The organism is Paenibacillus timonensis, from assembly GCF_022427145.1.
GTDB classification, from domain to species: domain Bacteria; phylum Bacillota; class Bacilli; order Paenibacillales; family Paenibacillaceae; genus Fontibacillus; species Fontibacillus timonensis.
This window is the reverse complement of sequence record NZ_JAKSXN010000001.1, coordinates 1-115,343: the sequence shown is the minus strand read 5'-3', so window position 1 is coordinate 115,343 and position 115,343 is coordinate 1. Positions and strand designations below refer to the sequence as shown.

113 protein-coding genes, 3 pseudogenes and 1 other annotated feature (1 of these 117 running past the window's edge) are annotated in these 115,343 nt (G+C 53.4%); of the genes and pseudogenes, 89 read left to right on the top strand and 27 right to left on the bottom strand.

Annotation, left to right across the window (positions count from 1 at the left end):
- The 16 genes from MJ257_RS00580 to MJ257_RS00505 all read left to right on the top strand — a co-directional run.
- On the top strand, nucleotides 1–125 hold the end of the coding sequence (locus tag MJ257_RS00580; RefSeq protein ID WP_240267446.1) for an HD-GYP domain-containing protein. It extends 922 nt beyond the left edge of the window; the window shows 125 of its 1,047 coding nt (coding positions 923–1,047); its start codon lies beyond the left edge, outside the window; its stop codon occupies nucleotides 123–125.
- A gap of 231 nt (nucleotides 126–356) precedes the next feature.
- A complete protein-coding gene (locus tag MJ257_RS00575; RefSeq protein ID WP_240267445.1) occupies nucleotides 357–878 on the top strand; it encodes a TetR/AcrR family transcriptional regulator in 522 nt (173 codons plus the stop codon).
- 136 nt (nucleotides 879–1,014) lie between these two features.
- Entirely contained in the window at nucleotides 1,015–1,971 is a 957-nt protein-coding gene (locus MJ257_RS00570; protein WP_240267444.1) for an SDR family NAD(P)-dependent oxidoreductase, read from the top strand.
- 146 nt (nucleotides 1,972–2,117) lie between these two features.
- Complete coding sequence (gene sigI, locus MJ257_RS00565) at nucleotides 2,118–2,843, top strand: RNA polymerase sigma-I factor (protein ID WP_240267443.1); 726 nt, start codon at nucleotides 2,118–2,120, stop codon at nucleotides 2,841–2,843.
- Nucleotides 2,844–2,845: 2 nt separating this feature from the next.
- Entirely contained in the window at nucleotides 2,846–4,294 is a 1,449-nt protein-coding gene (locus MJ257_RS00560; RefSeq protein WP_240267442.1) for an anti-sigma-I factor RsgI family protein, read from the top strand.
- Between the two features lie 176 nt (nucleotides 4,295–4,470).
- A complete protein-coding gene (locus tag MJ257_RS00555; RefSeq protein WP_240267441.1) occupies nucleotides 4,471–5,451 on the top strand; it encodes an HD-GYP domain-containing protein in 981 nt (326 codons plus the stop codon).
- Nucleotides 5,452–5,550: 99 nt separating this feature from the next.
- Nucleotides 5,551–6,249, top strand: coding sequence for a response regulator transcription factor (locus MJ257_RS00550; protein WP_240267440.1), 699 nt, complete (start codon nucleotides 5,551–5,553; stop codon nucleotides 6,247–6,249).
- A gap of 3 nt (nucleotides 6,250–6,252) precedes the next feature.
- Complete coding sequence (locus tag MJ257_RS00545) at nucleotides 6,253–7,722, top strand: sensor histidine kinase (RefSeq protein WP_240267439.1); 1,470 nt, start codon at nucleotides 6,253–6,255, stop codon at nucleotides 7,720–7,722.
- Nucleotides 7,719–8,870 carry a WD40 repeat domain-containing protein gene (locus MJ257_RS00540; protein WP_240267438.1) on the top strand — a complete coding sequence of 384 codons (1,152 nt, stop codon included), beginning with the start codon at nucleotides 7,719–7,721 and terminating at the stop codon, nucleotides 8,868–8,870. The genes MJ257_RS00545 and MJ257_RS00540 overlap by 4 nt, the downstream gene beginning before the upstream one ends.
- Before the next feature lie 183 nt (nucleotides 8,871–9,053).
- Nucleotides 9,054–9,878, top strand: a complete 825-nt coding sequence (locus MJ257_RS00535; RefSeq protein WP_240267437.1) for an ABC transporter substrate-binding protein — start codon at nucleotides 9,054–9,056, stop codon at nucleotides 9,876–9,878.
- Between the two features lie 3 nt (nucleotides 9,879–9,881).
- Nucleotides 9,882–10,448, top strand: coding sequence for a hypothetical protein (locus MJ257_RS00530; RefSeq protein ID WP_240267436.1), 567 nt, complete (start codon nucleotides 9,882–9,884; stop codon nucleotides 10,446–10,448).
- Entirely contained in the window at nucleotides 10,441–11,322 is an 882-nt protein-coding gene (locus tag MJ257_RS00525; RefSeq protein ID WP_240267435.1) for a carbohydrate ABC transporter permease, read from the top strand. Before MJ257_RS00530 ends, MJ257_RS00525 begins: the two co-directional genes overlap by 8 nt.
- A gap of 13 nt (nucleotides 11,323–11,335) precedes the next feature.
- Nucleotides 11,336–12,214, top strand: a complete 879-nt coding sequence (locus tag MJ257_RS00520) for a carbohydrate ABC transporter permease (RefSeq protein ID WP_240267434.1) — start codon at nucleotides 11,336–11,338, stop codon at nucleotides 12,212–12,214.
- Nucleotides 12,215–12,232: 18 nt separating this feature from the next.
- A complete protein-coding gene (locus MJ257_RS00515) occupies nucleotides 12,233–13,378 on the top strand; it encodes an efflux RND transporter periplasmic adaptor subunit (protein WP_240267433.1) in 1,146 nt (381 codons plus the stop codon).
- Between the two features lie 45 nt (nucleotides 13,379–13,423).
- A complete protein-coding gene (locus MJ257_RS00510) occupies nucleotides 13,424–14,182 on the top strand; it encodes an N-acetylmuramoyl-L-alanine amidase family protein (RefSeq protein ID WP_240267432.1) in 759 nt (252 codons plus the stop codon).
- On the top strand, nucleotides 14,148–15,122 hold the full coding sequence (locus MJ257_RS00505; protein ID WP_240267431.1) for a nitroreductase family protein: 975 nt from the start codon (nucleotides 14,148–14,150) through the stop codon (nucleotides 15,120–15,122). Before MJ257_RS00510 ends, MJ257_RS00505 begins: the two co-directional genes overlap by 35 nt.
- Here MJ257_RS00505 and MJ257_RS00500 read toward each other — a convergent pair.
- Nucleotides 15,091–15,522: a VOC family protein gene (locus tag MJ257_RS00500; protein WP_240267430.1), complete on the bottom strand. Its 432-nt coding sequence runs from the start codon at nucleotides 15,520–15,522 to the stop codon at nucleotides 15,091–15,093. The two genes, MJ257_RS00505 and MJ257_RS00500, sit on opposite strands and share 32 nt — an antisense overlap.
- A gap of 375 nt (nucleotides 15,523–15,897) precedes the next feature.
- Here MJ257_RS00500 and MJ257_RS00495 point away from each other — a divergent pair, with 375 nt between their 5' ends.
- The 8 genes from MJ257_RS00495 (at nucleotide 15,898) to MJ257_RS00460 (ending at nucleotide 24,664) form a co-directional block, all read left to right on the top strand.
- A complete protein-coding gene (locus tag MJ257_RS00495; RefSeq protein WP_240267429.1) occupies nucleotides 15,898–16,761 on the top strand; it encodes a MurR/RpiR family transcriptional regulator in 864 nt (287 codons plus the stop codon).
- Nucleotides 16,762–16,964: 203 nt separating this feature from the next.
- Complete coding sequence (gene murQ, locus MJ257_RS00490; protein ID WP_240267506.1) at nucleotides 16,965–17,912, top strand: N-acetylmuramic acid 6-phosphate etherase; 948 nt, start codon at nucleotides 16,965–16,967, stop codon at nucleotides 17,910–17,912.
- Nucleotides 17,909–19,345 carry an ABC transporter substrate-binding protein gene (locus MJ257_RS00485; protein WP_240267428.1) on the top strand — a complete coding sequence of 479 codons (1,437 nt, stop codon included), beginning with the start codon at nucleotides 17,909–17,911 and terminating at the stop codon, nucleotides 19,343–19,345. The genes murQ and MJ257_RS00485 overlap by 4 nt, the downstream gene beginning before the upstream one ends.
- 85 nt (nucleotides 19,346–19,430) lie before the next feature.
- Nucleotides 19,431–20,354, top strand: coding sequence for a carbohydrate ABC transporter permease (locus tag MJ257_RS00480; protein ID WP_240267427.1), 924 nt, complete (start codon nucleotides 19,431–19,433; stop codon nucleotides 20,352–20,354).
- 19 nt (nucleotides 20,355–20,373) lie between these two features.
- On the top strand, nucleotides 20,374–21,234 hold the full coding sequence (locus MJ257_RS00475; protein ID WP_240267426.1) for a carbohydrate ABC transporter permease: 861 nt from the start codon (nucleotides 20,374–20,376) through the stop codon (nucleotides 21,232–21,234).
- Nucleotides 21,234–22,484: an anhydro-N-acetylmuramic acid kinase gene (locus MJ257_RS00470; RefSeq protein WP_240267425.1), complete on the top strand. Its 1,251-nt coding sequence runs from the start codon at nucleotides 21,234–21,236 to the stop codon at nucleotides 22,482–22,484. The genes MJ257_RS00475 and MJ257_RS00470 overlap by 1 nt, the downstream gene beginning before the upstream one ends.
- Nucleotides 22,485–22,518: 34 nt before the next feature.
- The gene (locus tag MJ257_RS00465; protein WP_240267505.1) at nucleotides 22,519–23,661 is read left to right on the top strand and encodes an exo-beta-N-acetylmuramidase NamZ family protein; all 1,143 of its coding nucleotides are present in this window, start codon (nucleotides 22,519–22,521) and stop codon (nucleotides 23,659–23,661) included.
- 79 nt (nucleotides 23,662–23,740) lie between these two features.
- Nucleotides 23,741–24,664 (top strand): N-acetylglucosamine kinase, encoded by a 924-nt coding sequence (locus tag MJ257_RS00460; RefSeq protein WP_240267424.1) that lies wholly within the window; start codon nucleotides 23,741–23,743, stop codon nucleotides 24,662–24,664.
- A 395-nt stretch (nucleotides 24,665–25,059) separates the two neighbouring features.
- Here MJ257_RS00460 and MJ257_RS00455 read toward each other — a convergent pair whose 3' ends face one another.
- Both MJ257_RS00455 and MJ257_RS00450 read right to left on the bottom strand, forming a co-directional pair.
- Complete coding sequence (locus MJ257_RS00455) at nucleotides 25,060–26,424, bottom strand: (Fe-S)-binding protein (protein ID WP_240267423.1); 1,365 nt, start codon at nucleotides 26,422–26,424, stop codon at nucleotides 25,060–25,062.
- A complete protein-coding gene (locus tag MJ257_RS00450) occupies nucleotides 26,421–27,833 on the bottom strand; it encodes an FAD-binding oxidoreductase (RefSeq protein WP_240267422.1) in 1,413 nt (470 codons plus the stop codon). Before MJ257_RS00450 ends, MJ257_RS00455 begins: the two co-directional genes overlap by 4 nt.
- 158 nt (nucleotides 27,834–27,991) lie before the next feature.
- On the opposite strand from MJ257_RS00450, the gene MJ257_RS00445 reads away from it, so the two are divergent.
- Nucleotides 27,992–28,693, top strand: coding sequence for a FadR/GntR family transcriptional regulator (locus tag MJ257_RS00445; RefSeq protein ID WP_240267421.1), 702 nt, complete (start codon nucleotides 27,992–27,994; stop codon nucleotides 28,691–28,693).
- 323 nt (nucleotides 28,694–29,016) lie between these two features.
- Here the strand turns inward: MJ257_RS00445 and MJ257_RS00440 are convergent, their stop codons facing one another.
- Complete coding sequence (locus MJ257_RS00440) at nucleotides 29,017–30,129, bottom strand: DNA alkylation repair protein (protein WP_240267420.1); 1,113 nt, start codon at nucleotides 30,127–30,129, stop codon at nucleotides 29,017–29,019.
- Between the two features lie 153 nt (nucleotides 30,130–30,282).
- On the opposite strand from MJ257_RS00440, the gene MJ257_RS00435 reads away from it, so the two are divergent.
- On the top strand, nucleotides 30,283–31,593 hold the full coding sequence (locus MJ257_RS00435) for an MFS transporter (RefSeq protein ID WP_240267419.1): 1,311 nt from the start codon (nucleotides 30,283–30,285) through the stop codon (nucleotides 31,591–31,593).
- A gap of 14 nt (nucleotides 31,594–31,607) precedes the next feature.
- Here MJ257_RS00435 and MJ257_RS00430 read toward each other — a convergent pair whose 3' ends face one another.
- The 3 genes from MJ257_RS00430 to MJ257_RS00420 all read right to left on the bottom strand — a co-directional run bounded on the left by MJ257_RS00430 (nucleotide 31,608) and on the right by MJ257_RS00420 (nucleotide 33,770).
- On the bottom strand, nucleotides 31,608–32,594 hold the full coding sequence (locus MJ257_RS00430) for a zinc dependent phospholipase C family protein (RefSeq protein WP_240267418.1): 987 nt from the start codon (nucleotides 32,592–32,594) through the stop codon (nucleotides 31,608–31,610).
- A 106-nt stretch (nucleotides 32,595–32,700) separates the two neighbouring features.
- The gene (locus tag MJ257_RS00425) at nucleotides 32,701–33,333 is read right to left on the bottom strand and encodes a LysE family translocator (RefSeq protein WP_240267417.1); all 633 of its coding nucleotides are present in this window, start codon (nucleotides 33,331–33,333) and stop codon (nucleotides 32,701–32,703) included.
- Nucleotides 33,330–33,770, bottom strand: a complete 441-nt coding sequence (locus MJ257_RS00420; protein ID WP_240267416.1) for an Lrp/AsnC family transcriptional regulator — start codon at nucleotides 33,768–33,770, stop codon at nucleotides 33,330–33,332. The genes MJ257_RS00425 and MJ257_RS00420 overlap by 4 nt, the downstream gene beginning before the upstream one ends.
- Nucleotides 33,771–34,016: 246 nt before the next feature.
- On the opposite strand from MJ257_RS00420, the gene ybaK reads away from it, so the two are divergent.
- The 3 genes from ybaK (at nucleotide 34,017) to MJ257_RS00405 (ending at nucleotide 36,383) form a co-directional block, all read left to right on the top strand.
- Nucleotides 34,017–34,520: a Cys-tRNA(Pro) deacylase gene (gene ybaK, locus MJ257_RS00415; protein ID WP_240267415.1), complete on the top strand. Its 504-nt coding sequence runs from the start codon at nucleotides 34,017–34,019 to the stop codon at nucleotides 34,518–34,520.
- Between the two features lie 391 nt (nucleotides 34,521–34,911).
- Complete coding sequence (locus MJ257_RS00410) at nucleotides 34,912–35,559, top strand: YfbR-like 5'-deoxynucleotidase (protein WP_240267504.1); 648 nt, start codon at nucleotides 34,912–34,914, stop codon at nucleotides 35,557–35,559.
- A gap of 131 nt (nucleotides 35,560–35,690) precedes the next feature.
- Nucleotides 35,691–36,383 (top strand): DUF7002 family protein, encoded by a 693-nt coding sequence (locus MJ257_RS00405; protein ID WP_240267414.1) that lies wholly within the window; start codon nucleotides 35,691–35,693, stop codon nucleotides 36,381–36,383.
- A gap of 26 nt (nucleotides 36,384–36,409) precedes the next feature.
- Here MJ257_RS00405 and MJ257_RS00400 read toward each other — a convergent pair whose 3' ends face one another.
- Nucleotides 36,410–37,291 (bottom strand): LysR family transcriptional regulator, encoded by an 882-nt coding sequence (locus MJ257_RS00400; protein ID WP_240267413.1) that lies wholly within the window; start codon nucleotides 37,289–37,291, stop codon nucleotides 36,410–36,412.
- A 158-nt stretch (nucleotides 37,292–37,449) separates the two neighbouring features.
- On the opposite strand from MJ257_RS00400, the gene MJ257_RS00395 reads away from it, so the two are divergent.
- Nucleotides 37,450–37,803, top strand: a complete 354-nt coding sequence (locus MJ257_RS00395; protein ID WP_240267412.1) for a nuclear transport factor 2 family protein — start codon at nucleotides 37,450–37,452, stop codon at nucleotides 37,801–37,803.
- Nucleotides 37,800–38,594, top strand: a complete 795-nt coding sequence (locus tag MJ257_RS00390; protein WP_240267411.1) for an SDR family oxidoreductase — start codon at nucleotides 37,800–37,802, stop codon at nucleotides 38,592–38,594. Before MJ257_RS00395 ends, MJ257_RS00390 begins: the two co-directional genes overlap by 4 nt.
- A 51-nt stretch (nucleotides 38,595–38,645) precedes the next feature.
- Here the strand turns inward: MJ257_RS00390 and MJ257_RS00385 are convergent, their stop codons facing one another.
- Both MJ257_RS00385 and MJ257_RS00380 read right to left on the bottom strand, forming a co-directional pair.
- Nucleotides 38,646–39,569: a serine hydrolase domain-containing protein gene (locus MJ257_RS00385; RefSeq protein WP_240267410.1), complete on the bottom strand. Its 924-nt coding sequence runs from the start codon at nucleotides 39,567–39,569 to the stop codon at nucleotides 38,646–38,648.
- A 16-nt stretch (nucleotides 39,570–39,585) separates the two neighbouring features.
- Entirely contained in the window at nucleotides 39,586–39,912 is a 327-nt protein-coding gene (locus tag MJ257_RS00380; RefSeq protein WP_240267503.1) for a YnfA family protein, read from the bottom strand.
- Between the two features lie 168 nt (nucleotides 39,913–40,080).
- Between MJ257_RS00380 and MJ257_RS00375 the strand changes: the two genes are divergently transcribed.
- The 3 genes from MJ257_RS00375 to MJ257_RS00365 all read left to right on the top strand — a co-directional run bounded on the left by MJ257_RS00375 (nucleotide 40,081) and on the right by MJ257_RS00365 (nucleotide 42,048).
- Nucleotides 40,081–40,398: a thioredoxin family protein gene (locus MJ257_RS00375; protein WP_240267409.1), complete on the top strand. Its 318-nt coding sequence runs from the start codon at nucleotides 40,081–40,083 to the stop codon at nucleotides 40,396–40,398.
- 51 nt (nucleotides 40,399–40,449) lie between these two features.
- Nucleotides 40,450–41,139 (top strand): VOC family protein, encoded by a 690-nt coding sequence (locus MJ257_RS00370; RefSeq protein ID WP_240267408.1) that lies wholly within the window; start codon nucleotides 40,450–40,452, stop codon nucleotides 41,137–41,139.
- Between the two features lie 99 nt (nucleotides 41,140–41,238).
- Complete coding sequence (locus MJ257_RS00365; protein WP_240267407.1) at nucleotides 41,239–42,048, top strand: TetR/AcrR family transcriptional regulator; 810 nt, start codon at nucleotides 41,239–41,241, stop codon at nucleotides 42,046–42,048.
- 50 nt (nucleotides 42,049–42,098) lie between these two features.
- Here the strand turns inward: MJ257_RS00365 and MJ257_RS00360 are convergent, their stop codons facing one another.
- On the bottom strand, nucleotides 42,099–42,887 hold the full coding sequence (locus tag MJ257_RS00360) for an ABC transporter permease (RefSeq protein ID WP_240267406.1): 789 nt from the start codon (nucleotides 42,885–42,887) through the stop codon (nucleotides 42,099–42,101).
- Nucleotides 42,884–43,765 (bottom strand): ATP-binding cassette domain-containing protein, encoded by an 882-nt coding sequence (locus MJ257_RS00355; RefSeq protein WP_240267405.1) that lies wholly within the window; start codon nucleotides 43,763–43,765, stop codon nucleotides 42,884–42,886. Before MJ257_RS00355 ends, MJ257_RS00360 begins: the two co-directional genes overlap by 4 nt.
- Nucleotides 43,766–44,233: 468 nt before the next feature.
- On the opposite strand from MJ257_RS00355, the gene MJ257_RS00350 reads away from it, so the two are divergent.
- Both MJ257_RS00350 and MJ257_RS00345 read left to right on the top strand, forming a co-directional pair.
- Nucleotides 44,234–45,001, top strand: a complete 768-nt coding sequence (locus tag MJ257_RS00350) for an SDR family NAD(P)-dependent oxidoreductase (RefSeq protein WP_240267404.1) — start codon at nucleotides 44,234–44,236, stop codon at nucleotides 44,999–45,001.
- 220 nt (nucleotides 45,002–45,221) lie between these two features.
- A complete protein-coding gene (locus tag MJ257_RS00345) occupies nucleotides 45,222–45,764 on the top strand; it encodes a polymer-forming cytoskeletal protein (RefSeq protein WP_240267403.1) in 543 nt (180 codons plus the stop codon).
- 48 nt (nucleotides 45,765–45,812) lie between these two features.
- Here the strand turns inward: MJ257_RS00345 and MJ257_RS00340 are convergent, their stop codons facing one another.
- Nucleotides 45,813–46,538, bottom strand: a complete 726-nt coding sequence (locus tag MJ257_RS00340) for a DUF6199 family natural product biosynthesis protein (RefSeq protein WP_240267402.1) — start codon at nucleotides 46,536–46,538, stop codon at nucleotides 45,813–45,815.
- A gap of 132 nt (nucleotides 46,539–46,670) precedes the next feature.
- Between MJ257_RS00340 and MJ257_RS00335 the strand changes: the two genes are divergently transcribed.
- The 3 genes from MJ257_RS00335 (at nucleotide 46,671) to MJ257_RS00325 (ending at nucleotide 49,438) form a co-directional block, all read left to right on the top strand.
- Nucleotides 46,671–47,501, top strand: coding sequence for a helix-turn-helix transcriptional regulator (locus MJ257_RS00335; RefSeq protein ID WP_240267401.1), 831 nt, complete (start codon nucleotides 46,671–46,673; stop codon nucleotides 47,499–47,501).
- A gap of 107 nt (nucleotides 47,502–47,608) precedes the next feature.
- Nucleotides 47,609–48,817: a multidrug efflux MFS transporter gene (locus MJ257_RS00330; RefSeq protein WP_240267400.1), complete on the top strand. Its 1,209-nt coding sequence runs from the start codon at nucleotides 47,609–47,611 to the stop codon at nucleotides 48,815–48,817.
- Nucleotides 48,818–48,871: 54 nt separating this feature from the next.
- On the top strand, nucleotides 48,872–49,438 hold the full coding sequence (locus MJ257_RS00325) for a hydrolase (protein ID WP_240267399.1): 567 nt from the start codon (nucleotides 48,872–48,874) through the stop codon (nucleotides 49,436–49,438).
- A gap of 63 nt (nucleotides 49,439–49,501) precedes the next feature.
- Here MJ257_RS00325 and MJ257_RS00320 read toward each other — a convergent pair whose 3' ends face one another.
- Complete coding sequence (locus tag MJ257_RS00320) at nucleotides 49,502–51,460, bottom strand: alpha-amylase family protein (protein ID WP_240267398.1); 1,959 nt, start codon at nucleotides 51,458–51,460, stop codon at nucleotides 49,502–49,504.
- Nucleotides 51,461–51,588: 128 nt separating this feature from the next.
- Between MJ257_RS00320 and MJ257_RS00315 the strand changes: the two genes are divergently transcribed.
- The 3 genes from MJ257_RS00315 (at nucleotide 51,589) to MJ257_RS00305 (ending at nucleotide 54,465) form a co-directional block, all read left to right on the top strand.
- Nucleotides 51,589–52,467, top strand: coding sequence for a helix-turn-helix transcriptional regulator (locus MJ257_RS00315; RefSeq protein ID WP_240267397.1), 879 nt, complete (start codon nucleotides 51,589–51,591; stop codon nucleotides 52,465–52,467).
- A gap of 75 nt (nucleotides 52,468–52,542) precedes the next feature.
- Nucleotides 52,543–52,808: a binding site (T-box leader), on the top strand.
- Between the two features lie 81 nt (nucleotides 52,809–52,889).
- Complete coding sequence (gene asd / locus MJ257_RS00310) at nucleotides 52,890–53,975, top strand: aspartate-semialdehyde dehydrogenase (RefSeq protein WP_240267396.1); 1,086 nt, start codon at nucleotides 52,890–52,892, stop codon at nucleotides 53,973–53,975.
- Between the two features lie 31 nt (nucleotides 53,976–54,006).
- Nucleotides 54,007–54,465, top strand: a complete 459-nt coding sequence (locus MJ257_RS00305) for a GNAT family N-acetyltransferase (RefSeq protein WP_240267395.1) — start codon at nucleotides 54,007–54,009, stop codon at nucleotides 54,463–54,465.
- Between the two features lie 84 nt (nucleotides 54,466–54,549).
- On the opposite strand, the gene MJ257_RS00300 is transcribed toward MJ257_RS00305, so the two are convergent.
- Entirely contained in the window at nucleotides 54,550–54,861 is a 312-nt protein-coding gene (locus tag MJ257_RS00300; RefSeq protein WP_240267394.1) for a YbjQ family protein, read from the bottom strand.
- 99 nt (nucleotides 54,862–54,960) lie between these two features.
- Here MJ257_RS00300 and MJ257_RS00295 point away from each other — a divergent pair, with 99 nt between their 5' ends.
- Nucleotides 54,961–56,106, top strand: coding sequence for an NAD(P)/FAD-dependent oxidoreductase (locus MJ257_RS00295; RefSeq protein WP_240267393.1), 1,146 nt, complete (start codon nucleotides 54,961–54,963; stop codon nucleotides 56,104–56,106).
- 96 nt (nucleotides 56,107–56,202) lie between these two features.
- Nucleotides 56,203–57,444: a serine/threonine transporter SstT gene (sstT, locus tag MJ257_RS00290; protein WP_240267392.1), complete on the top strand. Its 1,242-nt coding sequence runs from the start codon at nucleotides 56,203–56,205 to the stop codon at nucleotides 57,442–57,444.
- 17 nt (nucleotides 57,445–57,461) lie between these two features.
- On the opposite strand, the gene MJ257_RS00285 is transcribed toward sstT, so the two are convergent.
- Complete coding sequence (locus tag MJ257_RS00285) at nucleotides 57,462–58,394, bottom strand: ketopantoate reductase family protein (protein WP_240267391.1); 933 nt, start codon at nucleotides 58,392–58,394, stop codon at nucleotides 57,462–57,464.
- Nucleotides 58,395–58,576: 182 nt separating this feature from the next.
- Between MJ257_RS00285 and MJ257_RS00280 the strand changes: the two genes are divergently transcribed.
- Nucleotides 58,577–59,146 (top strand): TetR/AcrR family transcriptional regulator, encoded by a 570-nt coding sequence (locus MJ257_RS00280; protein WP_240267390.1) that lies wholly within the window; start codon nucleotides 58,577–58,579, stop codon nucleotides 59,144–59,146.
- Between the two features lie 107 nt (nucleotides 59,147–59,253).
- Here the strand turns inward: MJ257_RS00280 and MJ257_RS00275 are convergent, their stop codons facing one another.
- The 3 genes from MJ257_RS00275 to MJ257_RS00265 form a co-directional block, all read right to left on the bottom strand.
- Entirely contained in the window at nucleotides 59,254–59,583 is a 330-nt protein-coding gene (locus tag MJ257_RS00275) for a Uma2 family endonuclease (RefSeq protein WP_308193133.1), read from the bottom strand.
- 155 nt (nucleotides 59,584–59,738) lie between these two features.
- On the bottom strand, nucleotides 59,739–61,898 hold the full coding sequence (locus MJ257_RS00270; RefSeq protein ID WP_240267388.1) for an alpha-amylase family glycosyl hydrolase: 2,160 nt from the start codon (nucleotides 61,896–61,898) through the stop codon (nucleotides 59,739–59,741).
- A gap of 625 nt (nucleotides 61,899–62,523) precedes the next feature.
- Nucleotides 62,524–63,003: a GNAT family N-acetyltransferase gene (locus MJ257_RS00265; protein WP_240267387.1), complete on the bottom strand. Its 480-nt coding sequence runs from the start codon at nucleotides 63,001–63,003 to the stop codon at nucleotides 62,524–62,526.
- Nucleotides 63,004–63,118: 115 nt separating this feature from the next.
- Between MJ257_RS00265 and MJ257_RS00260 the strand changes: the two are divergent.
- From MJ257_RS00260 to MJ257_RS00160, 21 genes and pseudogenes are all read left to right on the top strand, one after another.
- Nucleotides 63,119–63,451, top strand: a pseudogene (locus tag MJ257_RS00260) (VOC family protein); the annotation flags it as partial.
- A 94-nt stretch (nucleotides 63,452–63,545) separates the two neighbouring features.
- Entirely contained in the window at nucleotides 63,546–63,728 is a 183-nt protein-coding gene (locus MJ257_RS00255) for a hypothetical protein (protein ID WP_240267386.1), read from the top strand.
- A complete protein-coding gene (locus MJ257_RS00250) occupies nucleotides 63,716–64,000 on the top strand; it encodes a type II toxin-antitoxin system RelE/ParE family toxin (RefSeq protein WP_240267385.1) in 285 nt (94 codons plus the stop codon). Before MJ257_RS00255 ends, MJ257_RS00250 begins: the two co-directional genes overlap by 13 nt.
- Before the next feature lie 95 nt (nucleotides 64,001–64,095).
- Nucleotides 64,096–64,305, top strand: a pseudogene (locus MJ257_RS00245) (GNAT family N-acetyltransferase); the annotation flags it as partial.
- Nucleotides 64,306–64,657: 352 nt separating this feature from the next.
- Entirely contained in the window at nucleotides 64,658–64,780 is a 123-nt protein-coding gene (locus tag MJ257_RS24935) for a putative holin-like toxin (RefSeq protein WP_275693614.1), read from the top strand.
- A 270-nt stretch (nucleotides 64,781–65,050) separates the two neighbouring features.
- On the top strand, nucleotides 65,051–65,833 hold the full coding sequence (locus MJ257_RS00235) for an aminoglycoside adenylyltransferase domain-containing protein (protein ID WP_240267384.1): 783 nt from the start codon (nucleotides 65,051–65,053) through the stop codon (nucleotides 65,831–65,833).
- Nucleotides 65,834–66,065: 232 nt separating this feature from the next.
- Entirely contained in the window at nucleotides 66,066–66,593 is a 528-nt protein-coding gene (locus MJ257_RS00230) for a hypothetical protein (RefSeq protein ID WP_240267383.1), read from the top strand.
- A 125-nt stretch (nucleotides 66,594–66,718) separates the two neighbouring features.
- Nucleotides 66,719–67,075: a VOC family protein gene (locus MJ257_RS00225; protein WP_240267382.1), complete on the top strand. Its 357-nt coding sequence runs from the start codon at nucleotides 66,719–66,721 to the stop codon at nucleotides 67,073–67,075.
- A 29-nt stretch (nucleotides 67,076–67,104) separates the two neighbouring features.
- The gene (locus tag MJ257_RS00220) at nucleotides 67,105–67,581 is read left to right on the top strand and encodes a GyrI-like domain-containing protein (protein WP_240267381.1); all 477 of its coding nucleotides are present in this window, start codon (nucleotides 67,105–67,107) and stop codon (nucleotides 67,579–67,581) included.
- Nucleotides 67,582–67,740: 159 nt separating this feature from the next.
- The gene (locus MJ257_RS00215; RefSeq protein WP_240267380.1) at nucleotides 67,741–69,492 is read left to right on the top strand and encodes a sensor histidine kinase; all 1,752 of its coding nucleotides are present in this window, start codon (nucleotides 67,741–67,743) and stop codon (nucleotides 69,490–69,492) included.
- 3 nt (nucleotides 69,493–69,495) lie between these two features.
- Nucleotides 69,496–71,121, top strand: coding sequence for a response regulator (locus tag MJ257_RS00210; RefSeq protein ID WP_240267379.1), 1,626 nt, complete (start codon nucleotides 69,496–69,498; stop codon nucleotides 71,119–71,121).
- Nucleotides 71,122–71,195: 74 nt separating this feature from the next.
- Nucleotides 71,196–72,158, top strand: coding sequence for an ABC transporter permease (locus tag MJ257_RS00205; RefSeq protein ID WP_240267378.1), 963 nt, complete (start codon nucleotides 71,196–71,198; stop codon nucleotides 72,156–72,158).
- 51 nt (nucleotides 72,159–72,209) lie between these two features.
- A complete protein-coding gene (locus MJ257_RS00200; protein WP_240267377.1) occupies nucleotides 72,210–73,088 on the top strand; it encodes a carbohydrate ABC transporter permease in 879 nt (292 codons plus the stop codon).
- 80 nt (nucleotides 73,089–73,168) lie between these two features.
- On the top strand, nucleotides 73,169–74,743 hold the full coding sequence (locus tag MJ257_RS00195) for an ABC transporter substrate-binding protein (protein ID WP_240267376.1): 1,575 nt from the start codon (nucleotides 73,169–73,171) through the stop codon (nucleotides 74,741–74,743).
- A 30-nt stretch (nucleotides 74,744–74,773) separates the two neighbouring features.
- Complete coding sequence (locus tag MJ257_RS00190) at nucleotides 74,774–76,489, top strand: glycoside hydrolase family 66 protein (protein ID WP_240267375.1); 1,716 nt, start codon at nucleotides 74,774–74,776, stop codon at nucleotides 76,487–76,489.
- A 292-nt stretch (nucleotides 76,490–76,781) separates the two neighbouring features.
- The gene (locus tag MJ257_RS00185; RefSeq protein ID WP_240267374.1) at nucleotides 76,782–77,648 is read left to right on the top strand and encodes an AraC family transcriptional regulator; all 867 of its coding nucleotides are present in this window, start codon (nucleotides 76,782–76,784) and stop codon (nucleotides 77,646–77,648) included.
- Nucleotides 77,649–77,808: 160 nt separating this feature from the next.
- Nucleotides 77,809–78,882 carry a Gfo/Idh/MocA family protein gene (locus MJ257_RS00180; RefSeq protein ID WP_240267373.1) on the top strand — a complete coding sequence of 358 codons (1,074 nt, stop codon included), beginning with the start codon at nucleotides 77,809–77,811 and terminating at the stop codon, nucleotides 78,880–78,882.
- Nucleotides 78,883–78,893: 11 nt separating this feature from the next.
- The gene (locus MJ257_RS00175) at nucleotides 78,894–79,646 is read left to right on the top strand and encodes a sugar phosphate isomerase/epimerase family protein (RefSeq protein ID WP_240267372.1); all 753 of its coding nucleotides are present in this window, start codon (nucleotides 78,894–78,896) and stop codon (nucleotides 79,644–79,646) included.
- A complete protein-coding gene (locus MJ257_RS00170) occupies nucleotides 79,643–80,353 on the top strand; it encodes a ThuA domain-containing protein (protein ID WP_240267371.1) in 711 nt (236 codons plus the stop codon). The genes MJ257_RS00175 and MJ257_RS00170 overlap by 4 nt, the downstream gene beginning before the upstream one ends.
- A gap of 14 nt (nucleotides 80,354–80,367) precedes the next feature.
- Nucleotides 80,368–81,336 (top strand): sugar phosphate isomerase/epimerase family protein, encoded by a 969-nt coding sequence (locus MJ257_RS00165; RefSeq protein ID WP_240267370.1) that lies wholly within the window; start codon nucleotides 80,368–80,370, stop codon nucleotides 81,334–81,336.
- 13 nt (nucleotides 81,337–81,349) lie between these two features.
- On the top strand, nucleotides 81,350–82,387 hold the full coding sequence (locus MJ257_RS00160; protein WP_240267369.1) for a Gfo/Idh/MocA family protein: 1,038 nt from the start codon (nucleotides 81,350–81,352) through the stop codon (nucleotides 82,385–82,387).
- A gap of 38 nt (nucleotides 82,388–82,425) precedes the next feature.
- On the opposite strand, the gene MJ257_RS00155 is transcribed toward MJ257_RS00160, so the two are convergent.
- Nucleotides 82,426–83,592: an epoxide hydrolase family protein gene (locus MJ257_RS00155; protein ID WP_240267368.1), complete on the bottom strand. Its 1,167-nt coding sequence runs from the start codon at nucleotides 83,590–83,592 to the stop codon at nucleotides 82,426–82,428.
- 108 nt (nucleotides 83,593–83,700) lie between these two features.
- Here MJ257_RS00155 and MJ257_RS00150 point away from each other — a divergent pair, with 108 nt between their 5' ends.
- Entirely contained in the window at nucleotides 83,701–84,555 is an 855-nt protein-coding gene (locus tag MJ257_RS00150) for a helix-turn-helix domain-containing protein (protein ID WP_240267367.1), read from the top strand.
- A 36-nt stretch (nucleotides 84,556–84,591) separates the two neighbouring features.
- Here MJ257_RS00150 and MJ257_RS00145 read toward each other — a convergent pair whose 3' ends face one another.
- The 4 genes from MJ257_RS00145 to MJ257_RS00130 all read right to left on the bottom strand — a co-directional run bounded on the left by MJ257_RS00145 (nucleotide 84,592) and on the right by MJ257_RS00130 (nucleotide 86,994).
- Nucleotides 84,592–85,161 (bottom strand): YdeI/OmpD-associated family protein, encoded by a 570-nt coding sequence (locus MJ257_RS00145; RefSeq protein WP_240267366.1) that lies wholly within the window; start codon nucleotides 85,159–85,161, stop codon nucleotides 84,592–84,594.
- A gap of 4 nt (nucleotides 85,162–85,165) precedes the next feature.
- A complete protein-coding gene (locus MJ257_RS00140) occupies nucleotides 85,166–85,684 on the bottom strand; it encodes a DinB family protein (RefSeq protein WP_240267365.1) in 519 nt (172 codons plus the stop codon).
- 63 nt (nucleotides 85,685–85,747) lie between these two features.
- Entirely contained in the window at nucleotides 85,748–86,665 is a 918-nt protein-coding gene (locus MJ257_RS00135; protein WP_240267364.1) for a helix-turn-helix transcriptional regulator, read from the bottom strand.
- Nucleotides 86,662–86,994, bottom strand: coding sequence for a winged helix-turn-helix transcriptional regulator (locus MJ257_RS00130; protein WP_240267363.1), 333 nt, complete (start codon nucleotides 86,992–86,994; stop codon nucleotides 86,662–86,664). The genes MJ257_RS00135 and MJ257_RS00130 overlap by 4 nt, the downstream gene beginning before the upstream one ends.
- 105 nt (nucleotides 86,995–87,099) lie before the next feature.
- On the opposite strand from MJ257_RS00130, the gene MJ257_RS00125 reads away from it, so the two are divergent.
- The 8 genes from MJ257_RS00125 to MJ257_RS00090 all read left to right on the top strand — a co-directional run bounded on the left by MJ257_RS00125 (nucleotide 87,100) and on the right by MJ257_RS00090 (nucleotide 97,769).
- Nucleotides 87,100–87,483, top strand: a complete 384-nt coding sequence (locus MJ257_RS00125; protein WP_240267362.1) for a RidA family protein — start codon at nucleotides 87,100–87,102, stop codon at nucleotides 87,481–87,483.
- 210 nt (nucleotides 87,484–87,693) lie between these two features.
- Nucleotides 87,694–89,349 (top strand): extracellular solute-binding protein, encoded by a 1,656-nt coding sequence (locus MJ257_RS00120; RefSeq protein WP_240267361.1) that lies wholly within the window; start codon nucleotides 87,694–87,696, stop codon nucleotides 89,347–89,349.
- A 59-nt stretch (nucleotides 89,350–89,408) separates the two neighbouring features.
- On the top strand, nucleotides 89,409–90,332 hold the full coding sequence (locus MJ257_RS00115) for an ABC transporter permease (RefSeq protein ID WP_240267360.1): 924 nt from the start codon (nucleotides 89,409–89,411) through the stop codon (nucleotides 90,330–90,332).
- A gap of 11 nt (nucleotides 90,333–90,343) precedes the next feature.
- Complete coding sequence (locus MJ257_RS00110; protein WP_240267359.1) at nucleotides 90,344–91,228, top strand: carbohydrate ABC transporter permease; 885 nt, start codon at nucleotides 90,344–90,346, stop codon at nucleotides 91,226–91,228.
- A gap of 37 nt (nucleotides 91,229–91,265) precedes the next feature.
- A complete protein-coding gene (locus MJ257_RS00105) occupies nucleotides 91,266–92,396 on the top strand; it encodes a glycoside hydrolase family 88 protein (protein ID WP_240267358.1) in 1,131 nt (376 codons plus the stop codon).
- Between the two features lie 161 nt (nucleotides 92,397–92,557).
- Complete coding sequence (locus MJ257_RS00100; protein ID WP_240267357.1) at nucleotides 92,558–94,981, top strand: helix-turn-helix domain-containing protein; 2,424 nt, start codon at nucleotides 92,558–92,560, stop codon at nucleotides 94,979–94,981.
- Nucleotides 94,978–96,672: an extracellular solute-binding protein gene (locus tag MJ257_RS00095; protein ID WP_240267356.1), complete on the top strand. Its 1,695-nt coding sequence runs from the start codon at nucleotides 94,978–94,980 to the stop codon at nucleotides 96,670–96,672. Before MJ257_RS00100 ends, MJ257_RS00095 begins: the two co-directional genes overlap by 4 nt.
- Before the next feature lie 176 nt (nucleotides 96,673–96,848).
- Nucleotides 96,849–97,769 (top strand): TraB/GumN family protein, encoded by a 921-nt coding sequence (locus MJ257_RS00090; protein ID WP_240267355.1) that lies wholly within the window; start codon nucleotides 96,849–96,851, stop codon nucleotides 97,767–97,769.
- A 22-nt stretch (nucleotides 97,770–97,791) separates the two neighbouring features.
- Here MJ257_RS00090 and MJ257_RS00085 read toward each other — a convergent pair whose 3' ends face one another.
- On the bottom strand, nucleotides 97,792–98,712 hold the full coding sequence (locus MJ257_RS00085) for an AraC family transcriptional regulator (RefSeq protein WP_240267354.1): 921 nt from the start codon (nucleotides 98,710–98,712) through the stop codon (nucleotides 97,792–97,794).
- A 154-nt stretch (nucleotides 98,713–98,866) separates the two neighbouring features.
- On the opposite strand from MJ257_RS00085, the gene MJ257_RS00080 reads away from it, so the two are divergent.
- The 12 genes from MJ257_RS00080 (at nucleotide 98,867) to MJ257_RS00025 (ending at nucleotide 111,764) form a co-directional block, all read left to right on the top strand.
- Nucleotides 98,867–99,136, top strand: a complete 270-nt coding sequence (locus MJ257_RS00080; RefSeq protein ID WP_270405702.1) for an Atu4866 domain-containing protein — start codon at nucleotides 98,867–98,869, stop codon at nucleotides 99,134–99,136.
- Between the two features lie 347 nt (nucleotides 99,137–99,483).
- Nucleotides 99,484–99,954, top strand: coding sequence for a hypothetical protein (locus tag MJ257_RS00075; protein WP_240267353.1), 471 nt, complete (start codon nucleotides 99,484–99,486; stop codon nucleotides 99,952–99,954).
- The gene (locus MJ257_RS00070) at nucleotides 99,951–100,970 is read left to right on the top strand and encodes a CehA/McbA family metallohydrolase (RefSeq protein WP_240267352.1); all 1,020 of its coding nucleotides are present in this window, start codon (nucleotides 99,951–99,953) and stop codon (nucleotides 100,968–100,970) included. The genes MJ257_RS00075 and MJ257_RS00070 overlap by 4 nt, the downstream gene beginning before the upstream one ends.
- A 16-nt stretch (nucleotides 100,971–100,986) precedes the next feature.
- Nucleotides 100,987–101,730: a glycerophosphodiester phosphodiesterase gene (locus MJ257_RS00065; protein ID WP_240267351.1), complete on the top strand. Its 744-nt coding sequence runs from the start codon at nucleotides 100,987–100,989 to the stop codon at nucleotides 101,728–101,730.
- Nucleotides 101,727–102,761: a LacI family DNA-binding transcriptional regulator gene (locus MJ257_RS00060; RefSeq protein ID WP_240267350.1), complete on the top strand. Its 1,035-nt coding sequence runs from the start codon at nucleotides 101,727–101,729 to the stop codon at nucleotides 102,759–102,761. Before MJ257_RS00065 ends, MJ257_RS00060 begins: the two co-directional genes overlap by 4 nt.
- Before the next feature lie 8 nt (nucleotides 102,762–102,769).
- A complete protein-coding gene (locus MJ257_RS00055; protein ID WP_178019479.1) occupies nucleotides 102,770–103,594 on the top strand; it encodes an ABC transporter permease in 825 nt (274 codons plus the stop codon).
- A 28-nt stretch (nucleotides 103,595–103,622) separates the two neighbouring features.
- Nucleotides 103,623–104,663, top strand: coding sequence for an ABC transporter ATP-binding protein (locus MJ257_RS00050; RefSeq protein ID WP_240267349.1), 1,041 nt, complete (start codon nucleotides 103,623–103,625; stop codon nucleotides 104,661–104,663).
- 17 nt (nucleotides 104,664–104,680) lie between these two features.
- The gene (locus MJ257_RS00045) at nucleotides 104,681–105,865 is read left to right on the top strand and encodes an extracellular solute-binding protein (protein WP_240267348.1); all 1,185 of its coding nucleotides are present in this window, start codon (nucleotides 104,681–104,683) and stop codon (nucleotides 105,863–105,865) included.
- Nucleotides 105,862–106,701, top strand: a complete 840-nt coding sequence (locus MJ257_RS00040) for an ABC transporter permease (RefSeq protein WP_240267347.1) — start codon at nucleotides 105,862–105,864, stop codon at nucleotides 106,699–106,701. The genes MJ257_RS00045 and MJ257_RS00040 overlap by 4 nt, the downstream gene beginning before the upstream one ends.
- Before the next feature lie 107 nt (nucleotides 106,702–106,808).
- A complete protein-coding gene (locus MJ257_RS00035) occupies nucleotides 106,809–108,071 on the top strand; it encodes an MFS transporter (protein WP_240267346.1) in 1,263 nt (420 codons plus the stop codon).
- Between the two features lie 202 nt (nucleotides 108,072–108,273).
- Entirely contained in the window at nucleotides 108,274–109,824 is a 1,551-nt protein-coding gene (locus MJ257_RS00030) for a UDP-N-acetylmuramoyl-L-alanyl-D-glutamate--2,6-diaminopimelate ligase (protein WP_240267345.1), read from the top strand.
- 410 nt (nucleotides 109,825–110,234) lie between these two features.
- A complete protein-coding gene (locus tag MJ257_RS00025) occupies nucleotides 110,235–111,764 on the top strand; it encodes an ABC-F family ATP-binding cassette domain-containing protein (RefSeq protein WP_240267344.1) in 1,530 nt (509 codons plus the stop codon).
- Nucleotides 111,765–111,802: 38 nt separating this feature from the next.
- Here the strand turns inward: MJ257_RS00025 and MJ257_RS00020 are convergent, their stop codons facing one another.
- Both MJ257_RS00020 and MJ257_RS00015 read right to left on the bottom strand, forming a co-directional pair.
- Nucleotides 111,803–112,111: a GT-D fold domain-containing glycosyltransferase gene (locus tag MJ257_RS00020; protein ID WP_240267343.1), complete on the bottom strand. Its 309-nt coding sequence runs from the start codon at nucleotides 112,109–112,111 to the stop codon at nucleotides 111,803–111,805.
- Between the two features lie 422 nt (nucleotides 112,112–112,533).
- On the bottom strand, nucleotides 112,534–112,707 hold the full coding sequence (locus tag MJ257_RS00015) for a hypothetical protein (RefSeq protein ID WP_240267342.1): 174 nt from the start codon (nucleotides 112,705–112,707) through the stop codon (nucleotides 112,534–112,536).
- A 467-nt stretch (nucleotides 112,708–113,174) separates the two neighbouring features.
- Here MJ257_RS00015 and MJ257_RS00010 point away from each other — a divergent pair, with 467 nt between their 5' ends.
- Together MJ257_RS00010 and MJ257_RS00005 are read left to right on the top strand one after the other, a co-directional pair.
- Nucleotides 113,175–114,410 carry an IS110 family RNA-guided transposase gene (locus MJ257_RS00010; RefSeq protein WP_080839479.1) on the top strand — a complete coding sequence of 412 codons (1,236 nt, stop codon included), beginning with the start codon at nucleotides 113,175–113,177 and terminating at the stop codon, nucleotides 114,408–114,410.
- Between the two features lie 352 nt (nucleotides 114,411–114,762).
- Nucleotides 114,763–115,343 (top strand): annotated as a pseudogene (locus MJ257_RS00005) (hypothetical protein); the annotation flags it as partial.

Below are 115,343 nucleotides of genomic sequence, written 5' to 3'. Positions count from 1 at the left end.
AAATGGCGACCATCGTATGGAATAACCCGTCCGACATCTTCAAACCGCTGGTGCAAATCGATGACTGGCAATTCCGGGATTTGTCGAGGGAGCGGCATATCGAGTTAGTGCAAGTGTTTGTCTAGGACTTACTTGGGCATGAAGAAACAACCCAGCGTCTCCGTCCGGGAGACCGGGTTGTTTTTTGTTGAAATTGTTCGCTTAAGCCCATTGCGCTAATTTCCGCTTGTAGTGTCTCCCGTGCTAAGACGATTATGCGTATAGACCGGATTGGTGAGTTGCAATACCTATGCGGGTGAGCTATAGTCATTTTAGTTATTGACTGATCAATACATCTAAGCGAGGAGGAGACCCGCATGGCTAGAGACGCGGCCGCGTCGGCAAACCGTAAGACGGAGATCATTTCTGCAGCAATTGAGGTCTTTGCCGAAATCGGATATTTTCGGGCTACCACGGCCCAGGTTGCAGAACGGATTCAAATATCCCAACCGTATATTTTCCGCTTCTTTGCCAGTAAGGAAGCCTTGTTGCTGGCAGCTTTGGAAGCTTCCTGGAGCAGGGTTATCGAGGCTTTTCGCCAGGTGGTGGCTACGTTTCCGGCGGAACGGCTGGAATCCGAGCTGATCGATGCTTACGATCGAATCGTGCTGTCCCATCGCCATGAAATCCTGCTGCAAATGCAGGCACAGACGATTCAGGAGGATACCATCCGGGAAGCGATGCGGCAGGGACTCGGTGAAGTCCGAACGATAGTATTGGAAGCGTTCCGCAAGGCGGGAATCGCGGATCCGGAAGGGCGTACCCTGCTGTTTTTGGCGCGGGGGATGCTTTGCAACGTTTCGATTGCGCTTGGAATGCCGGAATTGATGGAGAAATAAAGCGACGCGACGATCGGGAATGGAAATGCGGCGAAATGCCGTGAAAAATAGTTATTGACTAATCACTAACTAGAAGATATATTCATATCAAGAGTTAGTAATTGATCAATCACTAACAAAAGAGGAGTGAAAGAGCGTGCAAAAAGCAATCGTTCTAGGAGCAAACGGGGGTACGGGAGCAGCCATTACGGCAGAGTTGATAGGACGGGGGATCGAAACTGTCGCTTTTGGGCGATCCCAATCAAGGTTGGAGAAGCTGGCCGCAGACCTGGGCCATCCCGCCCATCTGACCATCGCTGTCGGCGATGCCTTTCAGCCGGATAGCATCAAGGCAGCTGCGGGAGGAGCCGACGTCCTGATTCACAGCGCAAACGTACCGTATCACGAAATGGTAAGCAAGTTACTCCCATTGGGGGAAAGTGTCATGGAAGCTGCCAGTAGTTTGGGGGCTCGTGTTGTCGCGATTGACGGCATTTATCCGTATGGGCGAAGAACTGGAGCCCAAGCCACCGAGGATCATCCCAAACAACCCCATACCCGGAAAGGGAAAATCAGGCTGGCTTTTGAGCAAATGTTGTTCAGTGACCGTTGGCGCCACGTTCCTACCCTGATCGCTAGGCTGCCGGATTATTATGGTGCAACGGCGAATCAGGCTTCGTATCTTGGCTCGACGCTCGAAGCGATCGCTGCGGGTAAGCCTGCGGTATTCATCGGCAATATGCGCACGCCACGTGAAATTGTCTACTTGCCGGATGCGGCGAAGATGATCGTTGAACTGGCTCGCAGAGACTTCGCATATGGCCAAAACTGGCATATCCCGGGAGCCGGTACGATTTCCGGCCGGGAAATCGTCCGAATCGCGCAGCAAGCCGCCGAAATCAGAAAACCGGTGATTCCCCTGGGGAGGGCGGGATTATCCCTTATCGGACTGTTTGAACCGGTCATGAAGGAAGTCGTAGAAATGCTGTACCTAACGGAGGACCCTTTTATCCTTAGCGGAGCGAAATACGAATCGAGAATTGGACCGATCCCGGCGACGCCGTTCGAGATCGGGATTGCTGAAACCATCGCCGCGTTGCAAAAAGGCAAGTGACTTGGCACGAACTCGCTATTTTTGGGGCTAAAGTTGCTTTTTTGCCGGTAGGCTTCAGCAACCCGCTCTTGCCAACGATAAAGTTATATAGAGGATACCCCCACAAACCGTAGTCATTTTTACGTAATAGGAAGTGATCCGCTGTGTTGGACAGACCGATAGACGAAATATTGCATCAAGCGCAAGCGGGGAACAAAATCGACCGGGATCTGCTGATCGATTATTACCGCCCTTTCATCCTGCGCGCGGTATCCCATGTCTGCAAGAGGCAGGTCAGCTGGAGCCAGGATGAAGCCAGCATCGGAATCATTGCATTAAACGAGGCCATCGACCGGTATCAGGAAGCCTCCGGGAAATCTTTTGACAATTATGCTTATATGGTTATACGTCATCGTCTTGTCGATGAATTTCGCAGGCAGGGAAAATATGCGCAAATGGAAAGTGCCGTTTGGGACGGAGCGCATGACGAGGGGATTGCTCAAACCCCGCTGGAGATCGCCAGTTCGTTGGAGTTATACGACCGGGAACAAACCGCCCAGGCGCTCGCCGAGGAGCTTCGGTTGTATGATGAAACGTTGCGGCAATACGGCGTTGCCTTGGAAGATCTGGAGGCATGTTCCCCCAAGCATCGCGATACGAGAAAGCAAATGATTCGCATGGCCCAAACCTTTGGCGAGCATCCCCAATGGCTGAATACGCTTAAGACGACCAAAAGACTGCCGGCTAAAGAAATGTTGTCCGTATTCAAAGTCAGCTCCAAAACCTTGGAGCGTAACCGGAAATATTTGATCGCGTTAATCTTGATTTATGCTTGCGGGGAATTTCAACGAATCAAAAACACCGTCGCGGTTGCAGATGGGGAGGAGGATTGAGGATGCGAGGAACGGTCATGAAAATTACGGAGAATCAAATCGTCGTCTTATGCGAAGACGGGACCTTTCGCAATCTCCCCCGGCAGGCGGTTTTGCCCAGGTTAGGTGACAACATCCCGGTGCCAATGGCGGATCGGCCTGGCGCAACAAGGAATAGAAGATTTAAGGCGTCCCGATTGGTAGCACCCGCGGCTGCGGCCGTGTTGCTGTTGTTAGGCATCGTCTTTATGCTGAAGTTCATGACGGGATCCACGCCGCCGTTGACGCTGGTTGCCATCGATATCAACCCCAGCATTGAGCTTGGGGTGACTTCAGCCGGCAAGGTCGCGAAGGTGCGGCTGGTCAACGACGACGCCAAGTCCATCGTGACGAAGCAGCAGCTCATGGGGAAAAGCTTCGCTGCGGCCGTTGAACGAATCATATCCGAAGCGGAGCGGCAAGGGTATTTGGAGGCTGGGACGGCCAAAACCTGGATTTGGATGACCGTCGTTCCGCCGGCGGATAGCGGCGCGCCGGCTTTCGCGATCGACCGCTCAACCCTCCCTATCAGTGAAAAGTACACGCTGGAACTGTTTGCGGCGACGACCGCGGATATCCAAAAGGCAGTACAGAGCGAGTTATCCATTAACAAATATATCGTGTATGAGCAGGCCGCCTCGCAAGGCATTCAGCTCGACATCGCGGAATTAAGGACGCATTCGATCGTCTCGGTATTGAAAGAAGCGGGCATCACGCCCGAGATTCTTCTCGAGCAAGGCGGCGACGATGTTGGCGCAAGCCCGGAGAGTCGCGAAGCGGCCGGTACTTCGGGCTCGAAACCAAAAATGAAGGAGACGCCGGCTTCTGCAAACCCGGACGCGAAGACGCAGCAAGGAAGCGAAGGTACACCGGAGATCGATCGCTCATCGAAAGGAGAGGTCGAGAAAAATACGGAAGCCCCGGCGAAGCTGCCAACCCAGCCGGTAACGAACCAAGCGTCCAAGCATCAACCTTCGGGGAACCCGCCTTCCGGAAACTCAGGCGAACCGCAAGGGAAGGCAGGGAGCGTAAGCGAGGAAGCCTCGAAGATCAGTCCGCAAGGCAGCGACAAGCCGCAGAACCCTGTGAAAGAAGAGTCGTCCGAGGTTGCCGGGAACAAGGGGCAAGGAGACGATAACGGGACCGGGGCGCCGGAAAATGGCCAAGGAAATGGACAAGGAAATGGACAAGGCGACAAGGACCAGACACCGGTTGACGCTTCAAATGGAAAAGCACCCGGAGAGGGCAAGGAGGATATCGTCGCCGAACCGGCTGCACCGGCGGGGGCCGAATCAAGCAAGCCTTCGGAGGCGACGGAACATCCCCGTGAAGAGGCCAAGCAACCTGCGGCCTCTTCCGGCGCGTCTCCCTCTCCATCGCCACCCACGGACCCGGGTTCTTCGGGAAGCGGTTCGGGGAGAGGGAAACCTTAGTATATAACGGGAATAACAATGGATCGCGTTGCTCGAAACGAAAAAGCTGAACGGCTTTCGTTTCGAGCAATTTTTTTATGCCGCGCCCCCCGCAAACGGGACTAGTCTTTTCGTAATAGGTAATAAGTCGCGTACGACGGTTCGGTCCCGCGATAAGTTTAAAGGAGGCAACTTAGATGAGAGTAATCCCAATCACCGAATACAACGAGCAAGCCATGCAGTTGGCGAGGGCGGTTTATGACAGCCGGGGACGCGTACTGCTCGCTGCGAACCATACCGTTCACCCGAAATACCTGGAACGGTTTAAGCATATGGGGATTTCCCATCTCGTGATCGAAGATTCCGAGTCGAAGGGAATTACGCTGGAAGAAATGCTGGACATCCCCACCTGGTTGGAGTTAATCGAGCATGTCAAGCTGGCTTATACGGCAGCCGCCGAACATAAACCTTTCCCGACGAAACAATTGTTTCAGGGGGCCAAAAGCTTGGCGGATGAAGTGAAGCGGCGGCCGGTCGCCATTTCCGTTCCGGTGACGGCGATTGCCGCGGAACTTCATAACTATGCCCACGCCGTGAACGTGGCGCTGCTTTCCCTGCAAATCGCCAAGTCCTTATCTTACAATGATCTTCAATTGAGGGACTTGGCGGTAGGTTGTTTGCTGCATGACATCGGAAAAGGGCTTTGCAGCGGGAGAGACGGACATCCGGAGGCCGGTTTCAACTATCTGCGGTCGGTTCGCGAGGTCAGCTTACTGTCGGCCCATGTCGCCTTCCAGCATCACGAGCAATACGACGGCACCGGGTTTCCAAGGAAAATCTCCGGGGCGGAAATCCATGAATATGCGCAAATTTGCGGCTTGGCCAATTTCTATGAAAATTTGGTTTCGGTGCTCCATGTCGCCCCGCATGAAGCCATTGAAGCGGTGATGGCACAGAACGGCAGCGGTTTTGATCCGCGAATCGTCCAATCCTTCGTTCAAGGGGTCGCTCCCTATCCACCGGGTTCCAAAGTCATACTGAGTAATGGAGAACCTGCCATCGTTACCCGGATTGAATCGCATTTGCAAAGACCGACGGTACGTTTGTTAACTACCGGACAGGAGGTTCCCCTCGCGGAACATCCCACGCTGATGATCGCCCGGCACCTTGAAGCTTGATGCGTGCATCCGGGAAAAACGATTCGTCAACTGCATAAAACTTTCCCGATCAGCCGTAGACGGGTAAAATAGGTTCGAGACGTACGATGGAGGATACTTATGAACAAAAAGAAAATTCTCATCATAGACGACGAATCGGCCATTGCCGATCTGCTGGCTTACGGACTGTCCAAGGAAGGGTTTTATACCCGGACAGCGGGCAACGGGATGGAAGGGTTGGAGCTTATGGAGAGGTTCCGGCCGGATCTTCTCCTGCTGGACTGGATGCTGCCGGATCAAAGCGGGCTGGATATTTGCAAGAAAGTGACGGCAACCCATAACATCCCGATCCTGATGATTACGGCGAAGTCCGACATTACCGATAAAATCCTCGGCCTCGAGTTCGGCGCCGACGACTATATTACGAAGCCGTTCGATTTGCGCGAGGTGCTTGCACGCATTCGCACGATTCTCCGCCGGGTGCAGCCGGCGGGCCAAGGGCATGAGGAATCCCGGGAGGAAGAGCGGATTCGCTTCAAAAATATCGAGGTGGTCGAAAGCGAACGGCTTGTACGCAAGGACGGCGAGCCCGTCGATTTGACGCCGAAGGAATTCGATCTGCTGCTGCGCCTATATCGCCACCGGGGCAAAATCTATTCGCGCACCGACCTGCTCGATCTCGTGTGGGGATATGACTTTCCCGGAGATACGCGCACAGTGGATACCCATATCCAGCGCTTGCGCAAAAAGCTGGATGCGGGCGACCTGATCACGACCGTGTTTGGAATCGGCTACAAATTCGAGAAGCAGGCGGACTAGAAGATGATCCGCACCATTCAGGGAAAGTTTCTCGTCGGTTTTTTTCTAATTTTTGCCTTGTCTTTCCTGCTGCTGAATCAAACAATCGACCACATCATTCAAACGAGCAACCGGAGAATCATTACGGACGATTTGATCGGGCTGAAAAAAAACAGCAACGTCTATGTTCGCCAGGCTTTCCTGATCAATCACTTTACGAACGATGACCTCTATTTCGGTCAGATGGCCGAGGAGATGGTCACGGACCTGAACCGGGCGACTTCCAGCGAGATAAGCGCCTACACATTGGACGGCGTCCTGCTGTATTCTACCTCCGGCGAGGCTTTTGCCGGCGTGTCCGACGACGATTTGAGGCAGGCGCTTGCGGGAAAAACCGCATACACGATCTCCTATGAAGAGGGGACGGCCGCCGTTCACTATTCATATCCTGTCGTGATCGACGGAACCAAAGTGGGGATTCTGCGGTTCGCCAAAGACTTCACTCTGCTGCACGAGCAGACCGGCACGATTTTGAATACGATCACCTATCTGGCGCTGGCGATTTTCGCGGCGGCATTCCTGTTTTCGTATATCCTGTCCCGCAATATTACCATTCCACTGGTCAAGCTTAGCAAAGCTTCCAACGAAGTGATGAACGGGAATCTCGACGTCCACATCGACATCAAACGGGCACGGCGGGACGAAATCGGCCGGTTGGCTGCGAACTTCAACGAAATGATCGGGCAAATCAAGCAGCAAATCGTTCGAATCGAACGGGATCGCGATCGCCTCGAGCATTTGAACCGGCAGCGGAAGAACTTCTTCGACAATGTGACCCATGAGTTGAAAACGCCGTTGACCTCCATTCTCGGCTACGCGGAAATCATCCGGCAGCAAGGCGAATCGGATCCGGCCTTTTTCGACAAAGGGATGAACCACGTTGTTCAGGAAAGCGAGCGACTGCACGCCCTGGTGATGAGGCTGCTGGAGTTATCGCGGGAGACCGCCGGCCAGGAGGAGTTCAGTCGCGTCGAAACGGGACGAATCTTGCGTGATGTATGCGAGGCGCTGACGTTTAAGGCCAAACGATACCAAAAGACGATTCGTTGCCATATCGCGGAGGAGCTCCATGTTTTCGCTCAAGGAGACCGAATCCGGCAATTGTTCATCAATTTACTGGATAATGCGGTCAAATATAGCGACATCCATTCGGAGATCAAGGCCGAAGCCGTGCGTGCCGGGGAGACGGTTCGATTCGTTATTGCAAACCGGGGGAAGACGATTTCACGGGAGCATCTGGCAGAAATTTTCGAACCATATTATTTGCCGGACCGCCAAGGCGCCAAGGAAGCGGGCAGCGTCGGTCTGGGGCTTGGCATCGCCAAATCGATCGTCGACGATCACGGAGGCAGCATCCGCATGACTAGCGAGAACGAAACGACCACCGTCGTGGTGGAGCTGCCTTACATGAAAGCGGAGAGGGAGCGGCCATGAGCAAAAAAATAACGTTCCTATTGGCTTCGATCGTCCTGACCGGCTTCTTGCTGTCCGGATGCATGAGGGATCAGCGCCCCCAAACGATCATCATTCCCGACACGGAAGAAGACCGCGAGCAAAGCCAAACCAACGGGCTGTTCGAGGTCAAAACGATATTCCGGCTTCCCGAGGATATATGGAGAAGTGGTAGTGTTATTGGGTGGTACGGACCGGACGAGCTGTTAAGGTTCACTCAGGACAGGGTTTCCGGGCAAACCCTGGAAAGCCTTGTCGCTCCTTTTGAGTCCGGGGAGAAGCTGTTTTCGCTCGACAAGAAAACCGCCATTCTGGGCTTGTCCCCGGATGGACGTTATGCCGTATCCTACGGGACGGAAAGCGATGGATCCTTCTCGTTGCAGTTGATCTCGCTCGCCGATCAATCGGAGAAAGTCGTCGACAAGTCCACTTCAAGAGAATTTTTATCCAAATGGTTCATGTGGTCCGATAACAGCCGCTATCTCTCTTATGTAACTTCCGACGACAGGATGAAAGATGTTACCGTTAACCTATACGATTCAGAAAGCGGGGAGCTTCGGCACTATGCCATGCCGGGAGGAGGCAAAGAGAATTTCAGCGTGACCGTCAAATTCTCGGATGACGGAAAAACCGCCCTGATCATCAACGGTTATTCGGATCGACCCGAATTAACCATCGGGACATGGAATGGCGATAAGTTTAGCGCTCTTTATCAACATGAGCTTGCCGGTGGGACCCCTGTGGCCTGGATAAATAGCGATCAGGCGGCATTTATCGGACGGGACGGCGCGCTGTATACGTATGATCCCCGAAACGATGCGGTCGCCGTTTTGCTGGAACGCGCGGATACGTTTCAATTATCCCCTGACCGGAAATATATCGCTTATACGAAAAATCAAGATACGATCTATGCCGGAAAGCTGCAAGGGAATAGCATTCTAAGTCAAAAATCACTCTATCAAGGCGTGATTCCCTGGCAAATGGCATGGAGTCCGGACAACGGCGAGCTGCTGGTTCAAGGACAAAAATCCTACGCGGCATTACCGGGCCAGCAAGAAGCAAGAGAGTCGGAAATCGTGTCCGGACCGGCCGCCTCAGAGTATTTGCCGCTTATCATTGAATTTAAATAAATCCATTGTCAAACCAGCATCCCGAGGAAAACGGAGCTTAGAACAGCCGCCGTATTTTTCCCGGGATGCTTTTTGTTTTGGAGACATTTTGTTTACAACTCGGCCAAACCTTGATGACATCTCTCCTTTACATTAAGAAGACCGGTATTGACACCGATATCGGCCGAAAGGAGACAGGCGAGGATGAAGCCCAAAATATCGCTCGCTATTGCGAGTTGTCTAGTGTTATTCACGATCGCCGCCTGCAGCGGAGGCGGAGGAAGTCCGCAAGCCGGCACATCCGGGACGAATGCGGCCGGTTCGAACCCGGCGAAGACGGGAGATAACGCGCCTCAGGATAGCGGCGGCGGAACCGGCACAGGCGGCAAAAAGACCGTCGTGTTCCAGATGTTTTTCCCGGACGAGCGTTTTCAGGAAGCGAAAAGGAAATATGAAGCGCTACATCCGGACGTCACGATTCAGTTGGAGGATGTCCGGACCGATGATTCGCATTTGGAAGCCGAGATGGAGAAGTTTCAAACCGGCGTAAGCACCGCGATGCTGGCAGGCAAAGGCCCCGATCTCATCCAGCTCGATGACTTGCCGGTCGAAAGTTATGTAAGGCATGGGCTGCTCGTCAATCTTGAAACGATGATGAGTCAGGATTCCTCTTTCAACAAAGAGGATTACTTTGCCAATATTCTCGATAACGCCAAAACCGGCGACGGAATTTACAAAATGCCGCTGTCTTTCTTTCTGGTAGGTCTTTCGGCGAACAAGGACGCCATCGCACAGTCGGGCGTAAAGATCGAGGACCAGACGTGGTCGTGGAATGATTTTGCCGAAATCTCCAACAAGCTGGTAAGCGGTGAATACCGGCAAGCCCTCTATGCAGAACCGCAAGATATGCTCAATTGGATGGTGTCCGACAATGCTTCCTTGTTTATGGATGAAGCCATGGGCAAGGTGTATTTTGACTCCGCTTCCTTCACGGGGCTGATGAAGCAGGTCAAAGCGATGTCCGAATAAGGCGTGATCGGAACGGACGGCCAGCCGCTGTTCCTCCCTGTCCAAATCAACTCTCCCGGCGATTATTTCAAAACGTTGAACGGCGGGGGACGCGGTTTGGATATGAGGCTATTCGTTCAGCCGCATGCGCAGGAAGCCGGCGTTGGAGGTTATTTTCAGGTCTACCGCGGCGTCGGTATCAGCGCAAACTCGAAGGTGAAAGAGCAGGCCTGGGACTTCATCAAGTTCATGATGTCGGATCAAGTTTCGGTTTCTCCGATTCATGCCGGTTTTCCGATCAATAAAAAACTGTACGACCGGGAAGTCGCTCAATTGAAAAAGGACGGGCAGGTACCGACCGAAAAAGAGGGGCCGCATCATGGCGTACCGGTCAAGGTCAACGATGAAGAGCTGGACGGGTTGATGAAGTACCTGACCGGAGCGTCTCATCCGGTACCCAGAAACACCAAATCCACGAAGATAGCCGAAATGGTTTATGAAGAATCCAAAGCGTTTTTTAGCGGGCAAAAATCGGCGGAGGAGGTCGCGAAGTTGATTCAAAACAAAGTCACGACCTACCTCAATGAATAGGCTCCGTACGGCCTTCCGGCTGCGTGGAGACGCCGGGTCGGCTCTGCTGTTTTTGGCGCCAAGCACCATCGGCTTTTCGCTTTTTTACCTGATTCCTTTTGTCTACGGCATTTATGAATCCTTTACGGACCGCGCGGTCGGCGGCAAGTTCGTCGGTCTCGAAAATTATGCGGACCTGCTCTCCAGCGGTTCCTTCCGAAAAGCGGCAGCGAATACGCTGCTGTTTACGGGGATCAGCGTTCCACTCCTGATTGCGATATCGCTGACGCTTGCGCTGCTGCTGAATCAACGGCTGTTTTTCCGCCAGGGGCTGCAGACCGCGTTTGTTTTGCCGCTCGTTGTCCCGGTTGCCTCGGTGGTAACAGTTTGGCAAATTTTGTTCGACTGGAACGGGACCTTGAACGCTTGGCTGCATGACTTTCACTTCGGGAGGGTCGATTGGCTCCAATCGGACGGGGCGATGGCCGTGATTGCCGTAATGTATCTCTGGAAGAACATCGGCTATGACATGATTTTATTTCTGGCCGCCTTGCAATCCATTCCGAAGGATTATTACGAGACGGCGCGGATGGAAGGGGCGGGGCCCGTGCATCAATTTTTCCGGATCACGCTGGTTTACCTGACGCCTGCGATGTTTTTCGTCATCCTGATTTCGATCATTAATTCGTTTAAAGTTTTTCGCGAAACGTACCTGCTTGCCGGCGATTATCCCTATGACCGGATCTACATGCTGCAGCATTACATGAACAACATGTTCGCCTCGCTGGATATCCAGAAGATGACGGCAGCGGCAACGCTGATGGTCGCCTGCATCGTCGCCCTGGTTACGGTTCTCCTGTCCGTGGAGCGCCGGTTTCGGGATGTTCTGGAGTAAGGGAGGGCTTGTCATGAAAATATCGCAATGGCTTCCCAAACTCGCTTTAACGGCGATCATCGGCATGTTTGCCGCGATGATGGCGGTACCGCTGGTCTTGACCTTAACGAATTCGCTGATGACGGGACGGGAAATCGGATGGAATTACGACCTTATCGGACAGATGACGGATATTGCGATGGGCGGCAAGGACAATTTCGTGAATCTGAAGCTTCTTCCCGACTGGCTGAGTTTCGAACAATACCGCGAGGTATTGATCATGAATTCCAAATTCCTGCGGATGTTTTGGAATTCGGCCGGCATGACGGCTCCGATTGTTGCCGGCCAGACGCTGGTGGCCTCCCTTGCGGCCTATGCATTTGCGAAACTTCGCTTTCGCGGCAGGGACAAGCTGTTCTTGATTTATGTCATGACGATGCTGATGCCGTTTCAGGTGACGCTGGTCCCGAACTATTTGGTGGTGGACGAGCTTGGCCTGATGAATACGGAAGCAGCGATTATTTTACCGGGCATCTTCGGCGCGTTTGGGGTATTTATGCTGCGCCAGTTTATGACCCATATCCCGAATGCCTACACAGAAGCGGCGAAAATGGATGGGGCGGGACAGTGGACGATTTTTGCCCGCGTCGTACTGCCGCTCGTTAAACCGGGACTTGCCGCGCTGGCGGTGCTCTTGTTCGTCGATTACTGGAACATGATTGAGCAGCCGTTGATTTTCCTTCAGGATACGTTCAAGCAGCCGTTGTCGCTGTATCTGGCGCAAATCGAAGCGGACGCGCGAGGCGTGAGCTTTGCGGCGTCGGCGGTTTATATGGCGCCGATGGTGCTGTTGTATCTGTATGCCGAGTCCTATTTCATCCAAGGGGTTCAGCTTTCGGGCATCAAAGGGTAGAAGGGAACGTGATACGCATTGGATTCGCCATCGAACGAAGAACGGCGGCTGAACGCCCGGCAGCGTAAAATCAGGTTGCTTGCCGGGTTGTTTATCGGTGTGCTGTTGATTTTTACATTGTTAGGCAACACGCTGCAGGGACTTACCCTGCCGAAAGTGCTTACGGCCGAAGCGAGCCCGGGCGAATTGGTCCACTCCTTTCAAGGCACGGCGGCGTTGCAGTATGGAGCCGAGCGGGATTTGGCGAATCCGGCAGGATGGAAGGCCGCCAAGGTGCTGGTTCGGGAAGGGGACAGGGTTCGAAAGGGAGATACGCTGATCGAGTATGACGCCGGTGAAGCGCAGCAGCAACTGGCCGACATGAAAGCAAGCCTTGAGAAGCTCAAGCTGTCGCTTGGCGGACTGGAAGCCGCTTATAAACAAGCGGCGCAGGACGGGGATGAAGCGGCCAAGCAAAACGCCAAAGCCGCGATCGAGACCGCGAACATCGATATATCCATGCAGGGACAGCATCTTGCGGCCTTGCAGCAGAGTCTGGAGGAAAACCGCCGGCTGAACGCCCCGTTCGACGGAACCATTATCGGGATATCGGCGGAGGAAGGGCTGACTTCCGCCGGAGGGCCGGATATTCGCATGTCGAATGCCTCAAGGGGTTTTCGATTGGAACTGCAAATTCCGGGCGATGTCGCGGAGTTGCTGCGGATCGGCGACGAGCTGGACGTCTTGTTACCGGATCAGGATAACCGATCGGTTACGGGCAAGGTTTCCGGCCTGCGAGCGGGGACGGGGGGCGGCGCTTCCGGCGACGGGGCAAGCGGCACAGACGGGTACGCTGCTCCTGCTCAGCTATTGACGGTATCGCTGCAAGGGGATGATTTGCGCAGCGGGGAAAAAGCGCGGATCACGTTAGCGAAGTCGGGAAACCCAGGGACGCTGCTGATTCCCAACGCGGTGGTCCGGAAGGATGATGCCGGATCATTCGTCTATACGGTCGAGTCCAGGGAAGGGCCGCTCGGCAATGCGTATTTTGCCGTACGGACCGGGATCGTCGTTGCGGGCTCGAACGGGCATACGACGTCCGTAAGCGGAGGCTTGTTTGACGGGCAGCAGGTGATCGTGGACAGCACAGACCCGATCATCGAAGGAGTCCGCGTGCGTTATTAAGCGGGAAAGAGGAGAATTCGAGGGGAGACCAACGTAATGGGGAGAATGGCGAAAATACTTTATTTCATCTCGGTTATAATCATCGTATTAGGTTTGTTGATCTTAGGCGGCGTATTCGGGATCGGTGGCGAACGAACCGGCGCCGGTAACGGGCGAAGTCTTTTGTCCTCTGCGCCATCGGCCGGGCAGGAAACCGTCGTTCCGGGCAAAACGGAAGGGGCGTACCGGATCGTCATCGATCCCGGCCACGGGGGAAAGGATCCGGGGGCAAACAGCGTCAGCGGCGTGGAGGAGAAGGACTTTACGCTTTCACTCGCGCAGCGCGTCTATGAGTTGCTTTGGCGCGATCCGATGTTCGAACCTTATTTAACGCGGACGAATGATAGTTTCATCGCTTTGGAGGAACGGGCCAGGCTTGCTAACGAGATGCACGCCGACGCATTGATTTCGCTGCACGGCAATACGTATGAAGGGCGAGAGGAGGTGTCCGGCACGGAAACGTATTACTTTGCCGGGGGGGATGGCAGCAGCGAGCTGGCACAGGACATTCATCAGCATTTGATCGAGGCTTTGGGGTTCGAGGACCGGGGAGTCCGTCAAGAAGACTGGAAGGTGCTGCGGACAAGCGAAGTACCGGCAGTTTTGGCGGAGGTCGGGTTTTTGACGAATCCCGGCAACGAGACCGTATTGTTAAGCGAGGCGGGGCAGGAACAAGCCGCCCAGGCGATTGTGGATGCGTTGAAGCAGTATTTTTCCTCAGGAACTGGTCGTGGCTCTTATAAACGAGGCGGCGGAATTATATGAATCCGAAGGAACGCCGCAGTGGCGCTGCATCTACGCCGGTACGCCGGAATCGAGAGAGCGGCTCGCGGACTACATGATGGCTAAGATGTTGGACAGCCGGCTGGGCAAACTGGTCCCTACCAAACTGATTGCCAAAAGGGTGACGGATATTCCCGCGCACCTGATCGTCGTGGCGGAATCCGGAGCCGACCAGCGCCAAAGTGATGAAAATTACGCAGCTGCCTGCAGTATTATGCAGACGTTGCAGCTGCTGGCCTGGGAGCGCGGTTTGGGCGCGTTATGGGATACGGAGCCGTTCGTGCAAAGCGAGTCGTTTTTAGCGAGAATCGGTGTGCGGCAAGGCGAGAGATTCGTCGGTATTTTGCATATGGGTTATTTCGATAAGGCGCCGAAAGGGCGGAAAAGAACGCCGGCAGAGCAAAAATGGACGGTCCTCCTTGGAAGTGGAGTGCTTCCGGGGATACCGTCTGATGCCGCGGCGCTTTCCGAGCGCAGCATTCTTGAAACGCTGAACGGCGCGGTTTGGGCGCCGAATGACGGGTTGAGGGAACCGTGGAGATTTATCTTCGTGACCGGCGGGGAATCGGGCGGAAATGTTCGGGCGTCCCTTCCGGGAAGTGCGAAGGCGCACCTCCTCGTTGTGGCCAAGGAAGAGTCGGATCCGCACAAGCGGGAGGAGGTTTACGCAGCGGTGTGCTGCCTGATCCAGAACTTTGAGCTGTTGGCCAAATCCAAACCTTGGGGCGTGCGCCGGACCAGACCCGAATGGATTTACGATCCGCAGCAGTGTCGGCATTATGGCGTCGAACCGGGGGAGCGGATCGCGGCGGTGCTGGAGCTGGGAGGCGAGAAAGCCCATCCGCCAGCGAAATTAGCCGTTCCCCGCGTGATCCGGTTCGAACTTTTAATTACATGCCGTTTCTCCCGTCGTCGTAACTAAGCTGCCATTCGATCCCGTACTTGTCCTTTACGTTGCCGTAACAAGGACTCCAGAAAGTCTCCTGCAGCTCCATTTGGACCGTGCCGCCTTCCTTCAGACGCTCGAACGCGGCGGTGATTTCCTCCCGGTTCGGGCTGACAAGCGCCAAGCTGATGTTCGTTCCGACGGTGTAGGGCGAACCCGGGAACACGTCGGAGAACATCAGGTTACTGCCGCTAACCTTAAGGTTGGCGTGCATGACCCGGTCTTTCGCTGCTTCGGGAAGCGTATAATCCGGCTCGGCGGAATGCGCTTCGCCGAAGGTGAGAATCTGCGGCCGCTCCACGCCGAATGCCTGGGCGTAAAAATCAACCGCCTCGCGGCAGTTCCCATCGAAATACAAATATGCGTCAATAGGCACGTTAATTTCCTCCTCGACCATTTCGTTAAGCAATAGGGTATCCCTTCTTAAGCTTAACCAGAATACTCCAGCCTCAATCAACCCAAAACCATAAATGGGTAATATTAACTCCACCCATACCGCCCTCATTCGAGATACCTTGAAGCAGTGATAGTTTCGGGAAATCCAGTAAATTACGGGCTTTTTTCTTTACATTCCGATAATAATATTCGTAAATTATCCACATAAAGATATATTATCTTTAAAATTAATTTCCAATCTCCCGCCTATGAATTTCCATAAAATTTCACATGGCTTGCTTGTTTTTTGTCAGGTTTGCGCTTAATATATGAATGCAAGTCTAGTAATCATAACCAGAGTGAGTAGGTATAGAAGATGGCGATTAACGATAATATTTTGATAAAAATCCGCGATATGAAGGAAAACTTGACGCCGGTTGAGCGCATGGTCGCGGAATATATTTTGGCCAACATGGAGGAAATCCCCCACCTGTCGATCAAAAGCTTGGCCAAGCTCAGCAAGACAAGCGACGCTTCCGTGCTCCGTTTCTGCAAAACGATGGGCTACGGCGGCTACCGAAGCTTTATCGTCAGTATTTCAGCGGCGCTGGGCTCCATGGACGACGAGCGCAAGGACCAATATACCGATATCCAGCCCGGGGATGACCTGAACACGATTATTTCCAACATCTCGCGCAATAACATGAAGTCCATCGAGGATACGCTAAGCGTGCTGGACCGCGGCGAGGTCGCCCGTGCCGTCAAAGCGCTTCGAGCTTCGAACCGCATCGTATTTTTCGGAATCGGTGCCTCCGGCTTGGTATGCCAGGACGGGGAGCAGAAATTCTCGCGGATTAATAAGATGAGCCATGCGTATACCGACGGTCATAGCCAGTTGACGGCAGCAACGCTGCTGGGCAAAGGAGACGTCGCGATCTTCGTTTCCAATTCCGGCGATACGGTGGAGATTCTGGAGACGCTGGACATCGCTAAGAAGAACAACGCCACCACCATCGCCATCACGAAATACAACAGAAGCGAGCTCGCCGATAAAGCGGACATTCTGCTTGGGATCTCCACGCCCGAGGTGACGATGCGCAGCGGAGCAATGGGTTCGCGCATCGCGATGCTGACGGTCATCGATATGCTGTTCGCCGGAGTGGCGAGCGCGGAATACCAGAACGTGAAGAAATATTTGTCCAAAACGCACAATATTTTGGCCGGCAAGCACAAAAGATAACCGTTTACGAAACGTCCGAAGACATGGGATCCTGCGATCCGATGTCTTTTTTTGTTGAATTACAGGAGTAAAAAAACAAAATTAAATTGCATAGTAAAATTTTATTTCAAAATCTATTGACGATGTAAAGATTTCCACTTTAAACTAAGACTCAAGAAATGAGGAGATTAGACCAGATCATCAGTGAGGAGAATGAAAACGCCATGGAAGAATATTTTGCAGGGCTGACGACGGAGGCCATCAACCGGAACACGCAAATGATTGATGAATGCTCGACCGAAGAAATGCTGCGTCTGCTCAATCGGGAGGATGCCACGGTGCCCGCCTCCGTAGCTGCGGAAATTCCACAGATCACCAAGGCGGTGGATATTCTACATCATCTGCTCAAGCAGGGTGGAAGAATGTTTTATATAGGGGCGGGGACCTCCGGGAGATTGGGAGTGCTTGACGCGTCGGAATGTCCGCCCACCTTCGGCGTTGATCCTGATCTGGTGCAAGGTCATATCGCCGGAGGAGATCTCGCTTTACGAGTGGCAGTCGAAGGTTTTGAGGATAGCGAAGAGGAGGGGATCGCGTTAATCGAACGGCTTGGGGTGACGGACAAGGACGCCGTAATTGGCATTTCCGCCAGCGGCAGCGCCAGCTTCGTCATCGCCGGACTAACGAAAGCCGCCGAACTGGGAGCGGCGACCATCGGGATCGTGAACAACAAGGCTTCGAAACTCGAGGCGGTTTGCGATATTTGCATCGCTCCCGTCGTGGGGCCGGAAGCCATTATGGGCTCGACCCGGCTCAAGGCGGGGACGGCGCAGAAGCTGGTACTCAATATGCTCACGACTTGCACGATGGTGAAGCTGGGGAAAACCTACAACAACCTGATGGTGGATTTGAAGGCCAGCAACAAGAAGCTGTATGACCGTTCCATCCGCATCATCAAATTTGCCACCGGCGTCGACAGCGAGACGGCGGCCAAAGTATTGGAGCAGGCGTCGCTAAACTGCAAATTGGCTATTCTGATGATCAAAACGGGCATGGAGGCCAAGCAGGCCGAACGCGTATTAAGCGAGTGCGATGGCAATCTCAAGCGAGCCATCCGTACGCAAAACAAGGTCGTTTCGCACGATAATCCAGGGGGAGGATTTCATTCATGAGAAAAATGCATGTACTGGCATCCGTATTGGCTTTCACCATGTCGATCGGCTTATTGACGGCTTGCGGGTCGGGAAACAATGCCGCGGCCCCGAACAATTCCGGGGGTTCCGCCAACGCGCCGGCCGAGGCTAAAGACACGATCACCGCGCTGCTTCCGCCGGTTTCCGGCAATTTTCAAAGCCGGTTTGAGCAAATGGAGAAAGATTTCAACGCCCTTTATCCCAATTTAACCTTAAAGATCGAACCGGCCAGTTGGGAGGACATGACGCAAAAGCTGGATACGCAAGTCAACGCCGGGAGTCCTCCGGATATCGCCTTTATCGGGTCGGACGGGATATCGAAATACGTGCAGCAAGGCATGTTGATGGACATTACCGATACTGTAACCCCGGAAATGATCGCGGACTATGATCCGGCGCCGCTCGAATATATGAAGAAGGCTGACGGACTGTATGGGTTCCCGGCTTACATGGAAGTCCACGCGCTAGGCGGCAACAAGCAATTTCTCGAAGAAGCGGGGATCGACTGGAAAAGCGTGCAGCAAAACGGATGGACGTACGAGGAGTTCCGCGAAGCGATCAAAAAAGGCGTCGTCAAGGAAGGCGATACGACCAAACGCTACGGATTCGTCTTTGCTACATCCGGCGTCACGGCCAAGGACTACTTAAACATTTTGATTAAAAATGCAGGCATGCCTGCGGCGTTTACGAAGGATTTGAAATTTGCCTATACGAGCAAAAATTATCTGGAAGTGCTGAAGGCGGTGCGGCAGCTCATTGATGACGGCTCGATGCCGAAGGAACTGAGCTCCGTCGACGCCGGCAAACGCTGGAATATGTTCCTGACCGGACAAACGATGATCACCGGTAAAGGGCTGGCGACCTTCGAGAACTCGGCGAACCAGAATAACGAAAAGCTGAAAGCCAACGACGGAAGTGCCGTCGCCGGCAGCATTCCGGTGGAATACATCGTGCTCCCGGTGCCGACGTTCCTCGGTCAGGAACCGATCTCCAGCACGGTCGTGGACGGTTATGTGACCTTCCGCGGCAAGAAGGAACCCACCGCCGAGCATAAAGCAAACGTCGTAAAAGCGGCCTATTTCTTGGCCAGCGGCAAAGTTGCGGCCACGACAAACAATGACCTGTTTGCAGCCCATATCACGAAGAGCGGCAGAGAAGCGGCGAAGGAAATGACGGTGAACCGCAACCCGGATAACGTAGCTGCGGTAGAGACGCTGCTGTCCCATGCCAACCCGGCGCGTCCGGACATTCCGGTGGAACTCGGCGCGCAGGCGATCAAGCTGGAGGACGAGGTCATCATCCCCAAACTGCAAGCGTTGTTAGCCGACGAAATCACGCCGGAGGAGATGTACGAAGCCGTCAAGAGCGAAGCGATCAAGCTGTTCGGCGAAGACGGCGTCGTCATCGACTAGCCGGCAGGGATTCGGATAGCCGCACGTTTCATCTTGCGGCTATCCGAACCGTTTTTTTACACTAGCGAAAAGGAGTCTGGACATCATGGCCCAGTTGGCAAAAGCGCGGACGGCAGGCTCAACAAAGAAGAAAACGCTGCGGTTGAAGGGAGACGCCACTTGGGCTTATGCCTTTATCGCCGTGGCACTGGTCGTTTATGCGGTGTTTACGGCCTATCCCGTTGTCAGCGCCTTGATCATCAGCTTTCAGGAATACAAACCGCTGGGTTCCGAGTTCGTCGGATTGGAGAATTACGCGAACACCTTCTCGGATTCCCTGTTCTGGAAATCGATCAAAAACACGGTCGTATATACGATTCTGACCGTTCCCGTATCCTTATTCCTGTCCTTTGCCGTCGCGATTATGATCCTCCCGTTGCGAAAAGGGCTGCAAACGGCATTTAAAGCCATTTATTATTTGCCGGCGGTCGCTTCCGGCGTGGCGTTATCGGTAGTGTGGCTGTGGATATTCGACCCGATGACGAGCGGAATTTTGAACCAGCTGCTTGGGCTGTTCGGCATCACGAACCAGAACTGGCTAGGCTCCAGCGCGACGGCGATGTTCTCGCTGGTCCTGATGGCCTGGCTATCCAGCCATGGCACGAGCATTATCATCTACCTGGCCGCGCTGCTTGGCATCGATCACAGTTATTATGAAGCGGCGGAGCTGGACGGGGCCTCATTCTTCCAGAAACTCTGGCATATCGTGATCCCGTGCCTCAAGCCGACGACGCTGTTCCTGCTCGTCACGGGAATCATCGGCTCGTTCCAGGTGTTCCAGAACGCTTACCTGATGACTGGCGGCGGTCCGGACAACGCAACGACGATGGTGGGGCTGCTGATTTTCAACAACGCGTTCAAATATTTCGAATTCGGAGAGGCGGCGGCACAATCCTTAATCCTGACGGTGATCATCGCCGGCATTTCGCTGATCCAGTTCAAGTTTATGGGCAACGACATCGAATACTAGCGCGAGAGGAGGAGGAACCATGGCGCTATACAGTATCCATACCGGGCATAAACAAGTCAAACGAATCCGCAACGCGGGGCTGATGCTCGTTCTTCTGCTTTTCGCGCTCGCGACGCTGTTTCCGATCTATTTCATGATCATATCCTCCTTCGGCGATCCCGTAGAGGCAGGGGCGCTGAGCTACTCCTTATGGCCGGGCAAAATTTCGCTGGAATCCTACCGTTTTTTCTTCGATTACAGCGAGCATTCTTACCGCTGGCTGCTCAACTCGCTGATCGTGGCGACCAGCGTGATGGTGTTTAACGTCGTATTCGCGACCTTGGCCGGTTACGCCTTCTCCAAAATCCGCTTCCGCGGCAGAACGGTGCTGTTTTCGATTTTGCTGTGTGCGATGATGATTCCGTACCAAGTGACCCAGGTGCCGCTCTACATCTTGATCGTCAACGTGTTTCAGATCGAAAATACGTACGGCGCGTTGATTTTGCCGGGATTGGTGACGGTGTACAACATCTTCCTCGCCAAGCAATTCATGACCTCGATTCCGACGGAGATTTTGGAATGCGCGAAGGTCGAAGGCTGCAACCAGTTCCAAATGTTCACCAAGATCGTCCTGCCGTTATCCAAAACCGTTATGGCGGTCATGGCGATTCTGACCTTCATGGACAGTTGGAACACGTTCTTCTGGCCGTTTCTCGTCACGAACACGATGGACATGCAAACGATCCAGGTGGGTCTCAAAAACTTCCGGTTCGCCAACACCACGTATTTTGCTCCCATGATGGCTGGAGCGACCATATCGGCACTGCCGATGTTCGTCTTGTTCTTTAGCCTCCAGAAATACTTCCTGGAAGGCGTAACCGTAGGAGCGGTGAAGGGCTGATGACGGTGAGGGTGGAGGTTGCGAAGAGTTCGGAAGGAGCCGACGTCGTCCGACGATATGCGGTTGGACTGATGTCGGGAACTTCGGTCGACGGTATCGATGCCGCCGTAGTGGAGATCCAGGGGGATCTTAGCGGGATCGGCAAACTGAAGACGCGACTGCTGGCGTTCGAGAATCTGCCTTACCCGGAGAAGGCGAGGGAGGAGATCTTCGCGTTGTTTGATCCCGGGCAAGCGACGATCGACCGGGTCGGACGGCTTCATGTATGGCTCGGCGAATTGTTCGCCCAAGCAGCGCTCGCCGTGATTGGCAAAGCAGGGCTGACTCCCCGCGACATTGCCTGGATCGGCTCGCACGGGCAGACGATCTATCATGCGCCAGAAGCGGAAGTCGTGGACGGCCTGGAATTACGGTATACGGTGCAAATCGGTGAAGGAGCCGTGATTGCGGAGCGGACGGGAATCCCTTGCGTGTCCGATTTTCGCGTCGCCGACCTGGCGGCGGGCGGTCAGGGGGCGCCGCTGGTCCCGTATACGGAATATTTGCTGTACCGGGAGGAGAAGCGGACGCTGTTGCTGCAAAACATCGGCGGCATCGGCAACCTGACCGTTCTGCCTGGCGGCTGCCGGGCGGAGCAGGTGTACGCGTTCGATACGGGACCCGGAAACGTATTGATCGACGGCGTGGTGTCCCGGCTGACGCAAGGTGAGAAGACGATGGATGCCGGCGGGAGCATGGCCGGACGCGGCAGGGTCGATGACAGACTGCTGGAGATGCTGATGCAGGAGCCCTACTATCGCCAGCCGATTCCGAAATCGACCGGGAGGGAGCGCTTTAGCGCTTCCTACGTCGACCGGTTGCTGGAATACCGCGACCGAAATCACCTATCGGCGGAAGATCTGGTGGCCACCGTCACACGGCTTACGGCGTGGACGATCGGCGAAGGATATCGGCGGTTTGTCCGGGAACGGCACGCTGCCGACGCGTTGATCGTCGGGGGAGGCGGGAGTTATAATCCCGTGCTGATGAACATGCTTCGGGAAGAGATGAACGCTATGGGCGTTAGCGTGATGACGCAAGAAGATCTGGGGTACAGCAGCGACGCCAAGGAAGCGGTGGCGTTCGCGCTGCTGGCCGGATGCACGTTGGCCAGGCGGCCGAATAATCTCCCCGGCGTGACCGGGGCGGTTCGTCCCGTGGTCATGGGGAAGATCAGTTATTCGTTTCATGGGAGAGACGGCGAACTTTAGCCAACGTCGATGGATGAGAGGGGATGAGCGCATCATGGTGATGAACGGGATCGATCAGCTTGCCGCATATGCCAAACTGCTACACGGCCAAAGGCTCGGGTTGATCACGGCGCCCACGGGCTTGACGACGGACTTTGTCTCTACGATTCAGGTGTTGAACGAAGCATTTCATCTAGCCGCCTTGTTCTCGCCGGAGCATGGCGTCCGCGGCGATCTGGCCGCCGGCGCTTTGGTCGACAGCTATACCGACCCGCTGACCGGCGTGCCAGTGTATAGCTTATACCGGAAGGATTCCAAACGAATGACGGCGGAGATGCTGGACGAAGTCGACGCGGTCGTCTACGACATTCAGGATGTGGGCGTCCGGTACTACACCTACATCTACACGATGCTTTACGCGTTGGAGGACTGTGCGAAAGCAGGCAAACCTTTTATCGTGCTGGACCGGGTGAATCCGCTAAACGGCGTTACGGTGGAAGGCAATGTGCTGAAGCCGGGATTCGAGTCGTTCGTCGGCAATTACCCGCTTTGCGTGCGGTACGGCTTGACGGCCGGAGAAGTGGCCCTGATGGCAAACGATCAAATGGGCTGGAACGCCGAGTTGCACGTGATCCCTTGCGGGGGTTGGAACCGGAGCATGTTCTATCCGGAAACGGGCCGGATCTGGGTGCACCCGTCGCTCAATATGCCGCGGTTCGAAACGGCGCTGTTGTACGGCGGCACCTGCCTGTTCGAAGGAACGAACCTCTCGGAGGGGCGCGGCACGAGCTTCCCGTTCGAAATGATCGGCGCCCCGTTCATCGAACCGGAACGGCTGGCGGCGGAAATGAATGCGAAGCGATTGCCGGGCGTGTTGTTCCGGTCGGTTTACTTTAAGCCGACGACCTCCAAGCATGCCGGCGAACTTTGCGGCGGCGTTCAACTGTACGTAACCGACCCGCAGGCATTGCAAGCTGTAGCGACCGGGTTTGCCTTGCTGGATACGATTCGGCGAAATTACGAGGATTTCACTTTCCTGCCGCCGATGAAAGAGAACAGCCGGCCGTTCATCGATTTATTAAGCGGCGACAAGGTCTACCGGGAAGGAGCGGTGCCGCTGCCGGAGCTTCTGGAGCAATTCCGGGAAGAAAGCGCGGCATTTGCCGAGACGAAACGGCAGTATCATCTTTATTCATGAGGAATAAACGGGAGGCTGGCCTGTTGGCGAGGTTGTGTCCGCCGATGAGACGGCGTCAGGCTGGAGAAGGAGGATCAGGATGAGGTACGTGGTTGGCATCGACGGCGGCGGCACCAAAACGGCCGTGACGGTGGCGAAGGAGAACGGGGCCGTTGTGCATTCCTTCGCCGCCGGTCCGCTGAATCTCAACGGCCAGGATGCCGCATTGGTGGAAGAAACCATGCGGAATCTGCTGCGGACCGTAGCGGAGGTCTGCGGGGGCATGGAACGGTGTGCCCACTTGTGTCTCGGAGCTGCCGGAGTCAGCAATTCGGCGGCCTCGGAGCGGCTTGTCTCGCTGGTCCGAACCAGCGGATACGCCGGGGGGCTGACATTGGCCGGCGATCACGAAACCGCGTTGTGCGGCGCGCTGGTCCGCCCGCACGGAATGATTCTGATCGCCGGGACCGGATCGATCTGCTACGGCCGGAACGCCCGCGGCGAAACCCATCGGACGGGCGGCTGCGGCCACCTGATCGATGACGAAGGCAGCGGCTACTCCATCGGCCGCGAGCTGCTTCGCGCGGTCGTCCGGGCGGCGGACGGGCGGAGCGCCCCGACGGCGATCACGGAGCTGGTCTACGCACAGCTGGAGCTGCATTCGGTGCGGCAATTGATCGGGTTCGTGTACGCTAAGGACACGAACAAGAAGGACATTGCCGCACTGGCCCCGCTGCTGTCGCAAGCCTGCGGGCTTGGCGACGGCGCGGCGCTGGCGATCGCGCGGCGCAGCGCGATCGCTTTGGCGGAGCTGGCCGCTCCCGTGGCCGAACGGCTCGCCCTCGAAGAGGGCGAGCTGGCGTTGGCCGGGAGCGTGCTGCTCCGCAGCGCGCACGTGCAGGCGGGGGTAAGGGAAGCGCTGAAGGAGCGCTTCCCGCAGCTCACCTGCACGCTGCCCCAGCATGACGCGGCCTATGGCGCGGTCATGCTGGCGCTGCGCGCGCTGGAAGCCGGGCGGGGCTAGGCCGCCCGGCCGTAAAAAGGCGTTTCCCTTTTGAAGAGGGAAACGCCTTTTTTTGCCGAACTGACGCGGATAAGCTCATGAGAGGATGTTCTCTATCCGAAGTGAAGCTGAAGTGAGTGGAAAACCTCCACTTCTTTCGAGCTGGAATGCCGAATTATCGACAACGAGGTGGAAATCCTCCATCTAAAATACCGCTCCGGCTGCCGTTTTGACGTATCAAGCCCGAAATAGTTGGAGGATTTCCAATGAACCGTTCCCAATTGCAATGATCTCTCAAAAATAAAGGAAGGATTTCCACTTCGCATGATGGGACTAGGATAGGTGGGGGGCCGTAAAACGCGGAGCCATGGCATGGCGCTTTAATCCCTCTGCCGAAGCAGCATAACCGGACCCCTTTACAGGGCCCGATCCAACACATCCATGATATGCACGGCTTCCATTTGGCCTTCGAGGCCGGCGCGAAGGATTCCCTGCTTCATCTGCAGCAGGCAGCCGGGGTTGGAGGTGACGATGAGGTGGGCTTTCGTTTCCTTGACCTGTTCCATCTTATCGTCCAGGATCCGCATCGACATCTCGAATTGGGTGAGATTGTACGTACCGGCCGAGCCGCAGCAGCCGTCGGGCTGGCGCATTTCGACGAGCTTCAGTCCCGGGATGCGGCGCAGCAGCTCGCGGGGCGGGTTCCGCACGCCTTGACCGTGCGCAAGATGACAGGAGTCCTGATACGTGACCGTGTAAGGCAGCGGCTTGTTGAACGCTAGGGGAGGCAACTCGGCCAGCAGTTCGTTCGCGTCGCGATTGCGGGAAGCGAACCGCTTGGCGCGTTCCTCCCAGGTTGGGTCGCCCTTAAACCAGTGGCCGTACTCCTTTAACGCCGCCCCGCAGCCGCCGGCATTGTTGACGACGAAGTCGACCTCGGCTCGCTCGAACGCTTCGATGTTCCGTTTGGCTAACTCTCTGGCACCGGCCATTTCCCCGGAATGGGCATGCATCGCTCCGCAACAGTTTTGCTCCTGGATAAACACCACGTCGCAGCCGGCTTTCACCAATAACCGCGCCGTCGCTTGATTTGTCTCATAGAACATTACATCCATAATGCAGCCGGTGAATAAGCCAACCGTCAACCGCTTCACGCCCTCTGCCTTCATATGCGGCTCCCGCATGCGCCGTTCGCGCGGCGAAGCGATGGTTCCAACCGCCTTCTGCATTTCGCGCAGCGACTTAGGCAAAATTCGAACAAGACCGGTTCGGTTGGCCAACGCTTGCAGTCCCAGCGCTTGAACTCCCCAGAGGAGGTTTCCCAGACGCCGAACGCGTTTCGGATACGGAAAGATCCGTTTAAAGATCATGCTGCGCAAAACAGAGGGCTTCTCCGCCGTTTTTTTCGTTTCCTGCACGAGCTCGCGTGCTGTCTCGAGCATACCGCCGTAAGGCACTCCGGCCGGACAGGCCGTTTCGCAAGCCCGGCAGCCCAGGCAGGCGTTCATATGGTGCTCAAATTCGACATCTACCGGGAGTTGACCCACCGCCACGCCTTTCATCAAAGCGATCCGACCGCGAGGACTGTAGGTTTCCAGGCCCGTTTGCTCATAAGTTGGGCAGGTCGGCAGACAAAACCCGCAGTGCATGCAGTTCATGATCTCATCGAGATCCAACTGCGGCAATAAACCGTTCCCGCTGCCGTTCTCCAGGCTGGCGACGGCGCCGCTGCAAGGGGAAGAGGCGAAGTTTTCCTTCGATGATGGGCCTTCTCCGCTCATCGTTTCACCACCCATCTGCGGCGTTTGGAAGCCGCGAACATTTTGCCCGGATTCAGAATCCCGTTGGGATCAAACGCGGCTTTGATGCGCCGCATCAACTCCAATCCGGATTCGCCGACCTTCAGGTGCAGGAAGTCTTTCTTGGCCAAACCGACGCCGTGTTCGCCGGTGATCGTCCCTCCCAAGCGGATCGCGGCGTGAAAAATCTCTTCAAACGCCCGCTCGACGCGTTCGATTTCCTCCCGGTTCCGTTCGTCGGTCATGCAGGTCGGATGAAGGTTTCCGTCGCCGGCATGGCCGAACGTGCAGATTTGCAGCCCATATCGGTCGGCGATTCGTTCGACTTCCTCGACCATATCCGCCAGGCGGGACCGGGGGACCGTGGCGTCCTCCAAGATCGTGGTCGGTTTCAGGCGGGAGAGGGCGGACAACGCCGCCCGCCGTGCGGTCAGCAGTTTCGCGCCTTCTTCGGGGGACCCAGCAACCTCTACTCCGGCGGCGCCATTCGCCTTGGCCATTTGCGCGATGCGTTCGATGTCCCGGTCAACGACTTCGGCCGGACCGTCCTGCTCAATCAGCAGCATCGATTTCATTTCAAGAGGCAAACCGAGGCGCGCGAATTCGTCCACGACTTTCATCGTTCCCTGATCCATGAATTCAATGGTGGCGGGGATGATTTTGGCCGCGATGATGGCTTCGACGGTTTTGGCCGCATCCACTAAATTACGATAAAAAGCGACCAGCGTCCGCTTCGTATCCGGCAGCGGGAGCAGCTTGAGCGTAATCTCCGTGATGACCGCGAGCGTTCCTTCGGAACCGACGAGCAGCCGCGTCATGTCGTAGCCGGCGACGTCCTTGACGTTCTTGCCGCCGCAGCGCAGGATGTCGCCCGAGGGCAGCACGTATTCAAGGCCCATCACGTAATCCTTGGTCACGCCGTATTTCAGTCCGCGCATCCCGCCGGCCCCCTGGGACACATTCCCGCCGATCGTGGAGATCCGCATGCTCCCGGGGTCCGGCGGATAGAACAGGCCCAACGTTTCCACGGCTTGATGCAGGCTGGCGGTCACGACGCCTGGGCCGACCGTTGCCGTCAGGTTGCGCGTATCGATTTCATGGATTTGGTTCATCCGGTTCAAGTTCAGCACGATCCCGCCGTGCACCGGAATGGCGCTGGCCGCCAGATTGGTGCCGGAACCCCTGGGAATGACCGGTATTCGGTGGGTATCGGCTAACTGCAAAATGCCGGAAACCTCACGGGTCGAAGCAGGCAACACGACCGCGTCGGGCAAGGCTTGATACATCGGAGTTGCATCGTAGGAATAAGCGTAAAGCTCGGCAGGGCGGTCCAACACCCATTTGTCGCCGACGATGGCTTTGAACTGCTCTTTCACTTCAGGACTGATCAATCCGCATTCCTCCCGGTTTCCTGGTATAATCAAATTAGTCAGGTCATCAGATGAATTATGAATTTGAAATAAATCTACCATATCGTTCAGGGATTGTATAGACTGTAAATTAGGAATAATTGTAATCAGGAATATCGCGGCCGGAAGAGGGAGAAGTCATGGATCTGGGCAAAAAAAATTACGAAATCATCACCGAGGAACTGGAGCGGATCATCGAAACCGGAAGGGTCAAGCCGGGCGAAAAGCTCGACACGATCGAAAACATGGCCAAACGTTACCGCGTCGGACGTTCCACGGTCCGCGAGGCGATCAGCCATTTGAAGGCAAGGGGGCTGTTGGAGACGAGGCAAGGCGGAGGGACGTACGTCCGGGCGCAAGCGCTGCAATCGATGGCCTCCCGGCAAATCAAGGATCGCGAGGATTTGCAGCAGCTGTTGGAGGTGCGCGGCATCCTGGAAGTCGGCAGCATCGAGCTGGCGGCAGCCCACCGGAACGAAGCCGATTTGGCTGAGCTCTCGCGGATCATCGGTCTGATGGAGGAAGCGATCGGGAACGAGGAAATCAGCCAGGTCCACGACGTCAATTTTCATCTGGCCATCGCCAAAGCGACGCAAAACCCGCTGCTCCGTCAAATGATGGAGAGCATCTCGGCGATGATGATGCGTACGATCCGGGACAGCCGCAGCTTGTGGTTGTTCAGCGAGCAGGAATCCGCCCGTCGCCTGTTTCAGGAGCATCGGCAAATGCTGGAGGCGATTCGCGATCAGGATGCGCTTGGGGCGGCCGCAATCATGACGACGCACTTGGCGAAGGTGGGAAATGCGCTGATGGGAACATCGGACGAGCGTGAATCCGTTTGACCGAAGCAGCTAGTCCGGGGACGGTCAACGGGAGCAATAGCCGGTAATAGCAATCGGTAACAGTAGTCCGTCACAGCAGTCAGCAGTAGCCATCGTTAATTCCACGCCAAACAGTGTCCCTTCCTTAACTCCACGCCTAAGCCCCAACTGCAAACATGCAGTTCATATGCGTGCGAAACCCCGCATTAAAGCGGATGAAATGCAAAGTTTGATGAAAATTAGGCGAGTTATGGGCTTTTGAGTACAAATGAGCTGCACTTTTGCAGTCGAACCCGTTGCCATGAAAATAACAAAAAGACCTGGCCAAGCGGGCCAGGTCTTTTCTATTTGCTGCCGGCTTGCAGCGTTAAAACGGTTTCGGCCGTTTCCACGCCGTTGACGAGCAGTACGATGCGGTGTTCGCCGGGGTAGTGGCGGCGGGTCGTGAGATCGGCCCAACCATGCCGACGCGTTCCGCCGATCCGGGCACCGCCGGGGACGGTTTTGTCCGACAGCAGGAACAGTTTGCGCGAGGTGCGGCCGCCGGCTTTGACGAAGTCGATGCCGTATTCGACCCGCACCTTGACCGGTTCGCCTTCGCGAATCGACAGCTCGTAGCGGAGCTCTCCGCTGTCGCCGATGCGCAGCACGGCCGGGTCGGCCGAGAGCGTCGCCGACGTTGCCAGCGGCTCGCCTTCGCCTGCCGCGGCGTAGCCGAACAGCTCCAGCGCTTCAGGCCCGCCCTTGCGAATCATGGTTCGGCAGCCGTGACGGACGATCCAGTCGGTGTGGGGGTGGGCCCCTTTCCAGCGGCGAGCGAGCTCCAGAACCAACCCGGGATGATCCTTGGCGATATCATTCAGGTTGTTGGCCACGCTCTTGCGGACGTACAAGCTGGGATCGGCCTTCAACCGTTCCAGGATCGGCAGGATCGGCGCCGGGTCGCGTTTGAATATCGGCAAAGCTTGTCCCCACGGTAGGCGCGGCCGGCAGCCTTCGCTCGCCAAGCGGCGCACGTGCTCGTTCTCGTGGCCAGCCCATGCCGCCATCTGCGACATCATCCGCTCGGGATCCCGCTCGATAAACGAACGGACAGCAAACTCGGCGGACGACTTCGGCGTAAACCGTTCCAACGCCTGCATCGCAAGCGGCCAATCGGCTTCGGCACCGCCAAACACCTCGACGAAGTCGGGGAAGAACAGATACGGGAACCCGACGCAGGATTCGTCGATTGCGAACAAGACGGCAACCGCCTCCGAAAATGCCTCCGGCAATTGAGAACCCAGCCTCAGCGTGATTTGCCGCATCCTTGCCTTTAACTCCAACTTCTCCCACGTTCCATCCATCACGTCGCCAACGAACCGTTCCGCGTCGAAAGACGCGTAGGCTCCCTTCACTTTGTCGCCGAAATCGCGCAGAAAAGCCTCGTTATACATCGATTTTAACGTATCGGCCATGACTCATTCTCCGTTCCACCCATACCGGGATTGAAAGTTTCAAGTTTCTATTTTACATTGACGGTTTTATTCAGAGCAAACACCGGCGAAACACGCCGTTAATATTATTTATCTATAATCTAACCATTTAATTGGGAAAGGGGAACCCTCAAAATGAACAAATCGGCGATCCGCGCCTGGATCCTTTATGATTGGGCCAATTCGGCCTACGCGACCACCGTGTTGGCGGCGGTACTGCCTATATTCTACGCCGGAGTGGCTGCGCAAGGCTTAAGCGAAGCTACCGCGGCTTCCTATTTGGCTTACACGCATGCCATCGGCATGGCGTTGGTGGCTGTCATCTCGCCGCTGCTGGGATCGATCGCAGACCTGTCGGGGCGAAAAACGTCGTTCCTGACCTGGTTCGCGCTGCTGGGCATTTCGGCTACGGCAGGTTTCGCGCTCGTAGGCCCGGGGGATTGGCTGCTCGCCTCGGCGCTGCTCGTTATCACGACGGTGGGGTTCTCCGGAAGCCTGACGTTCTACGACGCCATGCTGCCCGACCTGGTACCTTCCCGGCACCGGGACGACGTATCGGCCAAAGGATATGCGGCCGGATATGTTGGTGGAGGGATCCTGCTGGCGATCAATCTGTTGATGATTCAACAGCCGCAGTGGCTCGGTTTGGGGGATGAGCTTGCGGGGACCCGGTTGTCCTTTTTGAGCGTAGGTTTATGGTGGCTTGTTTTCTCTTTACCGATCATGCGTAAAGTGCCAAATTTGCCCAAGCAAACGCTCGGCTTAACGGCGGTAGGGTATGTGCGGGCGGCGGGGCGACGGGTCGGTGGCACATTCAAGGATATCCGGCGCTTTCCGCAGTTGTTTCGCATGATCGCCGCTTTTTGGTTTTACAATGACGGGATCAACACGATCATCCTGATGGCGACCATCTATGGAACAACGCTCGGAATCGGCACCAGCGACCTGATCTTGGCGCTGCTCATCACGCAATTTGTCGGGTTCCCCAGCACGGTCCTGCTTGGAAAAGCGGCGGTGCGCCTTGGCCCCAAGCGGGTGCTGATCGCCTCGCTGTGTACCTATGTGCTGATCGTTCTCTTGGGATTCGGCATGACCAGCGCGCTGCATTTCTATATTCTGGCCATTATGGTTGGGTTGGTACAGGGAGGAAGCCAATCGATCTCCCGTTCCATCCTGAGCGATTTGATGCCGCCGAACCGGACGGGCGAATTTTTCGGCTTCGTCAACATTACGAGTAAATTTTCTTCCATTTTTGGGCCGTTTGCGTTCGGGCTCATGGGGCAGATAACCGGTAATCCGCGTTTGGGGATCTTGTCGCTGCTGCTGTTCTTCGGCTTGGGCATCGCCGTTGTGGCAAAATTGAACCTGGGCCAAGGCAAGGCGGACGCCCTAAGGGATGAAAGCGGCGATTCCGAAACCGGAACGCAGTCGCCTGCGACGGCTTAAGCGGCTGGTAGGCGTTAACCGGTTTCCCGGCGGTTCCAAATTGGCTCCGCGAATCGATTCACCAGATTGCGAACGCATTCTTTTCCCGTATCGTACGAGAGATCCCCTAACGTTTGCCGGAACTGTTCCCGTTTCCGCGCGGATGCTTCGGGGATTTCTTCGTTCAGCCACTCCGCCAGGGCATCAAGCACTTTTCCAGCGTCCTGGAGCGCCTGCTCCCACAACTCCCACACGCTTTCCGTTCTGACTTCGGATAATACGGCCGAATGCCGCCATTCGGCATGCCGTTCGTTTAGATAGTCCGGCAATCCAGCGGCGGAAAGGGAAGGAATGGACGGATAAAAGAGCCCGCGAAGCGAGCCTGCCGCCAGCGATTTTTTCCAGCCCTTGGGATCGAACATCAAGCGGAATGCGAACCGCATGTCCAGATAGGCCGCTTGCCAGCCATCCAAGGAAAGTCCGGCCAATTCCGGATAATGAAGCATTGAAGTATCGCGGAGAATTCGGCGGATGGGCAGCGGCAGCCCGGCGTTCAGGTCGATTTCTTTCCACCCGGGCAAGCGCGAAACGTCCTCATGCTTGAGTTTCCGCAGAAATGCGGCGTCCAAGGCAAGTTCGAAGCGCTGATGGTCCATTCCTTTGTAACCGGCGTTCCAGTTGATGTAGGGGTGCAGATTGCGATCGAGCAGATGGTGGGTGAGAAAACCGAGGAAATATAGCAAGGCCTCCGAGCGATCGGGCTCGGGGAGCATGAGGCTTTGGGAGAAAACATCGACCAAAACCGGCCCGCAGTTGCGACTATGCATCAGATTGCCGAGCCGAACCGCTCGGCTGGGGCCGCGCCAGGACCAAAATCGATGAAAAAGCAGAACATCCGGCCCCTGGCAACCGGCGTGGTAGAGATTGCGTTTTGCGGGAAACTCGCTTAAAAAAGATAAACGGTCCCGAAATTCGGCCGCTAGCCGTTGACCGTATTCCAAATGCATCCATAAGGCCGGCATGGGATTCCCTCCTGCTGATGGTTCGCCCGAATTCGGGAGGCGAGGTTCTTACGTTCAGCATAAGGAGCGTTTGTTAGGGGAGCGTGAAGAGCGATCGGGTTTCCTGTTAAGATTTACGGCTTGTTATGGCCAAGCGAAGCGCAAAGGCCAGCAGGATGAAGCCGACGAGAACATTCAAAACCTGCGACAGCTGCTGCGGAAGATACGCGTTCGCCAAGCTGCCGAGCAACGCGATCATGGTGAGAAAAGCGAAGGTTGCCAGCAACGCCCCCAGCGCAAAACGGGACACATCGATGCGGCGGATGCCCGCCTCGGTGATTTTGGAGGTAAACACGCCTGCCCAGAACAGGATCGTTAGCGGATTGGAGGCGGTCAGCAGCATGGCGTACGCCCAGGTGTCCTCATCGCCACCCCAAGCCGGCAGGGTTAAGCTTGGCAGAATCGCAATCTGAAAAGCGCCCAGAATCGCGCTTACGCCGAACAGCCCCAGAATAATCGCACCGAACCCGTGGAGCATGGGCCGGATCCGTTTGCGATCCAGCAGGGAGGAGAGCCCCAATATCGCCGCCGTCATATATGACGTGTCGACCAGGGTTACTCCCAGGACGCCGGCTTCCGCTACCCAAAAACCATGGAGGGAACCGGCTTGAAATAGGAACAGGCAGACCGGTCCGACGGCCAACTGCAGCAGCATTCCGAATCTAAAGCCGCGCAGGAGCATGCTTGCGCTTCGTCTCATAGGTTGATGTTTTCTTTTAAGGTGGACAGGGTGATCATTGTGTTGCTCTTCACGACGCCGGGAATCTTCTTTAAGGTCCCCGACAAAAAGTGCTCCAGCGTCGATGTATCTTCAACCAGCACCTTCAGCAAATAATCGTATTCGCCGGCGATATGGTGGCACTCGAGGACCGGTTCGCATGCCACGATCGCTTCGCGAAACGGTTCGACGTGTTTGGTGTGCTCGATGCCGACGAAAATAAAAGCCAGCAGCTTATGCCCCGTTTTCGCCCGGTTGATTTTAACCGTATAGGCTTCGATGACGCCGGCTTCCTCCAGCTTGCGGATGCGTTCGGAAACGGCGGGAACGGAGAGGCCGACCTGTTTGCCGATGTCGGATGCGGTTATGCGGCTGTTTTGTTTAAGAGCGTTCAAAATCCGCTGATCGGTAACGTCCAAGGGAACACCTTCTCTCTCAATGGATTTAAACCTATCATAGAAAATGATTAAAATAATGTAAACCTTATGCGTAAAATGCGAAATGAATTAAGGTAAAATCGCGAAACAGACTAATTATATTACTGGAAATGTCCCCGTTTGAAGTTCCGGCAAAACGATTTTAAGCAAACCGGGCCTGTCCTCCGTTTGGTTGAAGTGCTAGGATAACCCTAAAGGAAATAAAGGGATAGAAAAGGAGTGGCAGCAATGGCGGAGCTAAAAACGAATGCCATGCGGATGCTGGACAAGTCCAAAACGGCGTATCAAATTCACGCGTACGACGCGGAGGACGGGCAAATTCACGGAACCGCGGTGGCGGAGAAAATCGGCAAACCGGAGGAGAAGGTTTACAAAACGCTGGTAGCGCATCAGGGGGCGGCGAACTTCGTGTTCATCATCCCGGTCGCCGAGGAGCTGGACCTGAAGAAGGCGGCCAAAGCCGCCGGAGTCAAAAAGCTGGAGATGCTTCCGCTCAAGGATTTGCAGCAGCAAACCGGATACGTCCGCGGCGGCTGCTCGCCGGTCGGCATGAAGAAGCTGTTTCCGACGTTTATCGACAGCCGTGCGGAAAGCTTGGACACCATCCTCGTCTCCGCCGGCAAAATCGGCATGCAGATGGAGATCGTGCCGCAGCGGCTGGCGGAACAGGTCAGAGGGAAATTCGCGCCGCTCATCCGCGAAGGCGGGGATGAGGGGGAAGAGTTCAACTGACGTACTCCTGATCCTCTTCCTTGTTTGGAGAGGATCGCGATGGATCCATTCTCCGAAAATCGGCGCTTGACGAACGAGGCGGAGCCAAATGATCAAACTGTCCCGAGCGTGTTTGCGCTAACGCTTGCCAGGATGCTTATTGGGGCGAAACGAGGGGAGTTTCATTTCTAACGCTGATCAGAGCGCTTAAGGGGGCTAAACCGCCCCTGATCTCAGGAGAAACCAGGAAATAAGCTCTCCCGTAAGCGTTAGACAAAGACGTAAATATTTCAGGGCGGGTGACGACGTATTTGAACGAGTCAGACATGGGAAAGAAACGCCGGATTTGACGTTCCCATGACAATTGCCATCTATACTGGGGGAAAAACCACACAGAAAGATGGCTGATCCGATGGGCATTCACGCTTACTTTCGTTCCTTAAACGAGTTAGAACGCATCTATCGCTGTCCCGGAAGGTTCAAATTCGAAGAACATAGCGTGGCGGCGCACTCCTGGAAGGTCGTGCAATACGCCAAAACCTTGGCCGATATCGAAGAACAAAACGGCGTTGCCATCGACTGGAAGAAATTATACGAGATTACGAGCAGCCACGATTACGGCGAAATTTTTATCGGGGACATCAAAACGCCGGTAAAACATGCCTCGATCGAGCTGCGGAATTTGATCCAACAGGTTGAAGAGGGCATGGTTCACAATTTCATCGACGAGCATATTCCCGAGGAGTTCAAAACGATCTTTCGCAACCAATTGCGCGAAGGGAAGGACGAGACCGTCGAGGGGTTGATCCTGGAGGTTGCCGACAAGCTGGACCAGGTTTATGAGGCATTTGCCGAGCTTCAGCGGGGCAACACGGAGAAGGAATTCGTCAAAATGTACCGCGACGCCCTGGTAAAAATCAAAAACATCGATCTCCATTGCGTCGATTATTTCCTCCGGGAAATATTGACGGACATGGTGAACGAGGGGACAACGTCGCCGATCGACATCAAGCGGATTACGCAGGAAGCGTTGGAGCATGAAAGCGGGATTCGCCAATAGCCGAATCGAAAACGAATAGGACCTCATTTCCCTTTACTGCGGAATGAGGTCTTTTCTTGGTAAACGGGGATCATAGCTTTGCCATTTTTAAGGAATAGTGATCATAGAACCCCTGCCAGGAGGAGCGAATGATGTACGAAGAAGTTATAGCCGCCGTCACCAAAAGCAAAGGCCGTAAGTCGCTGTATCATTTTACCAGAACCGGGAACTTGCCATCGATCGCTTCCAGCGATAACCTGTGGTCCAGTTCGCAAATGAACCCGGCATGGATCGGCAAACGAAGGTTACAGCCAGTCAAGGTGCAAGCCGGCGAATATGAGCTGACGATCAACGCCAATCTGCGCATTGCCGAATCCATGATCGGCGAAGGGACGACAATGGAGGAGTTTCGGGCTTATTTGGACCGCCACGTTTTCTTTTGGCCGACGGTTAGGGATTGCCGGAAGATGATGGCCACGTATGCTCGCCGGGAACCCGGCGAGGGATTTGCCGTATTGGAGTTCGATGCGGCTTCGCTGCTTGCCGAACATGCCTTGTCCGTGAAACTGTCCAAATACGATTCGGGCAGCACGCCTCGGTATCCGGGACGCAGCTCCTATAAGAAAAGCCCGGACATGTTCCTCCCGTTGGGCGCGTTCCCCAATCCGGCAACCGGCAGTACTCCGGCTCGGGCTTCGGAGATCCGGGAGGTGCTGATCGAACGACGGGTCCAACACGTAACACGTTATTTAAAGGCGGTGTTCGCCTCTCCCGTGGAAGCGGTGCCGCACGTCTGGTCGGGACTGGCGAGGCCGTTGAGTGACTTTCCGGACCGGCCCGTATGAGTCCATCGGACTTCGGGCCGGCATTTTTACGCAATCGGGCTGATTCCTCGCACATAGTCGATGAACCGTTTGGCCGCCGGCGACACATAGCGGTCTTTTCGCCATTTCAAACCCAGTTCCCACTGCCAGCCATCCTCTTGAATCGGGATCCAGACAAGTCCGTCGAGTTCCAAACCCATCGTTTTCGGCAGGACGGACACGCCTAGGCCGGCTTTAATGAATCCCGCCACCGTGATCAAATCCTCTGCGTCATACGTCGATGCCAGCGTAAACCCGGTGCTTTGGAATCGGGATAGGATGGTTGCTTTGAGTCCACAGTTGTTTTTCAGTCCAACGAACGGTTCCCCGGATAATTCCGTCAAGCTTAACGAAGGGCGCTGGGCCAAACGGTGTTGTGCCGAAACAACGATATACAGCGGAAGCGTTTGGATCACGATCCATTCATGGAGCTCCATAAACGATTCGCGGGAAGTGATCATCAGGTCGGAGAGGCCTTTGTCCAGATGCTCGTCGATATCTCCGAGATTTCCTTGCGTCAATTCGAACCGGACCTGCGGATGGGTCCGCCGGTAATCGCGGATCAAAGAAGGCACAAGATCAACGCCCAGGATATTCAGGTAAGACATCGCAATGACGCCCGTATCCGGGTTCGTCCATTCCTGCAATTCCCGCATCCCGTTTCCCAGATCCTGCATCGCCCGTTCCACCCATATCGCGAACATCCGTCCATACCGGTTAAGCTCCAGGTTACGACCGCTTCGTTCGAAGAGCGGAACGCCAAGTTCGTGTTCGAGTTTGGCTATGGCATGGCTTAAGGCCGGCTGGGTCAAATTCAGCGCCTTAGAGGCTTGGGTCATGTGCTGCAAGCGGGCGACCGTCAGAAAATACTCCAATTGCGTCAGTTCCACGATGGGCACCTCGATTATATATAAATTTCATTTATTAATTTCATGAATACTATAAATTAGACGTTATAAAGCGTCAATCGTAATATAAAAGTCGAGGCCCGGTTCCACCCGGCGAGGTGATCGTCGGGCCGGATGCTAAGCAAAGGAGTGGAGCAGAAATGGCCCAGAATGACATCGAGGCAGGATTGCCGCAAACGATTCGTGATTTTTTTCGAGCAAGCAATGCGCACCGGACGGAGGACCTGCTTGCCTGCTTCGCCGATAACGGCGAGGTTCTCGACGATGGGGGAAGGTACGAAGGCCGGGACATGATCCGTGCCTGGAGCGGCCAGAACTATATCGGCGCCCAGGTTCATGCGGAACCCATCGGCATGGAACCAAGGGAAGGTGAATGGGCGGTTCAGGTTGATATTACCGGGGACTATCCGGGCGGACCCTATCGCTTTTGGTTTTGTTTTACCTTGGATCAGGGACGGATCAGCAAACTGGAGATCATGGAGGTATCGGCATGAAGTTCGATTTAAACAAGATGAATACGGAGTTTGCCGGCAAAAAAGCGCTGGTGACCGGGGGCACCAAAGGGATGGGACAAGCGATTGCGGCACGGCTGACCGCCGCCGGGGCCGTCGTGATGACGACGGCGAGGTCGATGCCGGACTCGCCGGGCGATCCGCAGCTGTTCGTGGCCGCCGACCTGACGACACCCGAAGGGGCGGAGAAGGTGATCCGTGCCGCCTTGGAGCGGTTGGGTGGCGTGGATATCCTGGTTCACTGCCTAGGCGGATCCAATACGCCACCCGGCGGAGCCTTGGCGCTTGGCGACGAAGAGTGGTTGTACGCTCTGAATTGGAACCTGCTGGGCGCGGTCCGTTTGGACCGAGGGCTGCTGCCGGCGATGTTGGAGAAGGGAAAAGGGGCGATCGTGCACATTACTTCGATCCAACGAAAGCTGCCGCTTTACGAGACGACATTGGCATATGCCGCGGCGAAAGCGGCGTTAACCAATTACAGCAAAGGGTTGTCCAAGGAATTCGCGCCACAAGGCATCCGGGTGAATACGGTCGCCCCCGGGTTTATTCAAACGGAAGCGGCGGAGGCTATGATCGACCGGATTGCGACGCAGACCGGCAGCCGGGAGAGTGCTCTGGAGCAGTTGATGCAATCGCTTGGCGGCATCCCGCTGGGGCATCCCGGACGTCCCGAGGAAGTCGCCGAACTCGTCGCCTTCCTCGTGTCCGATCGGGCCGCGTCCATTACCGGCAGCGAGTATGTGATTGACGGGGGTACGATCCCTACCTTATGACGAGTAGTGTTTTCATCAAAAGAGCCTTCCCGAAAAGGGAAGGCTCTTTGCTTAGAGGTAAGGCGCGATGCCCAATCGGAACACCTCGGCCGGGGGGCGGTCTCGTTTGCGCTTATCATCGGTTAGGACGACGACGGTCTCCAGGCTTGGAATGACGTAAATGAACTGCCCCCCATAGCCGCGAGCGTAGAAAAAATCAAAGGATGCCGTCCCGTTCTCCCGATAAACGTCCGTCCACCAATGCCAGGCATAGCAACCGCGCCTTGGCGCTTCGACGTCGATCGCAGGCCGGACGGATTCCGCCAGGCGTTCCCTGCGGATCAGCGGTTGTCCGTTCCAAACGCCTTGCCGCAAATAGAGCAGACCAAACTTCATCATGTCAACCGGTCGAAGCCACAGGCCAAACCCGCCGGTGTGAATCCCTTGCGGGTCTTGCTCCCAACGGTAGGTGTCGATGCCGAGCGGGCCGAACAGATGCTCCTCGGCAAAACGGGCAACCGGCATGCCGGTTGCTTGGACCAGGATCGCCGACAGCAGCTGCGAGCCGCCGGAGTTGTACTCCATCCGGTCTCCGGGACGATCGGCCATCGGCTGCTCCAGCGCGAACCGCACCCAATCGCGCGAGCGGGTCATCCGCGGAAACGAATTGTGCCCGCCGAATTCCGTCCAATTCCAACCGCCCGACATGGTGAGGAGATGCCGCAAGGTAATCTCCCGCTTCCGCTCGTCGGGGTCCTCGTCCAATTGCGGGAAAAAGGCGCGAATCGGCGTATCGGGCGGCGGCAGCAAACCGTGGTCGAAGGCGATGCAGATCAGCGCGGACAAGAAGCTTTTGGTACAGGAGTTGGTTTTGGCGATCTCATCGGCCATTTGGTCGTTCCGGTAATGCTCGAGGACCAGCCGGTCTTCCCGATGGATCAAACAGCTTCGTAAATGAAGCGGCGCAATGGCCGCGGTGATGGAAGAGAGATTCATGGCAACGTTGTCCTTTCTAGTGTCGTGGAGCCCAAAGCATGATTGAGACGCCGACCAGGCAGATGGCGGCGCCAAGCCAATCGTAGAGGTCGGGGGTCTTCTTGTCCACCCACCAGCCCCATAACACGGCCATCACGATGAACACCCCGCCGTAAGCAGCATAAACGCGGCCGAAGGAAGGGAATTTTTGCAGCGTCGGTATGATGCCGTAGACAATCAAGATCAACCCGCCTGCGATGCCGTACCACAGCGGTCTGGATTCGCGAAGCCACAACCAGACCAAATAGCCGCCGCCGATTTCGGCGAACCCGGCGACAAGAAACAAGAGAATCGCGAGGAGCATGGTCAGCCCCATCCTTTCGCGTTATTTTTACCAAAGATTGTACCATGGATCCGCGAAGATGAAACCTTGATGAAGACTATGGCGTCTTCGCGCAGATACGTTATAATCGAGCTAAGGCAAACTTTCAAATTTAAACTATCAAATCTACAATTAAAGGAGTGGATCCGGATGGAAAGAGTCCAATCGGAAACGCAATTCGATCAATTGATTCAAAGAGACCGGTATACGGTCATTAAATTTGATACGACCTGGTGCCCGGACTGCAAAAACCTCGACCGGTTCATCGGAGATATCATTGCGGAGCATACGGATAAAGAGTTCTATGCGATGGATGCGGAGGAGTTCCAACCTCTGGCTGAAGCCAACGAGGTGCGGGGGATCCCGAGCCTGCTCGTCTATAAGAACGGGGAGAAGATCGCCCACCTGCACAGCAAATTCGCCAAAACGCCGGGACAAATCCGCGAGTACCTGGAGAGCTTGGCTTAATTCGGCAGAAGGGATGTCCATCGTCCGTCGCCCGAGATGGGAGAGAAGAACATGAAGTTTACCGAAATGACGTTATGGTCGGGGCAACTGCAGGAGACGGAAGCCTTTTATACCGAAACCCTGGGGTTTGCCTTGATCGAGCAAGGGTTGGAGCACTTCACGATTCAAGCCGGCGCGACGTTGATCACGTTTCGATTGGCTCGGGAGAACGAATCTCCTTATTATCATTTTGCTCTAAACGTACCGGAAAATAAATTTACGGAAGCCAAGCAGTGGCTGGCGGCCAGGGTTCCGCTCGTCCTGGAACAAGGGGAGGACGAGGTGTTCTTCGCCTCTTGGAACGCGCATGCGGTTTATTTTAAAGACCCGTCCGGCAATATCGTGGAATGGATCGCCCGGCACAATTTGCCCAGCGGGATCAGCCATGATTTTTCCATCGACGACATCATGGGCGTTAGCGAAATCGGCATCGTTGCTTCCGAGGTGATCCCGTTTGTTCGCCGTCTGAACGGGGCAGGGATGCCGAATTGGAGGGAGGACGATCCGGGGCTGACCCCGGTCGGGGACGAATATGGGCTGCTGATCGTCGTCCGGGACAAACGGGAATGGTATTTCTCCAACCGGATCCCTGCGCGTTTCTACCCGGTCGAACTGACCGCAGCCGGTATCGGACGTTTGAAGTTTCGCGCGCAGGACGAGTTTTCGGGAGCTCCTCTCGGCCGGGTAACGGCGGATTCGTAAAGCACGCGTTCATGGAAGTTGTCCCTGGATTTATGGTATATTGCTTATATAATAAGCAGTTTATACCATGACCTTAGGCAAATCGAGGAGACAAGAGACATGAACGAAAATGGGAACAAGGCGGATGATCGGAATTATGCCAAAGGTCTTCCTCACGGCGTGGCATTGACCTGGGGATTGATCCCGGAACCCAAACGGGGCCCCAAAAGGGAGATGAGCATCCCGGAAATTGTCCGTACCGCGGTTGAACTTGCGGATAAGGACGGGTTGGCTGCGGTATCCATGAACCGGGTCGCCGGAGCGTTGGGGTATACGGCGATGTCGCTATATCGATATATTCCGAGCAAGGACGATCTGTTGCTGCTGATGCAGGAGGCGATTTGTGACATCCCCCTTCCCGAGGAACAGGATCCGGAGGACTGGCGGGGGATGATGCGCACCTTCGTTTGGAGTACGGTGAAAGTATATAAGGAGCATCCCTGGTTTGCCGATCTCCCGATCTACGGCGCGCCGATTACCCCCAACAGCTTGCGTTTCGTCGATTGGGCCCTGCGGGGATTACAAAACTTCCCCATCAGCGGTTACGCGAAGATGTCGATCATCCTGCTCTTAAGCAGCTACGCGCGGGCGTGCGGAATCCTGCAACGGGACATGGACCGGGCTTTAAATTCGGGGACTAGCCTAGGCGAGTTTAGCGGATACAGCTACAGTACGGCGCTGAAGGAGCTCGTCACGCCGGAGCGTTTTCCGTATTTGCATCCGCTTGTGATGTCGGGAGAATACACCGGCGAAGATGAGGCCGACAGCGATGTGGGGAACGACATCGAATTTGGTCTGGAGCGGATCCTGGACGGGGTGGAGCTTTATTTGACAAGCGCCACGAAAGCTAAGCGAAGTGAAAGCCGATGAACAAAAAACAGGGAAACCGAAGCGATTCGATTTCCCTGTTTTTTTATGTTTTAACGTTGTCCCGACCGGCGATGAAAGACCATGCGGCACCAAACGAAGGCTCCGCCGATGAGGAGCAGGCACCAGCCTACGGCCCACCAGGCGTCGTCGCCGATGGGGGTGCCGGTCAGCAAACCGCGAATCGTCTCGATCGCCGGCGTGATCGGCTGATGGGTTGCGAAGCCCTGGAGCCACTGCGGCATCGACTCCGTGGGGACGAAGGCGCTGGACAGGTAGGGCAGGAACAGCAGGATGAACCCGTAACCGCTCGCGGCGGAAGCGCTCCCGGCAACCAGGCCGATCGCGGCGAATAACCAGGTAATGGCGAGGATAAACAAGACGATGATGCCTGCAGCCCCGAGCCACTCGCCGAATCCGGCGGCAGGGCGGAAGCCGACAAGCAAGGCAACGCCAATGACGATCGCCGTGGCGACAAGGTTCCGGGCCAGGCTGGCCGCAACATGGCCGGTAATTACGCCAAGGCTTTGGATCGGCAGGGTGCGGAATCGCTCGATCACGCCGTTTGATACATCCTCGGCGACTTTCACGGCTGTCCCCGAGGCGCCAAATCCGGCGCAGAGCAGGATAATTCCTGGAACCACGTATTTGACGTAATTGCCGGAGGGGTCAAGGGCACCGCCGAATACGTAGGTGAACAGCAGCATGAGCATGACCGGAAGCACGATGGCCATGACCATGGCATCCACATCTCTCAGACTGTGGCGAATGCCGCGGCCGATAAAGACCCAATTCGTGATCCAAGACGAGGGCGGCTTTGCTGGGCTTTGCGCTTGCATCATGCCGAAACCTCCTTCTCCCCGGAAGTCAGGGCTATAAAGACGTCATCCATTGTCGGACGCTGGATGCTGACTCGCGCGTTCGCCGGCACCTGCGAGTGCAGGCCGTTTAATATGCCAAGCAAATCATGGATCGTTCCGTCCGTCGGTACCCGGGAAACCAGCCGGTCTTCGGCGTCCCGGAGCTCGACCCGATCGCTGCGGACTTGAGCCTTCAGCTGTTCAGCAGTGCCGGTCGCTACAATGCGTCCGTCCTTGAGGACCGCAACCGTATCGGCCAATTGGTCGGCTTCCTCTAAATATTGCGTTGTCAGAAAAATCGTATGGCCCTGCTGCGCTAATTCCATGATGCCGTCCCACAGCACGCGGCGGCTCAACGTGTCAAGGCCGGTTGTCGGTTCGTCCAAGAACAGCACTGGGCGCTTGACGATCAGGCTGACCGCAAGATCGAGTCTCCGGCGCATGCCGCCGGAATACGTTTTTACCCGCTTGCGAGCCGCATCGGTCAAGTCGAACTGTTCCAGCAGCTCCGCGGCGCGCAAACGGGCCGCCTTGGAGGATAGGCCGGAGAGGCGGCCCATCATCACCAAATTTTCCTCCCCGGTCAGCACCTCGTCGACGGCGGTAAATTGTCCGGTTAAACTGATTGAGCGTTTGACCTCGGATTTCTGGGCGACAACATCGTACCCAGCCACCCGTACCGTTCCCGCATCAGGCACGGTTAGCGTAGAAAGGATGCGGATAAGCGTCGTTTTGCCGGCGCCATTGGGCCCAAGCAGGGCATAAACCGTGCCTGAAGGCACAACAAGATCGACCCCGTTCAGTATCGTTTGGCTGCCGAAGCTTTTGTACAATCCTTTTACTTCGATGGCATGATTCATTTCACTAGCTCCTTTCCATAAAGTTAACTGTATATAATGTAAACAGTATATGGTGTAAACATATAATAAGTCAATCCGAAAAATTCGTGAAAACAAGTCGGGCTGATATCCGCGCAGCTCCGGACGGAAGGTTGCGTTGCCGGGAGGTAATAGACCGACATGACCCTATTTGAGAACGATGATTCTAAAATAATTCTTTACCGAACGTTCCCGATATGATAAACTCAGGTCTGAAAGGAGGAACCGCCCAATGGCCACAGGATTTGGTCGTGCAAATGGGCGTTCATAAGCGCAGCTTGTACGACACGTTCGGCGATAACCATTCTCCGGATGTCCGATGGTGAACACGGCAGTGGAGCGAGCTCCGATGGAGGCTGATTCCAGAGCTTTCGTTACGGATCGATTAGCCTTTTTTTAAACAAATGAGAACGATCATTCTCAAATCAAAAAACTAAAGGAGCGATTACCATGGGGAAATTAGAAGGTAAAGTAGCGTTGATTACGGGAGGTAGCAGCGGAATCGGATTTTCTACGGCCCAATTGTTCGTAGCCGAGGGGGCGAAAGTCGTCATCACGGGACGGAATCCGGAAAACTTGAAGAAAGCGGTCGATGCGCTGGGCACAGCCCGCAGTATCGGTGTGGCGTCAGATGCAGCGGATCCGGCGAGTGCGGAGAAAGCCGTCGCCGCAGCGGTAGAAGCATTCGGCGGAATAGATATCGTGTTCGCCAATGCCGGCATCAGCGGAAGTACGCCACTCGGCGGCACGGATCCGTCGCTGTTTAAGAACATCCTCGACATCAATATCGCCGGAGTGTTCCAAGCGGCTTCCCCCCATTTGAGGGAAGGAGGATCGGTCATCCTGAACGGTTCCGTGCTGGCAAAGGCCGGGAGTCCAGGGTACGCCGCATATGCCGCCAGCAAAGGCGCCGTCACGAGCATGGCCAGGGTTTTGGTATCGGAGCTTGCACCGCGCGGCATTCGCGTGAACACCGTCGTTCCCGGCGCCACGAAAACGCCGATCTGGGGGGACACCGCAGCCTCGGATTTTAGCCAAAAGGAAGCATACCTGAAGCGGAGCATCCCGCTGAACCGCATGGGTGAACCGGAAGAGCTGGCACAGACCGTGTTGTTCCTCGCTTCTAACGATTCGTCCTTCGTCAACGGGGCGGAGATCAGCGTAGATGGAGGCTCGGGTTCTTCTCCGATGGGCACGCCGCTACATGCTCAGCGTTAATCTGACACAACTCCTCCCGTGTTGGGGGTTTATATAGATCACGGCCGATCGGGAGAACCGATCGGCTTGTTTACACGAGAATGGAGGAGGGAGTGTTAAAGATGAACAAGCTGTGACATACAATGTGAAAAAAAGCACAACAAAAGTGAAATTAATCACATTATATGATTCCACTTTTTTTTATAATTCAAACTGAAGATAAAAACAGGAGGGAAACAACATGAAAATGGTCAAAGGTTTGGTAGTAGCAGGGATTGCAGCGGCGCTGCTGGCAGGATGCGGTTCGAACAACGACAATTCGGCGGCAAACGCTAATAAACCCGCAGAACAAACGGACGTTACGACGACGGCATCGATCGTTAACCAAGCGGACGCGTTCGCGAACGCAGTCAGCGAGAAGGGCACTTGGATCATCGCGATCCTGAACGACTTGACGGTTGACAAGGACGTTGTGGTTGCCGGGGAATTCCACGATAAGAACGATGCGGCTAAAGACATTTATCGTAAAATCGCTCTGTACACCCAGGACGAAGACCACAACATCACCGCTTCGTTTACATTGACTGTCCCTAAACTGACGGTACAAAGCGAAAACCTGAGAATTCAAGGCGGCACCGTGAAAGGCGACGTCTATGTCGAAGCCAACGGGTTCAACCTGGACAAAACGGCTACGATCGACGGTAACCTGTACTTCGCAAACGCAGACGTGCAAGCTAGCGCAAAAATCGACGGCAAAGTAACGGGCGCAACGGAAGTAAAATAAGACGAAAACAATGACTAAGGCCAACCGATTGCGGTTGGCCTTGTTTTTTTAGATGAAGAACGACTTTACAAATACATAGATTCCTAAACCGATGATGGCGATGCCGCTTAGTTTACAGGAGAAATAATAGAAATCGCTCGGTTCTGCCTCACGTACCCATATGCCGTGCAAAGAGAGGTGAAACAAGACGTTTTGCAGTTTAACATAGCGGAATAGGCACCAGCCGAAGAGCATGAGGACAAAGGATCCGTAGTATAGGAGTAAACTCCCCTGCCTGGTGTGATACTCGGGAAAAGCCGCACGGACGATCATGCTCGGACTATACAAGCCGACTTTCTCATCAATGGGCTGAGGAACGCCGTTGATGATCCAGGAAATTTCCGGGATCATTTCGCCTTGATCGTCCATACCCACTAACATTTCTCCGTAGGTATCCACTCTGTACCGCTCACCTGACGGATAGATCACTTCATAACGGGGAACCGGTTCGACTTCAAGCACGTTGACCGCATAGTTTTGCTGTTCGATCCTCACCTGTTTGTGGTCTGCATCGTCGCCGTTAAGCACCATAACCTGCTGGCCGTCAAAGGAGCGATAAGTAGCCTGCCGGTGATCTTGCTGGACCAGCCTGAATTTGTCCCCATGCATGTAAAAGACAGATTCCGAAAAATAAGGCGCGGACCAAACGCTGATCCCGACGATGACAAGGAGTGCGATCAGAAGCCGGGCGTGCGTAGACCTTATCCACCGGTTTACCCAAGGTATAAAACCCACCGTTTATCCTCCTAAATTCAGATATTATTTTTACGTTCCCGAAAGGGGGAAGTTGCGGGTAGGTCCGTCCGTATGGTCTAATCGCAGTAGCTGCGTTCCGCAGCGGAAGATCCGGTGAGAAGGGGAGCGGCCATGAACTTAAACAATCTCTATTTTCATATTCATTACTGCAACAGCAAGCAGCCCAACGACGGCAAGAAGCTTAAGAACAAAATTAGCCGTACGCTTCAGCATCACGAGCTGCTGCTCGTAACCGGAGGCAAGGGCAGCTTTACGCTGGACAGCAAGAAGCATCTCGTTCGTGAGGGTTTGCTTTTTTACCTGCGGGCGGGGTTACCTCATACGATTGAATTGGATGAAGCGGAGCCGATTTGTTTCTATTCGGTCCACTTTAGCTATACGGGCATCGGATATGATGAAGGCGCTTGGTCGATCGGAAAGGCCCCCGAGCGTCTGCCGCTGCCGCCGATGCGTGCTCTGCAAAACGGATACATGGTCGAGGACGCCTTCCGAAGGCTGGCGGCCGCTTGGTCCGCCAAACTGCCGGGTTATGAGCTGCTGGCAAGAGCCGGACTGCAGCAGCTTTTATATGAAATCTTCTTGCATGTGAAGAGGCAACATCAGAATCACGCGGTTGCGCTCAAAGTCGAGAAGGTCATCCAGCATATGCGCGAGCACCTCGGTGAGCGGCTCACTTTGGCGGAGTTGTCCGATTTGGTGCACCTATCCACGTATTATCTGACGCGGGTGTTCAAGCAGACGACCGGATATACGGTCATCGAGTACTTCAACAAACTTAAAATGGATAAGGCCAAAGAGCTCCTCTTGGACAGTGACAAGAAAATCAAGGAGGTTGCGCTGCAGCTCGGTTTCGCCGACGAATTTTATTTCAGCCGGACCTTCAAGCGCACGGAAGGGATCAGCCCTTCCGAATTTTATAGCAAAATCGTCCATGGAGTTTAAGATAATGCATGGTTTGAAGCCTTTGTTCGCGTTAAAATCATCCTGCAAGAATGTTCATTTGCGCGCAGATAGCAGGAGGTTTGCTTACAGAAGGAAGGCTTGGAGATATGCCGATTTGGAGAAGAAATTTAATCGTCTGCTGGTTTGGCATGTTCGTGACGGGGGTAGGCATGAGCCAGATCGCTCCGATATTGCCGCTTTACATCAAACAGCTGGGGGTGGATCAGGCCGACGCCGTGGCCCGTTATTCCGGACTCGCCTTTGGCATTACGTTTATCGTCTCAGCGATTTTCTCGCCGATTTGGGGACTTGCGGCCGATAAATACGGCCGTAAACCGATGCTGCTCCGCGCCAGCCTGGGGATGGCGATCATCATTGGGAGTATGGGGTTCGCCGCCAACGTGTACGTGCTGATCGCTCTTCGTTTGCTGCAAGGCGTCATCACCGGCTACGGCACGGCTTGTACGACGCTGATTGCCACGCAAACGGACAAAGCGCATGCGGGCTGGGCGCTGGGCTTGTTATCCACGTCCAATATCGCGGGATCGCTGCTAGGACCGACGATCGGAGGGTTCATTGCTGAAAATGCCGGGATTCAAAACACCTTTTTCCTGACCGGGGCACTGATGCTGATCGCTTTCGTAACGACTTGGCTATTCGTGAAGGAAACGTTCGTGCGAACGGAAGAGAAAGTGGCGGGCATGAAAGAAGTATGGGAGGCGGTTCCCGAGAAGAGCTTGACGGTGACGTTGTTTGCCACTTTTTTCATGCTGAGCGTCGCCATGTATTCGGTTGAGCCGATCCTAACCGTGTACGTGAAGGAGATTTCTCAGACCAGTAGCCATGTAGCGTTGTTGGCCGGAATCATATTCTCGGCATCGGGGTTGGCCAATATCTTGGCGGCGCCGAGACTCGGGAAGTTGTCCGACCGGATTGGCGCCCATAAAGTGATGCTGACCGCGCTGTTGGCCGCGGGTATCTTGTTTATCCCGCAGGCGTTCGCACGTAGTCCCTGGGAGTTGATGGGGCTGAGATTTTTGCTGGGATTGGCGGCGGGAGGATTGAATCCCTCGGTTAATACGCTGATCAAGAAAATCACCCCGGGGCCCCTAACGGGCAGAGTATACGGATTTAGCATGGCCGCCGGGTACCTGGGGGTATTTGCCGGTTCGGTGTTGGGCGGCCAAGTCGCGGCTTGGCTCGGCATCCCGTACGTCTTCCTGATGACCAGCGCTTTGCTGCTGATCAATGCGGCATGGGTTTATGCCAAGGTGTATAAAAAGCTGAGGGAGCCGAGCCATTCGGCAACCCTCTAAAGATAGGGGAGAAATGAAGAGATGGTGGAAACGACTCAATCCAACAGGAACACGATGATCCTTGCGGAAAAAACAGCGCTAGTTGTTATCGATTTGCAGCAAGGAATTGCCCATCCGTCGCGTCAAGGGGCTCCGCACGAGAGCTCCGTCGTGGTCGGGAACGCAAGTCGGCTGGCACGAGCTTTTGCCGAAGAAGGCGGGTTTGTGGTACTCGTTCGCGTATCCTCCCTTGATGGAAAGGACCTGCTGAAGCCTGATACGGACATGCATTTGACCCCCGGTGCGTATCCTGCAGGCTGGGATGACATCGTGCCGGAATTGGCGGAGGTCAAAGGGGCGCATGTCGTAACCAAACGCCAGTGGGGGGCTTTCTACGGCACGGATCTCGATCTGCAGCTGCGGCGGCGCGGCATCGATACGATCGTGCTTTGCGGCATCTCAACCTCCATCGGGGTTGACACGACCGCACGCGAAGCGTTCCAGCACGGTTACCAGCAGATCTTCGTCGAGGACGCCATGGCGGCTTCGACGAAGGAGGAGCACGAGTACGTGTGCCGATACATCTTCCCACGCATCGGCAAAATCCGATCGACGGAAGAGGTTCTGGCGGCGCTGCGATAAGCGGCGGGTTTATGTGGAAAAGCCTTGAACCCTGGGTTCAAGGCTTTTTGGGTTCATGGTGCCCTAAAACTGCAGCACGACCATCTGATGGCAGGACCACGGCGGAAGGGCGTAACGGACGCAGCCGTTCTCCTGGCGGAAGGAGAGCGGCGTCCCCTGAGGCGCCAGGTAAACTTCCCGGACCGGTTCGGGCACGGCTACCGTGGCTTCAATGCCGCTAAGAACGGGCAGATCCTCGATGACCTCGACATTTTGGCCCCGGCGGACCGGGGAAGCGTACAGCAAGTGATGAACCCAACGGTTCCCGGAGGGTTGTGCCTGAAGCGTCGTCACGCCTTGTGCGGGAAGGTTGGCACTTACCGTTTTGCTTTCCAGCAGGCGGTCCAGGGCGTAATGCAGGATCTCCTTGACGGGCAGGCTGCCCTTCAGGGCGTAGTCTTCGAACAGATTCCAGGCTGCGTAGATGCCGGCGGGACCTTCAACCATGCCGGGACCGGCGTCCCGCATATCGGTTGGCGTGTGCTGATGCGAGCAAAAAGTGAACAGGTCGCGGTTAAAGTAGGAATTTTCCCGGCGGCCTAGCTTAATCCCGTTCGTATCCAGTTCGATGTCCTGACCGTCGGCGTATATGACGAAGGATGCGTTTCTTAAGGAAGGAAGCTCGAAGTCCGGTCGAAAATAAGACGGCTTGAATGCCGAGACCTTGAGCGGTTTCGCGCCAAAATCCAGCTCGAACCGTGAACCGTCCGGCGACAGGCCGGAGCGGCCGGTAGCCAGAATTTTGCCGCCCTTGGCGGTATGCGCCGCAAGTTTCGCCTTCAGCGGCTCGTCGATGGAGATAACGTCCGGCAGGATGACGACTTGATAAGAGCTTAAGTCGCTTTCCGCATCGACGACATCAAACAGGTAATGGCCCTCCAGCAAGATCCGTACGGCCCCCGCGTCGGCCTGTTGCGCCGCGGGACCCGGATCCCCCGATGCCTCGGCGGACAACAGGGCTACGTCTGCGACGGAGGTCACGTCCCGGCACCATGCTTCTTTCGCTTCGACTTCCCGATAAGCTTCGCCAATCAACGCATAGGTTGCCGGGTCCATCATCCCGGCGGGGTGCAGCTGGTCCCCGATGGAGATGCGCGCCCCGTTCGCCAAACTAAGCGCCGTTTCGTATTTCAGCGCATTCGGATGTTTGTAGCCGCCAAACTCGCCCCACGAGGTGTGGAATTTTCCCGTCATCCCCAGGAAATCCATCCCAAGCCCCTGTGCATATCGCGCGGAGAGCGGAAAATGATCATACCCCCAGCCGCCCGTCGGCAGGGATTCCAGCTCCAAATGCGTATTCAGCTTCGCTAAATCGCGCCGGCCGCGCTTGACATGCCCGCCGTTATGAAAGACCGGCAGTCCAGGCTTAATGGCATGAACGGCATCGTCCATGGTTTTGGCGTACCTTAGATAAGTCTCTTCCCATAAAGCCCTCATGTCCTCTAGGTTGCGGGGATCCGAGCCGCGTTTGCGGATTTCGGCGACGCAGGATTGGCAATAGCATTCGCGAACTCCAACGATGTCGAGGAAGATTCCGTCTGCCTCATAATGGGCTACGACCTCACGAACTTGAGCGGCCAAAATGTCCAGGTAAGGGGTGTTCATGCAAAATTGATGGTATCCCGGCGTCAAAAAGTCGGGCGACCAGCTCAGCTTCTCGTGCGAATCGCGGATCAGCCATTCCGGATGCCGGCGCGCCAGCTTCTCGTCGAGTCCGGCGGAGAGATAGACCGGCGTTTTGACGCCGATTTCGTGAGCGGCTTCGATCTGCGCGCCAAGCAAGTCGAAAGAAAGCTGCGGATGCATTTCGTTGGCAGTGGTAGGGTGGTAAGCCCAGCCATGATGGCATTTGGCGAACACCGTAATCGAATCAACATGGCCTAGCTGCAGCATCTCCTGGAACTGCCGCTTCGAGAATCGGCTGCCGATCCCTTCGATGGCTTCGGAAGTATGAAAATCGAGATGGACTTGACGGAATCTCATGGGTATTCCTCCCGTATTGAATAAATTATCGTACGATACCTACCATTCTAGGAAGTTTGACTGCTTGATACAGCTGCTAAATGCGACTAAATATAGTACAATTTCTACATAAGCTAGGGGGCGATAACATGCTCGTGCTGGAGTTCGAGGCGCCGCCGTTCCCGCTGTTGGCCACGGTCGGATACGCGTTATGGAAGCCGGGAGTCACGCATGCCGAACGGGTCTTCGGGGCGTATGATTTGATTCTTTGCACGCAAGGCGCTTTATTTATGGAAGAGGAAGGGATCGCCTATGAGATAGATGCCGGAAAGCTCCTCGTGCTGGAACCGGGAAAAAGACACCGCGGATACCGTCCCACCGAGGAAGAGACCGAGGTGTATTGGATGCATTTCCGCCATTCGTCCGCTACTCCGCCCAGGCTGGTGGAGAAGCAGGGGTGGCAGCAATCGCCGCTTGCGAGAACCGACCAGGATACGGAGCCGCTCCCGGCGACGATGGACGTTCCGAAATTCGCCGACGTGGATCTCCGATCGATTCGCCCTCTGCTGGACGAAATGATTGCGCTGCATCGGTCGCTTACGCTTTATCGGTCCTTCGAGCTGCAACTTCGGTTCGGAGAATTGCTTCTGCAGCTTCAACAGGGGATGCGGCAGGGCGGTTCGCAGTCAAGATCCTATGATCTTAGCGAGCGTGTCGCCATCTATTTGGAAGAACGCCTGGACCGACCGTTCGACGCGGGTGAGATAGAACGCGACCTGCATTACCATTTTGATTATTTAGCGCGTTGCTTGAAGCAGCATACGGGGATGAGTCCGCTGCAATACCGCCATCATCAGCAAATCGAACGTGCCAAGCGGATGCTTGCGCACACCGATGAACCGCTGAAACGGATCGGGGAGCAATGCGGGTTCCCGGATCCTAATTATTTCGCCCGGCTGTTCAAGAGGGAGACCTCGTACACTCCGGGGGCGTACCGGAGAAGATACCGCGTCGTCCGGATGGACTAAGGGAACATTTGGGCCCTGAAAATTTCTTAAAACCGGTTTACGTCCCGGCGCGAATCTGGTAATATTATCGCAACATGAAATGCGATGACGAGAAGAGTAGGTAAGTGAAACCTTTCCCAGAGAGCTCCGGTAAGCTGCAAAGGAGCAAAGCGTTTCTTTATCGAATAAAGACTCCGAGCAGCGCATCGGAACGCTTGACCGGCGGGATGGTGCGACAGGAGCTCCTGTTACAGAGCTAGGGTATACGCTTGGCTGGGCCAGGCTGTACTCGAAGAGGTTAATATGGCGACATATTAACGAATCTGGGGTGGTACCGCGGGCATACCAATCTCGCCCCCAAGACGGAAGACTCGTCTTGGAGGTGGGATTTTTTATTTTGATGCAGATTCCAATACTTACATGGAAAGGGCTGGATGAAACAAATGGGTGAAAGATTGAAAGTTGGCATCGTTGGTGGAACGGGAATGGTGGGTCAGCGCTTCGTACTGCTGCTGGATCAACATCCATGGTTTGAGGTCACAGGCATCGCGGCTAGCGCGAATTCCGCGGGCAAAACCTACGAAGAGGCCGTGCAGGGACGTTGGAAAATGGCTACGCCGATTCCCGAAGCGGTGAAATCCATCGTCGTTCAGGATGCTGCCAAGGTCGAGGAAGTTACGGCGGACGTGGACTTCGTCTTCTGCGCGGTCGATATGAAAAAGGCGGAAATCCAAGCGTTGGAGGAAGCCTATGCGAAAACCGGCACCCCGGTCATCTCCAACAACTCGGCCCATCGCTGGACGCCGGACGTGCCGATGGTGATTCCGGAAGTCAACCCGCAGCATATCGAAGTGATTGCTGCACAGCGCAAACGTCTGGGGACGAACACCGGGTTCATTGCCGTGAAGCCGAACTGCTCGATCCAGAGCTACGTGCCGGCCTTGAACGCGCTGCTCGATTATGAACCGACGACCGTTGTCGCATCGACGTATCAGGCGATTTCCGGAGCGGGGAAGAATTTCACCGATTGGCCGGAAATGCTGGATAACGTCATTCCTTATATCGGCGGCGAGGAAGAGAAGAGCGAGCAGGAGCCGCTTCGCATTTGGGGCCGCGTGGAAGGCGGGCAAATCGTTAAGGCCAGCGCGCCTTTGATCACGACCCAGTGTATTCGCGTCCCTGTAACGGACGGTCACTTGGCTACCGTGTTCGTATCGTTCAAGAACAAACCGTCGAAGGAAGAAATCCTTCAGCGCTGGCGGCAATTCCAAGGCCGGCCGCAGGAACTGGGACTGCCAAGCGCGCCGAAGCAATTCATCACATATTTCGAAGAAGAAAACCGTCCGCAGACGAAACTCGACCGGGATATCGAGCAAGGAATGGGGGTATCCGTCGGACGTTTGCGCGAGGATTCGCTGTACGACTATAAGTTCGTTGGGCTTTCGCACAATACGCTGCGCGGAGCTGCAGGCGGCGCGGTACTGATTGCCGAACTGTTGAAAGCGGAAGGATATATTCAGGCAAAATAACCAATCTATGCCGGGGGAGGGAGTGAGCCGGTTGTTAACCATCAAACTAGATGATTTGAGCGGACCCGAAATTAGGGCATTTATCGGCGAGCATTTGGCGAATATGGCTGAAACCTCTCCGCCCGAAAGCATCCACGCATTAAATGTGGACGGATTAAAGAAGTCTGACGTTACGTTCTGGAGCGCTTGGATCGACGGCGAACTCGTGGGATGCGGTGCGCTTAAGGAGCTGGATGGCGAGCATGGCGAGGTCAAATCGATGCGAACCTCGATCCCGCATCGGGGAAAAGGCGTAGCCAGACAAGTGCTCGCGTATCTCCTCGAGGAGGCGGCACGGCGCGGTTATCGGCGGGTCAGCCTCGAGACAGGGTCCATGGAGGCTTTCGTCCCGGCCCGCAGGCTTTACGAAAGCTTCGGATTCACGTATTGCGAACCCTTTGCGGATTATGCAGAGGATCCTAACAGTGTGTTTATGACAAAAGCGATATAAACGGGAGCTTCTATCCCGGAAAAACCAAAAACCCGCATTCGCGGGTTTTTGGTTTTTCATCCTGCGCGTGAGGTGAGGATTCGATTATACGACGACGGCGGTTCCGCTGACGGAAACCATCAGCATCCCTTCGCGAATCACCTCATAATCGATATCGACGCCGATAATGGCGTTGGCTCCGAGACGTGAAGCTTTCTCGTTCATTTCCGCGAACGCGGTATCCCTGGCTTCCTGGAGCTTGTTCTCATAAGCGCCCGAACGTCCGCCGACGATATCGGTAATCGAGGCCAGAAAATCGCGGACGACGTTGGCCCCCATGATGACTTCTCCGGTGACGATCCCGATGTATTGTCTTACCGGCGAGCCTTCGATGGATTGGGTTGTGGTCATAATCATACGTGAGTCCTCCTTATTTTTGAACCGATACAGGATGTTACGCAGGTTTGCCCTAATGGTTTCAACTTAAACTATAATGGGAGAAAGGGAGGTTGAAGCGTGAAAAAGTATATCGTAATCGGCTCCGGGATTCTGGGCGCTTCAACGGCTTATCAGTTAGCCAAGCTTGGAGCGGAGGTGACGGTCGTCGACCGCGGGGTTCCGGGACAAGCTACCGACGCCGCGGCGGGAATCATCTGCCCGTGGATTTCGCAGCGGCGCAATCAGGACTGGTATGCCCTGGCCCGAGCTGGGGCCCGTTACTATGGACCTCTGATCAAAGAGCTGGAGATCGAGGGGGAGCGCGATACCGGCTATGCTCGAGTTGGGGCGCTTCGCCTCCACCGGGAGCGCGAGAAACTCGCTGCTTTGGAGAAGCTCGCCGTCGAGCGAAAAAAAGAGGCCCCGGAGATGGGCGAAATTCAGTTGCTCGAACCGGGCGAAGTCAAGCGGCGTTTTCCTCCGCTTGATGAGGGGTTCTACGCTCTTTATGTGGGCGGTGCCGCCCGCGTCGACGGGCACGCGCTCCGCGAGTCGCTCTTGAGGGCGGCGGTCCGGCACGGCGCGGTCTTGGTGCGAGGCGAGGCTTCGCTCCTTCACGACGGCTCAGCCGTGACCGGGGTGCGCGTCGGCGCGGAAGAGATTGGCGCCGATGCCGTTGCTGTTTGCGCCGGGGCATGGGCCCGGCAGGTACTTGCTCCGCTGGGGGCGGAGTTCCAGGTCTCCTACCAGAAAGCGCAGATCGTTCATTTAGCGCTGCCGGGGATTTCGACGGAACGCTGGCCTGTCGTCATGCCGCCGGGCGATCAGTACATCCTGGCGTTTGACGATGGCCGTATCGTGATCGGCGCCACGCACGAAAACGATCCACCCGGCTATGATACCCGCGTGACGGCGGGCGGTTTGCATGAGGTGATCAACAAGGCGTTGGTCGTAGCGCCGGGATTGGCGGACGGCAGCTTCTTGGAAGTGAGAGTGGGTTTTCGTCCATTCACGCCTGATTTTCTTCCGGTATTCGGGGCGCTGCCCGGATGGGAGGGGATTTTTGCGGCGAACGGCTTAGGGGCTTCGGGATTAACGATGGGGCCGTATATCGGCGCGCAGCTGGCCCAAATGATGTTAGGACGGGAGACGGAGATCCGTTTGGAGAACTACCGCCTTGAAAAGGCCCTTGCCCCCGATTCCGCGGATATCTGTGAACAGTAACGCACAAATGTTTCCACCGGGAGGACAAGTGTCCATGATGCGTGGTATAATATCGCTATGCATTGATGCGACATCATGAGCTAACGGGGGAGAAACATGAAGGCAATTCTACTCAAATGGAATCAAATCAGTCTTGTCAAACGAATCTTAGCGGGATTAGGGGTCGGCATCCTGGTGGCGTTGATTGTCCCGGAGGCTAGCGGGATTGCGTTGCTCGGAACGCTGTTCGTATCCGCTTTGAAGGCCGTCGCGCCGGTTCTGGTATTGCTGCTGGTTATGGCTGCGATCGCCAGCCACCAAAAAGGGCGTCAAACCAACATGAAATCGATATTGATCTTGTACGGGATCAGTACGTTTCTGGCTGGGGCAAGCGCCGTGGCAGCAAGTTTTCTGTTTCCGGTCAGCTTATCCCTGGCAGGGGGGACCGAAGGTTTGACCCCGCCCGGAGGCATCGTCGAAGTTCTAAAGGGATTACTGCTTAACGTAGTGGACAATCCGGTTCGTGCATTGATGAATGCCAATTATATCGGCATCCTGGCTTGGGCGATTCTGCTCGGGTTAGCTTTGAAGGGAGCAAACGATCAGACGAAAAACCTGCTCACGCAGGCGTCCGACGCCGTATCACAAGTCGTCAAATGGGTCATTCAACTGGCTCCGTTCGGGATCCTGGGGCTCGTGTTCGAATCCATTACGGTGAGCGGCCTGGCCTCCTTGCTGGATTACGGCAAGCTGCTGCTCGTGCTGGTCGGGTGCATGTTGTTTATCGCGCTGATCGTGAACCCATTGATCGTCTACGTCAAAATTCGCCGCAATCCGTATCCACTGGTTTTGACCTGTTTGAGAGATAGCGGAATTACGGCGTTCTTCACGCGAAGCTCGGCGGCGAATATTCCGGTAAATATGCGTTTGTGCGAAAAATTGGGGCTGAACAAGGACACCTATTCAGTCTCGATCCCGCTGGGTGCGACGATCAATATGGCAGGGGCCGCCGTAACGATTTCGGTCCTTACGCTGGCTGCTGTCCATACACTTGGGATCCAGGTGGACTTCGGTACGGCGGTGATGCTCAGCGTACTGTCGGCGATCTCCGCGGCAGGCGCATCCGGCGTGGCCGGCGGCTCGCTCTTGCTCATTCCGCTCGCGTGCAGCTTGTTCGGGATCTCCAACGATATCGCCATGCAGGTCGTCGGGGTGGGTTTTATTATCGGGGTCGTTCAGGATTCGTGCGAAACGGCGCTGAACTCTTCCTCCGACGTGTTGTTCACGGCCACGGCGGACTACGCCAAGAAACGCAAGGAAGGGACGCTGCCGCTTATAAACACGGCAAGCTTGGACTGAATTCTTGGGGCTGGCGATTATTCGCCAGCCTTTTTCATGCGCAGTTGTCTCTCCAGTTCATCCCAATGGGGTGTTTTCATCTTGGTTTGCTTTGACCATTCTTGAAATTTGCGGGCCAATGCCTCGACTTCGGCAAAGTTGCCGTCGATCATCCGGCTGACCGGAAGCAGGTGATAGATTTTCAAGAATCCTTGGACGAGCCGCTTGTGTTTGCGAATAGCCGAGGCTTGAACGACAGGGGTCAGAGGATAACCAAGCGTCTCCAACACGCGGAAGCCTTCGTCCATGGCCCCCACGGCATTACGCAGGAGTTTACCATCGCGAGCAACTGCCTTCATTTGACCGTCGTGGATTTGCGGAAGATAATTTAGCATCAGAATCGGGACGATATGATTTTTTAGCCAAGCGTCCATATCCTCGTGGGTGGTAAGTTTGTATCTGGTTTTGGCGAAGGCTTGCCTAAGCTCAGCTAGAAAAGAAATCGGTCCGTCCAATCCGCCAAGTACCATCTGTCCCCGGTCGCGAATAACCACGGTTCGGCCGGGTTCCCGGCGGCCGCCGGATACTTGGAAGCCGAAAGCGATGTTTTTCCCCGTCTCGCTTTGTTCCAGCAGCTCCGTTTGCATTTCCCTAGCTTCTGCATTATTTCCGACCAACACGAGATTACGGCTTAGGTTTCTGGCTATGATCGGAAGCACCGCTCGGAAATCCGTATATTTCATCACGACAAAGATCAGGTCATAGATATCGTCCTTTTCCAGCGTCCGAATGACGCGAACCGGATCCACCGTTGTTTTTCGTTGAAAATAATGGCGCAGCACGATTCCATCACGCTCAAATTCGTCTGCTCGACCCCCCCGGGCCAATACTGAAACGTCGTTCCCTCCGGAAATCAAGACATGAGCCAGGTAGGCGCCTAATACCCCTGCTCCATAAACTAATACCTTCATGCCACTCTCTCATCTCCTCTCGTTAAACAACATTTGTTGAATAATCAACGATGATTTAATAGAATTACCTTAGCATTGTCGTTGGTTGGGCATCAATCGTTAATTTGCTTCGAATTTGTTGATAAATCAACAGATGGGCGAGGTTTTGTTCATTTGGGGGAATAAGGAGGTAAGAGAATCCTATGGATCGCAGAATTATGAAATCGCGGCAGGCGATTATGGAAGCATTCGTCGCACTACTCGGCGAGAAGAGTTTTGATAAAGTGACCATTAACGATATCGCCGAACGTGCGAATGTCAATCGGGGGACCGTCTATCTGCATTTTACGGATAAATTCGACCTGCAGGAGCAATGCATCGAGACGTATTTACAGCAATTGGTTGAGAGTTGTCTGCCGGGAGGAGAAATGACGCCGGTTACGTCTAGGGAGCTACTGCTTCAATCCTTTGAGTTCCTTGGGGCTAATGCGGCGATTTATGCCATCTTAATGACCGGGAAGGGGAGTCCGGTATTCCGGGAACGGATGATGGTTTTTATGCGGCAAGGCATCTCGGATTTTCTGAATACCTGTGGAATCCCATCTAACGTAAGCAGAGAGGTGGAGGTGCAGTTTCTAGCTTCCGCTGCCGTAAGCCTTATGGAATGGTGGGTCGAGGAGGGCATGCCGTTTTCGCCGTCTGAGATGGTGGACCAGCTCTTCACATTGCTTCTTCGTCATATTCAGCTGCCGCCGGGAGAGAATGGTCAATGATCACTCCTGCTTTCCACTACAAGGTTTGTTGTGTTATGGATTGTGCGAATCGAGCGGGTTGCAAGCGGGAGGGGCTCACGTGAACGGATCGACTTAGGCTTTCTAAATCAGGCAAACAAATCCGGGAGCGATACTTGTAACCTCGGGAAAAGCTGCGAGGTCACATGCCCATCTCCGTTGTTCGAAAATATGCTCATGTCCGCAATATTACCGTCTTCCAGCGCGTATACGAACACGAGTGCTTTCATCGGATCCACGACCCAATATTCTTTCACGCCACATACGCTGTACAAATCCAGCTTCTTGATGAGGTCCTTGCTCCGCGTGGAGGGGGATAACACTTCAACGACCAATTGGGGAGTTCCCATATATTTGCCATTGGCGTCGATTCGATCTTTGTCGCAAATAACCACGAGATCAGGTTGAACGACGCATATGTTTCACGGCAGTCAACAGAGGGTTAGCTATTTAGGTGAAAGCGGTAAGCGTAACGAAAGAAAGTTTCGATGAGTTATAGGGGAAAAAGAACGACCAGCCGAGGAGGAGATCTCCGGCTGGTCGTTGAGGTTTGGCTGGCTCCCGGATCTGGAGCTTACGGCTGCCAGTTGACCTGAACGGTGCCGACCCCGCTGCTTGGCGTCGTGAAGCTATGGTTCGCGCCGCCTTCCCAGGTGACGGTGGCACCGTTCTTCTTGATAAACTTAAATTCAAGGGTTGTTCCGGCCGGCACGCTGACATCATAGAACCAGTTCGGATAGGTGGTGATGATCTGATTAAAGAACGGACCGATGGCTTTGTTCGGATCCCAATTGCCGAGTTCGGCCGTGTTGCCTGTAAGGTAGACATTTTCGCCCAATTGCGTGCTTGCATTGTTAATGATGAAACGGACCGATACTTGATCCCCTGTCAGCAGATTAAAGCTGCTATAGCTGTTGCTGTCCACGGAGGATGCGTTGCGGACTTTGATGTTATATTGTCCGGGCGTTATCGCCGGAACCTTCACTTGGATCTGGGTATCCTCCCACTGTAAGATCTGGCTGCCGGTGACTGCCGTAGTGCCGAAGTAGACGTTCCCTTTCGCATTGCCAAAGCCTCGGCCATCGATTGTCAGCGTCGTGCCCGCTTTCCCAAGGTCCGTTCCGATATTGCCGATTACCGGTGCCGTCTCGTCAGCTGTAAATTGCCATACGGCGACAGCCCCTGCCGGCAGGTTGAAGGCGGACACGGCGCCCGTGGCACTAACCGTGATGCTGTTGCCGTTCAGAAGTCCGCTTAACTCATCGGCGTAAGTACCGGCCGGTAGGGAGGTCTGCAAACCGGTGATCGAGGCGGCGGTTGCCGCGCTGCGGTTAATCGCGACTAGTGCAGAGCTGCCGCCGAACTTGCGCTCGTAAATATACACATCGTTATTAATCCAGCGTTCCTGGGTGCTTCCATAAGCGAGTGCCGGATTGGACTTCCGCAGCGGCGCCAGCTTGCCGATGACTTGATAGGCAGTGGTTGTGGTCGAGAAGCCGGTCATATAACCACGGTTAGCCGGATCGCCGTTACCTGCCATATATTGCTCCGTACCGTAATAGATCGCCGGGACGCCGCGTGACGTCAGGGTGAAGGCGATCGCTTGCTCCAGGCGGCGGTCATTGTTGCCTAGCTTAAAGCGATCCATATCATGGTTATCGATAAACGTGACTTGGTCATGAACGTGCTTATAGTTGGCGGCGGTCGTGGTCAGCATGCTATTCAATCCGTACATCGTATCCGTATTGTCGCGGAAGACCTGCCGGACTTTTTGCCCGAATTGAAAGTCTAGCAGACTCATTCCGGTTTCATTGGCGAAGCGGATGTTGTTGGGATCATTTTCGCCGACGCCAAGGAACCATTCCCCGAAGGTAAACACCGGATTATATCCTGCAATGAAAGAGACCCAGTTCTTCTGCCAGCCCTCCGGCATATGCTTCACCGCGTCCACCCGGATGCCGTCGATCCCCATATCCAGCCAGAGTTTGATTGCATCTTTAAAATAGGTATCCTTCACGTTGTTGTGGTGATTGATATCCGCTAAATCATAGAGATTCCGATAGATGCCATCCTCCAGCGAGGAGAAATCGGTTCCTTGGTTATGGTGGAACATTCCGTCGGTGTCCCCGGTGTAGCCGGAGATCAGGTTGCCATTATCGTAAAGACGACCGTTCTCGGCGAAGGATGGTTGTGTCTCCGAAGCAGGGGAGGTATGGTTGGGCGCGAAATCAATAATGATCTTGAGGTTGTTGGCATGAGCCGTGTTGATTAGCTCCTGAAAATCGCTCATGCTGCCGAACGCCGGATTCGTCCGCTTGAAATCGCGGGCCCAATAGCCGTGATAGGACGTGTTGTTCACGCCGGAGTAGTTGATGACGCTGTAAATATTCTCTACCGGCTGAGAGATCCACAAGGCACTGATACCCATTCCGGCAAAATAACCATCGTTGATCTTGTTGATGATTCCCCGCCAGTCTCCGCCGCAGTACTGCTTCAGATTCGTACAGCCAGGCGAATAGGCCGCGCCGGACGGATTGTTGGAAGGATCCCCGTCCGCGAAGCGGTCGGTCACAATCTGATAGATCACATCGGTAGAGAAGCTTTGCTTGTTCAGGACCGACGTATCGGGAGCGGCGTTTGCTGTAGAAACGGCGATCGATGGGATGAGCCATGCTGTAAAGAGACAGGTGGAAGCAAGCAGGGTGATCATCGTTTTTTTAAAAAACGGTTTCATCAATCAAACCACCTTTCCAGCTTTTTATACTGTTCCTGCACACTCACTTCATTTGAACTCCAAGCCAACCGCTGGATGAACCTTCAGCTCCTCCTTTCCCGCTGCAAAAAAAACAACCCCGCAATCTTCAAATGAAGATTACGGGGTTGTTCCTGATAGGGAGAGATCAGGAAAGCAGCGCCCTCAAATTGTGGGATCGACATCCATGACTTTGTTCTGTGGACAGAGATGGCAAAATAAGGATGCGCTTTCATTTTATATCAAGGTTCCAAATCTGTCAAATAATAGGCATGAGATCTATGACTAATTGTGAATCTATTGAGTTGTTCGATTTTCATATGAAATTCATAAGCACATAGTATGATGGGAAAAACTAGGGGGATGAAGGAAGGTGAGTTCAGTTGTACGAGGTTGAGACGGCCAATGATGGAGCGGAAGGGTATGGTTGCTTATGTGAAGCCTAGTTTCTGCGCGGAAAAGGAACCGCAACGTTGAAGTTCAAGTTTGGCAATTCGGCAAAGATTCGAATTAAGGTTGAGTAGTGAAAAGTAAAGACCAGCCCGAAGGCTGCGCGCCTAAGGCGGATCTTACTCGTTTGGGAACCCGGAAAAGGGCGTTAATGGGATTAAAGATCGAGTTTCATGGTCCATGAAGTTCCGGAAACGCCCCAGTAGACAAATCCCAATTGCTGATATAACTTCACGGCGGAAGCATTTTGCGGGTCGACGCTCAAGGAAATCGATGGGTAACCCTCGCTCGTTGCCTGCTTGATGATTTCATTCATCAAGGTTCGCCCGATTCCCATCCCCCGAAAATTTGGATGGATGGCGATGCCCAATTCTGGCGTCTCGCTGTCGACGTATCCATATTCTGGACTCGTTTCGTCGAATAATCTGTACCATACCGCCCCCGCAAGTTGATCCTCGTTCAGAGCTACTAAAGCCAGGTCTCCTTTGCGACCCCAACCTTCATGATACTTCCTAAGATGCGGAGCGTTTAGAAGCTCGTGTTTTGGTGGTTTCCCTTGTGGAATATGTATGGACTCGTAGTGCATATCCGTGAAGAAGTCGAACTCGTGGGGTTTCAAAGGTCTGATTGTGATCATCGGTTCACCTCGGTTATTTGGATTAATAGCGCTATTTTAACTCAATTTATGGCAGAATGTGATATAGTAATTTAAAATTTAGAATAAATTGATGATCCATAAGGGAGATAAATCTATGACTAAAAACAAATTAGTAAGGATGGACAATATCGGCATCGTTGTAGAATCTCTTGATGACGCAATCTCTTTCTTCGAGGAGATTGGCTTGAAACTCGAAGGGCGAACGACTGTCGAAGGTGAATGGGCTGGTCGAGTAACCGGACTTGGTTCTCAGAGCGTAGAGATTGCAATGATGGTTACTCCAGACGGCCACAGCCGACTTGAACTTTCACGTTTTCTTACCCCACCTACTATATCAGATCACCGGACTGCTCCAGTAAACGCCCTCGGTTATTTGCGAGTTATGTTCACCGTTGTAGACATTGACGAAGTAGTATCTAGACTAACTTATAAAAACCAATATCTATACCCATAAATAATAACACACATATTTGGTTGTGGTTTATACTGTAGGTAATACAGAAACGCGCGAGGTGAAATATATGAGCATTAAGGGTGAAGTGATTAAACTTATACAGGAATTGCCGGAAGATGCAACGATGGAGGACATCCTTTATAAACTATATGTTCGGGCGAAGATCGAAGAAGGTTTAAATGAACTAAACGAAGGGCAAGGCATACCACATAATGAAGCGATGGAGAAAATCTCTAAATGGCTAAATTAACATGGTCGCCTAGATCATTAAATGATCTAGAAATTTTACATGAATATATAAAACAGGATTCAGAAGAAAATGCAGGGGATTTCATTAGGCAATTGATTACCGCAACAGTAGACATCACTAAATTTCCATTGGCGGGTAGAAAAGTGCCAGAATATAAAGAGCATAGGATCCGAGAAAAGTTGTATAAGAACTATCGAAATATATATAGAATCAATACCGATGGAATAGAAGTATTAACAGTATTACATCAAACTAGAAGACTTCATAAATGAAAAGGTTATAGAACATCATGACTTCCTAAGTGAGATCGATGATGTTTTTTTTTGTTTTTTAGGTTGGTCAAACATGCTACCCTTGGCTTTGTGCATTATATGTAGAAGAAGATTATAGGGGGAACGCCTTTTCTAATCTTCTAATTGAGAGAATAAAACGAGATGCAATGAAATTGGGTTTTAATACATTGTACTTATGTACGGAAATGATTGAGTTTTATGAGAAATATGGTTTCAAGTATATTGGGGATGGATATCATCCATGGGGTAGTAGCTCTCGAATTTATGAAATAAGTTTGACATAATGCGTGAAAAGTGAAAGTGAGCCACGGCTGCGGCTCTCTAAACCGGGGGGCCCATCCTACAGATAACAAAACATTCATGCTGCGGCGTTCGCTTCGGTCTGCAGAAGAGTTTTCAGGAAGCAATTCAGGCAGACACATTGAGTTCCCTAGGACAGGCCTGTCTAAGGGAAATCAACGTCATGAATGCGGTACGTTATCTGAAAGGGCTGCTAATTGTATTAAAACCATAAAAAATTTAGGACCTACTCAGATGTAAATAAAGGTAAAATATAACTACAATTGAATCTTGGGTGGTCATGGTTTCCCTTCGAAAGGAGGTGAAGCCATAGAGGTGAAAGATGCACTAACGATTATGTTCCTATTTGGATCATTCATTCTTGCACTTTTAATTTACATTAATAATAACAACAAGAGAAAGCAAAAACCCACCCCAAGATTGACCGCCGAAGGTGGGTTTTCGATCGTAAATGACTAAGAAGGGATTACCCATCCAAGCCAATTGCATGGACCAAGTGTTAGCGCACTTGGTCTTTATTAAATATATATTACCATAATTGAAAAGATGTATCGAAGAACTAATTGTAGAAAAGACATAATAGTGCATTATGAGAGTATTTCGAAGAGGGCATCCCCATCAGATAACATAGTATTCAAGCTGCGTCGCCTACGGCTCCTTGGTCTGCAAGAGGCGGTTCGAGGAAGTAGCTCAACAGACAATATTAAACCTAAGGAGATAGCTATCTTAATGAATCATTTTCAAGACGAAAAGATTAATCAAACCCTGTCATTATTTTTGAAGGACATACAGTATATCTTAAGCGATAAATTATTAAGTGTTTATATCTATGGGTCAGCATTACATAATGATTTATGCCCGGGATATGGGGATTTGGATTACTTGGTCATAGTAAACAATAACCTTACAAGTAACGAAATCGACAGATTGAACAGGCTTAGAGGTACTTACAGATCAGAATATGATCTCTTCACTAGTATGTTAGAAGGAGCTTTCTTACCATTACAGCTTATTCAGGGAGAGGAAGGGCAAGCATTATGGTGGGGAACGAAAGGTGAGAACATCTGGTCGAATAATCAACTTGATTTATTTACCATGTACACAATAAAGAATCAGGGCATGTTGTTGTATGGAGAATCACAAAATCACATTATGCCTGAAATATCGAATGATGAGATTAGACAATTCCTAATCGATTTTTCAATTTGTATGAGGAAACATGGTAAGGGTGGAAGTTTGCATTCAATTGATTGGTTATTATTAACTGCTAAATTCATTGGTTGGTTAAAAGAAGGAACCATTTTTTCGAAAAGTCAAGCTGCTGATTGGGGACTTAAGAATATAAAGAGTAATTGGAAGGAACATTTACATAAAGCTAAGGAACTTAGGAAGGATCCATCGAAAGTTAAGTTTTCGGAATATATTGAATGGATAAATAGCCTTGATGTAGTAATAATAGAAGCTTCTAATGATCTTGATATGTATCTCAATGAAGGTGCCAATATCCTATAACACCGTATTCACGCTACGGACCCTGAGGGGTCCTTGGTTTGCAGAGGCATTTCGAAGAAGCGGATTCAGCAGACAACCCTGCACTGGCTAAGTCTGTCGGACCCGGGGCTTCGCCCCTTAAGCCAGTGAGGGTTCGCGAATACAAATACGTTAGGTGAAATACCGGAAAAGATATTTGAAAGGAACGAATATGAAAAGACTAATAATTGTATCAGTATGTTTACTTGCCATTGTGTTAGGTTGGTACGGTAAAGTAAAGTATGACGATTTACATGCAAGTGAAATAAAGTACATAGGTATGAAAGGTTATCATGGAGATTGGTATGATTCACGAAGTCATGATAGTTTAATCTTGACTTTTGGTGATTATGACGGGATGGATAACTGGTCAGTACACCTTAAAAAAGGAAAAGAATTTATAATAAAATATGAAGTTACTGTTACTGAAGGGGCTTTGAGATTTGAGATGAAAGGCAAAGAGAATAAGCTACTTGAATATAGTGGAAACAAGAATGGGTCCATATCAGTACATACTAAAGATGATGAAGAATTTCAAATAACAACTAGAGGAAGTAAAGCTAAAGGCAACATCCGAATTACAATTGAGAGAATCTGTTACATATATAATCCTCAAGCCAATGAGGATCCTTCAATAGACCTTGCATCAATTCAAAAACATCATGACGGGTTAGGTCATGCTTCTTTAGGATGGGCATGGACGATCCTCCTTTTCCGCAATTATACAACGAGTGAAAAATGATATGGTAGATGCTGGAATGGTGGGTTACGATTTGGGGAGGAAAGTTTGCTAACGAGATCAGTCAGTCCCAATGCACTTACTTAAGTGAAGGAGGGCTTCTTCTGAAAATCAGTTCACAGGTTTATGTGGCAGGCAGTTTGGATGCGGTCGATCGGTATTGCCGGGCATTTGGGCTAGAGAAAGGTCTTGAAGTCAAGAACGAGACGGGAAATGAGTATATGCACTGCGAGCTGATGCGAGACGGCGAGCTGTTTATGGCCGTCAGCGAAGCGCCTAAGGATTGCGACACCAGCCCCAAAACGACTTGGCAGACCATGGCTTTTAATGTCTACGGCATGGGGAGCGAGGAAGCGGTTCAACAGGCGTTTGACATCTTGAAAGAAGACGGCACGGTCATTGACCCGCCGGGTCCATGCGATTGGAACGCCTATTGTTCCAACTTGATCGACCGGTTTGGCGTTTTCTGGTGGATTGCCATATGAGTTGCTATTCTGATTAGGGAGGGTGAACGATGTCATTTCGAATCATATCGATCCCACCGTTTAAGGCGGTATCCTCCGGGGTGGATCCGAACTCCGATTTTTCGGAAAATGGGGTGCTTGGGAAGTTCGATGCCTACTTTTCCAAGCTGGAGCCCGGGCCGCGGGACTGTTTCATGCCGCGGGATTTCTTGTATTATGATACGGAGAAGGGCGGTCTCGTATGGATCTATGCCTTGACCGAGGAGATGGACGCCGAAGGATTTGAGGTGATAGATTTTGATGGCGGGTACTACCTGACATATCACTACAAAGACGGAGACCATGAAGAAAATGACCGGTTGTATCATGAGGCGTTGGCATGGATCGAACAATCCGAAATCTTCGAACTGGACCAAAGAACGAATCATTATGCCATGGGCCACATTATTACGCCTCCGGAAGTGATCAAAGCAATAGGATACGCTCAAATGGAAACGTTCATCCCGGTTAAGCTGAAGAACAACTAAGAACGGAAGTTTAGCGGTCATAAATAAACAGGCCGACTCCTCTAAATTCAGAGAGAGTCGGCCTGTTTTCTTGAAAAGTCCTATATTCGATGGGGGTTGACTGGTATTATAAAGACGATTCGGTTGAATAAGTTGAAAAATGAATCGGGGGCATCCATCATGACAAACAAGAAAAACTCACTGGGCGTGAGGCTGATCCAACTTTTTGCTGCAATAACGATTCCGCTCCTGCTGCTTCTATTTGCAGCCGGTTACTTCGCCAAGGAGACGGTATTATCCCAGGTATCCAGGTCCTATCAAAATTTGGTCAATTCCAATCTGAAAATGATGGAAAACAGCCTTGAGGATATCACGATCAATCTGGTTGATATCGTGGATCATGACGAGAATTTTCTTCAATTCAGCCGCCCGGGACTTACGGATTCCGAGTATTACTTTGCCCGCATGGGCATTATGCAAAGAAACCAATCCTATCAGGCCTATTACCATACGGTAGACCTGTTTTACCTCTACTCCGGTCCCAATGATTCGCTGACGCTTTCGAATGTGCTGGGAAGCTCCGAGGAATACATGGATGAGATACGCGCCTGGATTACGGACCGGGTTCAACAAGCCGACAATCTGAAATCGCTTCAGTATAAATGGACGATCGTCAATATTGCAGGCGATTATTATTTAAACCGGACCGTCGGCAATAATCTGAGCAATCCTTCTTACATCGGCGCCCTGATTCGCCTCGACTCCATGCGTTCGCCGCTCGGCAATCTGAACTTGCAATCCGGCGGCGATGTCCTGATCGCTGACAACGACGGGAACATCTTAACAAGCCCTTCCGCCTTGAAAGACAATGATTTTCGGTTGCCGCCCGAGAAAATGAGCAAAAATTCCTCCTTCTCTTTTTCACGCGATCACATGAAGTGGTTTGTCGTTTCCAGCCAATCCGCCCCTCTAGGCATTAATTTGGCTATCGTCATTCCCAATTCCGAACTGCTGCAGGGGTTAAATGTATTTCAAACGATCGTTACGATTCTTCCCTTCCTTGTTTTGCTGATTTTGCTGGTTTACTTATATTATTTCCGGCGCATGGTGATCCGGCCGATCCTGAATTTGCTGGGGGGAATCCATCGCATCCGAAACGGAGCCATGGAAACGAAATTACCCGCTTCCAATCTGCTCGAGTTCCAAGCGCTGAATCAAGCGTTCAACAGCATGGTCGTCGAGATTCAAGATCTGAAGATCGACGTCTACGAGGAACGGCTGAATGCGCAAAAGGCGGAAATGAAGCATTTGCAAATGCAAATTAACCCGCACTTTTTCCTGAATACGCTTAATATCATTTTCCAATTGGCCGATCTGAAGCGATATGAATTGGTGAAAAAGACCGTCCATCATCTCGTGCAGTATTTCCGGTTTATGCTCCAGGCGAAGGATCACGATCTGACATTGGAGCAGGAACTCGATCATATTCGGAACTATCTCGAGATTCAAAAGATGCGGTATCAACAATCGTTTGAGTTTCGAATCATGATGGACGATGAACTTCGGCAAGCCTGCATTCCGTCTTTGATTGTTCAGCCTTTTGTAGAGAATGCCATGCTGCACGGTATTAGTCTGAAAGCGGAGATCTTCCGTCTGGAGATTTCGGCGATGCGATCGGAAGCTCCGGACGACATGATGATCATTGAAGTATCGGACAACGGGAAGGGCATGAGCGCCGAGAAGCTGGCTGAATTGAGCTCCTCCGAGTACATGCCGGCTTCCGAAGACAGGCACATCGGCATTTGGAACGTGAGGAAGCGATTAGAGATGCGTTATCAGGAACGGGCTAGCATTTCTTTCAGCGAGAATGACCCGTCCGGATTTCGCGTAACCCTGAGGTTGCCCATCGAATGTACAGAAGGAGAGAGATAAGTCATGCGATTGTTGATTGTAGATGATGAACCGTTTGCGGTGGAGGGGATTCTCCATTGCTGCGACTGGACGGAATACGGGATTCAAGAGATTTTTACGGCATATAGCGCCGACGAGGCCAGAGGAATTCTGAAGGACAAGAAGGTCGATGTGTTGATTTGCGATATTGAAATGCCGGATGAAGACGGACTTTCGCTGGTCGGTTGGGTGAAGGAGCATTCCCCGTGGACGGAATCTCTGTTTCTGACCTGCCATTCCGAATTTGCCTACGCAAAGAAAGCGATTAACCTCGGGAGCTTCGACTATCTGCTGAAGCCTGTGGATAAGGAGGAATTGGTGTCGGCCGTTTCGGGGATGATTCAAGCCATTCGTGAGAAGGAAGCGTATCAATCCTACAATGAGATGTATCAGAAATACTTGAATCTATGGCAAAAAGAAAAGCCGAAACGCGTGGAACGCTTCTGGCAGGATTTGCTATCGCGCCGAATCTTATCGTTTGGCGATTTTCTTGAACGTGAGCTGGCGGAGGCAGGCGTGGAGTTGAAGGTCCATGCCCGGGTCCTTCCGATCTTGATCAGTATTGAGGAATGGAATAAACCTCTTACTCCGCGTGATCAGGAAATTATGGAATATGCCGTGAAGAAAGCAGCGGAGGAATTTTTTATCGAGAGCTGTCAGGGAGAGGTTATCACGGACAAAGGCGGGGTTCTATTCGTTCTGCTATACGCCCAAGGTGAAGCAGCAGGCGGGGGGCGAATGGAGAACCTTAGCATTCACGAGCTTTCCGCCACGGGAAAACGTTTTATCCAGGCATGCGAGGATTTATTCTACTGTACGGTAACCTGTTATGTCGGCCAATACAAGCCGCTTCAAGAGCTGCCGGGGATGTGCGAAAGCTTGAAGGGGATGGAACGCGACAATATTTCCCGGACACAATCGGTGCTATTTTTCGTGCCGCAAGCCCAAATCCCAATGTCGCCGATTTCGGATGATATACATCTCGATGAATTAGTTTCTTGCATGCTAAGCGGAAATCGGGAGGCCGCCGTCCGGTTTATCCATGGCTTGACCGCCCGATTGGAAGTCCGTCAAGGTTTTCAGGGAAGGCATCTGGATGCCTTGCATCAGGATACCTTGCAAGTTATCTATCACTTTTTGCAGGTTAAGGGGATCAACGCCGGGAGCATTGAACCGTTCATGGATTGGGCAGCGGCCCGTATACGCGGCCTGCTCCAATACAAGCATTGGGCGGAAGGAATGGTATCGTCGGTCATGGAAGCGGCCTTTGACCAGGAGGAGACGGGCGGGGTGATCGACCGATCGATTCGCTACATTCAACAGCATGTGGAGGAAGAAATCTCCCGGGAAAGCGTTGCCGATTATGTGGGCTTGAATCCGGCCTATCTGTCCAGGCTATTCAAAAAAGAAACCGGACAAAACCTCATTGATTTCCTAATCTCGGTGAAGATGAACCGGGCTCGCGAACTCCTGGATACGACGGACATGACGGTCGGGTCGGTGGCGCAGCAGGTGGGGTACAGTAATTTTTCGCATTTTACCAAAATGTTCCGCAAACAGTTTGACGTTAATCCGCAAGAATATCGCAAAGTCACAAAACGAATGGATTGAGGTTACAAAAACGGCAGAGCCGGCACGGATCCCTCCTTATAATGAAGCCATAACCAACAAAGAAGGTGGACTTTATGGCTTCGGTAAAAGCGTTCAACGCACAACCCGCCGTCTCGCGGGCACCTACAAAAGGAAGGAAGTTATGGAAGTACAGGGCTTTGATTCTTCTGGCTTTGCCGGGAGTCCTGCTGATGCTCATCAACAATTACTTGCCCATGTTCGGCATTTTCCTTGCTTTCAAAGATTTAAACTATACGGACGGGATTTGGGGAAGCAAATGGATCGGTTTCGATAATTTTAAGTTCTTATTTGCTTCAAACGATGCTTGGCTGATCATCAAAAACACCTTGCTTTACAACATCAGCTTTCTATTGATCAATACTACGTTGGCCGTGCTGCTTGCTCTACTGCTGAATGAGGTTAAGAACAAGCTGGCTTCGAAATTCTTCCAGAGCACGGTGATTCTGCCCAATTTCATTTCCATGGTCATCGTTGGTTACATCGTCTACGGCTTTCTGAATCCGGATCTGGGATTCATCAATAAGTTCATTTTGGAGCCGTTCGGCGTGGAACCTGTCAATTGGTACGCAGAACCGGAGCATTGGCCTTACATTTTAACCATAGTAAACGCCTGGAAAAACGTGGGTTATTCCGCCGTCGTCTACCTCGCGGCCATCGTCGGAATCGACTCCGAGTACTATGAAGCGGCGGTGATCGATGGAGCCGGCCGATGGAAGCAAATGACCCGAATTACGATTCCGCTGATTGCCCCGGTCATTATTATCATGACACTGCTGGCCGTCGGCCGGATCTTCAACGCTGACTTCGGCCTTTTCTATCAGGCAACCATGGCCTCTGGCATGTTAAAGGAGACCACGGAGGTTATCGATACTTATGTCTATAGCGCCCTAATGGTAACCGGCGATACGGGACTCGCCTCCTCTGCAGGACTGTTACAATCGGTAGTTGGCTTTACGCTCGTCATCACGGTCAACCTGATTGTTCGCAGATACAGTAAAGAAAACGCTTTGTTTTAGGAGTTTCGGCGTTGGAACAAGCGAAAACCTGCATGAAGGAGTAAAAAGCTTATGAACAAGAAAAGGACCCACCCGCTCATTCTGATTTTCCTGACTCTATTTAGTTTGGCTTGTCTAATCCCGTTCTGGCTCGTGTTCATGATCTCGTTAGCCGACGAGAACTGGGTGACGGCCCATGGCTACAGCTTTTGGCCCGGTAAATTCAGTCTTGTTGCTTATCGGTATCTAATTGAGGATGCCGAGAAAATTTTGCGGGCTTACGGCGTTTCCGCTTTAGTCACGGTCATCGGCGTTATCATCAGTCTGTTCGTTACATCGGCGATGGCCTACTCGTTGTCTCGGCGGGAATTTCCGTTGCGGAAAGCGCTTAGCTTCTATATCCTGATCACCATGTTGTTTTCGGGAGGTTTGCTGCCTTGGTATCTGGTGTACACGCGATTCTTGCATGTGCAGGATACGTTGATGGCGCTGATCATCCCCGGCCTGATAGGCGGGTTCAATGTCATCATTATGCGGACGTTCTTTACGAACAGCATACCGCCTTCCTTGATTGATTCGTCTCAGATCGACGGAGCGGGAGAATTTCGAACGTATTTCAGTATTATTCTGCCGTTGTCGCTCCCCGTTCTGGCGACGATCGGACTATTCACCACCGTGTCCTACTGGAACGATTGGTTTACGAGTTTGGTCTTCATCCAAAATGAGCATCTATATTCTCTGCAGTATCTGCTGACCAAGACGTTAATGAACGCTTCGTTTCTGCAAACGATCGCCAATAAGGCTTATAGTTCGACCGCGCAGATCACAACGCCGCTGGAATCCATCCGAATGGCCATGGCGATGATTGCCATCGGGCCGCTCGTGCTGGTATTTCCTTTCCTGCAGAAATATTTTGTTAAAGGACTCACCGTGGGAGCCGTGAAAGGCTGATCCCGGCCAAGGCCGGATTAGGATAAGAAACAGAAGATTCAGGGTAAGAAATAAGAGGATTTTAGGGAGGTCACATGTTTATGAATTGGTTGAAAAAGAGCTCTGTTGTGCTGGCCGCGCTTATGCTAACCGTAGGCATCACTGCCGGATGCGGCGACAAGGATGCAGGGAGCGCCGCGAAAAATGCATCTCAACCGGACGGAGCGGCCGGTTCCGAATTGAAGCCATACGAAGTCGTGATGGTATTTCCTGACGCGCCTCAAAAAGACAATCAACTGGTCCAGGATGCCATGAACGACTACTTGCAGAAGGCCTATCCGGAATTGAACATGACCGTCAAATTAAACCCCATCGATTGGGGGGCATGGAGCGATAAGACCAACCTGATGCTGGCGTCAGGCGACAAAATGGATCTGCTGTTTACGGCGGATTGGCTCGGGTTCCAACAACAGGTCACGAAAGGTGCGCTGCTACCGCTCGATGAACTGCTTGCCAAATACGGCCCGGACATCGAAGCCGTGGAAAAAGATTATCATGAGCCGGCCAAGCGCGGGGGCAAATTGTACGGCATCCATACCCATCAAGAACTTGGCGGATCTCAAGGGGTTTATCTGAATAAGGAATTGGTGGACAAATACCATTTCGATCTCTCCGTGCTGAAGTCCGGAAAAGTTGAGGACCTGGAGCCGATGCTCCAAACGATCAAGGAAAATGAACCTGGGATAACGCCTTTAGTGGCGCCTAGCTTTCCGCTGGAAGCCTATTATTCGTCCACGAACCTGGATTCGATCTCAAGTATTGCCGCCATCAATGTGGATGGAACGGCTCCGGATGATTATACGGTAATCAATTCATTCACGACACCGCGGTATCTGGAGCTTACCAAGCTGACCAACAAGTGGTATAAAGCTGGGTATATCAATAAAGATGCGCTGACGCCAGGTTTGGATGCTTGGAAGAAATTGCAGGCCGGCAAAGGATTTGCGTTTGTCGGCGACATGGATATTCTGGCCGATATGGAAATCGGCAAGCCGGCCCTTTCATCTAACGGTTCCATTAAGGCTGGCCGAGAAATGCTGCAGATACCGCTCAATATCGACCGTTTGCAAACCGGGAAAATGACGGCGACCATGCAAGCGATTTCCAAGAGCTCGGAAGATCCGGAACGCGCCATGATGCTGCTTAACCTGTTCTACAAAGACAAAGAATTGCTGACCCTGTTCAACTTCGGTATCGAAGGCAAGCACTACGTGCTTAAAGATGGCCAGATCTCATTGCCGGAAGGTCAAACCATAGACAGCGTCGGTTATTATCATGACATTATGTGGCAATTGGGCAATCAAATGCTGAACTATACCCGGGTGGGCGAAGATCCGAACAAATACCAAAATTATGAGAAATTCAACGAAATGGTATCCGCGAATCCTTCCCGCATTTTCGGATTCGTCTTTGATCCGGAGCCGGTGAAAAATGAGCTGATCTCGATCGACAACGCCAATAAGGCTTTTGTCGACGGGCTGAAGTCCGGCCAGTTGGACCCGGAAGAGAACCTTCCTAAGCTGTTGGAGAAACAAAAAGCGGCGGGAGCCGACAAGGTGATCGCCGAAGCGCAAAAGCAGCTTGATGCTTGGTTGGCGGCAAACGGGAAAGAATAACCGGTCCCCGAAGAGGAGTGGAGCAGAAAGATGAGAAGCCCATTAGTGACGCATTTCGATGCATATCCTGATCGCGCCCAATATAAACCCAATCAATCCGGGAACCTATTCATCGAACTGGAAACCCGGGAGGATGCGGCTCTGCAATTGGTCGTGGCATTTTCCAAGCTGGAGCGGCCGGTCGCCGAGGAGAAGGTTACGATCCAGGCAAACAAAGGGGTAAAGCAAATCGTCCCCGTTCCTTTATTTCTTGAAGAAACCGTTTGGTCCGGTTACGGGGTCAAGGTTACCGTTCTTCGCGAGGGCGAAGTCGTGTCGACGGCGTTTACCTCGTACGATATTGCCGATCATTGGAGTCGGGCGCCTCGCTACGGGTTTTTGAGCGATTTTCGGAGCGAGGAGTCCGGAGATCTTCGGGATGTGGAGAGTATGAACAAGTTCCACCTGAATGTCATCCAGTTCTATGATTGGATGTATCGGCATGACGAGCTTGTTCCGCAGCAAGATGAATTTATGGATCCGATGGGCCGGGAAATGTCCTATCAAGTCGTTCGCGAGAAGCTGGAAGCCGTTCATAACAAAGGAATGGCAGCCCTGGCTTACGGGGCTGTATATGCAAGCCTTAAGGATTTCCTGCAAGCCCGGCCGGATTGGGGGCTTTATAACCGCCGAGGTGAGCCGTTTCACTTAATTGATTTATTTTATATTATGGACATCACGCCCAATTCACCTTGGACCGACCACATTATTGAACAGTTCCGGCAGGCGGTTCAGGCTGGATTTGACGGGATCCATATGGATCAATACGGGTTTCCCAAGAAAGCGATACGGCGGATCGAAGGACTCGAGGAAACGGTAGACTTGGCGGAATGCTATCCTCCGCTGATTGACCGAACCAGTGCGGCAGTGAAGGAGATCCAAGCGGAAGCCGGAGTCATCTTCAATAATGTGGGCAATTATCCGATCCGCAAGACGGCCTCGACCGATCAGGAGGCCTTGTACATCGAAGTATGGCCGCCCGTGGTTCGGCTGCGGGAGCTTAAAGGCCTGATCGATAACGCGAGATCCTTGAACCCGGAGAAGCCGATCATCCTTTCCGCTTACCTTCCTTCTTTCTATCCGAAGGCCGGGCATGACAAGGAATGGGCCGAAAACGGCGCGCTGTTAACGATGGCCGCCATATTTGCCAGCGGTGGTTACCATCTGTTATTAGGCGAAGACAAGGGCATGCTGACGATGCCGTATTATCCGGACTATGCCGTCATGCGGCCCGAATTTGAAGCTGAGGTTAGACGCTATTATGACTTCATTGTACGATTTGGGACTTTGATCCATGATCCTCGATTGGAGGATGTCTCTTACACCTACACGGCTGGGGTCAATACCGAGATCACCTTGGAAGCGGCGGTGCCCTTTGCACCGAACGGGGAGGCGGGTTCCGTATGGACTGTCATCAAGCGGAAGCCGGGTTACCAGATCCTGCAGTTGATTAATCTGGTCGGACTCGAAGACGATTATTGGGAGCACGGGAAGCATCGACGGCCTGAACCACAGCATGGCGTCGTTTGCCATTTTTTGATCGAACAACCGATTGAGACCATCTACGCGGCCAGCCCGGATGATCCGAACCAAGAGGTTTGCTTCTTAGATTATGAAATTGTACCTCACGAGCAAGGTTTGGCGGCCAGATTCGTCTTGCCGGCACTGGAAATCTGGTCCATGGTCATAGTCAAATTTAGAGAATAGGAGTCCTTACGTTGTGTTTGCCGTAAAGCTTTGTTAATTTTTGATGATAAGACGGGTGAAGTCTGGACGGAGTTCAGATTTCACCCGTTTGTCATGATGATTTCCTTGTCGAAATGGAGGTCCGTGTATATATTCGGGGCTTACGCCCCCCGGGTTGTCCGATGTATAATCATGAAGTATACTTTAAGCTATTTCTCGCGCCGAATGCTGAAAAAACACGGGGAACCGGATTTGTATCCTAAACAAGCTGTTCGACGCGACAAAATACCACGATTAGGGAGTCAACGGATCTATGAGCGACTATTTGGAAATCCCGGAATTCCAGGATTCCATTCCGTTTCGAACGTTTTTGAATGACGGCATGACGATTGTCTATCCGCATTGGCATAAAGAAATCGAAATCATCTATTCTCGAAAAGGCAAAGTGAACATTGGCGTTCAGGAAGAGATCGTTCAGCTGGAAGAAGGGGAGATCTTCTTCTTTCCCAGCGGGGAAGCCCACTATTTCTTGGCTTCTCCGGATAGTGAACGGTATGTCTATCAGTTTAACCTGAAGCTGTTCGACGAACGAATCTTGCGGATTTCCGAAGACTCCCTGTTAAGTCTCTTTGAATCCGGGGAGCCATTGAGCCGCAACTGGCCGCAGGAGCTCGCTCAGAAAGCTACGGAGCTGCTGGTTCACCTCTATGAAGTTGAACAGAGTAAACCCGTGGGCATGAATTACTTGACCCTGGGGTATCTGTATCAATTAATGGGCGAGTTTTATTTGCATTTGCCAAGGCGCCAAACGAAGAATAAGTCCAGCAAGCGTTCAGCCATCCAACATAAAGAAACGCTGGATTTGCTGAATCTAGTCTTTGAATATGTGGAAAATCGTTACCAGGAAGTAATTACGCTAGAGGATGTTGCCAAATTCGTGGGCTTCAGCCCTTACTATTTCACGCGCTTCTTCAAAACCAATACGGGGCAAACGTTTATCCAGTTCTTGACCGAATATCGGTTGAATCAAGCGAAGTTTATTTTGGCCAACGAGAATATACCGATGGTTGAAGTCGCCGAAAAAGCCGGCTTTGCCAGCGTGAAAACCTTCCATCATGTATTTAAGGAAGAGGTTGGCCAATCCCCGCTGCAGTATCGTAAAAATGTGCATAAGCCTTAAGAACAAAGGGTTTTGACGAGTTATTCCTCGTTGAAGCCCTTTTTTTGTTCTGGGCGGAAGAGCAATATTCGGGAGTTTTTTGCGGGGAAAGCGGGAAGAAAGCGGCTTCGGATTTGGCTATAATGAATTCAAAAAAAGAAACGCTTTCAGGAGGTATACGATGAAATTGAAAGTTGGTATTATCGGATGCGGCGGGATTGCAAACGGCAAGCATATGCCGGCTCTTTCGAAGGTTGAAGAAGTGGAAATGGTGGCCTTCTGCGATATTATCGTGGAACGCGCGGAGGAAGCCAAAGCGAAATTCGGTACGCCGGACGCGAAGGTGTTTGATGATTACAAGACTATGTTAGCCAATGCCGATTTGGATGTCGTTCATGTGTGTACGCCGAACTCCTCGCATGCTTTCATTTCGATTGCAGCGATGGAAGCGGGATGTCATGTGATGTGCGAGAAGCCGATGGCGAAGACGTCCGAGGAAGCCAGAAGCATGATTGAGGCATCCAAGCGCACCGGCAAGAAATTAACGATCGGTTATCAAAACCGGTTCCGGACCGATTCGAGATATTTGCATCAAGTTTGCGAAGAAGGCGGATTGGGAGAGATTTATTTCGGCAAAGCCCATGCGATTCGCCGCCGTGCGGTTCCGACCTGGGGCGTGTTCCTGGATGAGGAAGCTCAAGGCGGAGGTCCATTGATCGATATCGGCACGCACGCGTTGGATTTGACGCTCTGGATGATGAACAACTACAAGCCGAAATACGTGGTTGGGAAAACGTACCATGCCTTGTCTCAAACGCCAAATGCCGCGAATGCTTGGGGACCTTGGGATCCGGCAAAATTCACCGTGGAAGACTCCGCGTTTGGTTTCGTGGTGATGGAGAACGGTGCAACGATCTTCCTGGAGTCCAGCTGGGCTTTAAACAGCCTGGATGTGAAAGAAGCCAAAACGACGCTGTGCGGAACTAAAGCGGGCGCCGATATGAACAATGGCTTGACCATCAACGGCGAAGACCACAGCTTGCTGTACGAGAAGAAGATCGAACTGCAAACCGGGGGCGTCGCCTTCTACGATGGCGCCGGCGAAAGACCGGAAGTTCTTGAAGCCCACTCCTGGATTCAAGCGATCCTCAATGATACCGATCCTGTCGTGAAGCCGGAGGAAGCTTTGGTGGTGACGGAAATCCTAGAAGCGATTTATAAATCCTCGAAAACGGGCGAGCCGGTCTATTTATAGGAGGAGCACGGATGAAACCTCAAATTGCTTTGCAATTATGGAGTATTCGAGAAGCTTGTGGAGAAAACTTTTACGAGGCGCTGCAAGAGGTGAAAAAGAGCGGCTATGATGGCGTCGAGTTTGCCGGTTATTATGGCAAAAGCGCGGCTGAAGTGAAAGGGTACCTGGATGAGCTGGACCTGCACGTTGCCGGGTCTCACATTTCCCATGAAGCTCTTCAGCACCGTCTGGAAGAAACGTTGGCTTTTGAGAAGGAAATGGGAAATACTCGAATTGTCGTTCCCCATGCCAGCTTCCAAACCCTTGAGGAATGGCTAGCTTTCATTTCCGAAATGGAGGAGATTGCGAACAAGGCAGCCGAGCAAGGCATGGAGTTTTTCTATCATAATCATGCTCATGAATTCACGGAGATCCCTGGTCATGACATCCTGGATCTCATGGTGCAACGCACGAAGCATATCCGCTTGGAAATGGACCTTTACTGGCTGGCCGATTCGGGCAAGGACGTGCTCCCTTGGTTAGAACAGCATAAGGAGCGGATCGGGCTGTTCCACATGAAAGACATGCAGGATTCTCCCCGCGAAAGCACGGAGATCGGCTCCGGCGTCCTGCCGATGAAAGACTATGTCCAAATGGCCAAACAATTGGCATTGCCTTGGTTGATTGTGGAGCAGGAAGCATTTCAACGTTATCAGCCGCTAGAGGCTACCGCAATCGATTACCGGAACCTCAAGGCCATTGTCGAGGAGGTCTATCATCAATGATTCAAGTCACCGTATGGAACGAATACCGGCATGAGAAAACCGACAAAGCCGTGCAAGACATGTACCCCGAGGGCATTCATGGCCAATTGGCGAAGTTCTTGGGCGAAGATCAGTTTAAGGTCAAGACGGCCACGTTGGATGAACCGGAGCATGGCTTGACGGAAGAAGTTTTGGAAGATACGGATGTCCTGATCTGGTGGGGGCATATGGCCCATGACGAAGTACGCGATGAAATCGTGGAACGCGTGCATAAGCGGGTCCTGGAAGGCATGGGGCTTGTTGTGCTGCACTCCGGACACTTTTCCAAAATATTCAAGAAACTCATGGGTACCTCTTGCGACCTGAAATGGCGGGAGGACGGCAAGCATTGCCGCATTTGGAACGTGAACCCGAGCCACCCGATTGCCGAGGGAATCGGCGATTTTATCGAATTGGATAAAGAAGAGATGTACGGCGAGCATTTCGATATTCCGGCGCCGGACGAATTGGTTTTTGTCAGCTGGTTCCCGGGAGGCGAAGTCTTCCGCAGCGGCTGTACTTTTCGTCGTGGGAACGGGAAGATCTTCTATTTCCAACCCGGACATGAAACCTATCCAAGCTATTATAACGAAAAAGTGCAAAAGGTCATTAAGAACGGGATTCGTTGGTGCGCTCCAACGCAAAATCGGTATCCGGTCTATGGCCATTACGAAGCACGTGAACAATAAGGAGGGAACGATCGATGAAATTGGGTGTATTTACGCCATTGTTTAATGCTTTGAGCTTTGAAGAGATGATTGTGGAAGTGGCCAAGAAAGGCTTGCAAACGGTCGAAATCGGCACCGGCGGTTATCCGGGGAACGCGCATTTGGATATCGACAAATTGCTGGCAAGCAGCGAAGCAAGATCCGAATACCTGTCCAAATTGGCGGACAAAGGTTTGGAAATCTCCGCGCTCAGTTGCCATAACAATCCGATCTCTCCGGTCAAAGAAGTGGCTGCCGAAGCGGATGCGTTGCTGCGCAAGACGATCAAGCTGGCGAGCCTTCTGAACGTTCCGGTCGTCAATGGATTCTCCGGCGTATCGGGCGGGAATGCATCGGATACTCAAGTGAACTGGCCGGTATTGCCTTGGCCAACCGAATACGACGACAATTACACCTACCAATGGGAAAAGAAATTGATCCCGTACTGGAAAGAGATCAACACCGAAGCCGAAGTGGCAGGCGTGAAGATCGGAATTGAGCTTCATGGCGGGTTCCTGGCACATACGCCTTATACGATGTTGAAACTGCGTGAAGCAACCGGCAAAGCCATCGGCTGTAACCTGGATCCTAGCCATTTGTGGTGGCAAGGGATCGATCCGGTCGCTGCCGTCAAGATCCTTGGGGAAGCCGGCGCGATCCATCATTTCCATGCGAAGGATACTTATTTGGACCAAGACAACATCAACATGTACGGCTTGACGGACATGCAGCCTTACGGAAACGTGAAGACGCGGGCCTGGACTTTCCGTTCGGTCGGCTGCGGCCATGACTTGAAGGTGTGGTCGGACATCATTTCCGCTTTGCGCGTATATGGATACGACTATGTGTTAAGCATTGAGCATGAAGATCCGATTATGTCCGTAGACGAAGGGCTCACTCGTGCTATTACCAACTTGAAATCGATTATGATCCATGAACAACCCTCAGCCATGTGGTGGGCGTAAAGGAGCAAGTAAGATGTCAATCATAAACTTTGCCGTAATCGGCTATGGCGGCATGGGCTCGTACCATGCCCACAACCTAATCCCTGCGGAAAGCACTCGCTTCCATGTGGTGGGAACCTACGACATTTCCGGAGAAAGACAGCAAATCTCCAAGGGCAAAGGCCTGCATATCTACACGAGTTTGGATGAGGTATTAACGGATGGAAACATCGAGGCCGTTCTGATTGCGACACCCAATGATTCGCATAAAGAAATCGCGATTCGAGCCTTGCGGGCGGGTAAACACGTGGTTTGCGAAAAGCCGGTAGCCATGAACACCGAAGAGCTCGATGAGATTTTGGCGGTTGCCAAAGAGACGGGCAATGTCTTTATGGTCCATCAGAACCGCCGCTGGGACCCGGATTTCCTTATCATTCGTCAACTGTACCAAAACAAGGCGATCGGGGATATTTTCCAAATCGAATCCCGCGTTCAAGGAGCGAACGGCATTCCGGGCGACTGGCGCCATGTGCAAAAGCACGGCGGCGGCATGCTGCTGGATTGGGGGGTCCATTTGCTGGATCAGCTGCTCTGGCTGGTAGATAGCCCGATTCAAAGCGTATATTCGGATTTAAGCTATATCTTGGGCGATGAAGTCGATGACGGATTCATGAGCTACATTACGTTTGAAAATGGCGTAAAGGCGCTGGTTGAAGTGGGAACCACCAACTATACCAAACTGCCACGCTGGTACGTCAAGGGGCTTGAGGGAACCGCGAAAATCAACGACTGGGATTTGTCCGGCGAGATCATTGCGGCGACCGGCCGGAAGGATGTGGCGGCACCAACGCCGATCCAAGCGGGTGTGGGGCTCACCAAGACGATGGCACCTCCTTCGGAGGAAGCCACCGAGAAACTGGCATTCCCGGAACCGAAAGCGGATTTTGTTCCGTTCTATCAGAACTTCTATGAGGTCGTTCGCGAAGGTGCAGAGCCGATCGTTAAGAACGAGGAAGTTCGCAAGGTCATGAAGCTGATTGACGATATTTTCAAGTCATGCCCAAAAGGATGACCTTCAGTCATTCCAAACGAAAGGCTAACCGATTGCGGTTAGCCTTTTGTTTCGTTTGACGATCGAAATGATCGGTAGAACTCCCGAAGATCCTGAGCCATCAGCTCCGGCTCCTCCATGGCGGTAAAATGACCGCCGCGGGGAATCGAGGTCCAGCGGGTTACGTTCAGATGGCGCATGGCCCATTCCTTGGGCGGAGGTAAGATGTCCGCCTTGAACAAGGCAAGGGCGGTCGGGACCGCGATGTACCCGAGAGGCGGCAGCGTATGCGCATTTTCATAATAGAGGTGGGCAGCCGATCCTACCGTGTTCGTTACCCAATAAATCATGATATGGGTGAGAAGTTCGTCTTCGGTGAATCTTTGCCGGAGGTTCCCGTTACAATCGCTCCAGGTCCGAAGCTTCTCAAGGATCCAGCTTGCCAATCCAACGGGCGAGTCGGACAGACCATACGCTAGCGTTTGGGGGCGCGTCGATTGAATGGACATATACCCCCCTTCTTGAGCGACCCAGGCCGAAGCGGCTTGTTTATACCGCCGTTCTTCCTCTGAGAGCTCCGCTTCGTCTGTTGAATTCATCAGCCCTCGCAGAATCCCGATGTCCGAGAGATGGATGCCGTATAACAGCTGGGGATGGTTTGCCGCCAGGTACCTTGTCACCCCGGAGCCCACATCTCCGCCGGCGGCAGCGAATTTCGCGTAGCCTAACTCTTCGGTCATGAGCTTTGCCCACATTTCGGAGATGCGGGCATTATTGATGCCAGGACGTGTAGGGCGGCTGGAGAACCCGAATCCGGGCAAGGAAGGGACGATCACGTCAAAAGCATCCTCCGCGTTGCCGCCATGGCTGGCCGGATCTGTAAGCAAAGGGATGATTTTCTCATAACGAAGATAACTGTCAGGCCACCCATGGGTAAGAATCAGGGGCAGGGGATTAGGCCCTTTCCCGCGCTCATGCACGAAGTGGATATCCATCCCGTCGATTTGGCAACGGAATTGGGAGAAGCGGTTTAACTTGGCTTCCTGGGCTCGCCAGTCATATTGATCTCTCCAGTAGGAAACTAGCGATTGCAAATCCTTGATCTCCGCTCCTCTTTCCCAACCGGTGTTTTCGGGTTGCTCGGGCCAGCGCACGCGATGAAGCCGGTTCTTCAGATCGTCCAGGACCTCATCGGAAACGTGAATATGAAATGGTTCAAGTGACATCGAATTCACACCTCTTTCTCTTGTTTCATCGTTTATTATATCCCCCGAGAAAGTGTGATACACTGGCATATATGAAGCATTTGACTATACGATTTGATAGGTGAGGCCATGCCGCAAATAGACCGATACAAGAACCGCATCGTCAACATCGAATTTATCCCGATGGAGGATGTAAGCCGACTTCCGTATCCAAAACGCCGATCGCTCGTCTTGATCACCTCCGGAAGCCTACAAGGCACGCTAAACGGACATCCCATTTCGATCGTCGCTCCGGGTGTCCTTTGCCTGGCTGAAAACGATGATCTACAGGTCACGGAGATGCATCATGTAGCTGCTCAATCCTTCCATTTTCACCCGGATTTCCTGAACAGCGTCCGTTTATCCGAAACGGAGCAATCCTTTCCTTCGGCACCTAGCATTCAAACCGGGCTTTCGTTTTTTCAAAGAGTTGATCCTTATCCGGGCATCCCCCGGCTTACCGTAAACGCTTATCCGTATATCTTTGAATGGTTTTTCGTGCTTGGCACGGAAGTAATGGCGCAAAGCGATGAACGATGGGCGTGCCGGATCAAGAAATACCTCATTCAAATTCTAGGCCTGCTGGAGGAGTTGAATCGCAATCTCGAGCCTTCTCCGGTGGATCTTGTGCTAGAGTACATCCACACGAACTATCCCCGCAAGTTGACCTTGGGGGATTTGACGAAGATCGCGCATTTGAACCGCGTGACCTTAAATAAGCTGTTTCAGGCAAGATGCGGTTCGACCGCGATGGGTTACTTGCTTGCCTATCGGTTGAAAGTGGCTTGCGAACTCTTAACCCATACCGATATGAATCTGAACGATATTGCGCGCGCGACCGGATTTGAATATGACACTTACTTCATCAAACAATTTACGTCCAAAAAGGGGATGTCCCCGACGACGTATCGGAACGACTCTCGCAAGTTTTCCAACGCCCAGTAATCGTTCTGCAAAGTGATTTACTAGCTTTTGGAGCAGCTACTCTTCCAGCAATCGTCCGCCATCATGCCATTGGCCGTACATATGATTTTCTTTCGTGTTCACTAAAAATTTGTCTAATCTACGCTTAAATAATTCGGGTTGGTTTTTGACGCTTTGGATCGTATCGATCCGAACTCTTTGATAAAGAACCGGGAAAGACAAGAAGTTCGCGTATACTTGCGGATCTTCTCGCAGCCTTTGTTCGATCACGCCGTCGATCCGAAAAGAATCGGGCCCCATGTCGGGAAGAACCCTTCGTCCTTCATCGGTCATGAAGCCCAGCTTCTCCAGACGGCGGACCCGTTCTTTATTCAATTCCGTCCATGAACTCTTCTTCCTGCGAGGAGACAGCCTTTGCGCGGTCTCCGTTTCGTTGATCTTCTTCTTGATGCTGTCGATCCAGCCAAAGCACAATGCTTCTTCGACCGCATCCAAATAGGACAGGATATTCGGATCTGGCTTCATGGCGACTACGACCCAACAAGATTTCGCGGTCCGGCTGTTCTCCTGCAGCCAAACCCTCAGCTCTTCTCTAGATTTCACGGGAAGCAGCGGTTCGATCTCCATCGCTTTAGCTCGGGGAGCCCGCAGGTTCCTGATACCAATATAGCGCATAGTCGTTCATGGTGGAGGCGTGGCCGAGCTGACGCAGCATGGTCGATACGTTGCCTCTGTGATAGGAACCGTGGTTGACCAGATGCAGCACCATTTCCGATCGGCGAGTTTGGCGGGGACCGGCGAACGGATTATTCAACAGCACGGATTGCTCCAAATCGGGTTGGCTTTGGAACCAGGTACTGAATTGTTCGGCTAACTCGGTATAAGCGTGGGCATATTCATCCACGGACTCCAGGACACGTTCGTTTAGCGGACGTGTTGCTTGAAAGGCTTCAGGCATCTCCATCCCCGTTAACACCAGATACCACATCTGATCCACGGCATAAATATGGCTTAGCGCGTGGGCAAGAGTAGGGAACGAGCTGTTTACTTCTTGGCTTAATACGGAGGAGGGGAGTTCCCGGATTCTTCCCAGAATCGTTTGGTTCGCCCAAGTGTGATAGTTGTACATTTCTTGTGGAATATTTGTCATTTAAATCGTCTCCTTTGGTTGTGGATGTCCTGATTATATAAAAAGAAGTATGACAACAGACTGTCATACTTCTTCATAAAGTTTAAGCGCTTTTTGCAGTTGTTCCTTGATGATCCCGCGAAGTTGGGGCGGCTCGAGGACTTCGGCGCCGCCGCCAAAGCTGAGCAGAATGGACCAGAGCCAGCGTGCACCAAGAGGTTGGTATACCGGAATCCGCACGGTCATGCTCCCATCGTCGTGAAATTGCTTCTCCGCCTGGTGAAACTGGTCCATGACATCGGCCAAAGATTCAGGGTTCACCCGGATTACGACTTCTTCCACCTGTCCTTGCCATGACTTACTGCCGGAACCGGTCTTCTCCGGTACCTCGTGATGCGGCCCAAACGAATCCGGCATGAGACGTACATTCAGCATCCGGGATAACCGGAACTCCCGATAATCCTGCCTTGACCGGCAATACCCATAGACGTACCAGTTGCCAAATTTAAACTGGAGCCGCAGCGGCTCCAGTTCGCGGGACCGGCGTTGATTCTGGGCATTGATGTAATCAAACCGCACGACCATTCGCTGCGTGATGGCGGACCGAAGAAGAGGAAGCACGCCTGTATCCGTCCGGCGGGTTTCCAAGTCTACGGCCAAGCTTGGCGAACGATACTCCGGTTCAATCGTTTGCAACCGTTCGATGGTTCCTTGGGCACGCTCGTCTTCGAATACGGTAGATAAGCTGTTCAGCACGGTAATGAGGGAAGCTACATCATAGGAGCCCAACAAGCTTTTGTCCATTTTGTACCCGTCCATGATACCGTATCCGCCGTTCGTGCCCTGATACGAGACGACCGGGAAGCCGGCGGCGCAGAGCACATCGATATCCCGATAGATGGTTCTTGGCGAAACTTGGTATTCCTCGGCCAGCGTGGCAGCTGACAAAACATCGTGATTCAGCAGCTTATAAATGATGGAGATCAATCGCTCCAATTTCATAGGGATCTCCTTCCCCAATCACATAACTGCTCCATAACGGGGATGAGCGTCTCCGCTTTAGGAGTCAGCCGGTATTCGACTTTGGGAGGGACCTGGGGATATTCCTTCCGATCCACCAGACCATCCGCCTCCAGTTCTTTCAGCTGGGAGCTGAGCATTTTATAAGTAATTGGACTAAGCCGTCTTTTCATTTCATTAAAACGAACCGGCTGATTCTCCGCCAGGAGGTATAAAATCAGCATTTTCCACTTCCCGCCGATCACCGAAAGGGTATAGCCAAACGGCGTTTCTTGAATCCGGCCTATCCCTTGATAATCCGCCATTCCCATCATTTCACTATCCTTTCGGGTAGTACCTTTCAAAATAGTGCGTACTACTTCTTAATTTGTGCCCAGTTTATACTATCCTTACTTTGATGTAAAGGAGAGAAAACAATGGCTCAAATCCAGACGTACAACCATGATCTTTGGGATCATGGCATTTCCCAGGGGTATGCGGTCAACGGCACCCTCTATATTTCCGGACAATTCTCCCATGATGCGCATGGCTTATTCGTTGGCGCTGGGGATATCGAAGCCCAAACCCGGCAAACGCTCGACAATTTGGATCGCGTGCTCGGGAGCTTTGGGGCCCAAAGATCGAACCTTGCTTATTTGGAGGTTTATTTGACCCGCCCACAGGAGCATTTTGAAGCTGTGCTTGGGTTGTTTAAGGATTATGTGGGAGAACACCGACCCGCCGGATCACTGCTTGGGGTGACCTACCTGGCTTCGCCCGAGCAGTTGATTGAAATCAGCGCCGTCGCCCATCTGGATTAAGGCGGAGCAAACGTGCTTAAAGCTCACGGAACATAATGTTCGGTGAGCTTTTTTATATGTATCATCAACTCCATTGCACAAATCGTCAATCCCCCTAAACGAAATCAACATGCCATTGGAGGTTTTGCCCATAGGCCTGCTTCGTTCGATGCCCGTATGCTGGGTATGGGTTATTCACCGCCCATTTCAAATCATGGAGGGGGAAGGTACATGGACAACAAAAAAATCATGCCTCGATGGATTTCCACCGCTTTGGCCATCGGCATGCTTGGCACCACGCTGTTGGCTTGTTCCAACGGAGGGCAAGCGGGAAGCGCAAACCAAAACGAAGGCGGAGCCAACTCGGGAGGGAACGCGCCGGTGACGGAGGCGGCGACGTATCCGATCCAAACGGATGAGACGCTGACGTATTGGGGAGAGCTTACCGGGAATTTGGTCGGCGTCAAAAACACGCACCAAGACGTTCCTTTTTTCAAAAAATGGCAGGAGAATACGGGGGTACCGCTTGAGTTTCTAGCGCCGCCGGCAGGCCAAGGCCGCGAAGCGCTTAACGTCATGCTCGCGTCGGGCGATTTGCCGGACATGATCGAATACAATTTCATGAGTTTTCCCGGCGGGCCGGAGAAAGCGATCAGCGACGGATATATCCTTCGCCTGAACGATCTCATCGACAAATATGCGCCTAACTTGAAGAAGTATCTGGAGGCAAATCCCGATATCGATAAAATGGTGAAAACCGACAGCGGTAGCTACTACGTGTTTCCGTTCATACGGGGGGATGAGTATCTGCGGGTATTCCAGGGACCGATGATCCGCAAGGATTGGCTGGATGACCTGGGACTGCCGGTGCCGGAAACGATCGACGAGTGGACCACAACGCTTAGAGCGTTCAAAGAGAAGAAGGGAGCTGCCGCTCCGCTCTCGATGGTCAGCAAACCGCGCTTCTTCAATGAATCTTACAACGGGGCGTTCCTTGGCGCTTTCGGGGTGACCCAAGGATTTTACCAAGAAGACGGCGTGATTAAGTTCGGCCCGGCGGAACCGGGATTCAAGGAATACTTAAGACTGTTCCAGTCTTGGTACAAGGAAGGGCTGCTCGATAAAAATATCGCGACGGTCGATGGGAAAGCGCTGGACAGCAATCTCGCTTCCGGAGCTACGGGGGCCGCGATCGGCAATGCCGGCGGCGGCATGGGGAAATGGCAACCTCTGATCGAGGCGAACGACCCGAAAGCGGTGCTCGTGGCGACGCCTTATCCGGTATTGAACAAAGGCGACAAGCCGAAATTCGGGCAGCGCAATCAAGCGTACTCGTCCGAAGGCACGGTCGCGATTACGACCGCGGCTAAGAACCCGGAGCTGGCGGTTCAAATGCTCGATTACGGGTACAGCGAGGCAGGTCATATGTTCTTCAACTTTGGGGAGGAAGGCGTCAGCTACGAGATGGTGGACGGATATCCGAAGTACACGGACCTGCTTATGAAAAATCCGGATAAACTCGCGCCGGCGCAAGCGATCTCTTTATATGCCCGCGGCAGCTACAACGGGCCTTTCGTGCAAGATAAACGTTATGCGGAGCAGTTCTTCGCCCTGCAAACCCAGCGGGATGCCATCGAAATCTGGAAGAATACCGATGCCGCAAAATATCAACTGCCGCCGATTACGCCAACGCCCGAGGAAAGCTCGGAATATGCGGCCATCATGAACGACATGAACACGCTGGTGGATGAGATGACGATCAAGATCATTTTGGGCGAGGAATCCGTCGATCAGTTCGAGAGCTACGTGGACAAAATGAAGTCGCTTCGCCTGGATCGGGCCATCGAAATCCAGACGGCGGCGCTGGAGCGTTATAACAGCCGGTAACAGCCCTGCGGGAGGGCACGTAGCCCTCCCGATTCGAAATGAGGTGAATTCGAAGACGCATGAGCAAACCAACCTCCTTCAAACGTCGGTTTATCCGGGACTTCCGGATGAACAAATACCTGTATCTCATGATGATTCCCGTCGTCGCCTACTATCTGGTTTTTCACTACGGCCCGATGTACGGCGCGGTGATCGCATTTAAGGATTTCTCCCCGATCAAGGGCATTCTCGGAAGCGATTGGGTCGGGCTGAAGCATTTCGAGGACTTCTTCGGCAGCTACTATTTCTTGCGGGTGCTGAAAAATACGATCATGATCAGCTTGTACACGCTGATTTTTGAGTTTCCCGCACCGATCATTTTGGCTTTGCTGATCAACGAAGTGCGACGCCGCCATTTCAAACGGGTTGTCCAGACGATTACGTATATGCCGTACTTCATCTCGCTTGTGGTCATCTGCGGCATCATTACGGACTTTACGAATGCGGACGGCCTCATTAATCGGCTGTTCATGCAGTTTGGGTACGACGGGCAGGCCATGCTGCAGAAACCCGAGCTGTTTCGGCCCATCTATGTGTTATCCGAAATTTGGCAGCGGATCGGCTGGGAGTCGATCATTTACATCGCGGCGCTCATGAGCATTGACCTTGAGCAATACGAGGCCGCACGGATGGACGGGGCCAGCCGGCTCAAGCAGATGTTCTATATCACACTGCCGGGGTTGCTGCCGGTCATCACCATTATGTTCATCTTACGGATCGGAAATTTGCTTAACGTTGGTTTCGAGAAGATTATTTTGCTGTATAATTCGGTCACGTACGAGACCGCGGACGTCATTTCCACGTTCGTGTACCGCAAGGGCTTGCTGGAGTTCGGCTGGAGCTACAGCTCGGCCGTCGGGTTATTTAATTCGTTGATCAATCTCGCGTTGCTCATCTCCGCGAATTACATCAGCCGCAAAGTGAACGAAAACAGCTTATGGTGAGGTGAAGAGGGATGAAGACGGAAAGCAGCGGTTGGTTGGACCCTGTATTTAATGCAATTAACTATACCCTGTTGATCCTGTTGGTAGCGGCTACCTTGTATCCGCTGCTCTATGTATTGTTCGCGTCGTTCAGCGACTCGGCCCAGCTCCTGGCTCATAAGGGGTTTCTATGGAAGCCGGTCGGCTTCAGCTTGGCAGCGTATGAGAGCGTTCTCGCCAATCCGGGGATCGGGATCGGGTTTCGCAACACGTTGTTTATCGTCGTGTTCGGGGTGACCGTCAACCTCTTCATGACGGCGCTGGGCGCTTATGTGTTGTCCCGCAAAAACGTGATGTGGAACAAAATGTTCATGTTCCTCATCGTATTTACGATGTTTTTCGGCGGCGGGCTGATTCCGATGTATTTGGTCGTCAAAGGCGTTGGCCTCCTGGACTCGTTGTGGTCCACGATTATTCCGTTTGCAATCAGCACGTTTAATTTGATCATTATGCGCACCTCGTTCATGGGCATCCCGGACAGCCTGGAGGAATCGGCAAAGATCGATGGGGCGAACCATTTCACGATCCTGTTCCGGATCATTATCCCGCTCTCCATGCCCGTGATCGCCGTGATGATCTTGTATTATGCGGTGGACAAATGGAACGGCTGGTTCTATGCCTCCGTGTTCATCAAAAGCCGGGAACTGTTCCCGCTGCAGCTCGTGCTGCGCGAAATCCTGATCTCCAACTCGACGGACAGCATGTCGATCGGGGCCTCCGCCGGCGATCGGTTTCAGATCGGGGAGACGATCAAATACGCGACGATCATCGTGGCGACTTTTCCGATTATGTGCGTGTATCCGTTTTTACAGCGTTATTTCGTGAAAGGCGTTATGGTGGGATCGTTGAAGGGTTGATGGCAACATCCATTAGGAACGGTTGAGGAGGAGAAGCATGACAACGACCATCGAATCGATCGGCCTAGAGATATGGCCGCGGTTGGAAGCGAAAATGTCCCGTATGCGGGAGGCCCTGGGAGACAAGTGCCCCCATGTCGCGGGGGCTGACGGAATTTACGACGATACGAGGCTGGACTGGTGGACCGCCGGGTTCTGGCCGGGAATGCTGTGGCTGATGTACGAGATGACGGGAGAGGATCGTTGGAGAGAGGCTGCGTGGCCTTGGGATGAGCGGTTGTTCGAGTTGTTCCTGCAGGAGAATGCCTTTGATCACGACGTGGGTTTTCATTTCTTGCCGACGGCGGTTTTCAAATATAAGCTGACGGGCGACAAGAACGCCTTGCGGCGGGGGTTGTTCGCGGCAAACTTCCTGGCCGGGCGTTTCAACCCGCGGGGCAGCTACCTCCGGGCCTGGAACGGTAACGATAAGGCGGGATGGTCGATCATTGATACGATGATGAACGTATCGCTGCTGTTCTGGGCCTCCCAGGAGAGCGGCGATCCTCGGTTTGCCCATATTGCCAAGGCGCACGCGGATATGGTCGTGAAGCAATTCGTGCGAGCCGACGGTTCCACCCATCACATCGTCGCCTTTGACCCGGAATCGGGCGAACGCGTGGAGGCGCTGGGAGGGCAAGGGGCCGGTCCCGACTCGGCCTGGAGCCGGGGGAACGCCTGGGCGCTTTACGGTCTGGCGAACACCTACCGCTACACCGGAGATTCCGCGTACTTAAGCGCGGCGCAACGCGTGGCGAATTTCTTTGTCGCCAGCTTGCCGGAGGACGGCGTGCCGCCGTGGGATTTTCGCGCCACGCCTGAGGCCGGGGACGATGGAATTCCCCGCGATACCTCGGCTGGGGCGATCGCCGCATCCGGCTTGCTGGAGCTCGCCGATTTGCTGGAAGACCCCGTCGGTAGACCTTACCGGACGGCAGCCGAACGGATGCTCCGTTCGCTGGCGGCCAAGTATGCCACCTGGGACGATCCGGGGCATGAAGCCATCTTGGTTCAGGGAACCGGCCACAAACCGGCGAACCAGAACGTGAACGTTTCGCTGATTTACGGCGATTACTTCTTTGTGGAGGCCTTTGCCAAGCTCAGAGGGTGGAACCGGCGCATTTTTTAATCGCAAATCATGAATTTCAGCCCGAGGGACCGCAAGGTCCGTTCGGGCTATTTGCGTTGGATGGTAGCAGTGCCGCTCGCCTGCCGTTATTGTCAATCGAATTGAACTTTTTATCTATAGGCTTTTGCCGGGGGGAGCCGTTATAATTAGGTCTTGATCTGATGCACCGACAAACCTACAAACCGGAAGAATACGGGGAGGAACGGATGCTGAACATTCAATCTTTGTGGCGGAAGCGGGAAAGCGTGATCGTAACCTGGCTTGTTTCGTACAGTGCGGTGTTGTTCGTGCCGATTCTGATCAGCCTCGTCATTTATGCTCAAGCCAATGCGGCGTTAAAGAGCGAAATTCACCGGGCGAACGATTCGCTGCTGAAGCAAATGCGCTATACGATCGACACGCAAATCGATTTGATGAAACGGCTGAATATGGAGATAACCTGGAGTCCGAACTTACAGACGCTGATGTACTCCAACCAAGCCGAATCGGAAGCTCCTTACACGGCTTACCAGCTCGTCAAGGAGTTTCGTCTGTTTAAGACGTCGTACGCAACGATTGATGAATTTTACGTGGTTTGGAAAAAAGGGGATGCGGTTCTCCGGGCGGGAAATATTAGGGATTTGCCAACCGCCTTCCATACCATTCACCAGACCGGGGCCATGAGTATGGAGGCTTGGCAGCACACAATCTTGGAAGCGGATACAAATCGGTTTGTCGTGCTTCCTCATGTGAACGCGGGACCGACGGAATCCTCCATCGCTTACGTCACGCAGCTGCCCCCGAGTTTGAACGGGCAAGAGCCGGGAACCGTCGTGGTGATGGCCGATACGAGCCGGTTTCAACAAGCCATTGAAGGGATTTCGGGCTTCAGCGACGGATTGCTGTTGATTCTGAATCAGAATAACGAAGTGCTGATGACCAATCGGGACCATGCGGGCGAGCTGCTTCCCTTCATGGACGGCAATCGCGTGAAGCTGGATCAGGCGCAGGCGGGGGATTCGGAGTTGTTTTACATGGAATCCACAGTATCCGAACTCAAATATGCGTTGATCATACCCAGCGGATTGTATTGGGAAAAAGCCGTCTATGTCCGCAATTTTACCTATATCAGCATCCTGGTCAGCCTCATTGGCGCGGGGGTGCTGACGTGGTTCTTTATGCGGCGTAATTACTCCCCAATCCAACAGCTGGTGGAATCGCTGACCGACAAAAATGCGCAAGCCTTGCCCGGCGAACCCAACGAGCTGCGGTTCATCCAGAACATGATCCAGCGTACGCGGACCGAGAAAAACGAGATTGCCCAGCAGCTGCAAAAGCACCAGCAAGTGCTTCGCTCCAACTTAATATATCGGCTGCTGAAAGGAAAAACCGATCCCCTGGTCCCTTATGAAGAATCGTTTCGTTCGTTTCAAATGCCGCTGCATTCGCGGGATTTTGCCGTGATTCTGTTCGTCATCGAAAACGAGGAAAGTCTATACGATAAGCTGCCGGGCGTGGGATTTAACGAAAGAAGCAAGCTGATTCAGCTCATCATCTCCAACGTGGTTGAGGAGCTTGTCGCGAGCCGCGGGCACGCCGGGTACGTCGCGGAGGCCGATGAAATGATGGTCTGCCTGGTCAATTTGAACGCAGACACCTCATCTTCCGGGTGGAGTCAGGAACTGAACGAAATTGCGGGGGAAGCGCAGCGGTTCCTGGAGCGCTACGACATGGAGTTGACCATCTCGATCAGCGGCCGGCACGCGTCCTGGATCGGCATCCATGAAGCCTATCAGGAGGCGGTGGACGCGATGGAATACAAGATGGTGCTCGGCAAAAAAGGGATCATCGCCCACGGCGATATCCGTCACGAGTCGGCGAATGGCCCGTACGGGTACGATTATCCGCTGCAAGTTGAACAGCAGCTCATCAATTTCATCAAAGCCGGCGATGCCGAGCAGGCCGGCAGCTACATGAATGAGATCATGAGGCGCAATCTGGAGCAGCCGGTCATGTCGCTCAACGTCGCGAAATGCCTCATGTTTAATCTGGTGAGCACCATGATTAAAGTGATTCATGAGCTGGGCGGGCACGATGACGATTGCCGATTGGCCGGGTACCCGCTGTGGATTGACGATGTACTGGCCTGCGATACCGTTCAGGATATGCAACACGCTCTGCAAGACTTGTTGCATGAGGTTTGTGCCTTTGCTGCCGACAAACGCGCAAGCCATCTTGCGAGGGAGCGGGAGGACTCGCTTCGCAGTTTGACCGAGCAGGTGACGGCCTATATCGCGGCACGCTACAGCGACGTGAATCTAAACGTGAATGCGATCGGCGAGTATTTTGGCATGAAAGGCAGTTATCTCTCCAAGCTCTACAAGAATCAGACGGGCGAAGGACTGCTGGACAGCATCCATCGCTGCCGGATCGAACAGGCCAAGGAGCTCATGCGGACCAAAACCGATTCGATCAGCGAACTCTGCAAGGTCGTGGGGTATAACGATGCGGCCACATTCATTCGGGTCTTTAAAAAATACGAAGGCATCACGCCCGGCAGGTATAAGGAGATCAGCGGAATGAACGGGAAGGAGGCTACGGGATGACGCGAATGCGGAAGAAGGGCGGAGATCCTCCCGCCAATCGAGGAATTTCGGTGACGCTAGTGCTGGCATTGCTGGCCGTTCTGTTGGCCGCGTGCGATCCTGCCGAGGGGCGTTTTCGCGAGAGCCCGGCGGCATCGCCGGGAACTCCGCAGGTTTTGCGTAATAGCGAGGGCAGCGAGGTGGACAACCGGCCGTCGCTCACCTACTGGGCCGAATTAAACGGCAATGCGGCCAGCATTAAGTCCAGCTTCGGCGAAGTCCCTTTCTTTCAGGAATGGCAACGGAGAACCGGAGTGGAGTTGCACTTCATCCAGCCCCCCGGCAATCAAGGGAAAGAAGCGCTGAGCATTCTGCTCGCTTCCGGCGAGTTGCCGGATTTGATCGAGTACGAATGGATCAACTATCCGGGCGGGCCCGAGAAGGCGATCAATGACGGCTATATCCTGAGGCTGAACGAGATCATCGATCAATACGCTCCTCATCTCAAAAAATACCTGAGCGAGCATCCCGAAATCGATCTGCAGGTGCGCACGGCGAACGGGAGTTATTACGCGTTCCCGTTCATTCAAGGCGATAAGCGGCTACGCACTTACCAAGGACCCATTATCCGCAAGGATTGGCTGGATGAGCTCGGGCTTGAGGTGCCGGTGACGATCGAGGAATGGCACGACGTGCTGAAGGCGTTCAAGGAACGGAAAGGCGCTAAAGCGCCATTGACGTTTCTGGGCGTTCCGAATCCGCTGTTCGGCATCGAAGGGGGAGGATTCGTTGGCGCCTTTGGGATTAAGAAGGACTTTTACCAGGAGCAAGGCAAGGTTAAATTCGGCGCGATCGAGCCGGAGTACAAAGCGTTTCTGGCTTTGTTCCGCGATTGGTTCAAGGAAGGGCTGATCGATCCCAATCTCGCCGCGGTTGATTCTGAAACCCAGGATACCAGCATGATCCTTGGGCGCAGCGGCGCAAGCATCTGGAATGCCGGAGCGGGAATCGGGACTTGGCTGCCGATCATGAAAGCGAAGGATCCCGCTGTCGAACTGGCTCCGGTGCCGTATCCGGTGTTGAAGAAAGGAGATCGCCCGAAATTCGGCCAGTTCGCGCCAGCCGTTGGTACCAGCGGCGGCGTTGCGATTTCGACAAGCAACCGGCAGGTGGAGGAGGCGGCCCGCATGCTGGATTACGGGTATAGCCCGGAAGGCCATATGCTGTTTAATTTCGGGATCGAGGGAGTCAGCTACGAAATGAAGGACGGCTATCCTGCTTATACCGAACTCATCTTAAACAATCCGAACCGGTGGGCCCCGTCCCAAGCGCTCGCCATGTATACCCGGGCCAGCTATTTCGGTCCGTTCGTGCAGGATGTGCGTTACATGGAGCAGTATTACACGCTGAAGGAGCAGCAGGAGGCCATCCGGCTCTGGTCCGATACGGATGCTTCGCTCCACAATTTGCCGACCTTGCCGAAAACCGAAGAGGAGAGCACGGAATTTTCCGTCATTATGCAAGAAGTGAACCGCATGGTGGATGAGATGTCGCTCAAGATCATCTACGGCATTGAGCCGCTGGACGCGTTTGAAGGTTACGTAGAGCAAATTCGCGCCATGGGCATTGACCGGGCCATTCATATTCAGCAGCAGTCTCTGGATCGGTTCAACCAAGCGTTGTCTGTCAAGGGAATGGCGGTTTCCAAATAGGGCAAATTCCCGATAATCAGGGCTCGAATCCCTCCACATTAGGTCAAACAGATCATTCGTCGGTCTTCCTTTTTGTGTTAATCTCATTCTGAATCGAATACCCCTGTTAAGAGGAAGATCGATCCCTTATCGCCTCGCAGGGGAAATAAGAGAAGGAATGGAGCGTAGAGAACCGAGTGAAGAACAAGGCGATTCTGCTGTTTTTGGCAGTCTGGTTGACGTTGGCATGCGGAGTTTCCTCTCCGGCCCAAGCGGAGGAGCGGCAAACCAAAGCGATATGGGCCTGGGATTTTTACGAAACGGCTTCGAATTCGGACAAAATCACGGCGTTGTTGAAGTTCTTGAAGGAGCAGGACATCAACCTGTTGTTTATCGGAACGAGCAAGACGCTGCCGGATCAACCGGCAACTTACGAGGAACTGATTTACCGGGCGCATGAGGAGGGGATTCGCGTCTTTGCGCTGGTCGGAAGAGCGGAGTGGGCTTTGGAAGGCCGTCACCGCGAGGCGTTGACGGAGCTTCAGCAGGTGCTGTCGTTTAATGCCTCCCACCCGGCCAGCGCCTTTGACGGAATCCAATATGATATCGAGCCGCACACCTTGAAGGAATACAAAACCAAGCGAGGATCCGTGAACTATCAGTACATTCAGGTGTTGAAGAAAATCGCGGAAGAAATCAACGAAAGCGGAGATCCAATGGAGTTTAACGCGGCGATTCCCTGGTGGTATGCTTCCGGAGAAAATCCGGTGATTGTAGAGACGGGCGGACAACGGAAGCCGTTAAGTTATTTCGTCCTGGATATCGTAGATACCGCATCCCTGATGGCCTACCGCGACACGGCCGATCGGCAAATCCGCGCGTCCTTGGCGGAAGCGAATTATGCCGCGAAATTAGGCAAGAAGGTATATATCGGTGCGGAGACCAGTCCGCCGAACGGTTCCACGATTCCGAACGAGATTACGTATTTTAACAAAGGCTCGGTCTACATGAACAAGCAGATTATGGCCATCACCGCCTATTATGCGAAGCACGAAGGTTTTGGCGGCATCGCCATTCATCAGTATCCTGCTTTCAAAAAAATGCCGCAAGGTCGTTAATGAGCGACGAAGCCGGCGAGGGTTAACCCAACTCCCCCTTTAATCGCTTGATGTCGCTAATTGGGGGCAATCCAAACCGCCGGGCGTATTCCCGGCTGAATTGGGAGGGGCTTTCGTAACCCACCTGGTAAGCGACGTCGGCCGCGTCGGCCGATTCGGACAGCAGGATGCGACGGGCCTCCTGAAGCCGGATTTGCTTCTGGTATTGGAGCGGGCTCATCGCCGTGATTTCCTTGAAGTGACGGTGCAGGGAAGAGGGAGCCATATGAGCGATCGCGGCAAGCTCATCAATGCGCAGCGGTTGGGCATAATCGGCCTTGATCCGATGAACGACCCTGGCGATCCGGTTGGCCGTGCTGCCGCCGGTGGCAATTTGCCGCAACGCGTGGCCTTGCGCGCCGCGTAACACCCGGTACAAGATCTCCCGGATCACCAGCGGCGCTAACACCGGCGCGTCTTCCGGCTGCGCCGATAGCTTCACGAGCCGTATAGCGGCGTCAAGCATGTCCGGACTCGTCGGATCGACGAAGATGCCGCGACGCGACTCGCCCTTGGACAACCCGGCCAGATCGGCTTCCGTCATCAGGTCCAACGCTTCGTCCGGATCAAAATTAATCCGGATGCACAAATAAGGCGTTTCTTCGGAAGCTTCCGTCACCTGTGCCGCTACGGGAAGGTCCAGAGAAACGACCAAGTAGCTGGAAGGGCCATACGTATAACGCTCTTCCCCCAGAATAATCACTTTAGCCCCCTGCGCGATAATACAAATCCCCGGTTCATGGACAGAAAACGACGGATAGGCGATATCAGAGCTGCGAAGCAGAAATAACGACGGGATTGAAGTCGCATGAGCCCCGTTCCCGGGGGTATGTTGCTCGATCAACCGGGCCAACTCGGCTTGATAGGCCGTGAGGACTGTTTCAGCCGGATGCGTTGTGTACATCAGAATCCCTCCCTCCTTAGGTTAGGGCCATTATACCTTCTTTCTTCTACCCGATAAAGCGGCATGAGAGGATTAGGCAAGGATTTGCGATCATCGAGCTACCCCTTCTTCCGGCGGCTGGTTCATAATAAGCTGCAGGAAGGAGAGGATTCACTTGGAAAAAAACGAGCAACCGCAAACCCCGCCGCATCCTTATGTCGGTATGTGGGTGACTCTGGATGGGCAAATCCGCCAGGAACTGCTTCCGAACGGACGGTACGACGAAGCCCGGGGCAGTAGAAAAAGCGCCTATACCGGAAGCTATAAGGTCATCGGCAACCGAATCGATTACGTAGACGATACCGGCTTTACGGCCGATGGCGAATTTGAAGGCGACGTGTTGTATCACGGCGGAATGATCTTTTATCGAGAAAAGCAAGACTAGCATCGGCTCCGACGCCCTCCGACGCACCCGGAGCAATCTGGACAAGTTGAATGCCGACAGGGCGGCATGGGAGTTCTGGGGCGAGAATACGGATTGTTGAAAATGAATGATTACCAAAGGAAGGACGCGAACCTCTTCGCGTCCTTTTTGTTATGGGACGAAAGAAGGTTTATGGTTCTGTCAACAGGGGAGCTTCTTGTCTTTGGCCTTTACAGAAGATTAACACGCGGATGATACCGCCTTGATGTTCGCGCTGTACCATGAGAGACATGTGGGACCGTTCCCACTCGGGAACGCGTCTATAAACGGACTCCCAACAAGAAAAACAAGAAAGGCGATGAGCCGAATTGCTGGTACTCGATGTGAAGGGGCGCGTGACGCCGGAGTATTCGAAGACGCATCTCCGAATTCCGTTTCAGTTGGATGAGGACTGCTGCCGGTTGCAACTGAAATTTGAATATGCACCGAAGGTGCTGGAAGATCGCGAACGCTCGCTAGATTTGCTTGAGCAAAGCTTCGAGTCTTATCTGCTGCCGGAGCAAAGGGAACCGGCGATCACCCAAGCGGAACGTTATTTGCCGCTAAAAAACCTGATCACGCTCTCGCTCGACGATCCGCTTGGCTATCGGGGAGCGTGCCATCGCCACGACTCGATCCAAGAGCTGACGCTTTCGGCAGGGCAAGCATCCCCCGGGTTGATGCCGGGACCGCTACCCGCCGGAGATTGGCAGGTCACGCTGAGCATTCACTGCATCGTGACGGACTCGTGCGATTACCGGCTGCAAATCTGGACGGAAAAGGAGCTGAAGGCAGGATGAAATGGCTGGCTTGCGAGCTGCACACGCATACGCTGCACAGCGACGGCGTCCAAACGCTGGAAGAGTTGGCCGCGGGCGCTGCCCAACTCGGCTTCGACGCGATCGCCCTGATGGATCATAACACGATGTCCGGACTTGCCGGGAAGGACTCCATCGCCAGCCAATACGGGCTGATGATTCTGTCCGGCATGGAGTGGACGACGTTCTACGGCCATATGGTCACGATAGGATTAAGCGAATATGCCGATTGGCGAAGAGCCGACCGAAGCATGATCGATGAGGGGATTCAGGCGGTGCATCGCCTTGGCGGTATCGCCGGCTTGGCCCATCCTTTCCGGATCGGCAGTCCGGCCTGTACCGGGTGCTTCTGGGAATATGAGCTGCGGGATTGGTCGGTCGTCGATTATATCGAGGTTTGGTCCGGGACGTTCGCTTCCATCCGCACCAACAACCGGCGTGCCTATACCCTGTGGACCGACAAGCTGAACGAAGGCCTGCGGATATCCGCGACCTCGGGCCGGGATTGGCATGCGCAGTCGGATACGGATGAACCGCTGTCGGTCACGTATCTCGGCATCCCGGAAGGCGAGCTGCCGACGGAAGAGCGTCTCATTAACGCCCTTCGGGAAGGAAGAGCCGCCGTAACAATGGGCCCGCTGTTGTCGCTGACCGTCAGTTTGGGCGGCCAAAGTTTTGGCCTCGGATCCGTGATCCCTTCTCCGCGGCTTGCGGATGATCAGGGTGAGGTGCAAGCCCACATCACGATCGACTTCTCGGTAAGGCTGGGATTATGGTCCTTGCCGGAACAGAACTTCAAGCTCGTCCTTTGCTCCGACCTGGGGATGGAGCTGGAGATGGAGGTCACGCGAAGCGGAGGCAGCGCAGACGATCCCCTGTGTTTAGACGGATTGCCGGTTCTCTCCGGGTCAAGAAAATGGCTCCGGGCTGAGCTATGGGGGATGGTGCGGGAAGTTCATGCATTAATCGCTTTTACCAATCCGGTTTATTTCGAATAGGGAGGTAGTTCATGGCATGAAACAATTTCCGTTAATGACCGCCCATACCGGATGTATGGGCCACCCGGATCATTCGCTGGCCTCCTTACACGCTGCATTGGCGCTGGGAGCCGACGTTTATGAAGACGACATTCGGGCGACGCGGGACGGCCGGCTTGTACTGGCCCATGACGACGAAGTGCGGCTTGCGGACGGGCGTCAAACCCGATTATCGGACCTCACGCTGGAGGAGCTGGATGAACAATCGATCGAGGAGCGCCTTTCGCTGGAGTCCGTTCTACGATCAATCAAGGAAGCCGGCAGGACGATGAACCTCGACATCAAATCCGCGGCTTGCCTGGAACCGGCGGCCGCAATGCTCCTCAAAATGGAGATGACGAATCAGGCCTTCTTCAGCGGTTGCGAGTATCCCGTCGCGCTGGAAGCCGATCGCTGCGCCCGGGCCATCCGCAAGCTGCTGAACGTGAACATCGATAGCTTCTTGGCCGGACCTTATGCAGAAGCCGTTGCTAGAGCCTGCGATGAAGGCCGCGCTTCCAGATGCTTCGGGTTAAACGTCCCGTACCAGTTGGTTCGGCCGGAGCTCGTGGATGCCGCGAAACAAGCGGGGTTGGCCGTGTATGTCTGGACCGTTTCAGAGCCTGAAGACATGCGGCGGATGGCCGGATTGGGCGTCGATTCGATCACGACTCGCAACGTTGCCGAGCTTCTGGCCGTGAAGAACGAAGCGAAATTCAGTGAAGGAGAGACCGTACGTTGACGAACAAGCCGAACCATGGCCTCCGGGAGCTAGCCCAACTGGCGGGGGTATCCAAGTCCACGGCCTCTCGGGTCATCTCCGGCAACGGCTATGCCAGTCCCGAGGTGAAGGAACGCGTGCTGCAAGCGGCGGAAGCGCTCCGGTACAAGCCGAATGCCGTTGCCCGGGCCATGGTCACCAAACGAACGAACAACCTTGGCGTCATCGTATTCCGCGAAAAACCGCCGATCGTCTCGCATCCGCTCTACGGCAAAATCATTGACGAAATTCTGGTGGCCTCCGAAGCTCGCGGGTATTCCGTCTTCCTAAAAACGGACCGGGAGATGAGCTTGCGCTCCACGGATTACTTGCTGGAACAGCGGGTCGACGGACTGATTCTGGTCAGCCGGCTGCGGAAGAACGTGATCGATTACGTCAAAAAATTCAATGTGCCTTACTTGATGGTCAACGGTTCGACCGACGACCCCGACGTCATCCACCTTGTCAGCAACGATGAGGCCGGCGGTGCCCGGGCCGCCGATTATTTGTACGGACTGGGGCATCGCCAATTTTTCGTCATCGCCGGTCCGGTCGAGCACCGCAGCCATTCGCTTCGCATAACGGGGTTTACCCGCCGCCTGGAACAACTGGGCCTCTCCGGGCAATCCGGTGCCGTTCAGATGATCCCGTCCCCGGAGTCCAGCTTTGCATATGGATTCAAGCTGATGGAGGAGCACTTCCCGGCATTTCGGAACCAAGGGTATACCGCTTTATTTACGACGAACGACATGCTGGCGCTAGGCGCGATGAAGCTGCTGCTGGAACGAGGCGTCCGAATCCCCCAAGAGGTTGCGGTAATGGGGTACGACAACATCGAGCTGGGCAGTATGTATTCCCCGTCGCTGTCCACGGTCAGCGTGGATGCGACCGGCATCGGCCGGGACGCGGTAGAGATGCTCGATCGGCTGATCCGCGGGGAGGCGGATTTGCCGAAGTTGGTGGAATACGAGAGTCAGGTCGTCATACGCCAATCCACGGAAGGAAGGGAGTGACCCGAATCATGTTATGGTATTGGAAAAAGGTGGGAGCGAGGAGAATCATCGAGTTTGTGCTGCTGACCGTGTTTGCGGTATTTTTTGCCGGCCCGCTCTTGAATCTGCTGGTGCTGGCGTTCAGCGAAAAGTGGAACTATCCGGACGTGATGCCGGCGACCTGGGGATTCAAGTGGTGGAATTTCGTATTGGCCAAAGACGATATCGTCTCATCGATCTCGTTGTCGTTCTTGATCGCGGCCATCGTAACGGCCTTATCGATCCTCATCTGCATCCCGGCAGCTTATGCGTTCGCCCGAATCCAGTTTCCGCTGAAACGGATGTTCCTGTTCTCCTTCCTGCTGACGCATGCTTTTCCAAAAATGGGGCTGTACGTCTCGATTGCGGTGTTGTTCTATCGGATCGGATTAATGAACACCCTGCTGGGCGTCGTATTGATTCACATGATTAACGTGCTGATGTTTATGACCTGGATTCCTACGGCAGCCTTTCGTAACGTCCATCGGGCGCAGGAGGAATCGGCGCGGGACGTCGGAGCGACGCCGTTCCGGGTGTTCCGGAGCATTACGCTGCCGATGGCGATGCCCGGCATTATGGTCGCCTCGGTCTTTACGTTTCTCAATTCGCTGGACGAAGCGCAAGGGACGTTTCTCGTCGGCATCCCGGATTTCAAGACGATGCCGATCGTCATGTATTCCATTATCTCGGATTTTCCAAGCAGCGCCGGCGCGGTGTTCTCGATCATTCTGACCTTGCCGACCATCATACTGCTGCTTGCGGCCCAACGGCTCGTTAGCGCCGACGTGCTGGCGAGCGGGTTCCAGACGAAATAGACGATCAGGGGAAAAGGGGGTAATCCGCATGCAATTGGCGGTGCGCAATTTGACGAAACGCTACAAAACGGGAGACGGGGTTAGCGATATCAACTTAACGGTGGAACAAGGTGAGCTTGTCACGCTGCTCGGGCCTTCGGGATGCGGGAAGACGACGGTGCTGCGCAGCATCGGCGGCTTTCTCGAGCCGGATTCGGGCGACATCCTGATCGAGGGCCGCAGCGTCGTCGGGCTGCCGCCCGAGAAGCGCCCCACGTCCATGGTATTTCAGAGCTACAATCTATGGTCGCATATGTCCGTCTACGACAACTTGGCGTTCGGACTGAAGATCCGCAAGATGCCAAAGGCGGAAATCCGCGCCGCGGTTGCCGATGCGCTGAAGCTGGTCCGGTTGTCGGGCTACGAGAAGAAACATCCCGCCGAATTGTCGGGCGGTCAGCAGCAACGCGTCGCTTTGGCCCGGTCGCTGCTGCTTCAGCCGTCCGTGCTGCTGCTGGACGAGCCTTTCTCGGCGCTGGACGCGAAGCTGCGCCACGAGATGCGCGAGGAGCTTCGCGAGATCCAAATGCAAACCGGACTCACGATGGTTTTCGTGACGCATGACCAGGAGGAGGCGTTGTCGCTCTCTGACCGGATCGTTGTGATGAATCACGGGCGGATTGAACAGATCGCGGGACCGCAGCAAATCTACGATACGCCCGAGTCTTTATATGTTGCAGGTTTTATCGGCAAAATGAACTTTTTGGAGGGGGTGGCGGATGAAGAGAGCATCCGGATCGGCGCGATTCGCTTTCCGAACGAAAAGCGGCTTAGCGGTAAAATTACCGCGGCGATCCGGCCGGAGGACGTAGTCTTAAGCGATGTTGCGGAGAATGGCGAGAAGCTGGAGGGGAAAATCAAGCAAGTGATGGTCCTCGGGCATTACGCCGAAGTGACCGTCGAGCTGTCCGGATGGGGGACGCTGCGGACGTTCCAGTCGAAGGAAGCGACGCAGCACTTATCCATCGGCAAGGAAGTTGGCGTCAAGATCGTCAAATTGATCGGGTTTCCGTTAGGCGAACCCAACTAAGGGAGGATAAACGAAACATGCGATCCAAAAAAACATGGTTAACCCTGTTGTCTACCGCTTTATTAACGATGACGGTGCTTGCCGGATGCGGCGGTACCGGCGGAATTGGGGCGGCGTCCAATGCGGCGGCGCAAGGCGAATCGACGGCAGCTCCGGCAGCAGCCAGCGCGCCGGTCAAGTTTAACTTCTATTTTACGGGTTCGCAGAACGTCAAGGATTTATGGGATACGCTCGTTCCGATGTTCGAGAAGCAAAACGATCAAGTGGACGTGAACCTGGTGTATATCCCGTCCGGAACCGGTGCGGAGCCGACGTACGACCGCATTCTGGCAGCAAAGCAAGCCGGCAAAGGCTCGGGCGATATCGATCTGTATGAGGACGGCATCGGCGTCGTAGCCCAAGGCACCAAAGACGGGGTTTGGCAGCAGTTGGATCCGGGTGCGATCCCGAATCTGGCCAAAGTGAACGCCGACACGATGAAAGACGTGGACAATTACGCGATTCCGTATCGTTCTTCCGCCGTGGTCCTGGCGTACGACAGCACGAAAATCACCAACCCGCCGAAAACGCTGGACGAGCTGCTATCCTGGATCAAAGCGAACCCGGGGCAGTTCGCCTACAATGACCCGTCCACCGGAGGCTCCGGCAGCTCCTTCGTACAAACGGTGATCTACAAGGATCTACCCGAAGAGGATATCCATAATTCCGATCCGTCCGTGATGGCCAAGTGGGATACGGGGTTCCAAACGTTGAAAGAGCTTGGGAAATACGTCTATGGGGACGGCATTTATCCGAAAAAGAATCAGGGCACGCTGGATCTCCTGATGAACGGCGAGGTCTCGCTGATTCCGGCCTGGTCGGACATGGTACTGCAGCAAATCAACGAAGGACTGCTTCCCGATACGGTCAAAATGCAGCAAATTACGCCCGGCTTCAACGGCGGTCCGACTTATCTGATGGTGAACGGGGAATCCGACAAAAAAGAAGCGATCTATCAATTCCTGGATTTCGTTCTATCGCCGGAAGCGCAAACCGTCATCGTGGAGAAAATGAACGGGTTCCCGGGCATCGAGCTGGCCAATATGCCGCAGGAAACGCAAGCGAAGTTCGACGGCGTTGCCGAAGGCTTCCGAACCTTCAATATTGGCGATTTGGGCACGGAAATCAATAAACGCTGGCAGAGCGATGTAGCTGCGCAATGAGCAAGGAATGGAAACAAGCGATGGCGGGGCTGGCCATGGTCCTCCCCTCCTTCGCCATATTATTGGTCGTCGTCATCATCCCGATCCTCCAATCCTTGGTGCTGAGCCTCACGAATGAAGCGGGGGGATACGATTTCAGCCGGTACCACTACCTGTTTGCGGATAAGGGGATGCGGGCGAACCTCCTGTTCACCCTGCGCATCACCTTCATTACCTGCGCGTTGGTGCTGCTGGTCAGCTACACGTTGGCGATTTACATGCGCTTTAATCAGGGACCGATCGTCGAGCTAATTCGCAAAACCTACATGATCCCGTTGTTCATCCCGGGGGTTATCGCGACTTACGGGCTGATCAATCTGCTCGGAAACCACGGCTGGCTGGCGCGACTGCTGGCGCAAATCGGCGTCACGCTGCCGCGGATCATTTTCGACGAGAAGGGGATCATCATCGCGAATCTCTGGTTCAACATCCCGTTTACGACCATGCTGCTCAGCTCCGCACTGTCCGGGATTCCCTCGTCGGTCATCGAAAGCGCCAAAGACGTCGGAGCAGGGAAGTTAAGGTTATTCGCGCGGTTTATTTTCCCGCTCTCTTACAAAACGTTCCTCGTTGCGTTGACCTTCGTGTTCATGGGCGTGATCGGTTCATTTACGGCCCCGTTCCTGTTGGGTGCGAACTCCCCGCAGATGTTGGGTGTTTCCATGCAACAGGTATTTAGCGTGTTTCAGGAACGCGAGCAAGCGGCGGCAATGGCCTTTTTCTCGTTCCTGTTGTGTTCGGTGCTGGGGGCGTTTTACATCCGCTCGATGGCCAAGGAAGAGAACATCAAGATGTAGCGGCTCGCCCCTATAGATTTCTATAATCATCCCTTCCATTGATTGGACGTTTCGATTCGATTACAGTAGTATTGAAACTAAATTTTTCGAATCGAGAGGGGATGGCCGTGAATAACGCAGACAGGTCAATTCAATCCGCACCAAAGGAGCAGTGGAGAAGGAACATCGTTCTCTTCCTGAGCAGCCAAACCGTTTCATTGTTTGGTTCTTCGCTGGTGCAGTACGCGATCATGTGGTACATTACGCTGAATACGAAATCGGGGATCATGATGACGTTATACATCATTTGTGGATTCATCCCGACGTTCCTATTGTCCCCGGTGGCGGGCGTTTGGGCGGACCGTTATAACCGGAAAGTGTTGATTATGCTATCGGATGGCATGATTGCGCTCTCTACGCTGGTATTGGCGCTCCTGTTCCTGATGGGTTATGAGGAGGCTTGGCTGCTGTTCGTCATGGCGGCGATTCGGGCGCTGGGCTCGGGCGTGCAGACGCCGGCGGTCGGGGCGATTCTGCCGCAGATCGTACCGGCCGACCAATTAACCAAAGTGAACGGGATTAACGGTAGCATCCAAGCGGTGATTATGTTCGTGTCCCCCATCGTCAGCGCCGCGCTGCTTACGGTGGCGACGATCGAAATGATCTTTTTTATCGACGTGGTTACGGCGATGATCGCTATTCTGACGCTGCTGCTTTATTTTCGGATTCCGACGCACCAAAGAAATTCCGAACAACCGTCAACCAGCTATTTCAACGACTTGAAAGAGGGCCTGGCCTACATTCGCCGTCAAGCTTATTTAAAATCGTTTTTTGCTTTCATGGCGGTGTTCTTTATTCTGATGGCCCCGGCGGCATTTTTAACCCCGCTCCAAGTCACCCGCAGCTTTGGCGATGAGGTCTGGCGGCTCACCGCGATCGAAATCGCCTTTTCCGTCGGAATGATGGCGGGAGGGGGAATGATTGCCGCATGGGGCGGGTTTAAGAATAAAGTGCACACGATGACCCTGGCAACCGTTCTGATGGGGGCTTGTACCTTCTTGTTGGGCTTCGTTCCCGTTTTTTGGATCTACCTGGCGTTTATGGCCTTATTCGGCGTAGCGATGCCGGCTTTTAATACGCCGACCATGACGATGATCCAGGAAAAGGTCGATGAGAGCTATATGGGGAGAATCTTCGGCGTATTCAGCATGATCTCCACGTCCATGATGCCGATCGGGATGCTCATCTTCGGGCCGATTGCCGATGCGATCGCGATCGAATGGCTATTGATGGCTACCGGACTGTTGATGTTGATCCTATCGATCTTTCTCGGGCGGAATCAACCGTTGCTGGATGCCGGCAAACCGCCGATCCAGGAAGCTACCACCTAAACATGATGAAGGCAGGATCCCCAAGGGACCTGCCTTTTTCTTTTTTCCGTTCATGCGCTGCACCCGTCATATTCATTTAGGCATTCGTTTCTAAAGCAAGGATGGATTGACGATGGAGTCGAATTATGGAGAATAAACCGGATTTTTGGCGGGCAACATGTAACCACAAAGGCGTACAGGACCTAGGAAAGAAGGGGAAAACGTGAAGCTGAACCTTCTGTTGGATCCGCTGTTGATCAAACAGGTGCAGGGCAAGGCCGAACTGGAGATCAGCGGGATCGAGATCGATTCGCGGCATGTGACGCCGGGGTGTTTGTTCGTCTGCCTGCCGGGTGCCCTAAATGACGGACACCGGTATGCCGCCAAGGCCATAGAAGCCGGCGCGATCGCGCTGATGACGGAGAAGGAGCTGGCGGACATTCCTTCCCACATTACGATCATTCGGGTTCCGGATACGCGTCGTGCATTGGCGATCTTGGCGGATGTTTTCTATGGCCGGCCGTCGAGCCGGCTAAAGCTGATCGGAATCACAGGCACAAACGGGAAAACGACGACCACGCATTTAGTCGAGCATCTCCTTAATCAATATGGGAAACGGGCCGGCCTCATTGGTACGCTGTATATGCGAATAGGGAACTATAGGGAACAAACGGTGAACACCACGCCCGAATCCCTTGTGTTGCAGCGAAGTTTTCGCAAGATGCTGGAGCACGGTGCGGAGTACGCCGTAGTTGAAGTGTCCTCGCATGCTCTCGATATGGGCAGGGTAAGGGGATGTCAGTTCCGGACGGCGGTGTTGACGAATGTCACCCATGACCATTTGGATTACCATGAGTCGATGGACCGGTACAGCGATACGAAATCGCTGTTATTCTCGCAGCTGGGCGGCGCCTACGGAGATGAGCCGAAGTTCGCCATCCTGAACGCGGATGATTCGGTTGCCGCCGGATATGCCCGCAAAACCGCGGCTCAGGTTATCACGTACGGCGTGGAGCGGGAAGCTGACATCCGCGCAAGCCAAATCCGAATGAAACCGGACGGAACTTCCCTTCGAGTGGATACTTTTCGTGGGCCTATCGATCTGGATTTAAAGCTGCTAGGTTTGTTTAATGTATATAACGTTCTGGCGGCGATTGCGGTGGGTTTGTCGGAGGGCATTCCGCTTCAGTCCATGAAACGCAGCCTGGAGTCGTTTGAAGGGGTAACGGGACGGTTCGAGCCGATTTACGCCGGACAGGATTTCACCGTGATTTTGGACTATGCCCACAATCCCGACGGTCTGGAGAACGTGCTGCAAACGGCCAAAACGCTGACGCAAGGCAAGCTGGTTTGCGTATGTGGATGCGAGGGGGACAAGGATCGGATGAAACGACCGATCATGGCCCGCGTGGCAACGTCTTACGCCGATCTTGCGATCTTTACATCGGACAACACCCGGTCGGAGGATCCGGACGCGATATTAAGCGATATGCTGAATGGGGTTGAGGATGGGCCCATACCAAGCGATGCCTATGTTGCGATTGCGGACCGCCGGGAGGCGATCTCGTTGGCCATCGAGCAGGCCCGTCCCGGAGACTGCGTCGTCGTCGCGGGTAGAGGACACGAAACCCATCTGATCGTGAAAGACCGTCGGATTCCGTTTGATGATCGCGAAGTCATACAGGAAGCACTAGCGGGGCGTCTGGGTTATCCGGTTCCTGAAATGTGGGCGACGAACACGGTTGCGGCAAACGCACCGGAGGTCACTTTGTGAACAACAGCCTGGAAGATCCCTGGAGGACGTGAAATCGTGGAACTTATATGTTAGAATAGAGGGGATTTATGGAAAAGGCAGGTGTACTCCATGATTTACATCCAAAATGGCAAGCTGGTTAGGGAACTTCGCTCCGTACAAATGTTCAGGATGAAGCATTGTGCGGAGCTTAATCGGGAAGCTTAGCTTCCTGCATTCATCGGTTGATTGCTTGACCCGGAGAGCATAGGGAACCTAGGCTTATTCGAGTGCGGCTTTGAACCGGCGAATGCAAGGATTAAAGGGCCAAGGACAATGTTTTGTCCTTGGTCCTTTGTGTTTTTTACGGGGTTCCCCCAGAGCAGAGGACCGGTGCCGGCAGGCGCCTGTTTCTCTGCTTTTTTATTTTATGGAGAAAAGAGGAGTTAGACATGAGTTTATTGGAAATGAGCGGGGTTACGCACCGTTTCGGCGACAAGGAATTGTACCGCGGGGCCTCGCTGGAATTGCACGCGGGGGAACATATGGGACTCGTCGGACAAAATGGGGCGGGCAAAAGCACGCTCATCCGCATGCTTACCGGCGAGGTGATTCCCGATCAAGGCAGCATCCAGTGGCAGCCTCGTCTGCGACTGGGGCATCTGGATCAATATGCCCGGATTTCGGGGGCCGTATCGATTCGGGATTATCTGAAGACGGCATTTGACGAGCTTTATGAACTGGAACGAAAAATGGCCGAGATTTATCGGGAAGTGGCGGTCACGGGGGATGAAAGCCGAATGAAGCTGGCGGCGTTATGCCAAGAAAAGCTGGACGCCGGCGATTTCTACGACATCGACAGCCGGATCGACCAAACCGCCATGGGCCTGGGGATTCAGGCGATGGGGATGGAGCGGCCGATGTCGGAGTTAAGCGGGGGGCAACGGGCCCGGGTTATCCTGGCTAAACTGCTGCTGGAGGAACCGGACGTGCTGCTGCTCGATGAGCCGACCAATTTCCTGGACCGGGAGCATGTGGAGTGGTTGGCCGGCGCGTTGGCGTCATTCCGCGGCGCATTTATCGTCGTCTCTCACGATGCTTCGTTTCTTCAGAAGGTAACGAATTGTATTTGCGATGTCGAATTGGGTTCGATTCGGAAATACCCGGGCAGCTACAACGACTTTATGCGGCAAAAAGAACATCACCGGCGCGATTACGAGCGGCGGTACGAAGCGCAGCAGAAGAAAATCGAAGCTACCGAAAGCTATATTCGCAAAAACATTGCCGGCGTAAATAGCAAAATCGCTCAAGGGCGCCGCAAACAGCTGGAGCGAATGGAACGGATAGGCCCGCCGGTCCAAACCCATCCTCCGGCATTCCGTTTTCAGGAACTGGCGTCGCCCGGCCTGATTGCGCTAGAGACGCGCCGGCTCGTGGTCGGGTATGGTCAACCGCTGCTGCCGCCGCTCAGTTTTAAGGTATCCGGCGGCGAAAAACTGGTGGTTTCCGGGTTCAACGGCATCGGGAAATCGACACTGCTAAACACGCTGGTACGGCGGATTTCCGCCGTCTCTGGGGAATATCGGTTCGCGGATCGCGTGCATATCGGGTATTTTTCGCAGGAACTCGCTTGGGAGGAACCGACGATGACGCCGATCCAATACATCGCCGAATTTCGTCCCGATCTCGACGGCAAGGAAATCCGCCGGCATTTGGCCCGCTGCGGTTTAAATCAGTCGTTGGTAGCGCGAGCTATCGGAACGCTAAGCGGCGGGGAGCAATCGAAGGTGAAACTATGCCGGTTGCTGCTGACGCCATGCAATTTCCTGATCCTGGACGAACCCACCAATCACTTGGATCAGGAGGCCAAAGCAGCACTGCGTCAGGCTTTGATCGAATTTCGCGGCAGCGTGCTGTTGGTCTCCCACGATCGTTCCTTTTACCAGGATTGGGCGGATCGCGTGTTGCGTATCGGGAAGTAAGCGGGAGAGCCATTACCGATAACTAAGGCGCCCTAAAATTAATTGGGGCGCCCTTTTAGGATAATATTGTTCGCTTTGCCGAAATCGAGCGCGACTTTCCCTGTCAGCGCGGCTATCCGTTCGGCCAGCACCACCGCATTAACCCCGCAGGAGATCAATGCAACGTCATAGCTGTCTTTATGGGAGGTCATCCATTGGATGGTATTTCGATAATCCTGCCATTGATGAAAAGGCAGGGCATGCACGATATTTTGCTTGTACGGCTCTTTCTCAAGACGCTCCTTGATCTTTTGGGCTTCCCTCGTGATGACGATGATTCTCCGCCCGGCCAGGGGTCCATCCAACATTTTGACGAAAATATACTCTAAGGATTTTTCTATATAAAAAAGCCAACGTTTCTTATACTTAAGGAATCACCGACTATTTGAGGTTGATCTTATTTCCGATTCTTTTCTCTTTTATATTCTTGGTAATCCCCCTAGCCCTTGCAAAGTAGGGAGGGTTTGCTTCTTTTGGATGGAATCATTTGGATAGATTGAGGCTAATAAATTTCAAGGTTTCTTAGCGTACGCTTTCCGCGTTTTGTTGGCAATACCCCGGTTGACTGTCCAGGGCAAGGGGAGCGAAAACCCGTCCTCCTGCATATATCAAACATAGGGTAGCTACACCTCCTCGTATAATCAGTTTAGAAGCTCATCTCAAGCGAATTTCCAGTTGATCCGGACAACCGGAAACAGCTTAGATGAATTTCCATATGATGATCATCAACTCAGCGGCGGTGGTGGATGATGTAGCCGAACCCGTACCGCAGCCCGAAGGGCGAGGAACGGAAGTCGGGGAGGCGAAGCCTCTGTCCTCCATCTCTTCGGATCGATCCGGACGATTCGAAGAGCCCGCCGTTTGAGAAGCCCCTGGCTTCCTCATCCGCTAGTTTTTGCTTCACCCGTTTTATCCCCTTCTTTGGATGGGGAAGTCGGGGAAATCTCAAAAAACTGATTCACAATTTGTGCTCTAATCGCAGAATGGATTTGCCATTGCTGTTTCTTTGTCATGCGCTTTTCCACAACTGAATACATGCAGCGTTCGAATGCGAGAGGTCGCATGGCAAGCGAACGCCGCTTTACAACTCGGAACTGTCCGTGGAACAATGGGATCGACAAGCTTGATCTCGGGAGACTTCTTTCCCTCCGTGCAGACCGCAAGGTACTGCTTCAAAAGCCTGCTACCCGGATCCACCGCTCAGATTCTGACCGCTAGTTGCGCCCTCATGCGGGATGGGGGAGTAGCACCCCGCAATTGTCTTCCCCATGGGTGAGTGCTGATGACGAGGCTGCAGCAGGTGGTTTCCACGGGCACCCAGGTCCGAGTCCGGCTTGATTTTGTGTACAAGCACCCGAGGAGGTGAATCCCATGTCCCAAATGCTGATCGGTATAGACGTAAGCTTGCGTTCCCACCATGTACAATTCATGGCGGGGGACGGCCGGAAGCTGGCCTCTTTCTCCGTCACCAACGACCGACACGGGGCCGATACCCTCATTCGTCGGATGCTGGATACGGCGGCGGAAGTGGGGTGCCAAACGCTTCGCATCGGGATGGAGGCGACATCCAATCTTGGATGGCACCTGGCCCACTACTTAAAAGACCAACTCGCTCCTTATGAACCCAACGTTCAGGCTCAGGTTTACGTCTTGAATGCTCGTAAAGTGGCTCGGTTCAAGAAGGGCTATGATACCCTTCCCAAAACCGACCGCATTGATGCCTGGGTGATTGCAGACCATCTGCGTTTCGGACGACTGCCTCACGATATGAATGAAGTAGTCCAATACCAAGCCTTGCAGCGTCTGACTCGCACGCGCTTTCACCTCATCCACAGTATCAAGCGTGAAAAAGCGTATTTCCTGAATCAGGTGTTTCTGAAGTTCAGCGGGATGCGGATCGACAATCCGTTCTCGGACACTTTCGGCGCCACCAGTCTGGCTGTGATCCAAGAGCTGGATCCCGAACGCATCGCGGAGATGCCCATGGAAAAGCTGATTGAATTTCTTCAGGAGAAGGGCAAAAAACGTTTCGCCAATCCGCAAGAAATCGCGGAACTGTTGAAAAAGCTGGCCCGCTCTTCGTATCGGTTGGATAAAGCCATGAGTGATCCGGTCAATATCTCGTTGTCCGTCACCCTCAGCGTCATTAAGAACATGGAGGCTGAGGTCAAGAAACTGGATAGACAGATCGACAAGATCATGAAAGGCTTTCAGCAGACACTGACATCCGTCAAAGGCATCGGAGCCGTGTATGCAGCCGGAATCCTGGCCGAGATCGGTGATATTAGCCGATTTGATGATCACAACGCATTGGCCAAATTCGCCGGTCTGGTCTGGAACAAGTACCAGTCCGGAGATTTTGAAGCTGAAGATACCGAGCGCGTGATGACCGGCAACAAGTATCTGCGCTACTACTTGGTTGAAGCAGCAGATAAAGTTCGCAAATACGATTCGGAATACGAAGCGTTCTACCACAAGAAATTTAACGAAGTTACGAAACACCAGCACAAACGAGCACTCGTCCTTACCGCACGCAAATTGGTACGGTTGGTCTTCATGCTACTGAAGACCAAGAAACTGTACACACCACCGGAGAGGAGGAATTAAACCAGATTCCTGATTTTTTCTCCACTTCCATTAGACCCGCCCAAACAGTCGTCTGAAAATTCCGTCTATTGGCTGGGTCAGGTTTCGTATTGCCTTTTTTAGGCTCAAAACAGATTTTTCCCAAGTTTCCTTCCAATTTTCATTGATCAACCCCTTGACATTCCACCGCTAGGCTTTGTCATGGACCTTACCTTGTCTTGCCGAGAGCGAGACAAGGTCTTTTTTTGCCCATTTTCTGTGTATTTGATAGATGGACAAAAATTTATAGGTAGATTCGCCGTTTCCGAGTTAATAGCAGGCAAATATACTAAAGGGTAGTCAACTACCCCCATCAAAGGAGAGGATAGAAGTAATGACAAAGGAATTTAGAAAAAGAAAAACAACCTGCAAAAAAAAATCTTCCCAGCAAACAGCGTGTAGCTGTCATCGTAAAAAACACAAACACCGCAAGCCGCCTGTCAAAGTGACGATTTCCTTAGCCAAGGCGATCGACAAGGCGATTGCCAAAAGCCTTGCTAAAAACCTTGCTAAAAACCTTGCTAAAAACCAAGCTCATGCCATTAGTAATGCCACAAGCACAAATGATAACGACAGCGGATCCACCATTAACGATCAACTTACAAGCGAAAGTGGCGCTAAAAATCATTCGGAAAGCGACAGCGACTCGAAAATTTTCGAAAAAGTCGATAACCAAAGTACGGCAACGAACGCCACTAATACCGATAGTGACTCTACCATTAACGAAACGGTTAATTCCACCAGTGGTGCAACCAACACCAGTGATAACGATAGTTCGGCTACTGTCAATGACACATTAACAAGCACAAGCGGCTCGAACAATACCTCTAATACCGATAGTGACTCTACCATTAACGAAACGGTTAATTCCACCAGTGGTGCAACCAACACCAGTGATAATGATAGTTCGGCTAC

Coding starts and splice junctions, on each gene's coding strand:
- MJ257_RS00575 (WP_240267445.1), top strand. CDS start 357: ATGGCTAGAGACGCGGCCGCGTCGGCAAACCGTAAGACGGAGATCATT.
- MJ257_RS00560 (WP_240267442.1), top strand. CDS start 2,846: ATGCGAGGAACGGTCATGAAAATTACGGAGAATCAAATCGTCGTCTTA.
- MJ257_RS00555 (WP_240267441.1), top strand. CDS start 4,471: ATGAGAGTAATCCCAATCACCGAATACAACGAGCAAGCCATGCAGTTG.
- MJ257_RS00550 (WP_240267440.1), top strand. CDS start 5,551: ATGAACAAAAAGAAAATTCTCATCATAGACGACGAATCGGCCATTGCC.
- MJ257_RS00545 (WP_240267439.1), top strand. CDS start 6,253: ATGATCCGCACCATTCAGGGAAAGTTTCTCGTCGGTTTTTTTCTAATT.
- MJ257_RS00540 (WP_240267438.1), top strand. CDS start 7,719: ATGAGCAAAAAAATAACGTTCCTATTGGCTTCGATCGTCCTGACCGGC.
- MJ257_RS00535 (WP_240267437.1), top strand. CDS start 9,054: ATGAAGCCCAAAATATCGCTCGCTATTGCGAGTTGTCTAGTGTTATTC.
- MJ257_RS00525 (WP_240267435.1), top strand. CDS start 10,441: ATGAATAGGCTCCGTACGGCCTTCCGGCTGCGTGGAGACGCCGGGTCG.
- MJ257_RS00520 (WP_240267434.1), top strand. CDS start 11,336: ATGAAAATATCGCAATGGCTTCCCAAACTCGCTTTAACGGCGATCATC.
- MJ257_RS00510 (WP_240267432.1), top strand. CDS start 13,424: ATGGCGAAAATACTTTATTTCATCTCGGTTATAATCATCGTATTAGGT.
- MJ257_RS00495 (WP_240267429.1), top strand. CDS start 15,898: ATGGCGATTAACGATAATATTTTGATAAAAATCCGCGATATGAAGGAA.
- murQ (WP_240267506.1), top strand. CDS start 16,965: ATGGAAGAATATTTTGCAGGGCTGACGACGGAGGCCATCAACCGGAAC.
- MJ257_RS00485 (WP_240267428.1), top strand. CDS start 17,909: ATGAGAAAAATGCATGTACTGGCATCCGTATTGGCTTTCACCATGTCG.
- MJ257_RS00480 (WP_240267427.1), top strand. CDS start 19,431: ATGGCCCAGTTGGCAAAAGCGCGGACGGCAGGCTCAACAAAGAAGAAA.
- MJ257_RS00475 (WP_240267426.1), top strand. CDS start 20,374: ATGGCGCTATACAGTATCCATACCGGGCATAAACAAGTCAAACGAATC.
- MJ257_RS00470 (WP_240267425.1), top strand. CDS start 21,234: ATGACGGTGAGGGTGGAGGTTGCGAAGAGTTCGGAAGGAGCCGACGTC.
- MJ257_RS00465 (WP_240267505.1), top strand. CDS start 22,519: ATGGTGATGAACGGGATCGATCAGCTTGCCGCATATGCCAAACTGCTA.
- MJ257_RS00460 (WP_240267424.1), top strand. CDS start 23,741: ATGAGGTACGTGGTTGGCATCGACGGCGGCGGCACCAAAACGGCCGTG.
- MJ257_RS00455 (WP_240267423.1), bottom strand. CDS start 26,424: ATGAGCGGAGAAGGCCCATCATCGAAGGAAAACTTCGCCTCTTCCCCT.
- MJ257_RS00445 (WP_240267421.1), top strand. CDS start 27,992: ATGGATCTGGGCAAAAAAAATTACGAAATCATCACCGAGGAACTGGAG.
- MJ257_RS00440 (WP_240267420.1), bottom strand. CDS start 30,129: ATGGCCGATACGTTAAAATCGATGTATAACGAGGCTTTTCTGCGCGAT.
- MJ257_RS00435 (WP_240267419.1), top strand. CDS start 30,283: ATGAACAAATCGGCGATCCGCGCCTGGATCCTTTATGATTGGGCCAAT.
- MJ257_RS00430 (WP_240267418.1), bottom strand. CDS start 32,594: ATGCCGGCCTTATGGATGCATTTGGAATACGGTCAACGGCTAGCGGCC.
- MJ257_RS00425 (WP_240267417.1), bottom strand. CDS start 33,333: ATGAGACGAAGCGCAAGCATGCTCCTGCGCGGCTTTAGATTCGGAATG.
- ybaK (WP_240267415.1), top strand. CDS start 34,017: ATGGCGGAGCTAAAAACGAATGCCATGCGGATGCTGGACAAGTCCAAA.
- MJ257_RS00410 (WP_240267504.1), top strand. CDS start 34,912: ATGGGCATTCACGCTTACTTTCGTTCCTTAAACGAGTTAGAACGCATC.
- MJ257_RS00405 (WP_240267414.1), top strand. CDS start 35,691: ATGTACGAAGAAGTTATAGCCGCCGTCACCAAAAGCAAAGGCCGTAAG.
- MJ257_RS00395 (WP_240267412.1), top strand. CDS start 37,450: ATGGCCCAGAATGACATCGAGGCAGGATTGCCGCAAACGATTCGTGAT.
- MJ257_RS00390 (WP_240267411.1), top strand. CDS start 37,800: ATGAAGTTCGATTTAAACAAGATGAATACGGAGTTTGCCGGCAAAAAA.
- MJ257_RS00385 (WP_240267410.1), bottom strand. CDS start 39,569: ATGAATCTCTCTTCCATCACCGCGGCCATTGCGCCGCTTCATTTACGA.
- MJ257_RS00380 (WP_240267503.1), bottom strand. CDS start 39,912: ATGCTCCTCGCGATTCTCTTGTTTCTTGTCGCCGGGTTCGCCGAAATC.
- MJ257_RS00375 (WP_240267409.1), top strand. CDS start 40,081: ATGGAAAGAGTCCAATCGGAAACGCAATTCGATCAATTGATTCAAAGA.
- MJ257_RS00370 (WP_240267408.1), top strand. CDS start 40,450: ATGAAGTTTACCGAAATGACGTTATGGTCGGGGCAACTGCAGGAGACG.
- MJ257_RS00365 (WP_240267407.1), top strand. CDS start 41,239: ATGAACGAAAATGGGAACAAGGCGGATGATCGGAATTATGCCAAAGGT.
- MJ257_RS00360 (WP_240267406.1), bottom strand. CDS start 42,887: ATGATGCAAGCGCAAAGCCCAGCAAAGCCGCCCTCGTCTTGGATCACG.
- MJ257_RS00355 (WP_240267405.1), bottom strand. CDS start 43,765: ATGAATCATGCCATCGAAGTAAAAGGATTGTACAAAAGCTTCGGCAGC.
- MJ257_RS00350 (WP_240267404.1), top strand. CDS start 44,234: ATGGGGAAATTAGAAGGTAAAGTAGCGTTGATTACGGGAGGTAGCAGC.
- MJ257_RS00345 (WP_240267403.1), top strand. CDS start 45,222: ATGAAAATGGTCAAAGGTTTGGTAGTAGCAGGGATTGCAGCGGCGCTG.
- MJ257_RS00335 (WP_240267401.1), top strand. CDS start 46,671: ATGAACTTAAACAATCTCTATTTTCATATTCATTACTGCAACAGCAAG.
- MJ257_RS00330 (WP_240267400.1), top strand. CDS start 47,609: ATGCCGATTTGGAGAAGAAATTTAATCGTCTGCTGGTTTGGCATGTTC.
- MJ257_RS00325 (WP_240267399.1), top strand. CDS start 48,872: ATGATCCTTGCGGAAAAAACAGCGCTAGTTGTTATCGATTTGCAGCAA.
- MJ257_RS00320 (WP_240267398.1), bottom strand. CDS start 51,460: ATGAGATTCCGTCAAGTCCATCTCGATTTTCATACTTCCGAAGCCATC.
- MJ257_RS00315 (WP_240267397.1), top strand. CDS start 51,589: ATGCTCGTGCTGGAGTTCGAGGCGCCGCCGTTCCCGCTGTTGGCCACG.
- asd (WP_240267396.1), top strand. CDS start 52,890: ATGGGTGAAAGATTGAAAGTTGGCATCGTTGGTGGAACGGGAATGGTG.
- MJ257_RS00300 (WP_240267394.1), bottom strand. CDS start 54,861: ATGATTATGACCACAACCCAATCCATCGAAGGCTCGCCGGTAAGACAA.
- sstT (WP_240267392.1), top strand. CDS start 56,203: ATGAAGGCAATTCTACTCAAATGGAATCAAATCAGTCTTGTCAAACGA.
- MJ257_RS00285 (WP_240267391.1), bottom strand. CDS start 58,394: ATGAAGGTATTAGTTTATGGAGCAGGGGTATTAGGCGCCTACCTGGCT.
- MJ257_RS00280 (WP_240267390.1), top strand. CDS start 58,577: ATGGATCGCAGAATTATGAAATCGCGGCAGGCGATTATGGAAGCATTC.
- MJ257_RS00270 (WP_240267388.1), bottom strand. CDS start 61,898: ATGAAACCGTTTTTTAAAAAAACGATGATCACCCTGCTTGCTTCCACC.
- MJ257_RS00265 (WP_240267387.1), bottom strand. CDS start 63,003: ATGATCACAATCAGACCTTTGAAACCCCACGAGTTCGACTTCTTCACG.
- MJ257_RS00255 (WP_240267386.1), top strand. CDS start 63,546: ATGAGCATTAAGGGTGAAGTGATTAAACTTATACAGGAATTGCCGGAA.
- MJ257_RS00250 (WP_240267385.1), top strand. CDS start 63,716: ATGGCTAAATTAACATGGTCGCCTAGATCATTAAATGATCTAGAAATT.
- MJ257_RS24935 (WP_275693614.1), top strand. CDS start 64,658: ATGTTCCTATTTGGATCATTCATTCTTGCACTTTTAATTTACATTAAT.
- MJ257_RS00235 (WP_240267384.1), top strand. CDS start 65,051: ATGAATCATTTTCAAGACGAAAAGATTAATCAAACCCTGTCATTATTT.
- MJ257_RS00220 (WP_240267381.1), top strand. CDS start 67,105: ATGTCATTTCGAATCATATCGATCCCACCGTTTAAGGCGGTATCCTCC.
- MJ257_RS00215 (WP_240267380.1), top strand. CDS start 67,741: ATGACAAACAAGAAAAACTCACTGGGCGTGAGGCTGATCCAACTTTTT.
- MJ257_RS00210 (WP_240267379.1), top strand. CDS start 69,496: ATGCGATTGTTGATTGTAGATGATGAACCGTTTGCGGTGGAGGGGATT.
- MJ257_RS00205 (WP_240267378.1), top strand. CDS start 71,196: ATGGCTTCGGTAAAAGCGTTCAACGCACAACCCGCCGTCTCGCGGGCA.
- MJ257_RS00200 (WP_240267377.1), top strand. CDS start 72,210: ATGAACAAGAAAAGGACCCACCCGCTCATTCTGATTTTCCTGACTCTA.
- MJ257_RS00195 (WP_240267376.1), top strand. CDS start 73,169: ATGAATTGGTTGAAAAAGAGCTCTGTTGTGCTGGCCGCGCTTATGCTA.
- MJ257_RS00190 (WP_240267375.1), top strand. CDS start 74,774: ATGAGAAGCCCATTAGTGACGCATTTCGATGCATATCCTGATCGCGCC.
- MJ257_RS00185 (WP_240267374.1), top strand. CDS start 76,782: ATGAGCGACTATTTGGAAATCCCGGAATTCCAGGATTCCATTCCGTTT.
- MJ257_RS00180 (WP_240267373.1), top strand. CDS start 77,809: ATGAAATTGAAAGTTGGTATTATCGGATGCGGCGGGATTGCAAACGGC.
- MJ257_RS00175 (WP_240267372.1), top strand. CDS start 78,894: ATGAAACCTCAAATTGCTTTGCAATTATGGAGTATTCGAGAAGCTTGT.
- MJ257_RS00170 (WP_240267371.1), top strand. CDS start 79,643: ATGATTCAAGTCACCGTATGGAACGAATACCGGCATGAGAAAACCGAC.
- MJ257_RS00165 (WP_240267370.1), top strand. CDS start 80,368: ATGAAATTGGGTGTATTTACGCCATTGTTTAATGCTTTGAGCTTTGAA.
- MJ257_RS00160 (WP_240267369.1), top strand. CDS start 81,350: ATGTCAATCATAAACTTTGCCGTAATCGGCTATGGCGGCATGGGCTCG.
- MJ257_RS00155 (WP_240267368.1), bottom strand. CDS start 83,592: ATGTCACTTGAACCATTTCATATTCACGTTTCCGATGAGGTCCTGGAC.
- MJ257_RS00150 (WP_240267367.1), top strand. CDS start 83,701: ATGCCGCAAATAGACCGATACAAGAACCGCATCGTCAACATCGAATTT.
- MJ257_RS00145 (WP_240267366.1), bottom strand. CDS start 85,161: ATGGAGATCGAACCGCTGCTTCCCGTGAAATCTAGAGAAGAGCTGAGG.
- MJ257_RS00140 (WP_240267365.1), bottom strand. CDS start 85,684: ATGACAAATATTCCACAAGAAATGTACAACTATCACACTTGGGCGAAC.
- MJ257_RS00135 (WP_240267364.1), bottom strand. CDS start 86,665: ATGAAATTGGAGCGATTGATCTCCATCATTTATAAGCTGCTGAATCAC.
- MJ257_RS00130 (WP_240267363.1), bottom strand. CDS start 86,994: ATGGGAATGGCGGATTATCAAGGGATAGGCCGGATTCAAGAAACGCCG.
- MJ257_RS00125 (WP_240267362.1), top strand. CDS start 87,100: ATGGCTCAAATCCAGACGTACAACCATGATCTTTGGGATCATGGCATT.
- MJ257_RS00120 (WP_240267361.1), top strand. CDS start 87,694: ATGGACAACAAAAAAATCATGCCTCGATGGATTTCCACCGCTTTGGCC.
- MJ257_RS00115 (WP_240267360.1), top strand. CDS start 89,409: ATGAGCAAACCAACCTCCTTCAAACGTCGGTTTATCCGGGACTTCCGG.
- MJ257_RS00110 (WP_240267359.1), top strand. CDS start 90,344: ATGAAGACGGAAAGCAGCGGTTGGTTGGACCCTGTATTTAATGCAATT.
- MJ257_RS00105 (WP_240267358.1), top strand. CDS start 91,266: ATGACAACGACCATCGAATCGATCGGCCTAGAGATATGGCCGCGGTTG.
- MJ257_RS00100 (WP_240267357.1), top strand. CDS start 92,558: ATGCACCGACAAACCTACAAACCGGAAGAATACGGGGAGGAACGGATG.
- MJ257_RS00095 (WP_240267356.1), top strand. CDS start 94,978: ATGACGCGAATGCGGAAGAAGGGCGGAGATCCTCCCGCCAATCGAGGA.
- MJ257_RS00085 (WP_240267354.1), bottom strand. CDS start 98,712: ATGTACACAACGCATCCGGCTGAAACAGTCCTCACGGCCTATCAAGCC.
- MJ257_RS00070 (WP_240267352.1), top strand. CDS start 99,951: ATGAAATGGCTGGCTTGCGAGCTGCACACGCATACGCTGCACAGCGAC.
- MJ257_RS00065 (WP_240267351.1), top strand. CDS start 100,987: ATGAAACAATTTCCGTTAATGACCGCCCATACCGGATGTATGGGCCAC.
- MJ257_RS00055 (WP_178019479.1), top strand. CDS start 102,770: ATGTTATGGTATTGGAAAAAGGTGGGAGCGAGGAGAATCATCGAGTTT.
- MJ257_RS00050 (WP_240267349.1), top strand. CDS start 103,623: ATGCAATTGGCGGTGCGCAATTTGACGAAACGCTACAAAACGGGAGAC.
- MJ257_RS00045 (WP_240267348.1), top strand. CDS start 104,681: ATGCGATCCAAAAAAACATGGTTAACCCTGTTGTCTACCGCTTTATTA.
- MJ257_RS00040 (WP_240267347.1), top strand. CDS start 105,862: ATGAGCAAGGAATGGAAACAAGCGATGGCGGGGCTGGCCATGGTCCTC.
- MJ257_RS00025 (WP_240267344.1), top strand. CDS start 110,235: ATGAGTTTATTGGAAATGAGCGGGGTTACGCACCGTTTCGGCGACAAG.
- MJ257_RS00020 (WP_240267343.1), bottom strand. CDS start 112,111: ATGTTGGATGGACCCCTGGCCGGGCGGAGAATCATCGTCATCACGAGG.
- MJ257_RS00010 (WP_080839479.1), top strand. CDS start 113,175: ATGTCCCAAATGCTGATCGGTATAGACGTAAGCTTGCGTTCCCACCAT.